The organism is Dactylosporangium aurantiacum (genome assembly GCF_000716715.1).
Classification (GTDB): domain Bacteria; phylum Actinomycetota; class Actinomycetes; order Mycobacteriales; family Micromonosporaceae; genus Dactylosporangium; species Dactylosporangium aurantiacum.
In genome coordinates this window covers 56,232-167,497 of record NZ_JNYJ01000047.1, presented here as the reverse complement: position 1 = coordinate 167,497, position 111,266 = coordinate 56,232, and the positions used below count along the sequence as shown (strand labels likewise).

The following is a 111,266-nucleotide window of genomic DNA, read 5'->3' as shown; positions in this document are numbered from 1 at the left end:
TGGTCGATACACCAGATACCGGAGACCTCACTCGTTATCGATCACCGCCACACCGACACACGGTCAGCGATCGACAACCACTTACCAAACACGCCTTAGTGGCCACGACGCTGGAGGTGCTGCCCGCAGCGGCGCAACCACCGTCATGGCCGGTGCCAGCGGCGCCGGCCGGCGCGAAGTCGGTGCCGGTGACGAAACTGCCGAGGCAGGCGCCGTCGACGTCGCAGACCGACACCGCGAAACGGTTCACGCCCGCGGCCACGTGGCCGGCCGGTGGCGAGGCGGTCGTACCGGTCGACACAGGCGCGTCGGGTGCGGCGCGGTCGGCGAGCCGGTCGGCAACCGTGGGGAAGGGCAAGCCAGGTGGACTGCCGGTGCTGGTGCGCGGTGGTGCCGTGTCCAGCGACGCGCGCAGCACGCAGCCGGCCGCGGCGGCGCCGGGCTCGGTGCGGCTGCAGGTGGCCGGGCAGGACGTGAGTGCCAAGGCCGGAGTCCAGGGCGTGGTGTTCACCGTGGCCCGGGCCGACAGCGCGGCGGGCACGTCGACGGTGGCGTTGGACATCGACTACGCGGCGTTCGCCGATGGGTACGGCGGTGACTACGCCGGCCGGCTACGGCTGGTACGGATGCCGGAGTGTGTGCTGTCCACGCCGGAACTTCCGCAGTGCCAGGTGCAGACCCCCGTCGAGGGAGCCAGCAACGACCCCGAGACCCGGGTAATCTCCGCGGACGCGGTAGACGTGGCGCAAACCGCGGTGGCGCTGACATCCTCGGTCACGTCGAAGACGTCCGAGCCGAAGCCAGGTGACACCGGCCCCGGCACGGTGCGCGCCGGCAAGCAGTCCACGGCCACGTTCCCGGACACGTCCGGCGAGACGACGGCAGCGGCGACCTCCGGCGGAACTGTGTATGCGCTCGCCGCAGCCGCGGCAGGTCCGGCTGGCAACTACAACGCGACGTCGTTGTCGCCGACGTACGGGTGGGCGGCCGGTTCGCAGGGCGGCGAGTTCACCTACTCCTACCCGTTGCAGGTCCCGCCGAGCCTCGGCGGCCCCACCCCCAACTTGGCGTTGCAGTACTCGTCCGGGTCTGTGGACGGCAAGACGGCGTTCACGAACCCGCAGTCGTCGTGGATCGGCGAAGGCTGGGACCTCAACGTTGGCTACATCGAGCGGCCGTTCAAACCGTGCGCCGAGGACGGCGCGCCAGGTGTCGGAGACCTGTGCTGGGGGCCGGACAACATCTTCACGATGGTGTTCGGCGGCAAGTCTGTACGGCTGATCCAAGCCTCTGACGGAACGTGGAAGGGTGAAACCGATGACGGCTCCCGGCTGCAGCTGCTGAGCACCGCCGCGCTGGGCTGGGGCAACGGAGACCACTTCAACTACTACTGGCAGCTCACAACCCTCGACGGTACCCAGTACTTCTTCGGCCGCAATCAGCGGTTCGTCGGAGACGCACCGCAGAACAGCACCCAGAAGGTCCTGGTCCACGGCGGAAACAGCAGCGAGCCGTGCTGGACGGGCAACGTGTCCACAAGCGGCTGCTACAACGTGTACCGGTGGAACCTCGACTACGTCGTGGACCCGCGCGGGAACTCGATGACGTACTTCTATCAGAAGTACCAGGGCAGTTACGGGCACTGGAACAGCAACAGCACCAGCGCATATGACATCACCGCCGCGTTGGAACGGATCGAGTACGGCACCCGGCAGGGGCAGGAAGGCGGCACCAACAAGCCGCCCATGCAGGTCAAGTTGCTGGTCGGCGTCCGATGCGACCGGACGGATGTGCTGCAGTGCGCCGGTCACCCCGAGTACTGGCCGGACACGCCGTGGGACCAGTACTGCGCTGTCGGCGCGACCTCCTGCGCGGAGAAGTCACCGACGTACTGGACGCCGTGGCGGCTGGCCGTCGTCACCACCGAGGTGTGGACAGGGACCGGCGACCAGTACCAGGAGGTCGACCGGTGGGACCTGGTCCACACCTTCCCGGCAGTCAGCGACGGTTCACCGACGCAGATGTGGCTGGACGACGTCATCCACCAGGGCAGGGACACCACCAGCGGCGGCAGCACCAGCGAGATCATCCTGCCCTCCACCCACTTCAGTGGTGTGCAGCTGGAGAACCTCGTCACCAACGGCACCCTCCGCTACCGCCGCTGGCGCCTCAACCTGATCAAGAACGGGCACGGTGGTGAGACGAAGGTCGAGTACTCCGCACCGGAGTGCACGATCGCCAACACCAACGGCCTGCCATGGGACCAAAACTACCGAAAGTGCTTCCCCCAGTACCACGACGGCGGCTGGGACATGTACCAGAAGTACACCACCGACAAGGTGACCGAGGACGACACCGTCGGCGGCGCCCCGGACGTGGTGACCACCTACGCGTACTCGGCGACGCCGGCCGACGCCGGCACCAGCACTCTGTGGCACTACGACCAGGCCGATATCGTCGACTACACGCACCGGACCTGGTCGGACTGGGCCGGGTACAGCACCGTCACCGCCACCACCGGCCCGGCCGGCGGCACCCAGTCCACGACGAAAACCCTGTACTTCCGCGGCATGCACGCCGACAAGACCGGCACCGGGACACGCAGTATCAACATCACCGACTCGCTCGGCACCGCCATGCCGGACTGGCCCGCCTACCGCGGCGTTGCCCGCGAGACGTCCACCATCGACAACACCGCCCCGGCCGGCGCCACCGTCAAGGTCAAACAGATCACCACACCACAGCACCAACAGCTCGCGACCCGGACCGCGCCGTGGGTCATGGGCACCATCAGCGCCCAACGCGTCTCCACCGCATCAGTACGCACCGGCACCCTGATCGCAGCAACCAACACCTGGCGCTGGACCAAAACCAGCTATACCTACGATCCCACCTACGGGCTGCAGACCCTCGTCTTCGACGAGGGCGACGAGGACATCGCCTCCGACAACGTCTGCACCACCACCACCTACGCCACCCCGGACACGACCAAATTCATGGTGGCGTACCCGTCGCAGACGCTCACCACCGACTGCGAACCGTCACCGTCGGGCAGCCACTACCTGTCCGGCACGCAGACGCAGTACGACACCCTCGCCGTCGGAGCGACCCCGACCCGCGGCCTCGCCACCCGCACCAACGTCCTCGCGGACGTCTCCGGCACCACCCTGACCTGGCAGAAGAGCAGCTCCACCACCTACGACACCACCTACGGCCGCATCCTGGAGTCCTTCGACGCGCTGGACCGCAAAACCACCATCGCGTACGACCCTCCGTCCGGCAGCGCCCCGGTCACGGTCACCACCACCAACCCGAAGCTGCACCAGACGACCACCACGTTGAGCCGCACCCGCGGCCAGACCCTCGCCGTCAAGGACCCGAACGACCGCGTCACCACCACCCAGTACGACGCGCTCGGCCGGCTCACGAAGGTCTACCAACCACGCAACAGCAGCGGACCCGCCACCGGATACACCACGACCACATCGACCGTGCCGTTCGCCGACATCGACGGACCCGGCTCCACCACCGTCGCGCTGAGCGGCGACGAGAACCACACCCAGATCAGCCTGCCGTTCCCGTTCACCTTCTACGGCACCAGCTACAGCAGCGCATACCTGTCCAGCAACGGCCTGATGTCCTTCACCGGGCAAGCCGCGGACTCCGCACCCACCACCCTGCCGAACACCGCCGCACCGAACGCCGCCCTGTACCCGTTCTGGGACGACCTGGACCTCGTCGCCAACTCATACGTCTACACCCGCACCACCGGCACCGCACCGAACCGGCAGTTCACCGTCGAGTGGTACCAGGCCTACCTGTACGGGCGCAGCACCCGAGTCTCCTTCACCGTCACCCTCAACGAGAACGACGGCAAGATCACCTTCAACTACGGCGGCATCGACAACGACATGGACCGCGGCAACGCCGCCACCATCGGCGTCGAAAATGCCACCGGCACCACCGCCACCCAGTACGCCTACCACCAGACGCTGCTCGCCAACGACAAGGCCATCACCTTCACCCCGTCCGCCCCGCCACCCAATCCGCTGCCGGACATCCAGTACACGTACCACATCTACGACCGGACCGTCGTCAACAGCGAACCGACCTGGGTCTCCACCAAAACCCTCGGACCCAACGGCAACCAGATCGAGTCCTTTACGGTCTACGACGGTTACGTCCGCGCTCGCCAGACTCAGAAACCGTCGGCTGGTGCATCGGGCGGACGCGTCATCACCGACACGCAATACGACGCACGAGGCATGCAGGCGAAGAGCAGCATCATCTGGAACGCCTCGACAGCCAGCAGCACCCTCGCAGGGTTCCAAGACATCGACGTCCAACGCCAGCAGCGCACCACCTACGACGCGCTCGGCCGCACCACAGTCGTCGCCAACTGGGCGGCGAACACATTCCGCTCGAAGACCACCAACGAATACGACGGCAACCAGGTCATCACCACACCACCGGACCCAGATCGTGGCGCGACCGTCACCCTTCTGGACGCCCGGAAGCGGGTCACCGCACTGAAGGTCTACCCGACCAACATCATTAGCGGCACCCCGGAGACCACGACCTACGACTACAGCCCACTTGGGCAGCTCACCACCGTCATCGACGCCGCCGGCAATCAGATCACCCGCGGCTACAACCTGCTCGGCCAGCAGACAACCGGAACCGACCCGGACACGGGCAGCACCTCCACCAAGTACGACGCCACCGGGCAGATCACGTGGACCATCGACGGCCGCGGCCAAAAAGTCTCCCACGAATACGACAGCCTCGGCCGCGAAACGGCACGGTGGGCCGGTGAGATCACCACCGGCACCAAACTCGCCACCTTCACCTACGACACCAAAGCCAAAGGACTGCTCGACGCAGCTACCCGCTGGGTCGGCAACGACCAATACATCGACAGTGTCGACGGTTACACCACCCGCTACCAGCCCACCGGTACGACCACCACCATCCCGATGACCCAAGGCGCCCTCGCCGGCAGCTACCAGACCACCTACGGCTACAGCGAGTTCGGCGACCTGATTGCCATCGGATATCCGAACAACCACGGATTGCCAGCCGAGACCGTCAACTACGCCTACACCGATTTGGGCCTGCCGAGTACCGCAGCAGGCATCGACCCATACGTCACCGCGACCACCTACAGCGAGTACGCCGAACTCACCCAACGCGTCTACGGCACGGCCGGCATCGCCCAACTCACCCGCAACTACACGTATGAACCGGACACTGGCCGGCTCGCCAACATCACCTCGAAACTGCCGAACCAGGCCCAGCCGGGCCAGTTCATCACCGTCCAAAACGACACCTACACCTACACTCTCGGCGGCGACATCACCCGCATCCTTGACGGCACCGACAACCAGGCCCAGTGCTACCGATATGACGGTCAGCACCGGCTCACAGAGGCCTGGACCGTCGTTGGCGGCTGTGCCGCCAATCCCACCGACGCCGGCATCGCCAACTCGGGCAAGTACCCGTACTGGGACACATACACGTTCGACACCAGCGGCCGCCGCGTCACGGACATCCACCGCACCAGCGTCACCGCAACAACGACCCGCACGTTCACCTACCCGGCTGCAGGCCCGACAGCCGGGCGCGTCCACGCCGCGACCTCGGTCGCCTACACCGGTGCGATCAGCCGCACCGACACCATGACCTACGACAACGCCGGCAATACCCAACAACGCACCATCAACGGCGTCGTCACGGACTTCACCTTCAACACCGAGAACCAATTCGCCGGTGCCACCGTCCACACCACTGGCGGAGACCAGCAGACCACCCACCTGTACAACGCCAGCGGCGGGCTGCTCATCCGCAAGGACCCCATAGGCACCACCCTGTACGCCGCCGGCCAGGAATACAAAGCCGTCGGCAGCACCGTCACCGCCACGCGCTACTACGCCCATGCCGGCGCCACCGTCGCCGTACGCACAAGCAGCGGCTGTCACTGGGTCGCCACCGACCACCAAGCCAGCGCCAACCTCACCGTCGACGCCACCACCGGCACCGTCCAACGTCGGTGGTACACCCCCTATGGCGCGGACCGCGCGACCCAGGGCACCTGGCCTACCGACCGTGGCTTCCTCAACAAACAGACCAATACCTCAACCGGGCTCCTTGATGTCGGGGCACGTGAATACGATCCCAACCTCGGTTCGTTCATCAGCGCCGACCCGCTCGTCGCACTCGGTCGTCCAGGAACCTTAAATGCCTACGCCTATGCCGGGCATAGCCCGATCAGCCACAGCGACCCGAGTGGCCTGGCCACCGACATCGGCAAATACGGTCCCTGTGGACAGGCGAAGGAGTACTGCCCTCCCGGGCCTTCGCCGAGAACTCGGCGCGGCGAGGGCGGCGGGGGACCCGGAGATTCCCACAACGTCGACGAGCGTGACGGAAGCGGTGACGCCTCGTATGTCGCCATCAGTACACACGTCAAGATCGCTTCTGATGATCCGATGCGGCGGCGACTCGAAGACGACTGGACCAAGTACTCGGCGCAGAACCCTGGCGCCCCGGAATGGAACATCTGGTACTACATCTGCGCTGGTGATCCCGACGCCTGCAGGGGCGAGATGGCGGCGTACTTCATCCCAAACATTTCCGGCGAGCCGCAGGAGAATTTTACCCAGGCCACAACCATTGGTGAAGCGCAGGACGCCAGTATCGTCCTCAATAGTGCCGAAGGCAAACCCGCCGGCACCATGCAGGTGCGGGACATCACCAAACCCAAAACGATGGTGGGCGCCACAGAGGAGGAGATCAGGCAAGCGCTTCCCCGGGGGTGGGTCGTGAAGCCGCTTCCAAGCGGTGACGGATGGTACGCCGAATACCCAGGCAAATCGAACTGGGGCAGGATTCGGTTCATGCCCCGAGGAGCACCGCAGACGCTCAACCCGAATACTCTGACACCCGATCCACTGCATCAGGGACCATATCTCGACTTTAAAGCGGGCGGTCTTCAGTACAAGGTGGGCGCTGCCGGCAATCCGGTTGTGGGAACCCCTGCAGAAGTCATGGAACTTATGAGCGGAAATCCTGGACGGCTAGGGCCCAAGAGCCCTGGCAGTGAGTTCGGTAGGATCACCGGCCGAGCTGGCGGTGCTCCGTGACGGCAGAACTAGAGACGCTGGTGCGGGAGGTCTGAATGGATGACGATGAGCCGATGCCGCGGTGCATCCAGGGTGGGCACCTGCGGCTGGAGGGCGAGCACGACGGCAACAGCGGCTTCGACCCGGACGAGGTGACGCGGCTGATCGGCCTGGAACCGAGCTGGAAGCGGCGCCGCGGCGAGTCGCTGGGTGCGGACGGCAGGCCGCTTGCGGCAGGCTCGAGCTGGCGCATCGATGTGGCGCAGCGGGACACGACGCACACCGAGGCGCTCGTGCGCGAGCTGCTGGATATCGTCGAGCCATACGCTGACGGCATGGCGCAAGCCCGCCGGGCCTTGGGGCTCAGCGCCGGGATCTACATCTCCGTCATCATCTACGACCAGCTGAGCGTGCCGCAGGTCCAGTTCCGCGTCAGCACGCTGCGCCGGCTGGCGGCCCTGGAACTTTGGTTCTGGTGCGAACAGGACATTCACTTCTGACACTCCAGCGGGTTCCGTTTCGTGGGCGAAGGCGTCGACGGCTTGGCGGCGTCGGCAGTTGAGGTCGCGGGCTAGCAGTGTGGCCACACGGCCAGGAAGCGGAGAGCGGCGGGAACTGATGGATGCTGCTGTCCCGTGAACGCATGCAAGCGGACCGACCGGCCAAGCGCTACCACTCGGTGTGGTGGGTGATGTGCCTGTGTTGGTCCCACAGGGTCCCTGATGGAGCACAGCGCGCCATAAGGGCCGTTATCGCACACCGCGGTGAAATCTGTCCCCAGCCCAGCCGCCCGGCCGGCCGGCGTCGTCGGTGTACGACGCGGATCGTCGCGCTCCTGCTGCTGCTGCCGCCGCCGCGCGCGTTCGGTGCGTGCCCTGTCCGGCAGCGACCGCTGATGCGGCGGAACTGGTGTCAACGGTCATTTGAAAATGTCCGCTTGCGCCGCCGCTACGGCGTATCGCCGTCAGGAGCGTTTGGGTCAAGAGGACTGGAGTTCCTGTTGGATAATTCGACGGTGTCGAGCCTGAGCGGGCGAGAGGATTTGGGGGGATGGCGTACATCGCTGCAGGCGCAGTTGTGCGTGTCCGTTGACGAAAGCTACGCCAGGGCGTTGACCACCGCGCGGCGGTGGCTTGAGGAGGGGTTCACCCGTCTCGGCGGCCACTTCCACGATGCGGCGCTGCGATCGGCTCCAGCGGACCTGGACGTCATGGCGCGGGTCATGCGCGGTGGGCCGGGTGCGGTCAGCGTCATGGTGCTGAGCAAGCTGCGCCAGGAACCCCCGAGGCCGGATGGCGAGCCTGACGGCTACCTGCCGTACTCGCAAGAGGCGTGGGAGCAGGTGCTGTTGGAGCTCGGTCGTGTTCCGGTGCTGTCGTCGGTGGAGTGCGCAGCGAACGCCAGCGACGGCGATTCGATGGGTGGGGCGTGGCTGAACCTCGCCGTCAAACGCGTCGACAGCGGCGGCGGCAGCTGGCTGGTGCTGTCGGCGAACGGTTCGTACGACATGCTCGCACCGCAGCAGCAACGAGCGGCGCTACTGGAACTGCTGCGGGCTGCGGCAGAGCAGAGTGATCCGGTGCACGGCGAGTTCGTCTGGGGTACCGGCACGGGACAGTCTGTGTATGAGAAGGCGATGAGCTCCTGGCCATGGGAGACGCTGCCGAACGCACGTCGGGCGCTGCGCGGCTACGGGTGGGTGACCATCCTTGCGGAGGAGATCGGCGGTCGACTCGGCGGTGTCGATGCGCTGCGGGACAGTGGTGCGTTCGTCGAGGTGGAGCGTCTGGTGTCTGGCGGCTACTGGTGCCGCGCGACGGACTCGTTGGAGACGTACGACCAGGCGGCGGCGGAACGGGTGTTTGATGTCGTCGCAGCGGTGCTGCCTCCGGGGCAGCCCGGCAGGTGGAACGTGGAAGCACCCAACGTGCTGTCGCTTCGCGACCCGGCCGGCGTCAGACCAGACCGGGAACGTCGCCTGTAGACGCGCTGCAGGTTGTTGACAGAACTGCCGGGCGTTCCATGCGCCTTCGGCACCGATCTCCGCGCTTCCTCGGAGTTCCCCGCCACTGCTGCCTATGCCATGTCGTCGTGGGAGGGAGCTTCTCCCGCGACGACGTCGAGGCGGAGGTCTCGACGGGGTCTCTCGACCGATCAGCGCGGCCGGCTGACCGGCCGTTGCGACGTTTGCGGCCGGTCCCTGCCTGAGCTGTCGCCGCTCGGCAGCTCGGCTAGCGGAAACGTAAATGGCCCTGGCACAGATTTGGGCGATCCTCGAGGAGGGTGCCATCAGCTGGCGGCTGGTAGCCCTGCAATCCTTCGCGAACAGCTCGAAGCGGCGGCTTCCTGGACCGTCCCCCAGCACACACTGGAGCTTTCTTGCATAGACGAGCACATAACTGGGCTTCTGGTGTAGACAGAAGCCTGGCCGGGCTGCGGTCGTACCGCCAGTAGATAAGAAGCCGATGAGCGAGTGCCTGCAACCGCGTCGGCAACAATGGTGTCAGCGGACACTGCATGCTGGCTCTGGGCTCACATCTCGTAAGCGAGGTCGTAGGACACGGGCGGTGCGTGACGCGGTGGCGGCGTTCACCTCGATGTGGGACGTCTGCGGCGACGTGGACACGACGTGATGTGGCTCGAAGGGCGTCGCTGACCGGGCACACCCTGCCGCTGAGCGGTACGCGGGCGAAAACGGGACGACCGGGAGAGCACCAGGCTTGTATGGTCGGGGTCGCGACGACGTGGAGCTCGGCAGCAGAGCACCGGGCTGTCAACCCGGAGGGCGCGGGTGCAGGTCCCGCCGCGTCGGCCTCGACATGAAGCTCAATCAGCAGAGCGCCGGGCTAGGGACCCGGAGGGTGCGGGTGCGACTCCCGCCATGTCGGCAGCGACGTGTAGCTCAGTCAGGAGAGCGCCGGCTCGTAACCCGGTGGGCGCGGGTGCGACTCCCGCCACGTCGGCGACGCACGACGACAGCGTGTAGCTCAACGAGACAGAGCGCCGGGCTTGAGCCCCGGTGGGTGCGGGTGCGAGGCCCGCCACGCTGGCATGGCCGCGAACACCGACCCCACGCCGGACCCGTCCACCTCCCAGTCGGGTGCACCGACCGGAGTCAACCTCGGCTACGCCGTGGACCAGCTGGCGCGGGCGCTCGTCACCGCGACGGCGCACGAGGACGCTGACACGCGCCGCCGCGCCGACCGCCGCATGGAGCGGTGGGGCGCCGTGCTGCGCGGCGTCGTGGACGGGAAGCTGACGATCGGGTCCCGCGCACCGGTCAAGGACCTGCCGGCGTGGGTCACGCCCGGTGTCGTCCGGGGTGGCTTCGCGACCGGGTCGGCGGCCGCCGAGGGCCCGTTGCTGCCGCACGAGCAGGCACTCGCGACGAGGATGCGGGTGGCCACCGACCGAGCGGCGTTGTTCCGCCACCACGTGAGCACGCACGGGCTGACCGAGCTGTGGACGCTGCTGGATACCGGCGCGTACCGGGTGGACCTGCCGGAGGAGGCGGCGCTGCTCACCGTCGCGTGGCTGGTCCGGGCCGGTGACGGCGAGGCCGCGTCGGACGTCGTGGAACAGATCGCACCGTTCGCCGGCCGGCTGCGGTTCGCGCCGCAACCGGTGGACTCCGCGCCGGCCGACCCGTCGATCGTGTGGCGGCACACCGCGGGCGAGGTCCGGCAGGAGCTTGCCGCCCGCCGTCCCAACCCGCGGATCGAGGCGATGCGCGAGGCGCTCACGGTCTGGAACCCGTTCGCCGACGAGCTGCTCACCCACTGGCTCGCCACCGTGGTCGACGGCCGGGTCGCCGAGCGGGCCGACAAGCTGGCCGACGATGCCTGGACGGCCCGTTCCCGCACGCTGCTGGCGCGTTACACCGCGCTCGCCGACCGGCACCGGCACTGCACGAAGCACCGCAACCGCAAGCAGAACCTCGCCATTCTGCGCAACGCCCTCGCCGAGCACCTCACCGGGCACGGTCTCACCCCGCGCACCCGGGGACTGCTGCAGCACGCGGTCGACAGCATGGTGCGCCGCCGTGGTGCGCCCGGCTCGCCGGCGCACACCGCGCTGCGCGCCGAGCAGGCTGCGATCGGCGCCGTGCCGACCCACCACGCGATCGCCCGGGTCGTCGTCGCCCGACTGGCCGCCCTGCCGCAGTACGTCGGGGTCCGCGACGTCGACGCCGTCCTGCGGCCGGTCGAGGCCGGCGAGGCACCCGATGCCGCGATTCCGGTCGGGACAGTGGTCCCCGACGCGTTCGGCACCGCCGTGCGTCGCGCCACCGCCGGCACTGTCGAGCAGCTCCTCGACGCCGGAGTCGTGCCGTCGGCCGAGGTCCTGGCCACGCTCGTGCCGCAGCTGGCGGCGGCGAGCACCGCTGCCGCATACCGTGACCCGGCGCTGCGGCAGCTGATGACGGCTACCTACCGCGCTTTCCGCAACCGCCGGTCGCTGCTGCTGCTCAACCTCGAACACCAGGTGCGGCTGGAGGAACTGCCGTGGGTGCGGGCGGTGCGGGCCCACCGGCACGCCGACGCCGACACGCGCGGCGCCGCGGCCGGGGCCCTGCGCCGTCTCGGCGAGCTCACCCTGGACGCGTTTCCGGCGACTGTACTGCCGAACCCGCTGGTCCGCGAACTCAACGCCCTCGCGGCTGAATCCGGTCTGCGGCTGCCCTGGGTCGAGGAACTGGCAGCCGACATCTTCATGGGGACGTTCTCCGGCAAGTACCTCGCCGCCGCGCAGATCGCCGGCGGTCTGCTCGCAGGCAGCCTGTACGAGCGCTATTACGGCATCGACTACGCCGCCCTCATGGCTGTCGACGACGTCCACAACGGCAGGTACGGGACCCGGACGTCACCGACGTTCGACGCGCTGTGCGGCACGCGGGCGCGGGCGAGCGGATCGACCGGTTCGAGCTCGGTCGCCGCCAACGGCACGGTGATCGAGCAGGCACAGATCCTCACCACCCACAACCTCGCCACCCTCGTCGGGCCGGCCGGGGTCCGACCGGCCGGCGACTGGGCGACGCTGGCGTGGCGGGCGTTCGTGAAGGTAAAGACCCTCGCCGCGCAGATGCCGGCCAGTCCGCATCCGTTGCGGGTCGTCAAGGACATCGCGTACGCCTGGCGCCACCTCGTGTTCTACCTGTCGATGCCCGGAGCCGATCCCGCCGATTTCGTCCGGACGGTACGCAGCGACGCCGACGCTCTGCCGTTCCACGTGCAGGTGCGGCTGCAGCCGGCGATCGGCGGCCTCGAGCACGTGGTCTCGGGCGGGACGTTCCCCCCGGACGGCACGGCAGCTCCGGACCGCCGGCGGCTGCTCGGCTGGTCGACCGGCGCCCACTGGATGCTGCCATCACGGTCCATCTGATCTCGGGCGCACCGGCACTTCGGCTCTGGCGCATGAACGGTGGTGCCCTGGTCGATTCCGGTCGATGGCTGGGCGGAAGACTGACGGTGGTGCGATCTTGCCTGGGTCAGGACGTCGCTTCCGGAACTGTTTTCGCTGCCCATCGATGAGGCGGTCGATCAGGGCTGGTTGTGAGGATGCTGGCGAGGACGCAGCCGACGCAGGTGGGGTGCCCGACATGCGCCGAGTCGACTGGGCGTGTGCATGCCTATCACCGCCGGCGGTTTGCCGCACTGCCGGTCGCAGGGCGTGGCGTCGTGGTCGAGGTACGGGTCCGGCGGCTGCGGTGTCTGACCGTGGACTGCCCGCAGCAGACATTCCGGGAACAGGTGCCCGAACTGACGACCCGGTGGGCGCGGCGGACCCGGCAGCTGACCGCGCTGGTTGGTGATCTCGCCGTGGCGGCTGCCGGGTCGTCCGGCCAAGTTTGTTCGGCTGTCACAGGATGCCTGCGAGCATGACGGCAGTCCCCGGATCCCCGGCGCATCGTCGTGGAAAGGTGGTCCGGGATGCGGCTTTGACTTTGGACGGGTTGGGAAGGTCCGGGTGGCCAGTGCCGTGTCCGATCGCCGCCAGACGGGACAACGCCTGGCAGGCGAGGCTGGGACGCATGACGACAGACATGATCACGCGCCCGTTGGAGGGCAAGGTGGCGCTGGTGACCGGCGGCGGCCGGGGGATCGGCGCCGCGGTGGTGCGCCGGCTGGCGGCGCACGGCGCCGACGTGGCGTTCACGTTCCAGCAGGACCGGCAGCGCGCGGCGGAGGTGGCCGGCGCGGTGACGGCGGCCGGCAGGCGGGTCCTCGCCGTGCAGGCCGACAGCGCCGACCCGGCCGCCGTGGCCGGCGCCGTCGACCGGGCCGCCGCCGAGCTCGGGCGGCTCGACATCCTGGTCAACAACGCCGGGGCGTTCCTGCTCGGGGCGTTGCAGGACCTGAGCCTGGCCGAGTTCGAGCAGACCGTCGCGGTGAACGTGCGTGCCCCGTTCGTGGCCAGCCAGGCCGCGGTGCGGCACATGAGCGCCGGGGGGAGCATCATCAATGTCGGCAGCAATGCCGCGGAGCGGGTGGTGTTCGCCGGGTTCTCGCTGTACTCGATGAGCAAGACCGCCCTGATCGGGCTGACGAAGTCGCTCGGGCGGGAGCTGGGTCCGCGCGCCATCACGGTCAACCTGGTGCATCCCGGGGCCACCGACACCGACCTGAACCCCGCCGACGGCCCGAACGCGGCCACCGTCACCGGGTTCACCGCGCTCGGGCACTACGCGGCGCCGGCGGACGTGGCCGGGGCGGTCGCGTTCCTGGCGGGGCCGGACGCCAGGTACATCACCGGCGCCACCGTCAACGTCGACGGCGGTTTCACCATCTGAGCGCCCGAACGGTCAGGGGTACAGCGTCAGCCGGGGGTCGGCGGCGATCGCGGCGACCTGGTCGAGGGTCAGCGGCGGCGCCGCGCCGTCCAGGGCGGGCCGGTTGTCCAGCGACGCGCCGACGCCGCTGCCGTCGGTCCGGTCCCGCCACGCCACGTGCCGGACCATGCCGGGCTCCTCGTCGCGGACCGTCTGCGTCGTCCCCGGCCGGGCGGGGCCGGCGCACTGCGCGCGCAGCACCGCGGGGGAGACGTCGGGCGGGAACGCGGCGGCGCAGCCGGCGTCCACGGCACGGCGCTTGAGGGTCACGACCAGGGTGCCGGCCACCCCGTCGACGTGGATCTCGGCCTGGATGTCGTAGCCGATCGTGGCCCGCGGGGAGTCCAGGTCGGCGTTCCAGGTCGACGACGTCACCTGCCGCTTGATGATCAGCGCGTCGTGCCAGGCCTGCGGCGCGACCTGCTTGAGCACGGCGGTGAAGGCGTCGGTGAGCCGGCCCGGCGCGACGTCGTTGGGCTCGGTCAGGTCCTCGCCGAGCAGCACCGACGCGGGCCGGGCCGGCGTCGACGGCCCGATGGACGGATCGATCAGCGGGATGCTCGTCGTGCCGGTAGGCGGTGCGGTCGCCGGCCCGGTGGTCGGCGGTGCGCCGGTCATCGCCGGCGGTGCCGCACCCGGCAGCGCCAGCACGACCACGACCCCGGCGGCGACCAGGCCCACGCCGGCCGTGGCGAGCCGGCGGTGCCGGACGCGGCGCCGGGACCGGCGCACCAGGCCGTCGAGGGTGTCGCGGGCGGGCGGCTCATCGGCGAGGACGGGTTCGAACAGCTGCTGGTGGCTCATCATGCCTGCCTGACGGTCTCGGTGGGCGGCGCGGCGAGCGCGCGCAGGGTCTCCAGGCCGCGGGCGGTCTGGCTCTTGACGGTGCCGATCGACACGCCGAGGATCTCGGCGGTCTCCTCGACGGAGAAGTCGCAGTAGTACCGCAGCACGAGCACCGCCCGGCGGCGCGGGCCGAGCTGGGCCAGGTACGAGTCGAGGGTCAGCCGCTCGACGGTGGCGTCGGCGGCGCCGGGCGCCGTGGGCACCGGGGCGTCATCGTCGTCGTCCAGGTGCTCGCGCCGCCACGGCCGGCGGTGCTCGTCGACGGCGGCGCGGGCCAGCATGCCGCCGACGTACGCGTCGAGGCTGCGGATCGCGTCCCGGCGGTGCCACTGCCGGTACAACTTGTCCAGGACCGTCGCCACGAGGTCGTCGGCGAGGTGCCAGTCCCGGCACAGCAGGAACGCGGTGCGTCGCCAGCCCGCCATCCGGGGTCCGGCGTAGTCGCGGAACTCTGCTTCGTCGGACGTCTTCACCCCAGTGGGACGGGCCGCGCGGCACCTCGGGTTGCCGCGTTGGTGCGACTTCGTAAACCCGGCCCGCCCCCGGCCGATCTGAGCTTTGGGAGAGGGGGTGTCCGTGCTGGTCCGGGCGTATGTCTGCATCGCTGTGACGCTCAGTGCGGTGTACTACCTCACGCCCGATTCGCCGGTGCGGACGGTCGTGTGGACCGCGATCGCGTCCTCGGCGGTGGTCGCGGTCGTGGTCGGCGTGGCCCGGCACCGGCCGGTGGGGCCGCTGCCGTGGCTGCTGACCGCCGCGGGCCTGACGTCGTACACCGTCGGCGAGGCGCTGTTCTACTGGCCGCAGCTGGTGGACAACCAGCGCTCGACGGGGTCGTCTGTCGCCGACGTGTTCTACCTGGCGCTGTACCCGCTGCTCGCGGCGACCCTGACGATCCTGGTGCGCCGGCGCAGCCCGGGCGGGGACCGGGCGGCGCTGCTGGACGCGTCGATCATCACGGTCGGGGCGGCCCTGCTGACCTGGGTGTTCCTGATCCGGCCGTTCCTCGGCGCGGCCGGGCCGGTGCTGGAGCGGCTCACCGCGGTCGCGTACCCGCTCGGTGACGTGCTCGTGCTGGCCGTGCTGGTCCGGCTCGGCACCGGCCGGACGGCCCGCAGCACCTCGTTCCGGCTGCTGCTGGCGAGCCTGCTCGCGCTGCTGGTCACCGACGGGATCTACACGTGGCAGTCGCTGCACGGGCAGTTCCGGGCCGGCTCGTGGGTCGACGTCGGCTGGATCCTGTTCTACCTGGGGATCGGCTGCGCCGCGCTGCACCCGGACATGCGCCGGCTCACGCTGCCGGTGCCGGCCGGGCCGGCGCGGCTGAGCAGCGGGCGGTTCGCGGTGCTGCTCGCCGTGGCGGCGCTGCTGATCCCGGCCGTCATCACGGTGCGCTCGACGCAGCGCGGCGAGCTCGCGGTGTTCCTCGCCGCGTCGGCCGTGCTGTTCGTCCTGGTCCTGATCCGCATGGCGGACCTGATGGCGGTCCTGCGGGAGGTGCAGCGGCAGCGTGCCGAGGGCCGCTTCCAGCGCCTGACCGAGCAGGTCACCGACGTGCTGTCGATCTGCGGGCGGGACGGTTCGCTGCAGTACGTGACGCCGTCGGTGACGTCGCTGCTCGGGCACCACCCGGAGGCGCTGCTCGGCACGTCCCTGCTCGACCTGGTGCACCCCGACGACCGGGGCCGGGTGATGGTGCTGCTCAGCGACGCCGAGGAGGAGGCCGCGCAGACCGGCCGGATCGTGCCGCTGGAGTGCCGGCTGCGGCACGTCAACGGCCAGTACATCATCACCGAGACGGCGGGCCGGGTCGTCGACGACGCGGACATCAGCGGTTACCTGCTCACCACCCGCGACATCACCGAACGCAAGACGCTGGAGGAGCAGCTCACCCACCGCGCGTTCCACGACGAGCTGACCGGCCTGGCGAACCGGGCGCTGCTGGCCGACCGGGTGCACCACGCGCTGGAGCGGCGCGGCAACCCGTACCGGCACATCGCCGTGCTCGTCGTGGACCTCGACGACTTCAAGACCATCAACGACTCGCTGGGCCGCTCCGTCGGCGACGGGCTGCTGCGGGCCACCGCCGATCGCCTGCGGACCTGCCTGCGCTCCGCCGACACCGCCGCCCGGCTCGGCGGCGACGAGTTCGCGATGCTGCTGGAGCACCTCGACGACGCCGCCGAGGCCGCCCGGGTCGCCGAGCGGGTCCTGGCGACGCTGCGCCAGCCGCTGTCGATCGGCGGCCGGGAGATCCAGCCGCAGGCGAGCGTCGGCATCGCCCTGCCCGACCCCGACCGCCCGCCGGACGCCGACGAGCTGCTGGCCAACGCCGACGTCGCGATGCACATGGCGAAGCGGCAGGGGCGCAACCGGTACGCGTACTTCGCCCCCAGCATGCACTCGGGCCTGCTGGAGAAGCTCGACCTCGCCGACGAGCTGCGCGGCGCCGTCGAGCGGCAGGACCTGCTCGTGTACTACCAGCCGTTCGTCGACCTGTCCGACGGCACGCTCGTCGGCGCGGAGGCGCTCGTGCGCTGGCCGCACCCGACGAAGGGGTTCGTCCCACCGGACCGGTTCATCCCCCTCGCGGAGGAGAGCGGCCTGATCCTGCCGCTGGGCTACGCGGTGCTGGACACGGCGTGCCGGCAGGCGGCGGAGTGGGCGGCGCTGCGCCCCGGGCTCAAGATCAGCGTGAACCTGTCGCCGCGGCAGGTGCAGGACCCGGCGGTCGTGCTGTACGTGCAGCAGACCCTGGCCCGCTCCGGCCTGCCGCCGCACCTGCTCACCCTGGAGATCACCGAGTCGCTGCTGCGCGAGGACGCGGAGGTCGCCCAGCACCGGCTCGGCGAGCTCAAGGCCCTCGGCGTGCAGCTCGCCGTCGACGACTTCGGCACCGGCTACTCGTCGCTGTCCCGGCTGCACGACTTCCCGATCGACATCCTGAAGATCCCGAAGCCGTTCGTCGACGGGGTCGCCGAGGGCGCGGAGCGCTCCGCCCTGGCCCGGGCGATCCTGGACCTGGCCGCGGCGCTGGGCCTGGAGGTGGTCGCCGAGGGCATCGAACACCCCGAGCAGGCGCATGAGCTGCACCGCCTGGGCTGCCCGGTCGGGCAGGGCTTCCACTTCTCCCGCCCGGTGGCGGCCCCCGATTTCGGGGCGCTGCTGACCGCGGCGGCGCCGGCCGGGTCAGGCGGACGGCAGTAGCAGGCAGGTGAGCAGCTCGACGATCCAGTCGGCGACCTGCTCGTCGCTCCAGCCGAGCTGCTGGGTGATCAGCCAGCCGGCCTGATGGTTGAGCACCGTCCACAGCAGCGTCGTGCCGCGGTCGACGGTCAGCCCGTCGCGCAGCGGGCCGCGGGCCGCGACGGCCTCGACGAGCCGGCCCATGTCGATGCGGCGCTGCGCCTCCAGCTCCTCCCAGGTGGCACCGATCGCCGGGTCCGCGCCGGCGGCCTGCACGAACGCGCTGCTCAGCGGCGTCAGCGTGCGGGCCCGGCCGGCGATGGCGCGGGCGAACGCGCGGATCAGCGCCCGCTGGTCGTCCTCGGCGAAGGCGGCGCGCAGCTCGTCGCGCTCCAGCAGCGGGATCGGCCGGTCGTCGCCGGCGACCGCCTCGTCGTGGGCACGGCGCAGCAGCTGCGCCTTCGAGCCGGCCTTGTACACCGATTCCACGGCCACCCCGGCCTCGTCGGCGATCGCCTGCATCGTGGTGCCGGCGTAGCCGCGGTCGGCGAAGAGCCGGGCCGCGGCGCGGGTGATCGCGGCGCGGGTCGCCTCGGCCTGCGCCTGGCGCCGGGGCGAGCGGTAGGCCCGGCTCTGTGTCGTGTCCACGATATTGACTCCATGCATGCTGTCTCGAATACAGTGTGGCTGCATCGAATATAATCGAGGAGCGAACACGATGACAGACCAGTCCGGATACCTGTTGATGCACGCCGCGATCCGGGTCGAGCTCGACCGGCTCGCCGAGTTCGCGGTGGGCCTCGCCGCCGGCCGCCGGCGGCCCGGCCCGCGCCAGCTCACCGCGCTGCGCGACCACGTCGCCGACGTGATCGGCACCATCCATCACCACCACACCGGCGAGGACGGCTTCCTGTGGCCGATGCTGCGGGAGGCGGTCGGCCCGACCGCGGAGCTGGCGGCGCTCAGCGGCGACCACGGCGAGCTCGACCCGCTGATGGACCGCATCAAGGACGCCCTGGAGCGGCTCGCCGCCGGCGGCGTCGCGGAGGCGCCGGCCCGCCGGCTGGCGGAGGCCGCCGTCGCGCTGCGCGACCTCATGGTCGAGCACCTCGCCGAGGAGGAGGCCGTGGTCGTGCCGATCGTCGCGGCGCACATCGGCCCCGAGCGGCACGCCGCGATGGAGAAGGCGATGCGCAAGGCGCTGCCGATCAAGATGGGGTTCGCCCTGCCGTGGGTGATGGCCGCCGACGCGGTCCTCGCCGAGCGGGTGGCGCGCTCCGGCGGGCTGCTCCTGCGGCTGATCCACGCCACCACCCGGGGGCGGTACGCCCGGCGGGTGCAGGACGCGTACGCCGACCTCGCGCCGGCCGAGCGGGACGTCGCCCTGAGCGCCCGGGCCGAGGTGGTCATCCCCGCGCCGCCGGGCGACGTCTACGCCGCCGTCGCCGACGTCACGCGGATGGGCCGGTGGAGCCCGGAGTGCTACCGCTGCGCGTGGGACGACGCCGCGACCGGCGCGGTGCCCGGCGCCCGGTTCCGCGGGTCGAGTCGCAGCGGCATCGCCCGGTGGACCCGGGAGTGCGTGGTGATCACGGCCGAGCCCGGGGTGGAGTTCGCCTTCCGCACCCTGCGGCGCGGCCGGTACCCCGACAGCACCACCTGGCGCTTCGCGCTGACCGAGGTGCCCGGCGGCACGCGGCTGGTGCAGACGATGGCGCTGAGCGCCGGGCGCGGCATCATGGCCTTCGAGCGGATCAGCGGCCGCGACCGCAAGATGCCGCACGCGATGGCCGCGACCCTGGAGCGCATCCGGGCCGATCTGGCGGGGCGGGTGACCGCCGCCGCCTGACCGGGGCAGCAAACCGTACGTACGTATTGTTTAATGGCGGGCATGCTCCCCGAACCCGGACCCCTGCGCCTGCTCGCCGTCTCCACGCTCGTCAACACGTTCGGCAACGGCGTGTCGATGACGTCGGTCGCGCTGTTCCTGACCCGCTCGGTCGGGCTGAGCGTACGGGAGACCGGCCTGGCGCTCACCGTCACCGCGCTGGTGGGCCTCGTGTCGAGCGCGCCGATGGGGTACGTCGCGGACCGCCGCGGCCCGCGCGGGGTCCTGCTCGCCGGGCTGCTCGCCCTGGCCGCCGGGTCGGTCGCCCTCGTCACCGTCGACGGGTTCCGGTCCTACCTGCTGGTCGGGGTGCCGATGGCCGTCGCCGACGCGGCGCAGCGGGCCGCCAGGGGCGCCGTCATCGCCGGCGCGGTGCCCGCCGACCGGCGCGTGCACACCCGGGCCTACCTGCGCTCCGTCACCAACGTCGGGATCGCCGCCGGGGCCGCCGTCGCCGGCGTCGGGCTCGCCGTCGACACGCGGCAGGCGTACGTGACCCTGATCCTGCTCGACGCGGCCACCTACGCGGCGGCCGCGCTGGTGCTGCGCGGGCTCGCCCCGGTGCCGGCCGCGCCCGCCCCCACGCACGGCCCGCGGCTGGTCGCGCTGCGGGACCGGCCGTTCCTCGCCTTCGTGGTGCTCGACGGCCTGATGGCGACGCACTTCGGACTGTTCGAGGTGGCGCTCCCGCTGTGGATCGCGCACCGCACCGACGCCCCGCGCTGGCTGATCGCGGTCGTGTTCCTCGTCAACACGACCGCGGTGGTGCTGTTCCAGGTCCGGGCCGCCCGCGGCACCGAGTCGCTGACCGGCGCCGCCCGCGCCTCCCGGCGCGCCGGCCTGGCGCTGCTCGCCGGCTGCACCCTGTTCGCTTGCAGCGGCCAGGTCAGCATGCCGGTGACGGTCGTGCTGCTCGTGCTCGGCGCGCTCGCGCACGTCACCGGCGAGCTGTGGCACTCGGCCGCCGGGTGGGGCATCTCGTTCGGCCTCGCCCCGTCCGACGCGCACGGCCAGTACCAGGGCGCCTACTCGATGGGCCTGCAGCTGGGCCAGATGCTGGCGCCGTTCGTGGTGACCAGCCTCGCCGTCGGCTGGGGCGTCCCGGGGTGGCTGCTGCTCGGCGCCGTGTTCGCGGTCCTCGGCGCGCTCGTGCCACCCGTCGTCGCCCGGGCCCGCCGCACCCGCCCCGCGCTCCTCTAGCAGCTGCCCTGGTCGTGGGTACGGATGACCGGTGCGCTCTCCTTGACGATCGTGCCCGGGCAGCGCCGGCGCCGGACGGGCCGGGCGGCGGCGAGTCATCGTCGGGCGCCACAGCGTGCAGGCTGGGCGACGGGTGATCGTCCGCGCCGCCGCCGAAAGGTCGCCCCCGCACCAAGCGGACGGGGTGTCCACGGTGGACCGGCGGATCACCCGCCGGTGGACACCGCCCGCCTGCCGGTCATCCGGTCGCGGCCGGCTCCCCGCCGGTGGTGGCCCGCCGGGTGAGGCCGGTCAGCTCCCGGTACGCCGCGACGATCGCCCTCGTCTGCGCGGCCAGCTCGCCCGTCTCGTCGGGCGCGGCGACCGCCGCCGGGGCGACCCGCCCCAGGGACCGGTCCGCCCGCGCGATGGCCTCGAGCGCGGCGAGCACGGCCCGCTCGTCGCGGACCAGGTCGACGCACTCGCCGGCCAGGGTCTCCAGCGCCGCCACCCGGGCGCCGACCGCGGCCGCGAGGTCCTCCAGCGACGCGCGGACCAGCGCCCGCCGCTGCGCCAGCTCCGTGCGCAGCGCCGCCGCGCCGGCCGGCAGGCGGGCCGCGGCCCGGTCCAGCGAGGCGAGCTGCTCACCCAGGGCGGCCCGGTCGTGCAGCAGCCCGGCGAGCGTCCACAGCGACCCGGCCAGCTCCCGGCGCGGCGTGGCGACCTGGACCAGGTCACGCAGGCGCGGCCACAGCATCAGGACGGTCTGCGCGGCGCTGAACGCCCCGGCGAACACCTCCGCCTCGGCGGGTCGCAGCGCCCGGTGCCGCTCCAGCCAGCGGCGGCCGAGCGCCGAGCGGCCGTTGCGGTACCCGGCGCCGCACAGCGCCAGCCCGGCCGCCCCGACGGGGGCGCCGACGAAGGGGGTGAGCAGCGCCGACAGGGCCACGGTCGCGCCCGCGACGGCGACGGTCCCGGCGCCGGTCAGCAGGCGCAGGCCGGTGTTGCCGGGCGGGTCGTGCCGCAGCACCGCACGGCCGGCGGGGACGAGGTGGATGACGCCGTCGCGCCCGGTGCGGGACACGGGCCCGGCCAGGGGCGGCTCGTCGAGGGCGACGAGACAGCCGCCGGCACCGTCGAGCACGACGAACAGCAGGTCGTCCGCGGCCATCGGCACAGTGTATCGACGCCCGGGGGCCGGGGGCGGCACCGTAGAGTGCGGCAATGGGTCATCCCGCGTTGCGTGACGCCGTGAGCGCCCCGTTCTGGCTGGACCGGGACCGTCCGGAGCCGCACCCGCCGCTGCGCGGCGCGGTCAGCGCGGACCTTGCGGTGGTCGGCGGCGGGTTCAGCGGGCTGTGGACGGCGCTGCTGGCCAAGGAGCGCGACCCCGGCCTCGACGTCGTCGTGCTGGAGGGCCGGCGGATCGGCTGGGCGGCGACCGGGCGCAACGGCGGCTTCTGCGCCGCCAGCCTCACCCACGGACTGCCCAACGGCGTCGAGCGGTTCCCGGACGAGATCGCCACCCTGGAGGCGCTCGGCCGGGCCAACCTGGACGGGATCGAGGCGACGCTGCGGCGGTACGGCATCGACTGCGGCTTCGAACGCACCGGCGAGCTGTCGGTGGCGACCGCGCCGTGGCAGGTCGCCGGGCTGCGCGACGGGATCGGCACCGCGCGGCGGCTGGGACGCCGGGTCGAGTTCCTCGACCGGGACGCGATCCGCGCCGAGGTGCACGCCGCGACCTACGAGGCCGGCGTCTGGGACCGCGACGGCACCGCGATGCTCGACCCGGTGCGCCTGGCGTGGGGGCTCGCCGAGGCGTGCGCGGCGCTCGGGGTGCGCTTCCACGAGGGCACCCGGGTCACCGGGATCGACCGGGCCGGCGGCGGGCTGCGGCTGCGCACCCCGCACGGCACGGTGACCGCGGCGAAGGTGGCGCTGGGCACGGGGGCGTTCCCGTCGCCGCTGCGGCGCGTACGGCCGTTCATCATTCCCGTGTACGACTACGCGCTGATGACCGAGCCCCTGACCGCCGGCCAGCTCGCGTCGATCGGGTGGGCCCACCGCCAGGGCATCGGCGACAGCGCCAACCAGTTCCACTACTACCGGCGCACCGACGACGACCGCATCCTGTGGGGCGGCTACGACGCGGTCTACTACAACGGCGGCGCCGTGCGTCTCGCGTACGACCAGCGGCCCGCCACGTCGGACAGGCTGGCCACGCACTTCTTCGAGACGTTTCGCAGCTGGACGGGGTGCGGTTCACCCACGCGTGGGGAGGGGTGGTGGACACCTGCTCCCGCTTCTGCGCGTTCTTCGGCACCGGGCACGGCGGGCGCCTGGCGTACGCGGCCGGCTTCACCGGCCTCGGCGTCGGCGCCACCCGCTTCGGCGCGCAGGTCATGCTGGACCTGCTCGGCGGCGAGCCGACGGCGCTGACCCGGCTGCGGATGGTGCGCTCGAAGCCGGTGCCGTTCCCGCCGGAGCCGGTCCGCTCCGGCGTCATCCAGCTGACCCGGTGGTCGATCGCCCGCGCCGACCGCGACGAGGGCCGCCGCAACCTGTGGCTGCGCACCCTGGACCGGCTCGGCCTCGGCTTCGACTCCTGACCCGCGAGCGCGGCGGGCCGGGCCCGGCACAGCGCGCCGGGCCCGGCGCGCTGGACCGGTCAGGGGCCCGTGGCCACCGGGCGGTCGGGGTCGGTGATCCAGTCGCTCCAGGATCCCGCGTACAGGCGCGGCGCGAACCCGGCGAGCTCGAGGGCGATGACCTCGTGCGCGGCGGTCACCCCCGAGCCGCAGTAGGCGGCCACCGGCCGGTCGTCGCTCACCCCGAGGGCGAGGAACCGCTCGCGGAGCCGCTCCGGCGGCAGGAACAGCCCGTCGGCGTCGCTGTTGTCGAACGTGGGCGCCGACACCGCGCCCGGGATGTGGCCGGCCACCGGGTCGAGGGGCTCGACCTCGCCGCGGAAGCGGGGGCCGAGCCGCGCGTCGAGCAGCACCCCGTCCCTGACGAACGCCGGCACCTCATCGGCGGTGAGCAGGTCGTCGCGGGGCTCGCCGGCGGTGAAGTCGCCGGGCGGCACCGGCACCGGGTCGCCGGACTCGGTGGGCCGGCCGGCCCGGATCCAGGCCGCGATGCCACCGTCGAGGACCCGCACGTCACGGTGCCCCCAGTGGCGCAGCATCCACCACAGCCGCCCGGCGACCGAGGCGTCCCGGTCGTCGTAGGCGACGACCGGCGTGCCGTCACCGACGCCGAGGCGGCGCATCGCGGCCTGGAACGCCGCGGCGGTCGGCAGCGGGTGCCGGCCACCGGCGCCGGGCGGCGCGGCGAGATCGGTGTCGAGGTCGACGAACCGGGCGCCGGGCAGGTGCGCGGCCCGGTACCGCTCCAGCGCCGGCGGCGGCTGGGGGGACCACCGCGCGTCGAGCAGGATCGCACCGTCCGGGACGTCCGCGACCTGAACGAGTGGACCACCCATGCGTCGACCTCCAGAGCCTCGTGTGCCGAAGACCCGATCCTATGCGCCGGGGCTGCCGGCGCCGGCCACGTTCACCGCGTCCACGCCAACTGCCGACCGTCGCGGCGGGTCCGGCACGACGGCCGGAGCCCGCCGGGCGCGGCTGTCAAAAGGTTGACGCAGCCGGATATGTTCGGGGGCATCATCGAGACGGGGAGATGTTCTTGGCAACCGCGTGGCGTCGACTCATCCGCCGGGCCGCGACGAGCCCGGGCCGGCTCACCACGCTGACGGTCGTGGTGGTCGTGCTCGGCCTCGCGTTCGGCCTGGCCGGGGTCCTCACCATGCGGGCCGGCGTCGGGCTGGTCCGGGACGTGACCGACCGCAGCGGCCCGCTGAGCCTGCAGGCGCAGGACATCTACCGGTCGCTGTCCGACGCCGACGCGACCGCCGCCAGCGCGTTCCTCGCCAACGGGGTCGAGCCTCCGCAGCTGCGCAAGCGCTACCTCGACGACATCGCGCGGGCGTCCTCGGCGCTGACGGTCGCGCTGCGCGGCGCGGAGGGGCGCAGCGCGGCGGCGCTCGGGGTGCTCGTGCGGCAGATCCCCGCCTACACGGGCCTGGTCGAGTCGGCCCGCACCTACAACCGGCAGGGGATCCCGCTCGGCGGCGCGTACCTGCGCGAGGCGTCGGCGCTGATGCGCCAGATCATCCTGCCGGCGGCGCAGGACCTGTTCGAGGCGGAGTCGGCCCGGCTGGCCGACGCGCAGCGGGCGGTGGCCCGGTGGCCGTGGACGCTGAGCCTGCTCGGCCTGCTGCTGCTCGGCGCGCTGGTGCTGACCCAGTGGTACCTGGTGCGGCTGACGAACCGGCGGCTCAACCGCGGCCTGGTCCTGGCCACCCTCGCCGCGCTCGTCGCGTCCGGCTGGCTGGCGGTGGCGGCCAGCGGCGCCGCCGGGCACATCGGCGCCGGCCGCGACGGCGGGTCGCAGCAGGTGGCGCTGCTCGCCGAGGCCCGCATCACCGCGCTGCAGGCCCGCGCCGACGAGGGGCTGACGCTGATCGCCCGCGGCGACGGCAAGGCGTTCGAGCAGGACTTCACCGTGATGATGGAGCGCCTCGCCGGCAAGGACGGCAAGGGCGGCCTGCTGCAACGGGCGCACCAGGAGGCACCCGACGACGCGGCCCGGGCCGCCGTCCAGGACGCGCAGCGGCACGCCGCGGACTGGTTGACGATCCACCGGAAGGTCCGCGAGCTCGACGACGGCAGCCAGCACGCGGAGGCCGTGCGGCTGGCCACCGACGGCGACGCCAGCGCGGCGAGCGCCGCCGGCCGGCTCGACGCGGCCCTCGGCGAGGGCATCGCCGGCGGCGGGCGGCGCTTCGACCGGGAGGCGGGCCGCGCCGGTGACGCGCTCGGCGGTGTCGACGTCGCCGTCGCGCTGCTCGCCCTCGCCGGCGCGGCGGCCGCCGCGTACGGCCTGAACCAGCGGATCGCGGAGTACCGATGAAGAAGCCCGTGGTGGTGGTGCTGGCGCTGCTCGTGCTGTCGGGCTGCGGCGGGCGGCCGGCGACCCCGGCGGTGGACAGCTCGGCCGCGGCCGCCGTGCCCCGGCCGCTCAACGTGCAGGACCCCGCGGAGCCGCCGAGCCCGCCGGCGACGTCCCCGCCGGCCTGCGACCCGCGGGCCAGCCTGCGGCCGCCGGCGGCGCTGCCGGCGCCGGGCAGGATGCCGGCCGGCACCGCCATGGCGAAGATCGCCGAGCGGGGGCGGCTGATCGTCGGCATCGACCAGAACGCGTACCTCACCAGCTACCGGGACCCGGTCACCGGGCAGGTCGTCGGCTTCGAGATCGACCTGGCCCGGGAGATCGCCAGGGCGCTGCTGGGCAACCCCGACGCGATCCAGTGGCGGGCGATCACCACCGCCGACCGGATCCCGGTGCTGCAGCGGCGCGAGGTGGACATGGTGATCCGCACGATGACCTCGACGTGCGAGCGGATGCAGCAGGTGGCGTTCTCCACCGAGTACCTGACCTCGGGGCAGCGGCTGCTGGTCAACCGCGGTTCCGGCATCAAGGACTTCGCCGACCTCGCCGGCCGCAAGGTGTGCGCGACCCGGGGCAGCACCAGCATCGTCACGATCATGAAGCAGCCGTCGAAGCCGGTCGCGGTCGCCACCGACAGCACCCTGGACTGCCTGGTCATGCTGCAGCAGGGGCAGGTCGACGCGGTGTCCACCGTGGACGTGCTCCTGCTGGGCCTGGCCGCGCAGGACCCCGGCACCGAGGTCGTCGGCGCCAGGATCAGCGACGAGCCGTCCGCCGTCGCGATGCCGCTGGAGACCCCGGAGCTGGTCCGGTTCGTCAACGGGGTGCTGGACCGCATCCGCGCCGACGGCACCTGGACCACCATCTACAGCCGCTGGTTCGCCAAGTACGGGCCGGTGCCGGCCGCCCCGCCGGCGAAGTACCGGGACTGACCGCGGCATGCGGACGGGCACCGACGTGGCGGTCGCGCAGCTGGCGGCCGCGCACGACCGGCTGGCGGCGGCGCTGTACACCGTGGACACCCACCCGGCCCACGCGCTGCTGCGCGGCGTGGCGGTGCGCGGCGCCACGGCGCGGCTGTGGTCCGGCGTCGACGTCGGCCGGCTGTGGTCGGGGTTCGTCGCGGCCCGCGACGTGCTGGAGCGGCTGCGGGCGCTGTCCGGCCGGTCCCGCGACGCCGACGCCGCCCGCATCCTCGCCGCGCCGGTGCCGGTCGACCCGCTCGACGGCCTGCCGGACCTGCCGCCGGCCGCGTTCGTGGCCGACCTGGAGCGGCAGTGCGCGGCGGCGGCCGAGGCCCTCGACCGGGTCGGCGCGGCCCGGGCGGCGCTCACCGAGCGGCTGATCGAGCTGGACACGGCCCTGGAGGCGGCCGTCGCCGCGCACCACCGCCTCGGCGCCGACCACGCCGCGACCACCGGACCTTTGCAGTCGCGGTTGCAGCAGGTGTACGCCGATGCCCTGCACGACCCGTTCAGCGTCGACGAGCCGGCCTGGGCGGCGCTGCGCGAGGACCTGGCCCGCACGGTGCGGCGGCTGTCGGAGCTGGCCGCGCTGCGGGTCGCGCTGCCCGGCCGCCTGACCCGCCTCGACACCCTGCTCACCGCCCTGGCCGCCGCGGAGCAGCGGGCCCGCGAGGCGCACGCCGCCGCGGTGGCGAAGATCGCCGACCCGGGCCTGCCCGACCCGGCCGGCACCCACCCGCGGTGGCAGGCCGCGGTCGCCGACGCGGTGCGCGCCACCGACGCCCTCGACCTGGACGCCTGGCCGGCCCTGGACCGGCGCCTGAGCACCCTCGACCGGGACCTGTCCGCCGCCGTCAGCGCCGCCGAGGACCGGGCCAACGCCGCCCGGGGCCTGCTCGACCGGCGCGAGGAGCTGCGCGGGCGGCTCGAGGCGTACCGGGCCAAGGCGGTCCGGCTCGACCGCGTCGAGGACCCCGCGCTGCTCGAGCGGTACCGTGCCGCCCGCGAGCTGCTGTGGGCCGCGCCGTGCGACCTGCGGGCGGCGACCAGGGCCGTCTTCGCCTACCAGCAGGCGCTGTCCGGCGCCGCCGAAGGGAGACCGACATGAGTCAGTGCGCACAGGCTGGCTGCCCGGGCTCCTACGACGAGGACGGGTACTGCGACGAGTGCGGCCACAAGCAGGCCGGCGCCGGCGTTCCCGCCCCGGTCACGGAGGGCTCGACCCCGTCGGCGGCCGGCGGCGCGTCCGGGCGCACGTCGGGCCGCTCCACCGGGCGCGGGCGGGGCGCCGCGCCGCTGGTCGCGCTGCCCGCGCTGCCGCGCCGGGACCCGGCCGGCGCGGTGCTGCCCGACCCGCAGGTGCCGGAGCACCGCCGGTTCTGCGGCAGCTGCGAGCAGCCCGTCGGCCGGGCCCGGGACGGCCGGCCCGCGCTCGTGGAGGGGTTCTGCCCGAACTGCCGCACCCGGTACAACTTCCGGCCGTCGCTGCCGCCGGGCGCCGTGGTCGCCGGCCGGTACGAGGTCCTCGGCGCCATCGCCTACGGCGGCCTCGGCTGGATCTACCTGGCCCGCGACCGCAACGTCGGCGACGAGGTCAGCGACCGCTGGGTCGTGCTCAAGGGCCTCATCGACTCCGGTGACCCGGACGCCACCGCGGCCGCGATCACCGAACGGCGCTTCCTCGTCGAGGTCGACCACCCGTCGATCGTGAAGATCTACGACTTCGTGTCGCACCCCGACCCGTCCACCGGCGACCGGGTCGGCTACATCGTCATGGAGTACGTCGGCGGCCTGTCGCTGCGCGACATCTACCTGGCCCGCCCGGTCACCGGCGGTACCCGCCAGCCGCTGCCGCTGCCGCAGGTCATCGCCTACGCCCTGGAGATCCTGCCGGCGCTGGGCTACCTGCACGAGCGGGACCTGCTCTACTGCGACTTCAAGCCCGACAACGCGCTGCACACCGACCAGCGGGTCAAGCTCGTCGACCTCGGCGCCGTGCGGCGCGCCGACGACGACGTCAGCGCCGTGTGGGGCACCGTCGGCTACCAGGCGCCCGAGGTCGCCACGGCCGGACCGTCGGTCGCCTCCGACCTCTACACCGTGGCCCGGTCGATGGCGGTGCTGAGCTTCGACTTCTGCGGCTTCACCACGACGTTCGTCGACCACCTGCCGGACCCGGCGACGGTGCCGCTGCTGGCCCGCGAGGAGTCCTATCACCGGCTGCTGCTGCGCGCCACCGACCGCGACCCGGCCCGCCGGTTCGGCTCGGCGGCGGAGATGGCCGAACAGCTCACCGGGGTGCTGCGGCAGGTGCTCAGCGCCGCCGACGGCCGGCCCCGCCCTGGCGTGTCGACCCAGTTCACCGGGGAGCGCCGGGCGTTCGGCACCGCGGCCGGTCTGGTCACCGCCGGCACCGCCCTCGGCGCCGGGGACGGCGCGGGGACGGCCCGGCCCGACGGGGCGGAGGTCGCCGCCGGGCTGCCGGTGCCGACCGTCGACCCGGCCGACCCCGGCGCGGCGCTGCTGGCCACGATGCCGACCGCCGACCCGGAGCTGCTGTCGGCGGCGCTGTACTCCGTCGGCGGCGACGCGGTCGAGGTCACCCTCGCCGTCGTGCGTGCCCGCATCGCCGCCGGTGACCTCGACGGTGCCGCCGCCGACCTGGACGGGGTGAGCGACCCGGACTGGCGCGTCGACTGGCACCGGGGCATGGTCGCGCTCGCCGCCGGGCGCCCGGGCGAGGCCAGGGCCGCCTTCGACGCCGTCTACGGGGCGCTGCCCGGCGAGCTCGCCCCGCAGCTCGCGCTGGCCGCCGCGGCCGAGGCGGACGGCGACACCGACACCGCACTGCGGCACTACGCGGCGGTGTGGCGCACGGACCGGTCGTTCGTCAGTGCGGCGTTCGGTGTCGCCCGCATCCTCGCCGCCCGCGACGACCTGCCCGGCGCCGTCGCCGTGCTCGACGCGGTCCCGGACAGCTCCAGCCACAGCGTCCCGGCGCAGGTCGCCGCGGTCCGGGCCCGCCTGGCCGCGCCGGCGGACCGCCTCGGCGAGCCCGACCTGATCGACGTCTCCGGCCGCGTCGAACGCCTCGGCCTGGACGTCGAGCGCCGGGCCCGGCTCACCGTGGAGACCCTGCGGGCCGCCCTGGCCTGGGTCCAGGCGGGCAACGCCGGCACGGCGAGCGTGCTCACCCGCCGGCTGTCGGAGCGGGACCTGCGGCTGGGGCTCGAACAGGCGTTCCGGGTCCTGGCGAAGGTCGCCCCGGACCGCGACACCCGCATCGGGCTCGTCGACCAGGCCAACCGGGTCCGGCCGAGGACCTGGCTGTGACGGCCGCCTGCCCGTCGTGCACGGCGTCCACTGTGGACGGTGACCGCTTCTGCGAGTCGTGCGGCGCCGACCTGTCCGCCCCCGCCGGCCTGACGGCCCCCGCCGACCTGCCCGCCCCCGACCTGCCCGCCCCCGATCTGTCCGTTTTCGATCTGTCCGTCGCCGACTTCTCCGCCGCCGCCGATGGTCCGGCCGGCGGCGCCGTCTGGCGGTCCTCGCGGGCGGCCGGCGGCCCGTGCGCCGCGTGCGGGGGTGGCGTCGGCACCGACGGGTACTGCGACGGCTGCGGCCTGCGCCGCGGGGCCGGACGCGACCACGCCGAGGACGACCTGCCCGGGGTCAGCGCGGTCACCGACCGGGGGCTGCGCAAGGGACGCAACGAGGACGCGTACGCGATCGGGGTCGCCGGCGGCCGGCGGGCCGTCGTCGTCTGCGACGGCGTGTCCAGCGCCCCGGACTCCGACGCGGCCGCGACCACGGCCGCCGTCGAGGCGATCGAGGTGCTCGTCGGCGGTGGTGACGTCGCGGCGGCGTACCGGGCGGCGTCGGCGGCGGTCGCCGAGCTCGCCGACCCGGGTGCCCGGTTCGACGCGCCGGCGTGCACGTTCCTCGCCGCGGTCGTCGAGGACGGGCAGGTCACCGTCGGCTGGGTCGGCGACAGCCGGGCGTACTGGCTCGACGGCGACGGCGCCCGCTGCCTCACCGTCGATGACTCCCTCGCCGGGCAGCTCGCCGCCGCCGGGGTCGACGCCGCGGCACTGCGGCTGTCGGCGCAGGCGGCCGCGCTGACCCGGTGGCTCGGCGCCGACGCGCCCGCCGGCGACCCGCACCTGACCACGCTGCGCCCCAGCACCGCCGGTGTGCTGCTGCTCAGCAGCGACGGGCTCACCCGGTACCCGGCGTGGACCGGCGCCGTCGACACACCCGGGGTCGACCGGCTCGCGCGGCGGCTGGCGGCCTTCGCCCGCGACGCCGGCGGGGCCGACAACATCACCGTCGCCGCCGTCGCGTTCGACCCCGGACCGCCGGCCACCGACCCTTCGAGAGGAGCGCCATGACCGAGCCGTCCAGCGGTGTCGTAGCGGAGGTCTTCCAGAACGAGTACCTGCCCGAGGGGGCGACCGTCGTGGACGCCGTCGTCACCGTCACGGCCGGCGCGGGCGGGGGCGGCACGGTGCGTGCCGGGGCGCCCGCCGCCGAGGTCATCATGATCGACTGCTCGGGGTCGATGAGCGGCGACCGGATCGTCCAGGCACGCAAGGCCGCCGCGGTCGCCGTGGACACCCTGCGCGACGGCGTCGCGTTCGCCGTCGTCGCGGGCAGCGACTGGGCTCAGATGGTGTACCCGGAGCAGCAGGTCCTCGCCGTCGCCGACGACCGCACCCGCAGCGCCGCGAAACAGGCGATCCGGCACCTCAAGGCCGGCGGCGGCACCCAGATCGGCACCTGGCTCACCCTCGCCAGGGAGCTGTTCCTCGCCGACCGGGCCGAGATCCGCCACGCGATCCTGCTCACCGACGGGCGCAACGGCGAGTCCGAGCGCACCTTCCAGGCGGCCCTGGACCAGTGCGCCGGCCTGTTCGTCTGCGACAGCCGCGGCGTCGGGCAGAACTGGAGCGCCGCCGAGCTGATCAAGGTCGCCGAGGCGCTGCTCGGCACCGCCGACGGCATGAAGGACCCGGCCGGGCTCGAGGCCGACTTCCGGTCGATGATCGAGGCCGCCATGGGCAAGACCGTCGCCGGGATCGCCCTGCGCCTGTGGACGCCGGCCGGTGCCCGGATCCGCTTCGTCAAGCAGGTCCACCCGGAGATCCTGGACCTCACCGACCGGCGCACCGACGTCAGCGCCCGCGTCGGTGACTACCCGACCGGCGCGTGGGGCGCCGAGAGCCGCGACTACCACCTGTCCGTCGAGCTGGACCCCGGCACCGTCGGTGTGCTCGGCGAGGAGAAGCTCGCGGCCCGGGTCAGCGTCGTGCGCGGCGACGACGTCCTCGCCAAGGGCCTCGTGCGGGCCGTGTGGACCGACGAGGAGGTGAAGTCGACCCGGCTCAACAAGCGGGTCGCGCACTACACCGGCGCCGCCGAGCTCGCCTCGGCGATCCAGGAGGGTCTCGCCGCCCGGGAGGCCGGCGACACGGTCACCGCGACCGCCCGGCTCGGCCGCGCCGTGCGGCTGGCGACGGAGTCCGGCCGGTCCGACACCGTGCAGCTGCTCGCCAGGGTCGTCGAGGTCCAGGACGCCCGCACCGGCACCGTGCAGCTCAAGCGCCGTTCGGACAACAAGGACGTCGACATCGACGCCGAGATCGCGGCGCTCGGGTCGCGCAAGACGACCCGCATGCGACCGAGCTGAAGGAGACCACCATGGCCGCCTGCCCGAAGGGCCACGAGTCGGAGACCACCGACTACTGCGACGTCTGCGGTGCCGCCATGGCGGCCGCCCGGCAGCCGGACCCGCCGGCCGCGGCCGGCCCCGCGGCTGCCCCGGCACCGGCGCGGCCGGCCGTGTGCCCGGAGTGCGGCACGCCGATGACCGGCCGCTTCTGCGAGGTCGACGGCTTCGACGCCCTCGCCGTCCCGGCACCGCCGAAGGACGTCCCCGCCGCGCCGCCGGAGGTCACCGCGTCGTCGGCGGATCTCACCACGCCGCCGGAGGTCACCGCTGCGTCGGCGGATCTCACCACGCCGCCGGACGTGGTCACGCCGCCCGGTGCGGTGCCCGCGCCGCCGGGGGAGACGGCGGCGACCGGCTGGCACGCCGTGGTCACCGCCGACCGCGCCCACTTCGACCGGGTCGAGGCGTGGAACGGCCCCGACCCGACGATCGCCTTCCCGCGGTTCTGCCCCGTGCGCCGCTTCCCGCTCACCGGCGAGCAGGTCCTCATCGGCCGGCGCAGCCGCTCGCGGGGCAGCTACCCCGACATCGACCTGGCCGGCCCGCCCGAGGACGCCGCGGTGTCGCACCTGCACGCCCTGCTCGTCGCGCAGCCCGGCGGCGGCTGGGCGGTGGTCGACCTACGCTCGGCGAACGCCACCTTCGTCAACGGGGCCGACGAGCCCATCCAGCCCGAGCTGCCCGTCGTGCTCGCCGACGGCGACCACATCAACGTCGGCTCGTTCACCCGCATCACGGTCCACGCGACGCCGCTGTAGCCGGCGGGCGACGTCCGCGACGGACGGCCCGCCGGCGAAGCACCACAGCGCGATGACGGGGTCGCAGATGGCGCACCCGAACGACGAGTCGTGCGCGAACGGCAGCAGCGGCGCGCCCCGTACGTGGTGCGCCACATCCCACACGGTGTGCAGCAGCCAGCCGACGCCGACCCACCGCCACGACGACAGCCCGCGGAACGCCACGACCGTCACCAGCGCCGTGAACGCCAGCTCCAGCGGCCCGAACGCGCCGCCGCCGAGGTACGCCGCCCCGGCGCCGGCCACCATCAGCGCGTTGAACGACCGGCGGTGCCGTTCGGGCACGAACGAGTTCACCGCCGCGTACAGCAGCCCGATGAGCACGGGCCCCAGGATCACCATGCCGCGACGCTAGGCCCGCCGCCGGCCCCGCGACAGCGCCCCGCCTGCCACGTTCCGACGGGTTCTCGCCGCACCGCCCAACCGGGACCGCCGCCACCCGACAGGACCGCCGGCCGTCGAGGGCGGGTTCAGCCGAGCGTGTCCAAGAAGCCGCGCAGCACGGTGAGCCAGGCGGCCGGCTGGTCCAGGTGCACGTCGTGCCCCGCGTCGGGCACGACCACGTGTCCGGTGCCGGGCCGCAGCCGCAGCATCCGCTCGACCTCGTCCGGCGGGCCGGTGCCGCCGGCGCCGCGCACCAGCAGCGCCGGCGCCCGCACCGTGGCCCACTCGTCCCACCGCGCGACGTCCGCCACGCCCCGGATCGCGGCGGTCATCACCGCCGCGTCGAACCGCGGCCAGTAGCCGTCGGCGCGCTCCTCCAGGTCCGCCGCCCACACCCGCGCCAGGGACCGGCCGCCGAGGAACGCGACCGCCGCCTCCCGGGACGGGAACGGCACCGGCCACGACGCGAACCACGCCCCGAGGCGGCTCGGGTAGTCGCCGTCGTCGCCGCCGACCCCGCCCTCCAGCATCACCAGGCCGCGGACCCGGTCCGGGTGCCGGGCCGCGGCGAGCATCGCGGTGTGCGCCCCCATCGACTGCCCGACCAGCACGGCCGGGCCGGCCGCCGGCCCGGTGAGCGCGTCCAGGACCGCGACCACGTCGGCGACATAGGCGTCGCGGGAGACGTCGGCGGGCCGGCGCGTCGAGTGCCCGTGCCCGCGCTGGTCCGGCACGACCACGGTGTACGCGTCCAGCAGGCCGGTCGCGGTCGGCACCAGCTCGGCGGCGCTGCCGGCGAGGCCGTGCAGCAGCACCACCGGCGGGCCGGACCCGCCGGCGAGCGCCGAGATCGTCACGTCGTCGCGCCGCACCGTCACCCGTCGCACCGGCGCCATCGTAGGGTGTGCCGGTGGACGCGTCCGTGGAAGGGTTCGTCGCCGAGGTCGAGAAGCTCGGCGTGCACGGTTTCGTGTGGCTGCGCGGCGGGGAGACCGTCGCCGAGGGCTGGTGGCACCCGTACGAGCCGGAGCGCCCACAGACGCTGTACTCGCTGAGCAAGAGCTTCACCTCGACCGCGGTCGGGCTCGCCGTCGCCGACGGGCTGCTGAGCGTCGACGACCTCGTCGCCGACCACCTGCCCGGCGGTGGTGACCTGCGCGGCATGCGGGTGCGGCACCTGCTGACGATGACGACCGGCCACGACACCGACGCGGCGCCGCTGATGGACGACGACCCCGACCGCGACTGGGTCCGCGGGTTCCTGCGGGTGCCGGTCGTGCACGAGCCCGGCACCCGGTTCGTGTACAACAGCGGCGCCACGTACGCGCTGTCCGCGATCGTGCAGCGGCGCACCGGCCGGACGCTGCTGGACTACCTGCGGCCCCGGCTGTTCGAGCCGCTCGGGTTCGGCCCGGCGGCGTGGGACACCTGCCCGCGCGGGGTCAGCCTCGGCGGCTGGGGCCTGCGCCTGCGCACCGCCGACCTGGCGAGGTTCGGTGAGCTGTACCGGCTCGGCGGACGCTGGCAGGGGCGGCAGCTGGTGCCGCCGGAGTGGGTCGCGGCCGCCACCGCCCGCCAGGTGCCGACCGGCGGGCCGGACGCCGACCCGGACGTCTCACCGGACTGGCAGCAGGGCTACGGCTACCAGTTCTGGCGCTGCCGGCACGGCGCGTACCGCGGCGACGGCGCGTTCGGCCAGTTCATCATCGTCATGCCGGCCCAGGAGTCGGTCGTGGCCATCACCTCCGGCGCGCCGGACATGCAGGCCGTCCTCGACGCCGTGTGGCGGCACCTGCTGGACGCCACCCCGGCGCCGGGGACCCCGCCGCGGGTGGAGGGCCTGGTGCTGCCCACGCTGACCGGCGCCGCCGAGCCCGCCGCCGACCTGCCCGGCCGCCGGTTCCGGGTCGGTGAACCGGTCGCCCCGCCGCGGCGCGGTGGCCGGCCGCCCATCGACCAGCCCACCATGATCAGCGGTTTCGCCGTGGTACGCGCACCGCACGGCTGGGTCGCCGAGCTGGCCGACGAGCACGGCGCGCACCGGTTCGCGTGCGAGCCCGGCCGCTGGCACGCCGCGACGATGCGCACCGCCGACGGCGAGGCGCACCCGATCGCGACCACCGGCGGGTGGCGCGGCCCGGCGACGTTCCAGTGGCGGGTCTGCCACACGGCGGAGCCGTGCACCCGCACGTACACCGCGGACTTCGACGACACCGGGGTCACCATCCGTGCGGAGGACTCCGTCGGGTTCGACTTCACCGTCCACCCACCGGTGCGGGCGGTGCCGGTCGGCTGAACGTCCCGGAAAAGTGCCAGGTGGCGCGGTAGCGCGGGCGGGGTGCCCGGTCGTCGGTCAAGGTGGGATCACCAGATCGCGCAGCCCGGAGGAGCCCCCATGTCGCGCCACCGCACCCTCGCCGCCACCGCCCTGCTGACCAGTGCCCTGAGCCTCGCCGGCTGCGGCGTGCTCGGCGGCGCCGGCAACACCCCGACCCCCGCCGCCACCACCGGCGCGGCCGCCGCGAAGAGCGGCGCACCGGCCGCCACGAAGAGCGCACCGGCCCCGACGAAGAGCGCGGCCCCGGCCGGGTTACCGGACATCTGCACGCTGCTGACCAGGTCCGAGGTCACCGGCCTCACCGGGCAGAAGGTCACGCTGATGACCAACGAGGGCGGCGACACCGGCGGCGCCCGCTACTGCCAGTGGCAGCTCACCAGCGGCCAGCTCGACGTCACGGTCAACGTGGAGACCCGCCAGCAGTTCGACGTGCAGAACAAGGAGGCGCAGCAGGTCGCCGGGATCGGCGAGGCCGCCTACTCGCTGGCCGGGCACCTGTACGTGTACGCCGGCGGCAAGGTCGTCGACGTGTACGCCACCTCGGCCGGCAACGACGCCGGCAACCTCAAGGTCGAGCGCCGCACCGCCGAGGCGGTCCTGCCGAAGCTCGGGTAGCGGCCTCAGCCGATCCGCACGACGATGACCTCGTCGTCGGCGACCTCGGCGACACAGTCGTGCAGCAGGACGATGACGTCCCGGCCGGCGGCGCCGGCCTCGGCCGGGTCCAGCTCGATGCGGTCCTCGGCGAACCGGTCGCGGAACTCGGCGTCGTCGAACGCGTCCGGGTCCAGGCGGGGCAGGAACTCACGGTGCTGCGGCGTGAGCAGCACCGTGAACCGGTCGTCGTCCTCGGGCACGTCGTCGAGCAGCCGGTCGTACTGCGACGTGTGCAGGGTGATGCCACGGTCGCCGAGCAGCTCCAGCACGGGCAGGATCACGTAGGCGGACCAGTCGAAGGACACCTCCAGCGGCGTGCCGAGCTTCTCCAGCACGGCCGCGGGATCGCGGGTGAACTCAGGGACCGAGGTTGCCTTGAGGGAGTTGAAGGTGGCCACTGCCGACATGGTGCCGACCGTACCCCAGCCGCGGATCCGTCCACGGCGCGGGCGGCACCACCGGTGGCGCGGACACCGGCGTCGAGGACGCGAGGATGCGCCGGTGCAGCATGACCGCGCCGACCAGCGCCGACGGCGCGGTCACCAGGTACAGCACCGCGCCCGGCGCGGCGAAGATCTCCGGGATCGGCACGATCACCAGGAACCGCAGCGACAGTACGGGCAGGATCAGCGCGACCAGGCTCATCATCCCGAACCCGGTGACGTACGCCCGGTGCCGCCACGCGAACCCCAGCTGCTGCCGCGCGCCGCGGACTCCGTGGTGGTGCATCGACACGGAGAACACCAGCACGCCGACGAGGAACCCGTTGAAGACCAGCCCGACACCGAACGCGACCACCAGGTTGAAGCCCGGCAGCAACAGCAGCGGCAGGCAGATCAGCCAGCCCAGGTGCAGCACCAGCGTGATCACGACCGTCTGGCGCAGGCAGACCCCCGCGGCCCGCCACCACGACGGCGGCACCACCTCGGGGCCGTCGGTGCGCCGTACCACGCCGCGGGTCATGAACGGCAGGAAGAACGCGCCGAAGCACATCGTGACCGGCACCGTCAGCGCCGTCACCAGCAGGTGGAACGCGGCCTCCGCGGCCCAGCGCATGACCCAGCCGAGCGCCCAGCGCAGCGCCGAGGGCCAGCTGGCGACGAAGCCGAGCAGCCAGTCGACCGCCAGGCCGATGAACGCCGACACGCCCTTCTCCACCGCCAGCAGGCACAGGGCGGTCAGCGCGACCGGCAGCAGCGCCCAGAACCACAGCGCCGGGGTCCGCACGAACATCGCCAGGCCGCGCCAGAAGTACCCGATGCCGATGAAGAACCGGCCGACGCTGCTCGCGGCCCGCTTCGCCCCGGCGACGGTGTGCCGGCTCGCGACCCCGGCGGCGCCGGCGACCCGCAGCGCGGCGGCCTGCGCCGCGGCCTGCGCGGCCTGGGCCGCCTGCGCGGCGACCTGGGCGGCCTGGCCGGCCTGCGCGGCGGCGTGCGCCAGCTGGCCGGCCTGGGTGCGGTCCCGCTCGGCGCGGACCGGGTCGAGCTGCTGCGTGCCGGGGCCGAACGGCTGGACCAGCTCCCCGGCCGGCGAGGACGCCCGCACCGGCGGCACGTACGGTGCCGCGGGCGGCGCCGACGGGGCGCGCAGCTGCTCGTCCAATGACCTGACCTGCCTCTTCGCCGTCGGCTGGGACGCGACAAGACGCAGAGCGTAACGACTACCGTTCGGTACGTCGAGTGCGCTGGTCACCATGCGCGCCATGACGGGGGTCGGGCGTACACGGCGGTCGATGCGGTGGCGGCACGCTCCTGCTGCACCGCCTGGACGTCGCCGCCGGCTGACCTGACCGCCGGTACCTCGTCCGTGTGTACCGCCGGACGGCCGGCACTTCGTAGGGTCATCGGGTGGTGACGAACGGCGCATCGGGGCTCGGCATCGACTTCGGCACCTCCACCACCGTGGCGATGCTCGCCGGCGCCGACGGTGTCGCCCGGCCGCTGCTGTTCGACGCGAGCCCGCTGCTGCCCTCCGCCGTGTTCGCCGCGCCCGGCGGGGACCTGCTCACCGGCGCCGACGCGGAGCGGGCCGCGGTCGCGTACCCCGCCGCGTACGAGCCCAACCCGAAGCGCCGCGTCGACGAGCGCACCGTCCTGCTCGGCGAGCGCGAGATCACCGTCGTCGACCTGGTCGCCGCCGTCCTGCGCCGGGTCGCCGCCGAGGCCGAACGCGCCACCGGCGCGCCGCCGCCCACCGTCGTGCTCACCCACCCGGCGACGTGGGGACCGACCCGCCTGGCCGTGCTCGCCGGGGGCGCCGAGCGGGCCGGGCTCGGTGCCGCGCGGTTCGTGCCGGAGCCGGTCGCGGCGGCCGCGTACCTTGCCGGGGCCCTCGGCGACGAGCTGCCGCCCGGCCGGTGCCTGGTCGTGTACGACCTGGGCGCCGGTACGTTCGACGTCAGCGCGGTGCGATCCGCCGGCGCGACCTTCGAGGTCGTGGCGTCGGCGGGGCTCGGCGACGTCGGCGGGCTCGACCTGGACGCCGCCGTGGTCGGCCTGGCCCGCGACACCCTCACCGCCGGCCCCGCCGTGTGGCAGCGGCTGGACCGGCCGCGGACCCAGCCCGACCAGGAGGCCCGCCACCAGCTGTGGCACGGCGCCCGCGCGGTCAAGGAGCAGCTGTCCCGGCACGCCACCGGCGACCTGCGCATCCCGGTCGCCGCGGCCACCCTCCACGTGACCCGGGAGCAGTTCGAGGCGCTCGCCCTGCCGTACCTGCGGCGCACCGTCGAGGTGACGCTGCGGACGCTGCGGGCCGCCCGCATCACCCACGACCAGGTCGCCGGCATCTTCCTGGTCGGCGGCGGCTCACGGGTGCCGCTGGCGGCGACGCTGCTGCACCGGGCGACCGGGATCGCGCCGAGCGTCCTGGACCACCCGGAGCTGGCCGTCGCGGCCGGCAGCCTGCACGTCCCGCCGGCCGCGCCGATCCCCGGGCAGCGCCCGCCGGAGCCGCTGCCGTCGGCGCTGCCCGACCCGCCGACGATGCCGGCCGTGCCGGAGCCGCGCTCGCCGACGGAGGAACTCGTGCTGGGCCCGCCGCCGTTCGCGCCGGGGTCCGTCTGGGACGACGAGCCGGTGCTCGACCCGCTCGTCGCCTCCCCGGCCCCGCGCGTCGCGCCGGCCGCCGAGCGGGTGCGGCGCCTCGGCGTGTGGACGGTGCTCGCGGCACTGGTCGCCGGCGTCGCCGCCGTGGCCGTATGGTGGCCCCACCACCCGCGGCAGGCCGGGCCTTCGCGGCAGGCGGACCGGCTCCCGGCGCTCGCGCCCGCCCGCGGGCTGGGCGCCGCCACGGAGCTGCCCGGCCACGGCGGCGCCGTGCTCGCCCTCGCGTTCGCCCCCGACAGCGCGACCCTGCTGTCCGGCGGCGGCGACACCACCGTCCGGCTGTGGGACGTCGCCGCCCACGCCGCCCGCGGCCAGCCGCTCACCGGCCACGCGAACCCCGTGCGCGCGGTCCGGTTCAGCCCCGACGGCGCGGCGTTCGCGACCGGCGGCTACGAGTGCGGGCGGTTGTGGCGCACCGACACCGCCGCCGGCACCGGCGCACCGACCGCCGTCCCGGCCACCACCGGTGCCGCGCGGGCGACGGCGGGGATCGTGGACATCGCGTATCACGACGGCACCCCGGTCGCGGTCGGCTTCGCCGCGGGGGAGTTCCGGCTGTGGGACCTCGCCGCCGCCGGTGAGCTGGGCACCCTGACGCCGGACGGGAAGGCCTCGGCGCCCGCCGCGCCGGCCGGACCCGCGAGCCCGGCCGCCGCGCCGCAGGCCACCTCGGCGGACGCCGTGCTCGACGCGGGCGGGCGGTGGGCCGCGTACGGCCACGACCGCACCGTCGAGGTGCACGCCGTCGCCGGCCGTACGCCCGTCGCCGCCCTCGCCACGAGCCCGGCGACCCGCCTGGCGTTCAGCCCCGACGGGCGCACCCTCGCCGTGGCCGCCACCGCCGGCGGGGCGGCCTTCGTCGAGTTCTGGGATCCGGCCGGCGCCGCGCTGTCCGGCACCGCCCGCGACCTCGGCCACCCCGTGAGGATCACCGCCATGGTGTACGACCACGGCGGCGCCCTCCTCGCCACCGGCGACGCCGGCGGCCGGGTCGTGCTGCTCGACGCGGCGGGCCGCCGGCCGGTCGCCACCACCGGCCCGACCGGCGCCCCGATCCAGTCGCTCGCCTTCAGCCCCGACGGGGCCTGGCTCGCCACCGGCGACAGCCGCGGCATGATCCGCCTGCACCCGATCCGCCGCTGACCACGGACCGGACATCCCTTGTGGACGGTGCCGTGCCCGCCGGTACCGTGGCGGGATGCGGCCGCTGCTGTTCCTCGACGTCGACGGCCCGCTGATCCCGTTCGGCGCCGCCGGGCACCGCCCGCCGGCCTCGACCCGCATCCGGCAGGCCGCCCGCGGCAACCCGCTGCTCGGCCGGCTCGACCCGCGCCACGGCGGCTGGCTGGCGGCGCTGCCGTGCGACCTGGTGTGGGCCACCACGTGGGGCGCCGACGCCAACGAGGTGCTCGGCCCGCTGCTCGACCTGCCCGTGCTGCCGGTCGTCGACTGGCCCGACGAGGACGCCGCGGGGCCGGTGCACTGGAAGACGCGCGGGCTGCTGGCCTGGGCGGCCGGGCGGCCGTTCGTCTGGGTCGACGACGAGATCGGCGCCGCCGACCGGGACTGGGTCGCCGCGCACCACCCCGGACCGGCGTTGCTGCACGCCGTCGACCCGGGCCGCGGGCTGACCCGCGACGACGTCACCGTCATCGCCCGGTGGCTCACCTCGCTGCCCCGGTGTTGAGCGGTCCCTCCGGTGGCGTTCGCCGCGGCGGGAACTCGGGCGGCCGCGTGGCACGCCGCCGCGGACCCGCAACCGGTGGTGCTGGCCGTGGGTCCGCGGGGCTGATCGGTCAGGCGCCGGTGATGACGCTGTCGCCGGCGAGGTGTTCGGTGCGCTGCACGATGAGGTTGCGCAGCGTTTCGGCGTCGGACCTGGTCTTGTCGGCGTTGTTGCCTCTGACGGTGCCGAGGACCTTGGTGATGCCGTCGAGGATGTTCAGCGCGTCGGCGCCGGCGTAGATCTTCTTGTACAGCGTGCGGTAGGCGTCGTCGTAGGTCGAAGTGAACGCCGTGCTGGCCAGGAAGCGTTCCTTGAGCTTGTGGCCGCCCATCCCGCGCCCGCCCATGACGCCCCCCATACCCGCAGGCGGCTGCATGCCGTCGGGCAGTCGCATGCCGGCCGGTGGCTGGAAGTCTCCGCCGTTGCCGCCGCCGGGGAAGCGGCCGCCACCCATGGAGGTGGTCTCGTGTGGGCCGGTGGTGGCGCTGCCGGAGAAGGACAGGTTGTAGTCCCAGCCGACGACAGAGAACTTCTTGGTCTTCAGGTCGTACCACAGGTAGTAGTTGCGGCCGGGTCCGGCCATGTCGTCGGAGTTGAGCAGCAGGTTCTGCGCCGAGACGTACCGGGCGAACGACGCGACGTCGACGTGGTCGCCGAGGTGCTTGTCGAACTCGGCATCGCCGGCGCTGGTCACCCACTTGATCAGGTTGATGACCGGTTGGAGGTCCTGACTGCCCTTCTTGGTGATCTGCTTGAAGTCGTCGGCGTACGCGGTGGGGTCGTCGCCCTGGTCGGTGAACGATCCTGTGGCCAGGCTCTTGTACAGCACCCCGGAATCACCGAGCGACTCGGCGAAGTCCTCGTCCGGGTGCTCGACGATGAGCCGGGCCGTGGTCGGCCGGTCGTTGACAGTGAAGCTTGTGTACGCGTACCGCTGCGCGGTCTGCCCGGCCTTGGCGAGGACATTGAGCGACACGGCCTCGTTGAGCACCGTCGACCCGCCACCGAAGCCGGCGACGCGCACGGCGATCTCACGGTGGCCCTGGTACCGGCGGCCGTCGGCGAACTCGTCGAACCGGATCAGCCACGGCAGCGTCTCCGGCTCCTCCGCCTTCAACGACGCCATCCCGAACCCGCCACCGGGCCTGGCGCCGCCTCCTGGAAAGCCGCCACCGGGAAAGCCGTTGGCGCCGCCGTCGCGCTGCGGCAGTTGCCCGCCCGGACCGGCACCTTGACCACCGCGCTGACCACCGGGACCGAACCCGCCGGGCCGGGACTGGCCGTTGCGGGTCAGCCCGGACAGCGTCGAGTTGCCCTTGAGCCGGATGCCGACGCTCTCGACCCGGGTGCCGTCGATGGTGATGTCGGCCTCGAGGAACTCCTTCTCGCCCTCGTCCCAGAACTCGTCGAGGAGCCGCTGGTAGTCGGCGTCCTTGAAGGTCAGCGTGATCGTGTGGGCCTTGGTCTCGTCGAAGAGGTCGGTGGTCCCGACGATGTCCTGCACGATCTGGTCGCCGTCGTTGTCGCTGGTACTGGTGACCAGCGGCGCGACCCGCACGGTGCTGAACACCACCGCGCACGCGACGAGGAACGCGGCGCAGACTGCGAGCAGCTTCCAGTAGTGCCGTATTCGGACCGGGATCCTGTGCAGCAGCAGCCGGCGGCGCATCACAGGTCCGTCTGGTCGTAACCGGTCAGGACCGTGACCCGCTGCCCGCCGGTGCGCTCACCGAGTGCGGTGATCAGCCGGCCGGGCTCGGTGCCCTTCTTCAGCCGCACCGTGTACATCAACTCGCTGAGCGCGCCGCCGCGGATCGACTCGATGCTGACCAGCTCGAACTCGCTGGTGTGGGCGATCAGCACGTCCTGGATGCCCTCGGTGTAGTTCCCGTCCGGCGGAACCTGGACCTTGACGACCTGCCGCTGGACGCTGGCGGCGAACCAGTTGAAGCGGTACATCACCACGATGATCAGGCTGATCGCCGACGCGGCGACGACGGCCAGGGAGTAGAACCGGGTGCCGGCGGCCATCCCGACGCCCATGACCAGGAAGATGAACCCGACGTCGCGGGTCTCCTTGATGGCGTTGCGGAACCGGACCACCGACAGCGCGCCGACGAGCGCGAACGCCCGGGCGATGTTCGACCCGACCACCAGCATGATCAGCGCTATCAGCATGCCGAGGATGACCAGGGTCTGCACGTAGGACTGGCTGTAGGACACGTTGCGGTGGGTGAACCGGTACACCCAGCCGATCATCGCGCTGAGCACGAACGACAGGGACAACGCGATCGCGATGTCACCGACGCTGAACGTGCCGGACAGGTCCTGAACTTCGAACGGCATGGGGGATCAGTCCTTCGTCGAGCTTCGGGCGGAAGCGAGGTCATGGTCGGCGGCGGTGTCGGTGTCGGGAACGTGGAAGATCGAGCGTGGGGCACGGCCGTACGCCTCCACGCTCTGGCAGTACTTGGAGATCCGCGCGACGGACAGGTTGAGCTCGGCGGCGAGGTCGGTGAGCCAGTACGGCACCCGCTCGTTGGCCTTGAACTCCACGACGGCGAGCCGGGCGGGGATGATGAGGCGGTTCTCGGTGTCGGCACCGAGGTGGAAGTCGCGGTCCCGGCCGCGCAGCCGCTGATCGATCGTGACCCGCAGGCCGGCCTCGGCACCGCGGCCGACGAACGCCTCCCGCTGGTACCCGGTCATCGCCACCGGCCGCAGATCGAGGCGGTTGACGAGACCCAACACCTCCTGCAGGAACGGGCCCTGGCCGGGCTCGTGCTCCACCATGTCCCGGCGGTCGCACAGGTCGAGGGCCCGTGCGTACGGCAGCGCGACCCGCCGCTTCTGCGTGACCCGGTTGACCCGCTGCTTGATCTCCACGAACACGGTCGTGTCGTCGCCGACCCCGAACCGGTCACCGTAGTGCCGGATGCGCAGCTTCCGCCGGAACTTCAGGCCCTCGATCTTCTCCCAGTAGAACCGCAGGTCCCGGGTGTCGTAGTAGGTGCTCCACACCCCGTAGCCACCGTCCGAACCGTGGCTGTCCCGGTCCAGGCGCCGGTCCAGTTCGCCACGCAACGCCGGCAGGGCGGTGACCGGCATCAGATACTTGATCTCGTACCGGTTGAACGCGTGCAGCTTGCTCGGCGCCCGCAAGGCGTGACCGACGTGGTCGTCGTTGCTGGCCGCCGGGACCCCGGTTCCTTCTGGCGCCGGGGTGCCGGGGGCGACAGCCGGCGGCACACCACGTCGTCCGAACGGCCATCGCATCGTCGTCGCCAATCAGTGGTCGGTCAGGACGAAACAGACACAACCAGTCGAACCTCGGAGCGACCTTGGAACAGCGTGCGAACTCCGCATGAACGGGAGGTGGCCGCCGGGCTTCATCGCCATCGCCCGGTGGCTCACCTCGCTGCCCCGGTTTTGAGCGGACCGCGGTGCGGGTACCGCCCAGGTATGGCCGAATACGAGGCGAACCCGGCAGCGGTGGCGTACATCCGCAGGCTGATCGACGCGCGCCAGTACGTGCTGGACAGCGACTGGGGCGCGGCCCAGCCGAAGGCCGAGGAACAGAACGCCTACCTGGAGCGGCACTCGTGGCAGGAGTACGCGCGCTGGCACCTCGGGCTGACCGTCGGCGCGAAGGACGAGACGAAGGCGCGGTACGCGTTCGTCTGCGGCGACCTGCGCCGGGTGCACCGCAGCGGGCTGATCGCCTGCGTGTACCGGGCCTCGGAGTGGCGGCACAAGGCGGTCGAGCTGGCCGCGCACGATCTGCTGCAGCAGCTGGACGAGGTCTCCGCGCGCTGAGGCGCACCGAGACGTCCTGACGCCGCGGGTCAGTCCGGCAGGCGGACGAACGCCACCACCCGCTCCGTGCGCGGCAGCGGCTGCTGGCTCACCGTGACGCCGGTGTGCCCGGCGTTGACGACCTGGCCGTCGCCGATGTACAGCATCACGTGCCCGCCGTTGTTGGTGAAGACCAGGTCGCCGGCCTCCAGCTGGTCGCGGGTCACCCGCCGGCCGACCTTGATCTGGTCGTACGTGACCCGTGGCAGCCGCACGCCGGCCGCCTGCCAGGCGCGCATGACCAGCCCCGAGCAGTCGAACGTCTCCGGTCCCGCCGTCGCGAAGCGGTACGGCTTGCCGATCTGCGCCTTGGCGTAGGCGACGGCGACCGCGACCCGGGCCGCGCGCGAGGACTCCGACAGGATGAGGGTCTGACCGATCCTGATCAGCGTCGAGGTGCCGAGGTGGTTGAGGCGCTGGAGCTCGGCGACCGTGGTGCCGTTGCGCCGGGCGAGCCCCCACAGCGTGTCGCCGGCCTGCACGAGCACCGTCTGCGCCGCCGGCGGCGGGGCGGGTTCCGCCCGGGCGGCCGCCGCCGGCGCGAGCCCGACGACGGCCGCGGTGAGCATGGTTGATGCCTTGAGCCAAGCTGAAGCCATGAACGGAACATAGCGAGCGTTCTTCGGATAAGTCCGTCTTATCCGAATATTCGCATCACCGGCGTTCGAACCGGTGGAACGCCGCCCAGCAGGCCGCGAGCACCAGTGCGAACGCCGGCAGCCACATGATCCTCGCCGCCATCCACCCCGGCGTGTCGGGCACGGTGTGCAGCCCCGGCCGGGTACCGTCGACCAGCAGCGTCACCGCGATCATCGCGGTCTGGTGCCACAGGAACACGGTCATCGCCGACAGGTTCAGCAGCGCCACGCCGGCCCAGACCCGGGGCCTGTCCAGCACCGCCCGCAGCGGCCCGAGCAGCAGCAGCGCCAGCCCGCACTGGGCCAGGCCGAACGTGACCGCGGCCAGGGTCGGCGGGTTCAGGTTGGACAGGCCCGCACCGGGCACCCCCACCATCGACGCCGGGTAGCCGAACCAGCGCACCAGCACCACGGTCGCGGCGGCGCCGCCGAGCAGCAGCCGCCACCCGGTCCGCCGCACGGCCGCCGGGTCGGACCCGCCGCCGGTGAGCGTGCCCCGGGACCAGGCGATGCCGAGGCAGAACGGCACCAGCCAGCCCGCGGCCAGGTTGACCCAGCCGATCCACTGCGGCCCGAGCGGGCCGAAGCGCAGCACGTCGACGGCGGCCACCACGCTCAGCGGCCACTGCCAGTGCAGCCGTGCCACCAGCGGCGCCGCGGCGGTCAGCGCGGCGAAGACCAGCAGGAACCACAGCGGCGACAGCACCAGCTTGACCAGGGTGTGCACGGTCCGGTCGGCGGCGCCCGTGGCGAGCAGCACCCCCGCCACGACCGCCCACACGGCCAGCAGCGGCGGCACCGGCCGCAGCAGCCGGGCCAGCCGTGCCGCCAGCCACCGGCGGTACGGCACCGTTCTGGGCCGCCCCGCCGTGTAGCCGCCGACCAGGAAGAACACCGCGAGGGTCTGCAGCAGCCACGACACCGGCGCCAGGTGCGGCAGGAACCGCAGGGGGCTGGCGCCGCGCACCGTGCCGCCGTCGGTGACCAGCGCGGTCACCATCCAGTGCCCGAGGACCACGCCGCCGATCGCGAGGGCGCGCAGCCCGTCCACGGCGCGGTCACGGGTCGGCGGGGTCGCGTCCACCACCCGGTGGACGAGCGCGTGCAAGGTCATGGATCGACCGTAGGGAGCGGCCGGCCCCACCGTCGTCACGCTGCGGGACTGTCCCGCCGTAGCTCCCCGGTACTACATCGCCGGACGGCTTCGGGTATCAAGGTGGTCATGAAACGTCACTGGTGGTGGCTCGGCGGGGTCGCCGGCGTGCTGGTCGTGGTCGTCGGGTATCTCGTCGCGACGGGCTTCCCGGCCCGCTCCGACGCCCTCGCCGGGCGGCAGGCGGGCACCTGCGCGCTGCTCACCGGCGGCCCGCCCGGCACGACCGCGCAGGGCACGCCCTACGGCGCGGTCACGTCCTGCATGATGCTCGGCCGGCGCACCACGCTGGCCGGCCACCCGGACGGCACCGTGTTCGTGGTGGTGGAGACCGACCGTGGCCCGGTCGCGCTGCGCGTCGAGTACAACGGCGACGGCGACGCGTACACCGCCGACGCCGTGGAGATCCAGCCCTACCTGGCGCCGGGCATCTCCGCCGACACCGGCAACCGCATCAAGGACGGCATCAACCAGCGTGGCGGGCTGCGCACCGAGCCGTGGCGGGTGCACCCCGTGCAAGGCTGAGGTCATGCATGACGCGCCACCGAGCATGACCAGGCTCCTGCACCCCGACGTCGCCCCGCAGCCCGGCGGCGCGCCGCTGGTCACCCCGATCCACCAGACCAGCACCTACGAGCTGCCCCGCACCGCCGAGGCCGCGCGGATCGCGGCCGCGGTGGCGCCGGGCGCCTACTACACCCGGTACGGCTCACCCAACGCCCGCGAGGCCGAGGCGATGCTCGCCGACCTCGACGGCGCCGAGGCCGCCCTGCTGGTCGGCAGCGGCATGGCCGCCGTCAGCGCCGCGCTGCTGTCCGTGGTGTCGTCCGGGGCGACCGGCGGCGAGGTGCTCGCGCAGACCAGCCACTACACCGCCACCCTGACGCTGCTGCGCACCATGCTGCCCGGCTTCGGCGTCGACGTGCGGCTCGTGCCGCAGGAGGCGCTCGCCGCCGAGGTGCGCCCCTCGACCCGGGTCGTCTACGTGGAGACGCCGAGCAACCCGACCATGACCCTCACGGACCTCGCCGCGGTCCGCGCCGCCGCGCCCGACGCGGTCATCATCGCCGACAACACGTTCGCCACGCCGTACAACACCCGGCCCGTCGACTTCGGCGTCGACCTGGTCGTGCAGTCGGCCACGAAGTACCTCAACGGCCACAGCGACGTCACCGCCGGCGTCGTCACCGGCTCCGCCGCCCTCGTCGCGCGGGCCTGGGAGACCGCGCGGGTGCTGGGGCCGGTCTGCCACCCGTTCGAGGCGTGGCTGCTGGCCCGGGGACTCAAGACGTTCCCGCTGCGGATGGCCCGGCACAACGCGTCGGGGCTTGCCGTCGCGCGGTTCCTGGCCGGGCACCCCGCCGTGCGCGCCGTGCACCACCCCGGGCTGCCCGAGCACCCGCAGCACGACCTGGCCGTGCGGCAGATGCGCGGCTTCGGGGGGATGCTGGCCTTCACCGTCGCCGACGCCGACGCCGCGGTACGGGTGCTGCGCGCCACCCGCCTGTGCCGCAACGCGGTCAGCCTCGGCGGGCCGGAGACGCTGATCACCCACCCGGCGTCGCTGGTGTTCGCGCACCAGAGCCCGCAGGAGCTGGCCGCGTCCGGGGTCGACCCGGCGATGCTGCGGCTCTCGGTCGGCCTCGAGGAGCCCGAGGACATCATCGCCGACCTCGCCGAGGCGTTGTCCACAGTGGACTGATGATCGAAACGGCAAGCGGTGGCAAACGGTTGTCGGCGCGAAGAACGCGCTGCTAGCGTCGGGTTTCATCCCCATTGGAGATGCTCGATTCCACCGCCAAGGAGTTGCTATGAGCATCAGGTCCATGCTGCCCCGTGCCCGGATCCGGCCGGTGCGGCGCATCCTCGTCGTCGCCGTCACCGCGGCGGTGCTGGGCACCGTCGGAGGGCTCGGCACCGCCGCCGCGGCGGACGACCCGCCCCGCACCCAGTACCACGAGATGCACGCCAACTGCACCGTCACCCACCGGCTCGGCGACGACCCCATCGTGTTCCCGGGGCTCGCCGGCGCCTCCCACAACCACTCGTTCATCGGCAACCCCGCCACCAACGCCAACTCCACGCCGGCGTCGCTGGTCGGGGGCGCCACCTCCTGCGAGGACCAGAAGGACGCGTCCGGGTACTGGTTCCCGACGCTGCTGCAGAACGGCACCCCGGTGCTGCCGGACAAGCCGACCGTCTACTACAAGTCCGACGTCAGGGACTACCGCACCGTCAAACCGTTCCCGGCGGGCTTCAAGCTGCTCGTCGGTGACGCCCGCACCCCGGACGCCGCGCACTTCACCGGCAACTGGCAGTGCCCCGGCTACAAGGGCAACGAGATCCCCGCGTCGTGCCCGTCCGGCTCGTCGCTGGTCGTCCGGATGACCGCGCCCAGCTGCTGGGACGGCGTCCACCTCGACACCGCCGACCACAAGTCGCACATGGCGTGGCCGGTCGGCGGCGTCTGCCCGGCCACCCACCCGGTGCCGCTGCCGATGCTGGAGATCAAGCTGCCCTACAAGCTGCCCGGCGGCAACACGTCGAACCTGGCGTACTCCTCCGGGGCCGGCTACACGTTCCACTACGACTTCATGAACGGGTGGGACGCGGCCCGGCAGGCGTATCTGGTCAGCTACTGCATCAACGGTGGCCGCCAGTGCAACGGCTACGGAGAGGACCCGAAGAAGCCCTGAGCGTCGCATCCTGACGCCAGACCGGCCCGGAAGCCGCCCGCCAACCGGCTTCCGGGCCCCTCGCCCGCGGCGGCCGCCGGCGGCCGCGCCGCCGCGCGACGGAAGTCAGGGCGGTGTATACGATGTCGCGGTGACGTATCCGGGGGGTCAGTCAGATCCGCAGCAGCCGTTCGGTCAGCCACCTGGCGCGCCGCAGCACCAGCAGCCGTTCGGCCAGCCGCCGGGCGCGCCGCAGCAGCACCAGCAGCCCTATGCGCCGCCGGCGGTGCCCGCGGGGCCCTACCAGCCGCCGGTCTCCGGCCAGCCGTACGCGCAGCCGCCGGTCTCCGGCCAGCCCTTCGCGCAGCCGCCGGTCTCCGGCCAGCCCTTCGCGCAGCCGCCGGTCTCCGGCCAGCCGTTCGCGCAGCCACCCACGCAGTCCTTCACGCCGCCCGCCGGTCACCCGGGCCAGCCGGCGTACGGGCCGCCGACCGGTGCGCTGCCGGTGCCCGCGCCCACCGGCGGCGAGCAGCGCGGCGGCAAGTGGGCCCTTGTCGCCGGCGGTGCGCTGCTGCTGGTCGTCGCGTTGGTCGTCGGCGGATACTTCACCTTCCAGCAGGTGTTCGTGCACACCCCGACCGAGGTGGTCGAGGCGTATCTCGACGCGGCCACCAAGGACGACCCGGATCCGGCCGAGCTGGAGCGCTACCTGTGCTCCGAGGAGGCGGCGAAGCTGAAGAAGGAGCTGGCCAACAGCAAGTCCTCCTCGTCGGGCTCCTCGTCCACCAGCACCACGGTCCTTGACTGGCACGTGACCGGCGAGTCGGTCAGCGGCAAGACCGCCACGGTCTTCACCGAGTTCACCATCAAGACCAGCAGCGGCCGCACCACCACCAACAACCTGAACCTGACCCTGGTCAAAGAGGGCCGCGCCTGGAAGATCTGCGGCTACGACGACTGACCGGCGGCGCCCGGCCTACGGCAGCTTGCGGGTCTCGACCCGGTCGAGCACGCCGCGCAGCCGCTCCGCCCGCAGCGGTGCGTAGGACTGGCAGCCGAACTCGCCCACCGTGAGCGTGCCGAGCGCCGTCGCCGTGGCCAGGCAGTCCTCGACGGACCGGCGCTGAGCGTACAGGCTGCAGAACGCGCCGGCGAAGGCGTCACCCGCGCCGGTGGTGTCGGTGACGACCGCCGCCGGCGGGACCGCCGCGAACCGGTCGTCGTCGGCCGCGCAGTACACCTCGCCGGGCCCGTCGGTGGTGACGACGACCCGCGGCCCCATCCGCCGCAGCGCGCCTGCCGCCTCGGCGGCGTCGCGGAAACCGGCGGCGCGCACGGAGTCCAGCTTCATGAACACGATCTCCGCGGTGGCCATCATCGCGACGAAGTCCGGGGTGTCCCACGCCGACTCGACGAAGTACGGCTCCAGGTCGAACACGACCGCCGCCCCTGCCGCCCGGGCGGCGGCGCCGATCTCCCGGCACCAGGCGGCGTCCAGCGCGACCGGGTACACCACGTCCCAGGCGCCGCCGGCAGCCTCGGCGGCGATGGGGCCGGGATCCGGCAGCGGCAGGTCGGACTCGACGATGACCATCGTCTTGTCCGCGTCCCGGTCGACGACCGTGTAGGAGGTGAGGCTGTCCGCGGTGGGGACGTCGGCCGACCCGGTCAGGTCGATGCCGAGCGCGGTCAGGCGCCGACGGATCTCCCCGGCCTCGGCGTCCGCGCCGAACGTGGCGACGAGCCGGGCCTCGGCACCGAACTGACGCGCCGCGACGGCGAAGTTGGCGGCCATCCCACCGGCGAACCAGCCGATTCGGCGGCCATTGACCTTTTCGTCTTTCCGCGGCAGCGAAACGACCCGCAAATAGTGGTCGACCGAGACCATCCCGGCCGCGAGAACGGCCGGAACGCGGCTCGAGGCGGGCATGCCGTCACCTTTCAACAATGGTGGTGCCGAAACGCGACGATATCCCACCCGCGACGCGCGCGGCAACGCGCGTGCCGGGCGGCCGCCCCGCCGGCCTGCCCCCGACCGGGCCGGCGGGACGGCGGGGTGTCAACCGCCGCGAACTGCGGTGATCAGGGCGGCGAGCGCGGACAGCAGCGCCGCGACCGTCAACCAGTTGATGGGGTACTGCCGTGGCCTGCGTGGTGTCCTCCGGTTCGTCATCGTTCCCTCCAGCCGCGCGAAATGCTGAAACACAATCGTCATCCTGGGTTTCGGCCGTCCTCCGGAAGTTGGCGAACATTGGCCGCGGTTGACTCTTCTTGACCCGCGTGTTGAACTGGCAACTCGCCGTCCGCGGTGCCGGAGAAACTGGAAACGGGAGGCTGGTCGAGTGCCGCTGCAGCCGCCGGATCGTCACGTCCTACCGGACGGCCCGCTGCGCGCCCTGGTCCTGCAACTGCACCACCTCTACCGCCAGGCGGGCTATCCCGGTCTCAAGAAGATCAGCGCCGAGATCCGCGACCGTGAGGACCTGCCCGACGTGGTCAGCCACGAGACGGTCAGCAAGATCCTGCAGGGCGAGGTGCTGCCCCGGTGGAGCAAGTTGGAGAGCATCGTCAGGGTGCTTGCCGGGTGGTCCGTCGACCGGCCCCGTCCCGACGGCGAGGCGAAGCGGTTCCAGCAGCTGTGGCACGTCGCCGGCGGGTTCCCCGCCGAGGAGGTCGGCGCGGCGGCGCCCGCCGGACCGACCGGCGGCGACCACGAGGGGCCCGCCGCGGCCGGGCCGGAGCACGACCTGGTCGTGGAGCGGGAGGAGGCCCACCTGCACTACGCGGACGGCAGCTACCGGTGCACGATCCGGCGCGCCTTGCACAACGGCATGGACGAGCCGGTCACGCAGTTCCCGATCGAGATCCGGGTCGACCGGTTCCCCGACGACCCCGAGTACTCCAACCGCCACCACCACGCCCACCCGCTGGTGCTGAGCGAGCTGCGGCTCGCCGCCTCGTGCGCCGGCGAGCCGATGAACTGGCGGGCCTACACCGACCGTGACACGCTCAAGGAGGTGTGGCTGCTGTTCGAGAACGCCCAGGGTCAGTTCCCGCTCTACCCCGGCCAGCGCACCACCATCACCTACTCGTGGACCGCGAGCGCGCAGCAGTGGGGTCCTTGGCTGCAGCGGGAGATCCGGCTGCCGACCCGGTTGCTGGCGGTGCGGCTGGACCTGCCGGTGTCCGCCGACCCGGTGGTGTGGGGCGTGCGCAGCTCGCTGTGGCACGGCGACGTGCCGCTGCGCACGCCGATCACGCGGGAGGTGCCCGGCGACGGGCGGGTCGTGTTCTCGTGGCAGACCGACCGGACCGCCCTGCAGGAGCGGTACCGGCTCGAGTGGCGCTTCCGCGACGACCCCGACGGGGTCACCGCCCGCGCGCCGCGGCCCGGGGCGCCGGCCTGATCAGCCGAGCGCGGACACCGTCTTGGGCAGGCTCGCCTTGCCGATGTCGGCGAGGCGGGTCTGCAGGTCCTTGATCTGGGCGTCGGTGAAGGACTTGCCGGTGCCGCCGGGGCTGGCGACGAGGGTGATGTTGAGGACCAGGTTCGACTCGACCCCGACGAAGGTGACGGTCAGCACCGCCGGCTGCTGCTTGTCGACGTACGTGAACGCCTGCTCGCCGACGCCCGGCAGCTCGGTGACGGGGCCGTTGAGCTTGGCGGAGTCCAGCAGCTGCTTGGCGACGGCGGCGCCGGAGGCCAGGTCGGCGTAGACGGTGGCGACGGACACCACCGAGGCGGTCGCGACCGTGGAGCCGGACCGGTGCATGCGGGTGACCGTGCAGGAGGCGGTGCCGGCGAAGGTGTTCAGGTTCCGCGACGGTGTCGGGTCGCTGGCGAGCTCCTCGTACGTGCCGTTGATCGCCCCCGTGTCCAGCGTGCCGCAGACGTTCTGCGGCAGTTTCGTCAGCTGGAACCGGCCCGGGCCGCCGGGCTGGCGGGCGGCGCCGGAGCCGGTGGATCCGTTCGGGCCGCCGGACTTGCCGTTGTCCCTCGTCAGCAGGTACACGCCGACGCCGCCACCGAGCACGACCACCGCGAGGAGCACCAGCACGACCGCCGTGGCGATGCCCGCGCCGCCGCGTCGCTGGGTGGCCGGTGGCGGCGGGCTCCAGCCGGGCCCGGCCGGGCCGCCGGGCGGTGCGGGTCGCGGCACCGGACCCGGCACCGGACCCGGCACCGCCGAGACCGGGGCCGGGCCGTACGGCGTCGCGGACACGGGCATCGGCGCGGCCCGCATCCCGCCGGCGACGGTCGAGTCGGGGATCGCCGAAGCCGGGATTCCGGTCGTGTACGCGCCGGTGTCGTACCCGCCGGCGGGCGAGCCGGGCGCCGCCGGCCCGTACGGAGACTGGGGCGCCGCGACCGGCTGCGGGTATCCGTACGGCGGCTGCGGCGCGGGCGGGCCGTACGGCGGCTGGGTCGCCGGTGGGCCGTACGGTGGCTGCTGCGCGGGCGGGCCGGAGACGGCCGCGGCGGACGTCGGCGGGCCCGAGGCCGGCGCGCCGGAGACCGGGGGAGCGGCCGTGAGCGGGGTGCCGGTCGCGTACAGCGAGCCCTCCGCGACGACGAGCTCCGGCTGCTCCGCGACGACCGGCACGATCCCCAGCGCCTCGTGCAGCATCGTGGCCACGAGCGGGATCCGGCTGGAGCCGCCGACGAGGAACAGCCCGGCGACCGACGACGGCGGCACGGCCGACTCGGTGAGCAGCGCCCGGGTCATCGACACGGTCTGGCGCAGCACCGGCCGGGCGAGGCCCTCCAGCTGCTCCCGGCCGAGCGGCACCTCCTTGCCCAGCGCCGGGATCATCACCACGGTGCCGCTCGCCCGCGACAGCATCTCCTTCGCGGAGCGCACGTCGTCCCACAGCTGCCGGCGGGTCGCGGGGCTGGTCCACAGGGTGCCGTAGGTCGCCTCGAGGAACGCGACCACGGTCGCGTCGACGTCGAGCCCGCCGACGTCGTTGAGCCCGTCGGAGGCGACCGGCTCGAACCCCTGCGCGGAGCGCCGCAGCAGGGTCACGTCGCAGGTGCCGGCGCCCAGGTCGTACACGACGACGCAGGCACCGGCGGGAAGCTCGGCGCCCCTGGTCGCGGCGAGATAGGTGGCCGCGGCGACGGGCTCGGCGACCAGGTCGACGTCGGCGAAGCCGGCCTGGCGGGCCGCCTCGACGAGCACGGCCCGCCGGCCGGTGCCCCAGTTGGCCGGGTGGGTGAGGGTGACGCCGCCGACCGGGCCGGCGACCCGCGCCGCCTCGGTCGCCACCCGCCGCAGCACGGACGCGACGAGGTCCCGCACGCCGACCTCGGTGTCGCCGAGCAGGACGCTGGTGTCGTCGACGCGCCGCTTCGGGTTGGGCTCCAGCCGCTCGGGGGCGCTGCGCGCCAGGTGCGCGGCGTCGCGGCCGGTGTGCAGGCGCCCGTCGGGGCCGAGCAGGACCGCCGAGGACAGCAGCGGCGAGCCGTCGAACAGCAGCGGCTGGACCCGCCCGTCCGGGCGGCGCAGCATGGCGATCGTCGTGGACGTGCCGAAGTCGACGCCGAGCCGGAAACCTGTCACGGTCGGCGAGCTTAGTCTCACCAGCCCCTGGTGCCCGGACCGCCCTTGAACGGGCCGGTGACGTCGCTGGTGAGCCAGCCACCGTAGAAGTCGCCGGGCTGGGCGGTGACCCGCTCACCGTCGACGGTGCACTCGTCGAACCTGCCGGGGTAGAACGCCAGCAGCCCGCGCAGCGCCTCATACCCCGGTGTGGGGTCCTCGTAGGACCACGCGGCGTCCGCGACCCCGGCCACCTCCCAGTACGTGGCCACGCCCTTGAACTCGCAGAACGTCTGCCGCTGCGAGCGGCGCCGCGGCGCCACCACGTCGGCCGGCGGCACGTAGTACACCGGCGGATGCGACGTCTCCAGGACCCGCAGCGCGCGGCGGGTGTCGGCGACGACCTGCCCCGCGTGCCGGACCACGATGTGCCGCGCCGTCGGCTCCACCCTGGGCGGCCGCGGATAGTCCCACACGGACTCGGTCACAGCTGTAGCCTACCGCCGCGCTCAGCCGGGGCGTCGGAACGGCAGCGGCATGCCGGAGGCGTCGACCACCCGGATGTAGCCGTCGAGGAGTCCGGCGAGATGGTTCGCCACATACGCCAGTTCCTCCTCCGCGCTCGCGGTGTCCCCGGCCCGCAGCAGGGCCAGGGCCTGCTGGACCTCCGCGGTGAGGATGGACAGCGAGTCGCCCTGCACGAGCAGCCCGGGGAAGCGCCGGCCGGGCAGCCGCAGCACCGCGTAGTTCTGCGCGCCCGTCATCATCTCGACCTCGACCCGTGCCATCGTCCGATCGTACGGCGGCCGCAGGGTTCGCCGTCCAGGAGAACTACGACTCGCAGTTCGGCGTGTACGAGGCCGACCACAACTCGGCCGAGGCGACCAGCTTCGACCAGGGCCACAGCGTCGAGTTCACCGGCGCGGACGGCTCGCACTACGCCGAGCAGGACTTCACCTCCTACGACCACTCCGCCGCGGAGTCCGACCACGTCTTCGCCGCCGAGGGCTCCGAGTCCTACGACGCCAGCGAGTACCACCAGCTCGACGCCCTCCAGGCCCGCCTGGACAGCGCGTTCGCCTCGGCGACCGAGATCAACACCGTCTCGGCGTAACCCGTCCGCACCACATTGCCCCTGGCGTGAGGCCGGCCACCGACTGCGGTGGCCGGCCTTCGCCACGTCCCGGCCGCTGTCGCTGTCGTTCAGGCCCGGCGGATCGTCTCGCCGTCCGGGGCACCCTCGAAGAACCGGGCGATGACCCGGCCGAACACCGACTCCTCCGGTGCGGCCAGCTGGAACAGCGTCATCGACGAGCGCAGCTTCATCGCGTCGACCTCGCCGAGGACCTGCTGGGCGGTCGCCTCGGTGTTGCCGAGCATCGCCTCGGCGCACTCGTGCAGGCGCGGGCCGAGCACCGGGTGCTGCAGGTACGCCCGCGCCTCGTCCAGCGACCCGATCGCGTACCGCTGCGCCGTCGGACTCGACCCGAGCCCCGCGATCTGCGGGAACACGAACCACATCCAGTGGCCGCGCTTGCGGCCGCGGCGCAGCTCCTCCAGCGCGTCGTCGTACGTGCCGGCCTGGGCGTCGACGAACCTGGCGAGGTCGTACGGATCTTCCATACCGGAAATTGTCGTACCCCGGGGGCATGATGCGTGGGACGGGGGAGGGGGTTTCGATGGTGGTGCAGGTGGCGAGCAGGCGGCGGGGGCAGGCGTCGCTGGCGGCGGCGTTCCCGGGTGCGACGGTGCTGGACGTGACGTCCCGCGGGGCGCAGCCGTGGGTGCGGCTCAGCCCGTTCTATCCGCACGGCGGCATCCCGGTGCCGTTCAGCCCGGGCACGACGGGGCAGTCGGTGGAGGGCATCTGGCAGGCGCTGAAGGTGTTCGAGACCGCCGACGTCGACCCGGCGAAGCTGACCGCCACCGGCATGACCGGCCTGAAGCGGACCGTCCGCCGGTTCGGCGCGGTCCGCGGCCACCGGCGCGGCCTGACCGGCGACACGCTGCTGGACTACGAGTCGGCGCGCCGGCAGATCTACGTACCGGTGTACCGGTGGGTGCTGGAGCACCGGGCGGCCGAGGAGGTGGCGGCGCTGCGCCGGCTCGCCGATGAGGGTGATCTGGTCCTGCTCGACTACACCACCAACGGCGACGTGACGGACCTGGCGACGCCGTTGTCGCATGCCGCGCTGATCCGCCGATACCTGCTGGCCGACTGGCCGGAGTGAGGCCGCCGCCGGCTGCGGCCTCGGCGGTGAGGTGTGGCGGCGATGCCGCGGGGTAGTGCCTGGGCCTGTCGCGTCCCGTCCAGGGGTGCGCCCGGGGTGGAGGTCCGCGATGCCCGCTGCAGCGCCGCCGGAGGTCGACCGGCTGCCGGAAGTGCTGGTGCGCCGGCCTTGGTCGAGCGCGCGCCGGCGTCGGTCGAGCGTGCGGATGGCTCGGTTGAGCGTGCGGATGGCTCAGTTGAGCACGCTGGTGCCGCGGTCGCGGGTGCGGGGGCTTCGGCCGGGTGAGGACTGGCTGCGCTGTGGTGACCTGCCGCGGGTGAGGCGTGCCCGGGCCGGGTGGGACGGGTCCGTCGCGCCGCGGCGCGGGCGACGGGTGCCGGTCGTGGAGGTCGGTGACCGGTGGCGGCGCGTCCGGCTTGGCGGCGGCATCCAGCGGCCGTATTGCCGGCTCGGCGGCGGCGTCCAGCGGCCGTCTGGCGGGCTCGGTGGCGGCGTCCAGCGGCCGTCTGGCGGGCTCGGTGGCGGCGTCCAGCGGCGGCACGGCCGGCCCGGCGGAGGCCTCCGGCGGGCCGTGGTTGACCGCCTCGAGCGCGGTGGGGGGTGACCGCGGCGCCATGTCCGACGTGGACCTGGCGGTGCTCATGCTGCTGGCCCTCATCGGCCTGTACAGCCCGGTTGCCGCCGTGTCGTCGTACATCCCGCTGCTGCAGCCCGTCGACGCGCGGCAGTATCAGCGGCTCGCGGTGGGGTTGTTCCTCACCGTGGCCGCGGTCGCCGTCGGCACGATCCTCGTCGGTGAGCCGCTGCTGGAGCTGCTCGGCCTGAGCGCCGCCGCGCTGTCGGCGACGGCTGGCATCGCCCTGATGATCGCGGCGGTGCCGTTGATGCTCGGGCGGACCGACGACCACGCGTCGGCGTCCACCGGCGCGGCGCTCGCACCGCCGTCCGCGTCGTGGCGGTCGATGCTGTTCATGCCGCTCGCGTTCCCGCTCACCGTCGGCGGCGCCACGATCGCGGTCCTGGTCGGGTTCCGCGCCCAGGTCGACAGGGTCAGCGGCATCCTGGCCCTGGTGATCGCCGCGCTGGTCCACGCCGCGATCACCGGCGGGTGCGTGTACGTCGCCGGGACCACGCGCCGCCGCCTGTCCGACCGCACCCGCATGGTCGCGGACCGCGTCGCCGGGCTCCTGCTCACCGCGATCGCCGCGACCCTGCTGGCGAGCGGCTTCACCCGCCTTGCCGTCGACGCCCTCACCGCCCTGGGTGTGCTGCGGCGTTAGCGCGGGGGTGTGTGCTGCGGGGTCAGCCCGAACCCGTGCGTGAAGATGCAGTGCACGCCCTCGACCCGAGGGTGATCTCAGTGCAGGATGCCACCATGTCGGACACTGCAACAAGCGACGATGCTGCGCTGGATGGACCTGGCTGGCGGCTGATCTGGGCAATGTGGATCTGCGCATTCCACCTGATCGTCGTTGCAGTGGCAGGTGGCGTGCTCTGGTCCTCGAGCTACCCGGGCTGGCACCTCATCTTGTTGGCGGCCAGCGGCTTCGCGTCCGTCGTCGTCGCCTGCTGCTGGCTCGGCTCGTCCCTCTACGTCGCCCGTACCACCGGCAGGTGGAGCAGATGGTTGCTGATCGCGCCGGTCATCGGCGTACTCACCTTGGTTCTGCTCGGCACCGGCGTGCCGCTGAACATGCGGTGGGCGGCCAACCGGGATGCGTTCGCCGCCGTTGTTGCCGGACACCCGATTCCACCGCCGGGCAGTGAGTGGCAGCACTTCACCGTGCCGCGCTGGTTGGGCAGCTACATCATCGTAGGCGCCGCTTGGGTGCCCGGTGGCGCGGTGTTCCGCGAAGATCAAGGCGCCTTTTTCGACAGCGCCGGCTTCGCCTACCTGCCCGGCGGGCCAACTGCGGAACTCAACGCCGACGGCTGGTTGGTGAGGCCGTCGTTCCGACACCTCGGCGGCGGCTGGTACAGCTGGACCGGCAACTCGTCGTAGCCGACAAACGACGCTTGCCGGCCACCGGGGTCTCCAGCCCAGGCGCCCGCGCTGTGGCGCAGATCTTGCCGGCGACAGTCCCGGCGGTGCGAGCGCCGCGAGCATGGGGGTGCGGGTGGGAACCCCCGCCCGGCGCCGGCAGGCGCCGCAGGATTGCTGTCAGCCGGTGGCGGCGAGCCAGTCGCGGTACGTCGTCGTCGCGATCAGCGCATCCTCGCCGGCGGTGATCGCGTCGTCCGGCACCGCGGCGTACAGGCCGGCGGTGGGGTCGGTGACGACGGTGCGGCCGTCGCCGTGGGCGGCGAGCGTGATGCGGCCGAGCTCGTCGAGGGGGTACACCTCGGGGCCGGCGACCTCGACGGTGCCGGTCAGCGGCGGGCCGGCGCTGACGTCGGCCACGACCCGGGCGACGTCGGCGGCGGCGACCGGCTGCAGCGGGGTGGTGGGGAGGCGGACGGTGTCCGCGTCGGCGGTCCACGACAGCACCGTGTCGACGAACTCGAAGAACTGGGTGGCGCGCACGATCGAGTACGGGACCGGGCCCTCCTTCAGCAGGTCCTCCTGCAGCACCTTGGCCCGGTAGTGCACGACGTCCGGGACCCGGTCGGCGCCGACGATCGACAGCACGACCGCGTGGCTGACGTCCGCGTCGCGGGCGGCCGTGAGGAGGGTGTCCATGCTGGCCCGGAAGAACGCCGGGGACGCCTCGTCGAACGTCGGCGAGTTCGTCAGGTTCACCGCGACGTCGGCGCCGCGGACCGCACCGGCGACGCCCCGGCCGCTGACCAGGTCGACGCCGGTGGACAGGCCGTGCGGCACCGCCTCGTGGCCGGCGGCGTCGAGCAGCGCGACGACCCGCGAGCCGATGCGGCCGGTGCCGCCGAACACCGCGACCTTCACGCCGGGACCCGGCGGCTCGCCCGGCGGGCGAGCTCGTCCTCCTCGACGAGGGTGAGCATGGGCTTGTCGGGGTCGCAGAACATCGTGACGGTGTACTTGACCGGCACGTCGTCGCGGTGGTTGCCGTCCTGGTAGTGGATGACGTCGCCGCCCGGTTCCCAGAACACGTCACCGGCGCGCAGCACGCGCGGCGGCTCGCCCTCGAGCTCGAACACCATCTCGCCCTCCAGGACGTACCCGAACGCGGGGCCGGGGTGGCGGTGCGGTGGCGTGCCGGGGTCGCCGGGCGGGAACTCCACGACGATCGTCATGGCGTGCGCGTCCTGGGGGACCTGCGGCGGTGACGCCTCCTGGAGCACGGTGACCGCCGACCGCCAGGCATCCGACCGGTGCCGCCCTGCGGCACCCGCTGAAGAAGTGTCGTGCATGGCGGGGACGTACCCGCCCGATGGCCGCTCACACCGCCGGAAACATGCGTGAGCGAGGGTGAGGTCGGCCGGCACGGGCCGGGCTAGCGTCGGTCGTGGCTCCTCGGGAAAGGATCTGCCATGTCCTCGACTGCGGCCATTGTCGCCATCGTCGTGCTCGCCCTCGCCGTGGTCGCGATCGTCGCGGCCGTCGTCAGCCGGCACCGCCGGACCGAGGCGTTGCGGCAGCGGTTCGGACCGGAGTACGAGCGGGCGCTCGACGAGCGGCACAGCCGCAGCGCCGCCGAGCGCGAGCTGCAGCAGCGCGAGCGGCGCCATGCCGAGCTGCAGCTCAGGGAGCTCGATCCACAGCAGCGGCAGCGGTACGCCGAGCAGTGGGAACGCATGCAGGCCCACTTCGTGGAGGAGCCCGAGGCAGCGACGCGGGAGGCCGACGAGCTCGTGACGAAGGTGATGGGGGAGCGTGGGTACCCCGTCGAGGACTTCGACACCCGGGTCCAGGATCTCAGCGTCGACCACGCCGAGACGCTCGGCCACTACCGCGACGCGCACGAGATCAACAAGGTGAACGAGCGCGGGCAGGCGTCGACGGAGCAGCTGCGGCAGGCGCTGATGCACTACCGGCTGCTGTTCGCCGAGCTGCTCGGCGACGCGTCGGGCGGCCGGCCGACCCCACGGCACGGCTGAGCACGGCCAACGACTGCTGAGCACGGCCAACGACTCAGGAAGGCACGATCGCGATGCGTGACGAGAACTTCCAGCAGGCACCGTTCGGCTCCGGCCAGGCGTCCCAGGCGCAACAGACCCCCGGGGCGCAGCAGACCGGCACCGGGCCCCAGCCGACCGGCCCGCAGCCGACCGGCCCCGAAGGCCGCGGCGGCGGGTACCCGGAGGGCACCCCGGCGCAGGGCGGCTACCCTGAGGGCGCGCCGCAGGGCGGCTACCCCGAGGGCGCGCCGCCGCAGGGCGGCCACCCCGAAGGCGCGCCGGCGCAGGGTGGCTACCCCGAAGGCACGCCGCAGAGCGCTTACCCCGAGACAGGGCAGGCGCAGGAGCAGGCCATCTGGGACGCCGCCGAGGCCGACCGGATCCGGCAGCGCTGGCACGAGGTGCAGACCCACTTCGTCGAGGACCCACGCGGCAGCGTCACCGAGGCGCGGCAACTGGTGGACGACGCGGTGCAGTCCCTCGCCGGCTGCGTCCGCCAGCGGGAGGAACAGCTGGAGCACGCCGGCGCCCGTTCCTCGGACAGCACCGAGGGCATGCGCGACACGGTGCTGCAGTACCACCAACTGCTCGACCGCCTGCTGACCGTCTGAACCCGGCCGCCGAACCGGCCGCCCGTCGCTGTCACCGCCCGCAGGTCGGCACGCCAGGGCGGCGCAGGCGGGCGGCCTGGTCGGAGATCAGCTCGGCGGCGATGAGCCACACCGCGCCGCGGCTCGCGGCGGTCATGAGCAGTGCAGCAGCGGGGCCGACCGTCGACGACCTCCTCCCGGTCGAGCGCGACGAAACCGTCGTCGGTGCTATGAGGTGGTGTCGAAGAAGTCGGCGAGCTCCGCCGCGGCGGTGAGCAGCCTCGCGTCGACGCCGTGCTCGACCATCCGCGCGAACGTGGCGTCACCGGCCGCCGCGGCCCGCCGGACCCGGCCCGCCTCGGCGGTCACCCGGTCCCGCACCAGGTCGACGAAGGCGCCGGTGGGGCCGGACCAGCCGTACACGTCGAGGAAGCGCCGCAGCCGCCGGGGGCGCTCGGCGAACGCCGTGAACCCCTCGGCCGCCACCACGTGCCGCGCGTGCAGCGGCACCCACGCGAACGCGGTGAACGCCAGGTCCGCCGCGCGGGTCACCGGCCCGGCGAGGTCCCAGTCGAAGAAGCCGGTGAGGCGCCCGTCCGCCCAGGCCGCGTTGTACGGCGCCGCGTCGTTGTGCCCGATGACGAGGCCCGGCCGCCAGGGCTCGCCGCCGCGCCAGCGGGCGTCCGCCGGCGGCACGAAGGACGCGACGGCGGCGTGGTAGGCGCGCAGCCAGTCGGCGACCTGGCGCAGCGCGTCGTCGCCGTGCACCCACGCGGGCCACGGCCGGGCCGCACCGACGACCGTGCCGGGCAGGAACGACAGCACCTCCCGGCCCTGCTCGTCGAGGCCCAGCGCGCGGGGCGCGGCGTCGAAGCCGGCCGCCTCCAGGTGCCGCAGCAGCGCGTGTACGGCCGGCGTCCACGGCCCCGCCACCCGCCGGACGGTGTCGCCGACGCGGACCGCGCCGCGGTCGAAGCCGCCGTCGAGCCGCAGCTCTCCGGTCACCGGCCGCGCTCGCGCAGCAGGGCGGCGACGTCGGCGGCCAGCTCGGTGGTCGCCTCGATCTCGGCCCGGCGGATGGAGACGCTCTCCACGTTGAAGCCGTACGGCATGCCCAGCTCCTCGCAGAAGTCCGCCAGGTCCCGGGCGATGGCGAGGGCCTGCCGGTAGGACTCGGCGAGCGGGTCGTCGGCGTACCGGATCGAGTTCTGCAGCCACCGGGGCACGTCGACGCCGAGCCAGCGGACGAACTCCAGGGTCTTGAGCGAGCCGCACAGCGACAGCGTGAACACCACCGTCCGCGGCGTCACCCCGCGGTCGCGGCACTCGTACAGGTAGTCGGAGACGAGGTTCTTCGCCTCGTTGACGTCGTACACCACCTGGGAGACGAAGAACGTGCAGCCGCGCTCCTGCTTGGCCAGCATGCGCAGGTGCTCCTCGCCGCCGCGGCGGTGCCGCTCGCCGATGACGACGGCGCCCAGCGGCAGGTCGGGGCGGACCTCCTGGCGCACCGCGTGGGCGCGGCGCATGTCGGTGCGCACCGACTTGTCGCCCGACGACGCGCCGACGAACACCCCGAGCACCCGTCGCGTGTCCGCGGTGCGCAGCCATTCGGCCAGCTCGTCCTCGTGGTACTTGCCGACGCAGCGGTAGATCACCGCCGGCCGGTCCCAGCCGCCGAGGTGCTCCGCGTGGTACCAGGCCGGGTCGAGCGTCGGCAGGTACGGAAACGGCCGCTCCTCGGGGTTGCGGTCGGACTCGTCGTCGATGTCGTACAGGATGAGCCCGTCGACGTCGAGCGGCGCCAGGCGCTCCAGCGTGACCGCGGCGATCTCCTTGATCCGCTCGGGTGTCGCGTTGCGCCGCGGCGGGGTGATGCTGAACAGCAGCACGCCCGGCCGCGCCTCGGCCAGCATCCGCTGCAGCCCCGGCCTCTCGTCCCCCTCGTCCATGCGACCACCCTATGGCCGGCGCCTCGACCCTGGATCGAGGATGTGTCCGCCGTTACCCCGCGGCGGGCGCCCGCAGGTCTGCGGGGTCGACGCCCCAACGGTCCAGGAACTCCCCGACGGTCAGCTCGGCGAGCTGCTGCCGGACGTAGGCGAGCAGCGCACCGTCCTCGTGGTCGGAGCGGGTCAGCCGGACCGCGGCGCCGTTGTCCATGCGGGTGACGACCAGGAAGCCCTTCGGCACGGGTGGATCGCCCTCCTCCATGAGCACGGCGAGCCCGATGCGCAGCAGCGCGCGCGTGTTGGCCCAGGCCCGGCTGACCGGCCGCGGCACCAGGTCGGCGCTGAGCACCAGCCCCGCCAGGACGTCCGGGTCGAGGTCCACGGGCTCGTCGCCACGTTCATCGTCCATCGACGCCCGATCGTAGCGCCGGCGACGCCCGATCGTAGCGCCGGCGACGCCGGAGCGGGGACCGGTGATCCGGCCCCCGCCCGAGGTGACGCGGCGGTCAGGCGTACGTCTCGAACTCCGCGACCCGCGGGGTGCCGGTCGCGCTGGTGATCTCGAAGGTGACCTTCTTCAGTGAGGTGCGGGTGAAGCTGATGGTGCCCGCACCGGTGCCGGAGGCCAGGACCGCGCCGGTGTCGCCGTTGAGGAGGCGCCAGTTGCGGATGTACCCGGTGGCGCCGGACGCCTCGCGGATGTTGACCCGGGAGATGGCGGTGGCGGAGCCCCACTTGATGGAGATGGAGCCGGTGGTGCCGGACGGCGACCAGTACGTGCTCATGCTGCCGTCACGGACGTTGCCGTAGCTGGTGCCGTCGGCCTTGCTGGAGCCGTCGGAGCCGGCGCCGAGGCTCAGGTTGGTCCCGCCCTGCGTCGGGCCGGGCGAGGACGGCGCGGGCGAGGACGGGCCGGGCGACGACGGCCGCGGCGAGGTGGGGGTCGGCGAGGTCGGGTTGCCGGTCGGCGTGGTCGGCGTGCAGCTGCCGTCGGAGACCTGCAGGCCCTTGTTGGCGCCGGCGGTGCGGCTCACCACGTCCGGCACGCAGCTGGCCGGGTCGAGGGCGAAGCTGTACGGGATGCTGACGCTGGTGTTGGAGGTCGGGTTCGGGCCCGCCGGGTTGGTGTCGGTGCCCTTCGGCGACCAGGTCACGTTGTCGAAGATGTTGCCGTTGACCTGCCAGTAGCCGGCCTCGCTGGTGTAGAACGTGCCGATGACGTCCTTGGAGTTCTTGAAGTAGTTGTTGTCGATCCTCGCCCGCGCGCCGGCCCGGGAGTTGATGCCGGACTCGTTGAGGCTGACGTAGGAGTTGTTGTAGATGTGCGCGATGCCGCCGCGCAGCAGGGGCGTGCGGGAGTCGATGTTCGAGTACGAGTTGTGGTGGAACGTGATGTAGCTGTTGCCCCGGTCGGTCTCGCTGGAGCCGATCAGGCCGCCGCGGCCGGAGTTCTTCAGCGTGCTGTAGGACAGCGTCACGTACTGCACGTCGTCCTTGAGGTCGAACAGGCCGTCGTAGCCCTCGGACTCGCCGCCGGACGCCTCGAGCGACACGTGGTCCACCCAGACGTTGCGCACGGTGCTCTCCATGCCGATGGCGTCGCCGCCGTTGGAGGTGGGGGAGCCCGACTTCTTGACGTTCTTGACCGTCACGTTCTGGATGATGATGTTGCTCGAGTCGCGGATGTGGATGCCGAGCTGGTCGAAGACCGCGCCACCGCCGACACCGATGATGGTGACGTTGCTGATCTCCTTGAGCTCGATCTTGTCGGCGGCGGTGTTGCAGCTGGAGCCGGACACCTTCGTCGTGTTGCCGTGGTTGATGGTGCCCTCGACCTGGATGATGATCGGGGTGCTGCTGCTGGCCCGGTTGCACAGCGCGGCGTGGATGGCGGTGCCGCTGGTGGCCCGGACCGTCTGGCCGCCGGCACCGCCGGTCGTGCCGCCGTTCTGGGTGGCGTAGCCGGTCACGCCACCGGTGGCCGCGGACGCTTCGGTGGTGGACAGGGCGATCCCGATGCCGGCGCCGACGACCGTGGTGGCCAGCGCGGCCACCGAGGTCCGCAGCGCGAGTCGTCGGCGGTTTCGGACGGTGTGACTCATAGAAGTCCTCCGGTGGGGCGAATGGTACGGCGGCGACGCGTCCTCGCGCCGTACAGCGCAGTCAGGAGGCGTTTCCCAGGCGGGGGAGCGGCGCTGATCTGCATCGACGGGACCCGATTCTAGGAAAGCGCTTTCCCCGAAGACAAGGCAAACCGTGTGCAGGTTTGTTGCAGTGCGCCGGCGGGCGCGGGGTGCTGAAATTTTCGCGGCGATCCGGTCAGTCGCGCGCCAGGATGCGCTCCACCAGGCCCGCGACCCTCGGATCCGCGAGGGCCGACGGCTGGTGGACCAGGTGGTAGGTGACCGGTGGCAGGCCGGCGACCGGGCGGGCGCGCACCCCGGCCGGCGCCGGCACGCAGCCGTTGACCACGGCGAGGCCCACGCCGAGCGCGACGAACTGCGCGATCAGCGGCCAGCCCTCGGCCTCCACGGCGACGGTCCAGTCCACGCCCTCCGCCCGCAGCGCCTGCTCCAGCAGCACCCGGTGCGGCCGGTGCTGCGGCGGCACGACCAGCCGCGTGCCCCGCAGCTCGGGCAGCGCCACCGGCCCGGGCCGGTCCAGCCGGTGTCCTTCGGGCACGAACAGCATCTGCGGGAACGTCGCGACGGCCACGGCGGTCAGGTCCTCGGGCAGCACGTCGAGCACGCTCACCCCGAGGTGCGCCTGCCCGGTGCGCACCGCGGCCAGCATCTGCCGGTGGTCGCAGTTGACCAGCCGCAGCCGGGTCGGCTCGTCGGTGAGCACCGCGCGGATGGTGTCGCCGAGCAGGTACAGGTAGGCGCCCTGCCCGGCGGCGAGCACCACCGGCCGCTGCGGCACGGCGCCGGCGAACTCGGTCAGGAACTGCGCGAGCCGCTCGTCGTGCGCGCGGGCGAAGCGGGCCACCGCCTCGCCGTCGGCGGTCAGCACGAGGCGGCGGCCGGTGCGGTGGTACAGCGGCCGCCCCAATGCCTGCGCGAGCTTGCCGATCTTCACGTGCAGCGCCGGTTGGGAGATGCGCAGCTGCGCGGCGGCCCGGGTGAAGTTCAGGTGGTCGGCGAACACCACGAAGGCGGCGAGCGCCTCCGGCGACACACCCCGGCGGTCCATAGGTACGAACTATAGCTGGGCCGACAAGAATAGTTCTGTTCTATCTAACCGGTCGCCAGGCTGGACGCATGAGCACACAGCAGCAGTTCCGCCTCGGCGTCGACATCGGCCGGGTCATCATCGGCGGCGGCGCCGCCGGCGGCGCCGACACGCAGTTCTTCAGCGGCGACACCGCCCGGATGCTGGCCACACCGGCCGTGCCCGGGGCGTTCGAGGCGCTCGCCCGGCTCGTGCCGCGCTTCGAGCAGGTGTGGCTGGTCTCCAAGTGCGGCGAGCGGGTCCAGCGGCACACTCGCCAGTGGCTCACGCACCACGATTTCTCTGCCCGAACCGGGATCCCGCCCGAGCACCTGCGCTTCTGCCTCAAGCGCCCCGAGAAGGCCCTGCACTGCGCCGAGCTCGGCATCACCCACTTCGTCGACGACAAGCTCGACGTGCACCAGGCCCTGCGCGGCGTCGTGCCGTACCGGTACCTGTTCGGCCCGCAGCCGGCGCCGGCGCCGGACTGGGTACGGCACACCGAGACCTGGCCCGCCGCCGAGGCGGCGATCCTGGAGAGCCTGCCGTCCATGTCGGACATGGCGTGCTGACGGTCAGATCGAGGGTCGCCGCCGCCCGCGCGAACCGGGCGAGGTGATCTGGTTCCTGGCCTCCCTGGCCGCGTCCGGCGACAGCGGCGCGGTCCTCGACTGCGACGGCGGCAGCGGCTCGCGCACGACGGAGACGGGCGTAACTCTCCCGGCTGCCCCCTCGTTGACCTGTTCAGGTGCAGCAGCGTGAACGACGGCGTGGGGGTCCTTGGCGGATGTTGATGCGAAGCGCGGCGCCGGCGGCGTCCAGATCGAGGGCGGCCACGACACTGGCCGTCGCGGTCGTCGGATACATGCTGCACTACTGGACGTGGATGCTGGTCGGGCCGATCGGCCCGCAGCTGGCGTACCGCCACGGCCTGACGCCCAGCACGTGGGCCGTGCTCGGCCTCGCCCCGCTGGTGGTCGGGGTCGTCGTGCGCGTCCCCGCCGGCGTGCTCACCGACCGCTACGGCGCCCGGGTCGTGCTGCCCGCCGTCAGCGTCGCCACGGCCCTCGCCGTGCTGGCCCTCGCGGCGGTCGACGGGCTGTCGGGGCTGCTCGTCGTGGCCTGCGCGATCGGGATCGCCGGTGCGGCCCTGCCCGCCGGCACGGCCGCGGTCGTGCGGGCCTTCCCGGCCGGGCGCCGCGGCATGGCGCTGAGCGTCTTCGCCGCCGGCATGGGCACGGCCGCGGCCTCCGGCGTCGTCTCCCGGGCGTTGCTGCACGTCGACCGGGCGCACGGCCTGCTGATCCTGGCCGGCGCGCTGCTCGGCTTCGGCGCCCTGGCGGCGGCGCTCCTGCGCGACGGCCCCTACCCGCAGCCGCATCAGGGCACGACGTGGTCCGCGGCGGCGACCCTGCTGCACCGGCCCGCGACACGCTACCTCGCCGTCTGGTACGGGGTGTCCGGCGGCGGCATCGTCACCCTCGACCTGTACCTGCCCGGGTACCTGCACCGCACGTACGGCATCGACCGGACCTCGGCGATGGTGCTCGCGGCCGCCGGAATGTTCGTCGGCGCGGCGGCCGGCCCGTTCGGCGGCTGGCTCTGCCGGCACCGGACCCCCACCACCGTGCTCGGCACCTGCTTCAGCGCCCTCGCCGGATCGCTGCTGGTCCTCGCCTTCGACCCGCCGGGCTGGGTCGGGCTGCCCGCCCTGGCCGTCGTCGCGCCCGCGCTCGGCACCGCGTTCGGCAGCGTGCTCGCCCTCATCGGCCGCACCGCGCCGCCCGCGCAGAGCGGGACCATCGCCGGGGTGCTCGGCGCCGTGGGCAGCGCCGTCGCGCTGTTCCCCCCGCTGCTGCTCACCATCGGTGGCGTCGGCGGCTCGTACACCATCGGGCTGATGCTGCTGGCCGGCACGGCGATCGTCGGCGGGAGCAGCCTGCGGGCGCGCCGCACCTGGATCGGCGCCGCGGTCGCCTTCCCCGCCCCCACCGTCGTCGCCGCGCAGTCCGCCACCACGGTGGTGTCCCTCGACGGGCGGCAGGTCCGCGCCTACCTCGGCGACGTCACCGCCGCCCTGGCCGCCCTCGCCACCCGGCACGAGCTCGCCGTCGTCTACGCCGACCCCGATCCGTCCGGCGGCAGCGGCCTGGGCTTCCCGCTCGTGGCCGGGCTGCGCCAGCACCTGCCGGCGCACACCGTGCTCGCCGTCACGGCCGAGACGCCGCCGCACCCGCACGAGACGGCCGCGATCACCGCGATGATCGACGCCGGCACGATCCCCGTCGTCCTCGTCGCCGGCACCGACCCCACGCCGATCGCCATGCTGGTGGCCGCGGCCGTCGACGCCGACCAGGTGCTGCAGCTGACCCGGGACCGGGTGGAGGGGCTCATCCCGTACCAGCGGACGCCGGTGAGCGGCCTGCGGGCCCGGTAGCCACCGGCATGCGATGATCGACAGGGCACGATAGATTCGCCCGATGCCGGTCCGGGACGTGCACCTCCTCGCCCTCCACGAGCCCTACCACTCCCCGCGCCACCCCGTGCCGATCAACGGCACGATCGTGCACGCGCTGACCCTGCTGCACCCCGCCGTCCCGCAGCCGGACGGCGGCCACATGTACCGCTGCCTGACCGAGTTCCCCGGCCGCACCGAGGGCTGCCTGGTGCCGCTGTCGACGCTGACCTACGAGCTCGACGGCGGCCGCCTGTGGGACGACGTCGCCGACTGGGAGTACGTCGTGGACGTCCTCGTCGAGCTCACCCGCGCCGAGCAGTGCGACGCGATGCACCTGGGCCTGCCCGACCACAAGGTCACCATGCTCGTCAACGGCCCGGAGACCGTGTACTCGTTCATCGAGCCGGACGGCGGGCGCAGCATGCGCGGCCCCGCCGACCGGCAGCGGGAGGTCGACGAGCTGACCGGCAAGGTCCACGAATTCGTCGCCCGGGGCGGCCCGTTCTGGCCGGGCAACGGCCTGGTGCCGCCCCCGAGCCGTCCCGTGCTGCCCTGGTACCGCCCGGCCACGCGGCACTGACGAGCGGCCCGGCCGAGCGTCACCACGGGTTCGTGGCGCCGCCGTCCACCCACCGGCCCGGGCGGCGGCGGCCGCGGATCCAGCGGTACACGAGGAACGCCAGCAGTGCGAGCACCGCGCTCACCGCGGTCACGGTCACCGTCGTCCAGCGCGGCCACGGCCCCCGGTCGGCGTCGGCGGGCCGGACCACCAGCGCCGGCAGCAGGCCGGTCGCCATCCGGATCTCGAACGCCTGACACGTCTGCAGGCCCAGCTCGCAGGTGCTGCCGGGGTCGAAGCGGCTCAGCAGGGCGCCGGGGCCGCCGGCGACCGGCAGGTCGCGCAGCTCGCCGGGGCCGTCACCGGCGGCGACCTGGGCGACGACCCGGTCCGGGGCGCGCCAGCCGAGCATCTCCTCGGCGGCGAGCGGCTCCGGTACGGGGCCGCCGGCGCCGGTCGCGTCGACGAACACGATGCGCCGGTGGTACTCGGTGACGTCCGGCCCGCCGGGGCTGGCGACGGCGCCGGTCGCGGCGAGCAGCCGGCCGTCCGGCGACCAGCCGGCGTGCGTGGTGAGGATGTGCTCCGCGGGCAGCTCGACGGTCCGCACGTCCGTGCCGGCCCGGTCGACGATGCGCACCTGCGGGCCGGTCTGCACCGCGATGCGCTGCCCGTCGGGGGAGAACGCCGCCGCGAAGACCGGGGTCACCGCGCTCAGCGTGCTGCTGCGGCCGGTGTCCAGGTCGGTCAGGACCAGCACCCCGGTCCGGCGTGCCTCGCCGGCCACGTCGGCGTACTGGTCGCTCAGCGGCATCGGCACCGCCGCGTACGCGAGGGTCCGGCCGTCCGGGGAGAACGCCAGCGGCAGCGCGCCCGCGGGGGACGGCAGCGGCACCGACCGGCGCCGGCCGGTGCGCAGGTCGACCAGGGTCAGCGCGTCGACCGCGTCGACGCTGGCGGTGACGACGGCGGTCGTGCCGTCCGGCGACAGCAGCCACGGCCGGATCCCGCGGCGGCCCTCGGCGGCGTCCAGCTGCCGGTACGTGTCGCGGTCCGCGCCCAGCGCCAGCGGCTGGAACAGGTTGAACAGCTCGCCGCTGCCGAACTGGTACAGCATGACCGCCCGCCCGCCCGGGGAGCGGCTGACGGTGCTGGTCAGCGTCGAGTACGGCGCGATGCGCTCCGGCAGCGACGGCGGCCCGGCCGGCCCCTGCGGCACCGCCGGCACCGACGGCCGCGGCCCGGGCAGCACCAGGGCCAGCCCGGCGACGAGCACGGTCAGCACGCACAGGACGGCCGCGGCCCGGCGGCGGCGGACGGAGGCGCGGCCGGCGGCGACGAGCCGCTCGACGTACTGCGGGGGCAGCGGCGGCTCGTCGAGCGCGGCGGACCGGAACAGTTGCTCGCTCACCGTGGCTCCCATGCGTAGTCGGGCATCAGCCGCCGCAGCGCCGCGATGGCGTGCGACGTCTGGCTCTTCACCGTGCCGGTGGAGCAGCCGAGGACCTGCGCGGTCTCGGCGACGTCGAGCCCTTCCCAGTACCGCAGCACGAGCACCGCCCGCTGCCCCGGCGCCAGCCTGCCCAGCGCCGCGTGCAGGTCGATCCGGCGTTCGGCGAGCGGCTCGCTGGGCGGACCGGGGTGCTCGTCGGGCTCGGCGAACAGCCGCACGTTGCGCGACCACCAGGTGCCGCGCTGCTGCAGGAACACGTTGACCAGGACCTGCCGCACGTACGCGTCGGGGGAGTCGGCGGCGCTGACCCTGGCCCAGTGCCGGTACAGCTTGATCAGCGCGCCCTGGACGAGGTCGTGCGCCTCGTGCCAGTCGCCGCACAGGTGGTACGCGGTCCTGCGCAGCGCGAGCACGCGACTGCTCACGTACTGCACGTAGGCGTGCTCCTCGTCGGCCCGCATGCGGCTCCCTTCCTGCTCACCTCCTGGATCGCGGCACCGGGCCGGCCGGTTGTGCCGGCACCGGAGAAATTTTCGCCGGCTCAGGCGAGCGGCAGGTCGAACCAGACGAGCTTGCCGCCGGTCGGGACCGGCTCGGAGCCCCAGGCGGCGGCGAGCCGCTCGATGATGAACAGCCCGCGGCCGTTGTCGGTGTCGGCGTCCGGGTCGCGGGGCTGCGGCGGGCGGGTGCTGGCGTCGTGGACGGTGACCCGCAGCAGCTCGCCGAGGCGCAGCTCGACGGTGACGTCGCCGACCGTGTGCTGGATGGCGTTGGTGATGACCTCGTCGAGCAGCAGCAGCGCGTCGTCGACGACCTGCCGCTGGCCCCAGGCGGTGAGCATGTCGGCGGCGAAGCGGCGGGCCGCCGACGCGCTGATCGCCTCGCCGCGGAAGCGCCGCCGCGCCACGGGCTCGCCGGCCGGCGGCGTGTCGCTGGTCAGGCACAGCAGGGCGACGTCGTCGCTGCGGGGGCGCGGGCCGACGTCGCTGCCGAGGACGTGCTCGAGGGTGCCGCCCGGGTCGCGGGTCGGCGCCGCGCTGAGCGCCTCGACCAGCTCCCGCAGGCCCCGGTCGATCGGGTGCCGGCGGTCCTCGACCAGACCGTCGGTGTACAGCAGCAGCGTCGCCGCCGGCGGGATCAGCAGGGTCGTGTCGAGGTAGACGGCGTCCGGGGTGACCCCGAGCGGCGGCCCGGTCCGCAGCCGCAGCGGCCCGGCACCGTCCGCGGTGCGCAGCATCGGCGGCGGGTGCCCGGCCGTGACCGCCGTCATCGTGCCCTCGGCGGGGTGCAGCTGCAGGTAGCAGCAGGTGGCGATGGTGTCCGGGTGCATGTCCAGCAGCAGCTGGTTCACGTGGTGCACGACGCTGGCCGGGTTGTGCCGCTCCGTGGCGTAGGCCCGCAGCGCGTTGCGGACCTGGCCCATGGTCGCCGCGGCGGTCGCGTTGTGCCCGGCGACGTCGCCGATGACCACGCCGACCACGCCGTCGCCGAGGTCGATGATGTCGTACCAGTCGCCGCCGACGTCGGCGCCGTGCGTCCACGGCAGGTACCTGGCGGCGTGCCGCAGCCCCGGCACCTGCGGCAGGGTGGCGGGCAGCAGCGCCCGCTGCAGCGCCGAGGCGAGCGAGGTGCGGGCCTCGAACAGCAGCGCCCGCTGCAGCGCCTGGGCGCCGAGCCCGGCGAGTGCCATCAGCGTCGCCTGCTCGTCGTAGTCGAACTCGCGCGGGTTGCGGTACCCCACGACGAGGCTGCCGAGCACCTCACCGGCCACGGTCAGCGGCAGGAACGCCCACGCCTGCCGTTCCCCGGCCGGGACCGCGGTCGCCGGGTCCGGTTGGGCCGCCCGGAACTGCGCCAGCGACGTCAGGTACAGCGGGTGCCCGGTCCGCGCCACGGCCGTGGCCGGGTACGGGTGGTCCAGTGGCAGCTCGCGCAGCCGCTCCACGACGTCGGGCTCGTAGCCGTCGTGGTACCGCAGGTACAGCCGGTGCTCGTGCAGCAGCAGCAGCGCCAGGCCCTGGCCGCCGGCCGACGGGCGCAGCACGGCGCCGATCGCCGCATACACCTCGGCCGTGGTGCTCGCCGCGACCAGCGCGGTCGTCGCGGTCTGCAGCGCCGTCGCGCGGGCCGCCGCCTCCGTGGCGCGGGCCGCGGCCTCCTCGGCCTTCTCCGCCACGGCGGCGAGATGCCGCTCCTGCTCGACCTGGTCGGTGACCTCGCGGAACGACACGGCCACGGCGGGGGTGCCGGCACCGGCCCGGGCGATCTTGATCTCCCACACCTGGCCGGCGCGCGGGAACGCCCGCTGCTCGCGGATCGTCCCGCCGGTCTCGGCCACCGACCGGTACCGGTCGAACAGGCCGCTGTCCCAGCTGCCGGGGGAGATGTCGCTGAGCTTGCGGCCGATGACCGCCTCGGCGGCGCGCCCGGCGAGCTGCGCGCCGAGCTGGTTGACGTAGTCGCAGACGAAGTCGACGATCGCGCCGGTGTCGTCGGTGACCGCGCGCAGCAGCGTGAAGCCGTCGAACGCGGCGTCCAGCGCGTCGTAGAGCCGGGTGCCGCCGCCGGACTGCGGGGCCACGGTCACCTGCCGGAGGTCGACGAACCGCACCCCGAACCCGTCGCCGAACGGGCTGATCCGCAGCTCGAAGTGGCCCCGCAGGGTCGGCAGGTCGTAGTAGACGGTGCGGCTCAGCGGCTGCCCGGTCTCCGCGACGGCGACGTACAGCGACAGCGTGCCGTCGTGGACGGTCTCCGGCCACAGCTGCCGGTAGCGGCCGCCGACCAGCTCCTCGCGGGGCCGGCCGACGAACCGGCAGCCGGCGTCGTTGATGTACATCAGCTCGAAGTCGACGATGCGGCCGTCCTCGCGCACGGACCTGGCCAGGACCCAACCCTGCCGGTCGTCGTCGAGCATCGCCAGCAGCCGCGCGTCCGGGAGCCCGCCGGCGTCGTCGAGCACGGGCCCCTCCCCCTCCGCAGCGCGCCACCGTGACACACCGTCATCATCTCCCATCGGCGCAGCCACGTCGAACCGTGCGCCCGCCGGGTCACCCGCGTGACGGCGGCCGCCACGTGGCGCCGGCGCGGGCGCGTACCTGCCCGGACGGGTGCCGTGCGGTGCGGTCCGGGTGCGGTCCGGGTGCGGCATGGTTGCCACGCCGGTCGATATGGCGGGCGTCACGGCGGCAGGGGCGCGGACCGGCCGACCGGCTGACAGGCGGACGCCGCCGGGCACCGCACGATCGAACGGAACGCACCGTCAGATGGAGGTTTGATGCGTCCAGGTTCCCTGCTCAAGGCCGCTGTCGCGGCGACCGCGGCGACCGGCCTGCTGGCCGGCCCGCTCGCCACCGCGGCGGCCGCCGCGGCCCCACCGGCGCACGCCGCCGCGCCGCTGCTGCCGGTCATCGTCCGGCACGACGGCACCGGCGCCGCGGAGGCGGCCGTGGCCCGCACCGGCGGCACGGTCGGGCGGCACCTGGACCTGGTGGGGGCGTTCACCGCCGAGATCCCGCCCGGTGCCCTCGCCGCGCTGACCGGCGCGCCGGGCGTGCGGGCCGTCACCCCCGACGGCGAGGTGCGGCTGCAGGCCGACACGTGGAACGCCGACGAGGACCAGCACTCCCTGTACAGCTTGACCCAGTCGATCGGCGCGCAGCAGGTCTGGACGGCCACGGACGCCGGCGGCGCGCGGCTCACCGGTCAGGGCGTCGGCGTCGCCGTCGTCGACTCCGGCATCGCGCCGGTCGCCGGCCTCGACGCGCCCGGCAAGGTCGTCAACGGCCCCGACCTGTCGTTCGAGTCGCAGACCCCGGCGCTGCGCAACCTCGACACGTTCGGCCACGGCACGCACATGGCCGGCATCATCGCCGGCCGCGACACCGGCGTGCAGCCCGGCCAGGAGGCCGACCGGAAGCAGTTCGTCGGCGTCGCGCCCGACGCGCACCTGCTCAACATGAAGGTCGCCGCGGCCGACGGCGCCGTCGACGTGTCCCAGGTGATCGCCGCGATCGACTGGGTCGTGACCCACCGCGACGACCCGGGCCTCAACATCCGGGTGCTCAACCTGTCCTTCGGCACCGACTCGACCCAGGACCAGCGCCTCGATCCGCTGTCCTACGCGGTGGAGGCGGCCTGGAAGCAGGGCATCGTGGTCGTGGTGTCCGTCGGCAACGACGGGCTGGCCGAGACCCGCGTCGGCATGCCGGCGCAGAACCCGAACGTCCTGGCCGTCGGCGCCGCCGACCCGCTCACCACCGCCGACCGCGCCGACGACGTCGTCGCCGACTTCAGCACCGGCGGCGACGCGACCCGCCACGCCGACCTCGTCGCCCCCGGCAAGTCGGTGGTGTCGCTGCGGGTGCCGAACGCGTACATCGACGCCGCGTACCCGCAGGCCCGCATCGCCGAGGACCCGGCGCAGCGGTACTTCCGCGGCAGCGGCACCTCGCAGGCCGCCGCCGTCGTGTCCGGCGCCGCCGCCCTGCTGCTGCAGCAGCGCCCCGACCTCACCCCCGACCAGGTGAAGACGCTGCTGACGAGCACCGCCGACGCGATGCCCGCCGGTGACGTCGTCGCCCAGGGCGCCGGGCAGCTCGACATCGCCGCCGCCGTCCAGGCCCCGACGCCGGCCGCGTCGACCCGGACGTACCTGCCGGCCACCGGCCTCGGCTCGCTGGAGCTGTCCCGCGGCACGTCGCACGTCGCGGACCCCGACACCGGCGCCGAACTGACCGGCGAGGTCGACATCATGGGCCAGGCCTGGACGCCGGCCGGCTGGGCGCAGGTCTGCACCACCGGCACCGCCTGGGACGGCGACACGTGGAACGGCCGCACCTGGTCGGGCCGTACCTGGTCGGGCAGCAACTGGGCCGGCCGCACCTGGTCGGGCCGCACCTGGTCCGGCGCCGTCTGGGACGGCCGCACGTGGTCCGGCCGGACGTGGTCCGGGCGCACCTGGTCGGGCCGCACCTGGTCGGGGCAGACCTGGTCGGCCAGCTCCTGGAGCTGACCCGGCACGCGGCGGGGCCTTCGACAGCGCTGTCGGCAGGCCCCTACGCGGTAGCGTCGCGGCGGTACCGCTCCAGCAGCGCGACGAACTCCTCGCCGGGGCGGTCCAGCCACACGCCGGCCAGTGCGACGTCAAAGCCGAAGGTGGCCCGGTAGTAGCGGATCTCGTCACCGTACGAGCGCACGTCGCGGGCGAACTGTCGCATGCCGCGGGTGCCGCGCAGGCTGAGCAGCGCGGCGAACGGAAGCAGGAACCGGCGCATCGCCGCGTTGGCGTCCGGCGGTGCCGAGGCGATGTACCGCTCCGGGTCGCGCAGCCGGATCTGGACCATCCCGCCCGGCTTCGGCTGCCACGTCACCGCCTCGATGTCCGCCCAGCCGATGGTCCCGCCGTGCCGCAGGCGCAGCCCGTCCGGGGCGAGGGTGACCTGCGACCCGCCGTGCCGCACGGCCTGCGCCAGCACGAGCAGCAGGCCGCCGCCGAAGAACGCGATCGACAGCAGCCCGGCGAGGGTCTCCTCGAGCCCGCCGGACGCCACCAGGTAGCCGCCCGCGACGGTGAACCCGGCGGCGCCCAGGGCGGTGAGCAGCAGCCGGCCGGTGCGGGGGCGGATCACGAGCGGCTCGGGGCTCATGCCGACGCAGCCTACCGCCGCCGCCGTCCGGCCGTGGGCCGGTGCCGCACCGGCAGGCCGGCCTCGCACAGCGGCCTCGGTCCAAGTCGGCGACGGCCGCCGGGTTCAGCGGGACCGGTCGGCCGGTGCCGGGACGGCCGGCAGCGGCCCGGGCGGGTCCGCCACCGTCAGTTCCGCGAGGTCGGCCAGCACCGCCCGGATGTCGCCGGTACGGCGGTGGACCCGGCGCTGCCGGGCCGCCCCGGTGCCGTGCTCGCGCAGCCGGGCCAGCTGGGCCGTCACGAACGCGGCGTCGCCGTGGCGCAGCAGGGCCGGCCGGACGGCGGTGAGCAGCTCCGCGACCAGGTCCCAGGCCGGCCGGGCGGTGCCGGTGCGCGGGTCGATGAGGTGGCCGTCGAGCCCTTCGTGGGCGGCCTGCCAGTGCGCGGCGTCGAGCAGGCAGTCGCGGACCGGGACCGCCGGCCGGCCGGCGCGGATGTCCTCGACCGCGGTGGCGACGAGCGCCCGGACCAGGGCCGCGACGAGGACGGTGTCGCCGACGCCGGCGCAGACGTCGCCGACGCGGACCTCGACGGTCGGGTACCGCGCGGAGGGGCGCGCGTACCAGTACACCATCGCGTCGTCGATCATCGCGCCGGAGCTGACGAGGGCGGCGACGGTCGCGTCGTAGTCGCCGGCGTCGTCGAAGTGCGGGGTGGGCCCGACGCCGGGCCAGCGGCGCAGCTGGGCGCAGCGCCAGCTCGCGTAGCCGGTGTCGGCGCCGAGGTGCAGCGGCGAGTTGGCGGTCAGCGCCTGCACCACCGGCAGCCGCTCGCGCAGCCGGTTGCAGACCTGCACGGCCAGCTCGCGGTCGGCGACCCCGACGTGCACGTGGCAGCCGCACACGCCCGGGTCCGTGGCGACCGGCCCGTACCGGCGCACGATCTCGTGGTAGCGCACGCCGTCCGGCACGCTCGCGCGGTGCGGGTCGGCGACGGGGGTGGCGCCGATGGCGACGAGCCGCGCCCCGGCGGTGGCGGCCGCGGCGGCGGCCATCCGGCGGTGCCGGGCCAGCTGCGCGGCGAGGTCCGGCAGGCCGGTGCACACGCCGGTGACCATCTCCAGCATGCTGCGGCGCAGCTCCAGCCGGCTCTGCCCGCGCACCGCGTCGGGCAGGGCGGCGATGACCCGCTCGGCGGCCGCGACGGTGCCGCCGGTCTCGGGATCGAGCAGCAGGAACTCCTCCTCCACCCCGACGGTCAGGCGGGCCGCGTCCACGGCGCGGGCCGGCACGCCGGGCGCGCGGGGCGGTGGGAGCCGGTGCAGGACCATGACGTTTCCCCGTTCCAGCGGTGGCCGCCGCCCACTACCCGGCCGGGCGGCGGACCAACCATGCCCGCCGGTCAGCAGTCCTCGGCGTCCTGCCCGGCCGGGCACTGCAGGACCAGCACGGCACGGGCGGCGGCGTCGACCTGGCTGCCGGGTTCGCCGCCGGGTTTGCCGTCGGCGGGGACGTCGGTGGCGCTGATGACGGCGGGCGGGCACCCGTCGGCGGTGTCCAGGACGGTCCGCCACGCGCCGCCGTACTCCGGGCCGGGCAGCGTGAACGTGACGTCGTCGGCGGTCGGGTTGAACAGCAGCAGGAACGAGTCGTCGAGGATGGGCTCGCCGAGGGCGTCGCGTTCGTAGATGCCCTGCCCGTTGAGGTACACGGCGACCGGTGCGGCGGTGTCGCCGGACCAGTCCTCGTCCCGCATGGCCCGGCCGTCGGGGTGCAGCCAGGCGACGTCCTCGACGGCGCCCTCGCGCACCGGCCGGCCGTGGAAGAAGCGGCGCCGGCGGAACACGGGATGGCACGCGCGCAGCCGGGTTACCCCGGCGGTGAACCGCGTCAGCGCCGCGTGCTCGCGGGCCGCGTCCCAGTCGACCCAGGCCAGCTCGTTGTCCTGGCAGTACACGTTGTTGTTGCCGTGCTGGGTCCGGCCGAGCTCGTCGCCGTGCACGATCATCGGCACGCCCTGGGACAGCAGCAGCGTGGCCAGGAAGCTGCGGATGCGCCGCTGCCGCAGCGCGACGATCTCCGGGTCGTCGGTGGGGCCCTCCGCGCCGCTGTTCCAGGAGCGGTTGTGGCTCTCGCCGTCGCGGTTGTCCTCGCCGTTGGCGTCGTTGTGCTTCTCGTCGTAGGACACGAGGTCGGCCAGGGTGAACCCGTCGTGCGCGGTGACGAAGTTGATGGAGGCGACCGGCCGTCGGCCGTCGGCCTCGTACAGGTCCGGCGAGCCGGCGAACCGGGCCGCGAACTCGCCCAGCACATCGGGCTCGCCGCGCCACAGGTCGCGCACCGTGTCTCGGTACTTGCCGTTCCATTCCGTCCACAGTGGAGGAAACCCGCCGACCTGGTAGCCGCCGTCGCCGACGTCCCACGGCTCGGCGATGAGCTTCACCCGGCTGACGACCGGGTCCTGGTTGACCAGGTCGAAGAACGCCGCCAGCCGGTCGACCTCGTGGAACTCGCGGGCCAGCGCGGAGGCCAGGTCGAAGCGGAACCCGTCGACGTGCATCTGCGTCACCCAGTAGCGCAGCGAGTCCATGATGAGCCGCAGCGACTCCGGGTGGCGCACGTTGAGGCTGTTGCCGGTGCCGGTGGTGTCGTAGTAGTACTGCGGGTCCTCGTCGACGAGCCGGTAGTAGGCGGCGTTGTCCAGGCCGCGGAACGACAGCGTCGGGCCCAGGTGGTTGCCCTCGGCGGTGTGGTTGTAGACGACGTCGAGGATGACCTCGATCCCGGCCTGGTGCAGCGCCTTGACCATCGACTTGAACTCCTGGACCTGCCCGCCGTGGCCGTGGAAGGACGCGTAGCCGTTGTGCGGCGCGAAGAAGCCGATGGTGTTGTAGCCCCAGTAGTTGGACAGCCCCCGCTCGGTCAGCCCGCCGTCGTGCACGAACTGGTGCACCGGCATCAGCTCCACCGCGGTCACCCCGAGCGAGCGCAGGTGCTCGATCATCACCGGATGCGCGAGGCCGGAGTACGTGCCGCGCACGTCCTCGGGGATCCCCGGGTGCCGCACCGTCAGGCCCTTCACGTGCGCCTCGTAGATGACGGTGCGGTGGTACGGGATGTGCAGCGGCGTGTCGTTGGCCCAGTCGAAGAACGGGTTCACCACGACGGAGCGCATCGCGTACGGCGCCGAGTCGTCGTCGTTGACCGCGTCCGGGTCGTCGAACCGGTGCCCGAACAGCGCCTCGTGCCACCGCGCCTGGCCGTCGATCGCCTTGGCGTACGGGTCCAGCAGCAGCTTGTTCGGGTTGCACCGCAGCCCTGCCGTGGGCTCGTACGGGCCGTGCACCCGGTAGCCGTACCGCTGGCCCGGCACGACCCTGGGCAGGTAGCCGTGCCAGACGAACGCCTCCCGCTCGGGCAGGTCGATCCGGGTCTCCGTGCCGGCCTCGTCGAACAGGCACAGCTGCACCCGCTGGGCGACCTCGGAGAACACCGCGAAGTTCGTGCCGCCGCCGTCGTATGCGGCACCGAGTGGATACCGTGATCCCGGCCAGATCCTCATGTGCTGCCATCCCTCGCATCGGGTCGGTGCGGCGGCACCCGCCCGCGGCGTGACCTGGGGGCAGCCGGGTGTCAGGAGCGGGGCCAGGGGGACCGCCGCACCCGTAGGGGTGATCTACCCGCCGGTGGGCCGGTCAACCGGCCGCCGGCCCGGCGTGTCGGCCACCGCCCGCAGAACCGGTTGTTTAGCCACCCGGCGGTGTGCGTAGAGGGATCAGGTGCCGCCCGTCGGTGGCGCGGACAGCGTGAACGTCGAAGGGAACACCGATGACCCAGGTCAAGCTCGCCGTCATCTACTACTCCTCGACCGGGACAGTGCACGCCATGGCCGAACGCCTCGCCGCGGCGGGGGAGAAGGCCGGCGCCGAGGTCCGCCTGCGCCAGGTCGACGAGCTGGCGCCCGCCGAGGCGATCGCCTCCAACGCGGCCTGGAGCCAGCACTTCGACCGCACCAAGGACGAGCCGCGGGCCACCGCGGACGACGTGGTGTGGGCGAACGCCGTGCTGTTCGGCTCGCCGACCCGCTACGGCAACATCTCCAGCCAGCTCAAGCAGTTCCTCGACACGCTCGGCCCGCAGTGGTCCCAGGGCCTGCTCGCCGACAAGGTGTACGCCGGGTTCACCGCCTCGATGACCGCGCACGGCGGCCAGGAGTCGACGCTGCTCGCCCTGTACAACACCATCCACCACTTCGGCGGCGTGGTCGTCGCCCCCGGGTACACCGACCCGCTGAAGTTCACCGACGGCAACCCGTACGGCGTCTCGCACGTCACCGGCGGCGGCAACGACGCCCCGCTGGGCGACGCCCAGCTCGCCGCGCTCGACCACATGGCCGCCCGCGTCGTCGCGATCGCCGGCAAGCTCGCCGCCTGACCGCCTGACCGCCTGACGGCCTGGCCACCGGCCCTCCGCCGCCCGGCCCGAGGCCGGGCGGCGGTGCGCGTGGTGTCCGTCACGGCCCGCCCGGCCGTCCCGGGGCAGAATGAGGGCGATCAGGCCGCGAGTGGAGGGCACCCTGAGCGTCATCGACGAGCGCCTTGCATGACGGTCGCCGGGCGGGACGCGGCGGGCTGGTCGCGGCCGGGGGAGGCCGGGCTGGCGCTGACCGCGTACCTGGTCACCGTGGCCGCGCTCATCCCGGTCAGCGGCTGGCTCGGCGCCCGGTTCGGCGGCCGCCGGGTGTTCCTGCTCGCGGTCGCCGGCTTCGTCGGCGCCTCCGTGCTGTGCGGGCTGAGCACGTCGCTGGCGATGCTGGTCGCGGGCCGGGTCGTGCAGGGCGTGGCCGGGGCCATGATGGTGCCGGTCGGCCGGTTCATCGTGCTGGCCGGCACCGCCAAGACCGACCTCGTGCGGGCCGTGGCGTGCCTCGGCGCGGTCCCCGTCGCGGTGGGCGCGGCCCCGCCCGGACACGTCCAGGTCGACCCGGACGCGGAGCGCCGGCTCGAGGACGCCCTGAGCGACGCCCTGGACGGGGTCGCCGTGCTGCAGGACTCGACGGTGGTGCGCGACACCGTCGGGCAGTGGGTCATCGGGCGCAGCTAACCCCGGCTCCGCACGCGGGTTGCGGTTGCGTGGCAGGACGGTCGCGGCGAGGGCATCGGTTCATGGCGCCGGGGCCGCGGCCGATGGTGGACGTCGTGACCGTCGACCACCGCGCCCCGCTGCGCCACGTCGTGGCCACCTTCGGCATCCCGGTCGCTGGTGGGCTGTGGTACGCCGGGTGGCTGGCCACCGGCGTCGGGCCGTTCGCGGTGGCGTACCTGGCGTTCCCGCTCGGCTGCGCGGTCGCCGCCGCGGCCGTGCTCGACCTGCTGCGGCGCGCCCCGCTCACCGGCCCGGCCCGGCGGTTCTGGCGGCTCATGCTGGTCACGTACGGCTGCGTCGGCGGCGGCTACGCCGGGCTGGCCGTGCAGGGCTTCCGGGACACGTCGGTGGTGCCGCCGATGCCCATGGCGGTCGCGGTGACAGCCGGCGTCGGGTTTCTCGCCGCGATGTGGGCGATGGCGCGGGCGCCGCTCGGCATCGCCGGCGTGGGGGAGCGCTGGCGGCAGTGGCTGGACCGGGCGATCGCGTTCCTCGGGTGCGGCACGATCCTGTTCCACTTCGGCCTCGCCCCGATGATCGCGGCCTCCGACCTGTGGAGCACCCAGACGGTCGTGCTGCTCGGCATGTCGTTCGCGCTCGCCGTCGGCGGCATCACGAAGGTCACCTACATCCGGGGCGGCCCGATCGACCGGTCCGCGCTGCGGCTGATCGGCTTCAGCGGCCTCGTCGGCGCCGCGGTCGCGCTGCTGCTGGTCCTCGGCGGCGACCCGGGCACCGTGCCGGCGCAGGCCGTGGTCATGCCGGTCGCCCCGGCGCTCGGGGCGCTGGCCGTGCGCCGGCAGTGGCGGCCCGCCGCCGTCCGTCCCGCGCGGGCCGGTACGTGGCTGCCGTACCTCGCCGTCGCCGCCGTCGACGTGCCGCTCATCGCGGTCATCCCGGGCGTGCTCACCCCCGCCGACCAGCTCGTGATCGTGGCGTCGGTCCTGGTGACCGGCCTGGTGACGGTGCGGCAGTTCGTCGCCTTCCGGGAGAACGCCCGGCTGCTGGCCGAGAAGCGGCTCACCCAGCGGCGGCTGGAGCACGACGCCACCCACGACGGCCTGACCGGCCTGGCGAACCGCGCGCTGTTCCGCCAGCGGCTCGCCGCGCGGCTGGCCGACGGCGACGCCACGGTCCTGCTGGTCGACCTCGACGACTTCAAGACGATCAACGACTCGCTCGGCCACGAGGTCGGCGACCACCTGCTCATCGCCGTCGCCGACGTGCTGCGCGCGCAGAGCGGCGCCGACGGCCTGCCGGTCCGCCTCGGCGGCGACGAGTTCGCCGTGCTGGTGACCGGCGCGACCACGCTCGGCGAGACCGTCGCGCAGCGCATCCTGGACGCGTTCGCCGGCCCGCTCAGCGAGCACCGGCTGCTCGCGCACGCCAGCATCGGCATCGCGACCGCCCCCGCCGGCACCCCGCTGGACCGGCTGCTGCGCGACGCCGACGTCGCCATGTACGCCGCCAAGCAACGCGGCAAGGCCAACTGGGTCCGCTACCACGACGGCATGGCCCGCCCCGTCGCCAGCCACGCCCAGCTCGGCGGTGAGCTGCGCCGCGCCCTGGACGCCGGCGAGTTCACCGTGCACTACCAGCCGATCGTGGCCCTGCGCACCGGCCGCATCGTCGGCGTCGAGGCCCTCGCCCGCTGGGAGCACCCGACCCGCGGCATGATCCCGCCCGCCGAGTTCATCCCCGCCGCGGAGAGCACCGGCCTCATCGTGCCGCTGGGCCGCTGGGTGCTGCGCGAGGCGTGCCGGCAGATGGCGCGGTGGCTCGCCGAGTTCGGCCCCGACGCCCTGCAGAAGGTCGGCCCCAACGTCTCCGTCCGCCAGCTGCACGACCCCGACTTCGTCGCCGACGTCCGGGCCGCCCTCGCCGACTCCGGCCTGCCCGCCGACCGGCTGGTGCTGGAGCTGACCGAGTCGGCGGTGCTGCGCGGCCAGCAGGTGTCGCGCGCCCTGTACCAGCTGCACGAGCTCGGCGTGCGGCTCGCCCTGGACGACTTCGGTACCGGCGAGTCGTCCCTGAGCCTGCTGCGCTCCTTCCCGGCGGCCATCATCAAACTGGACAAATCGTTCGTCGACGGCATCGAGCTCGACCCGCCGGGCCTGCCCGAGGCCGACGCCGGCCAGGCGGTCGCCCGGGCGGTCGTCCAGCTCGCGCTCGCCCTCGGCCTGGACACCATCGCCGAGGGCATCGAGAACCAGGCGCAGGCCGACCGCCTGGTCGAGCTCGGCTACTCCGTCGGCCAGGGCTACCACCTGGCCCGCCCCATGCCGGCCGAGGGCATGACCCGCCTGCTCGCCGCCCAGCGGCACCTGACCAGCTCCGTCTGAGCCGCTGGACCCGGCCGCCGGCCCGGCTGTCCGTCGCGCCGCCCCGACCGCGCGCCGCCCCGACCGTGCACCGGCACCACGAAGACGGCGCCGCGGCCATGATCGGCGCGGCGCCGTCCTCCCCCTCCTACGAGCAAAGCTTTCGCGGTCACCCCCGGCGGGCCGGCCAGGAGCAGACCCGGCGCGTGGTCGCTTCGCTCACCCGGTGCAACGACGGTGAGCCGGGAGAAGTTCTGCGGGTGGCCGGAGCCGCTGCGGCCCGCCCAGCCGCTCGTGCCGCCACCGACGAGCGGCATACGCGGTGTGCCATGTGCGACCCCCTGTTCGGTGGCGGAACGGCGTGGACCGGGGCCGCGGTCGGGTCACGACGGGCGGCCGGGTGCCGTACGTCGAGCGAACCCGGTGAAGGCCGCCCGGCGGAAGAGCGCACGACCCGGTCCGGACAACTCCGGACGGCCTTCCCGGGAACGAGCCCGCGGCTCAGCAGGGCGGGCTGTACGGCGCGCCCGGGACGTACTGGTCCCACTCGGCGCGGCTGATGCCCACGCCGGCGGTGCGGCAGACCTCGGCCGCGGCGCGGGCTGGGTCGGTGCCCCAGAGGCGGGTGGTGCCGTCGTCGCTGCCGGCGGCCAGGACCGCGCCGTCGGGGCTGAAGACGGCCGTGTAGTAGGCCGGGTCGGCGCGGCCGAGGGTGGCGACGACCGTGGCGCGGGCGGGGGTGGTGACGTCCCACAGCCAGACGGTGCCGTCCGTCGACGCCGTGGCGAGGGTGCCGCCGGTGGGGTCGAACGTCACCCAGTACACGTAGCTGGTCGGGCCGAGCAGCGGGGCGGGGAACCGTACCGGATGCGCGGGATCGGCGACCGTCCACAGCTGCACGGTCTTGTCCCCGCCGCCCACGGCGAGCAGCCGCCCGTCGGGGCTGAACGCGGCGCTGTAGGCGTAGCCGGCGAACCCGCCGACGGTGCTCAGCGGCGCCGGCCGGGCCGGGTCGCGCACGTCGATCAGGCGCACCGAGCCGTCGGTGTCGGTGGCGGCGAGGACCGGCGCGTGCGGGTGGAACGTCAGCGACAGGATGATCGCGCCGGTGCCGGGCACGGTGGCCAGCAGGGCGGGTCGCCGCGGGGTGGCGACGTCCCACAGGTACAGGTTGCCGTCGTCGCCGCCGACCGCCAGCAGGGCACCGTCGGCGGCGAAGGCGACCGCCTCGACCAGGGCCTGCGCGCCGCTCAGCGCCGGGGCCAGCCGGACCGGCCGGTCGGGTTCGTGGACGTCCCAGAGGTCGACGTCACCGGCTCTGGTACCGGCGGCGAGCAACCGCCCGTCCGGGCTGAACGCGGCGGTGCCGGCGTACCCACCCTCGGGGCGGCGCAGCATCGGGCCCGGCGGCCCGTGCGGGTGCCACAGCCGGATCGTCTCGTCCCTGCTGGCCACGGCGATCGTCGCCCCGTCGGGGCTGAACGCGGTGGCGAACACCCCACCGGTCGGGCCGGTCAGCAGCGGGCCCGGCAGCGGCCAGACGCGGACATACCCGTCGGTGCTGCTGCTGACGAGGGTGTGCCCGTCGGGCGTGAGCGCGACGGCGGTGACCGGCGCGGGGTGCGGCAGGGTCTGCAGGACGCGGCCGCTGCCGACGTCGTACAGCAGCACCGTCCTGTCCGACGAGCCGGCCACGAGCACGGCCGCGTCCGGGCTGAACGTCACCGCGTTCACCCAGCTGGTGGGGCCGGTCAGCGGCACGCCGCGCGGCGTGGCCCGGCGCGGGTCGGTGACGTCCCACAGCCGGACGGTCTGGTCGCTGCTGCCGCTGGCCAGCAGCCGCCCGTCGGCGCTGAACGCCACGCCGAGCACCTTGCCGGTGTGCCCGGGCAGCGCCGCGACGTGCTCCGATCCCGGCGCGGCGGCCAGGTCCCACAGGTGCACGAGCCGGTCGGCGCCGCCGGCGGCCAGGACCCGTCCGTCCGGGCCGAAGGCGAGTGCCTGCACGCCGTCCGCCCCGGCCAGGGGTGGCAGCGGCGCGGCGGTGCCGCCGGTGACCCGCCAGCGGTGCACGACGTGTTCGGCGCTGCCGGCGACCAGGGTGTGCCCGTCGGGGCTGAACGCGAGGGCGTACACGGTGCCCGCCGGGCCCGGCACGGGCGGCAGCGGCTCCGGCCGGGCCGGGTCGTCCAGCCGCCACAGGAACACCTGGTCGTCCGCCCCGGCGGCGGCGAGGAGGCGCCCGTCGGGGCTGGCGGCGAGCGCGTACAGGGCGTCGGCCGGCCCGGTCAGGGTCGCGGTCGCGCTCGGGGTCGCCGTGGCGGTCGACCACAGGCGCACCGTGTGGTCGGTGCCGGCCGCGGCGAGCAGCTGCCGGCCGGGCAGCACCACGACCGCCTGGGCCGGCCGGCTGAACGCCGGCAGCCGGGTCGCGCTCAGCGTGGCCGCCGCGTCCAGCAGGCTGGAACGGGCCTCGACCGTGGGTGCGACCCGGTACGCGGCCAGCGCCAGCTGCCGGGACAGCGTCGTGTCCCGGCCGCGCAGCCAGTCGGCCCGGCCGGCGATCATGCGGGACAGCGCCGCGTTGCGCTGGGCGACCGCCGCCTGCCGCTGGGTGTCGGCGGCGGCGCGCTGCTGGAACGCGTAGCCGGCCAGCAGCAGCATGACCACGGTCAGGGCGCTGAGCGCGGCGAGCGTCTGCTGCAGCCGGCGGGTGCGCCGCCGCGCGTGCCGGGTGCTGACCCGCAGGAACTCCCGCAGCGGCGGTGACAGCAGCGCCGGGTGCTCCGCGGCCCAGCCCTGCGCCGCGGCGAGGCGGGTGCCGCGGTACAGCGCGTTCGGGTCGTGCCCGTCGGCCTGCCAGGCGGCGGCGGCCGTGGTCAGCTGCTGGCGGATCAGCAGCCCGGCCCGGTCGGCGCGCAGCCAGCCGCGCAGCCGGGGCCACGCCGACAGCAGCGCCTCGTGGCTGAGCTGGACGGTGTCGGCCTCGGCGGTGACCAGACGGTGCTGCACGAACCGTTCCAGGACCGCCTCGGCGGCGTCGGCGTCGGTGGCGCACTCGGCGAGCAGCGCGGCGGTCGGCACGACGCGGCGGGTGTCCACGGTGTCCTCGCCGAGGTGCACGAGCCCGGTCAGCAGCCGGCGGGCCACCTCCTGCTGGGCCGGCCCCAGCCCGTCGTAGACGGCGCTCGCGGTGGCCGCGACGGCCCCGCGCACGCCGCCGACCTGCCGGTACGCCGCGTGCGTCATGCGCCGGCCCTCGTCGTGCCGCCACATCGCGGACAGGGCGTGGGACAGCAGCGGCAGCGCGGCGGTCTCGGCCGGGTCGTCGCCGTCGCCGAGCCCGGCGACGTCGGCCAGCAGCAGCTCGACCAGGCCCGGCTCGACCTCGGTCCCGGCGCGGTCGGCGGGGCCGACGATCACGGAGCGCAGCTCGTCGCGGGTCATCGGCCCGACCGTGAACTGGCACCGCTGCGCGGCCCGCAGCAGCAGGGGGTGGCGCAGCGCCTGGGCGTAGAAGTCGGCGCGCAGCGCGACCACCACGACGGCACCGGTCGGCGCCGCGCACAGCCGCGCCAGCTCGCCGACGACGGCGGCGGCGTGGTCGGCGGCGAGGGTGAACAGCTCCTCGGCCTGGTCCACGACGAGCAGCGCGGGGCCCGGCGCCGCGGCCACGGTGGCGGCCCTCCGCGCCAGCTCCGCGAGGGGATCGGCGCCGGGCGTCATGACCTCGACGACCCAGGACGGCGCCGCGCCGGCCGCCGCATCGCCGCCGGGGGCGGGACCGCCGGTTGCGGACCCGCCGTCCGGGGCCGCGGGATCGGCGGGGTCCGGGCCGGCGGGCCGGGACCGCAGGCTCGCCACGAGGCCGGCGCGCAGCAGCGAGGACTTGCCGGAGCCGGACGCGCCGACGAGCAGCAGCAGCCCGCCGCCGCCGGCCCGCAGCGACTCGACCTCCCGGCGCAGCCGCGCGGTCAGCCGGTCCCGGCCGAAGAACCACCGCGCGTCACCCGGCTCGAAGCTGGCCAGCCCCCGGTACGGTTCCTCGCCGGGCTCCGCGGCCGCCGGCCGCCGCCGCACCCGCCGCCAGGCCGCCAGCCACGCCTCGACCGCGTCCGACGGCACGGCGCAGACCTCCAGGACGCGCACCAGCAGCGGCTGCGAGGACAGCGACGGCAGCCCCCGGCCGGAGAACCAGTCGCCGACGGTGCTCACCGAGTGCCGCGCCCCGGCCTGCGCCGCGACCTGGCGCACGGTCAGCCCGGCCCGCTCGCGCTGCGCGGTGAGCGCGCCGGCGAACTGGGCACGGTCGACGATGCGCGCCGGGTCCGGCACGCCGGCGCCGTCACGGTGGCCGTCGGTCACCCCAACCTCCCATGCCCACGTCTGGTGACCGGCAGGTTACCGAAAGCCATGTCGATGTGGGAGGATGCGTACGGACCCGAAAGGTTTTGCCGGTGGGCGCCCGGGATATCGAACCCTGTGAAGGCACACTGCTGAGGGGTTGTGGACGGATGCACGCCAACGCACGGCTCGGCTGGATCGTGACCGCCGCCCTGGCCCTCGTCGTGGGCGCCGGCTGCGCGGTCGGCGCCGGCCCCAAGGTGAACGGGCGTGGCGCCGCCATCGGCGGGGGTGAGGCGCTCTCGGCAGACGAGGCGAACAGGGTCGTCCGCGACGCCATCACCGACGTCGAGCGCTACTGGAGCGGCGCCTACCCCGCACTGTCCGGCGGCAAGCCGTTCGAGCCGGTGTCCGGCGGCTACCACCCGTACACCGAGCAGGACCCGCCACCGCGGTGCGGGCCGGAGCGGTGGCAGTACCAGCCCAATGCCTTCTACTGTTCGGCGGGCGACTTCATCGCCTGGGACGCGCAGACGCTGATCCCGCAGCTCGGCGCCGACTACGGGCCGCTGCTGGTCGCGGTGGTGGTCGCGCACGAGTACGGCCACGCGATCCAGCTGCGCCTCGGCCAGGCCGAGCAGCCGACGATCGTGCTGGAGCAGCAGGCCGACTGCTTCGCCGGCAGCTGGATCGCCGACGTCACCGCCGGGCATTCCAAGGCCTTCGCCGGGGTCCGCGCCGAGCAGCTGGACAGCACCGTCGCCGGCCTGCTGTCGCTGCGTGACCAGCCCGGCGTGTCGGCGCAGGCCCCGCAGGCGCACGGCAACGCCTTCGACCGGGTCCGCGCGCTGCAGGAGGGCGTCGAGCAGGAGCCGGCCCGGTGCGCGTCGTACCGCGCCGACAACCTGCCCGTCACCGAGATCCCGTTCAGCTCCGCCGACGAGGCGGCCAGCGGCGGTGACCTGCCGTACGGGCAGGCCGTGACCGAGCTCGCCGGCGACGCGCAGGAGTACTGGCAGCGCGCGTACCCGCGGCTGGCCGGCGGCGCGGCGTGGAAACCGTTGAAGGTCGTGCCCTACGACCCGGCCGACGCGCCGGACTGCGCGGACCGGCAGCCGCCGGGCACCGAGGCCACCGGCGCCGCCTTCTACTGCCCCAGCGGCGACTTCGTCGCCTTCGACAACCGGCAGCTCGGTCCGCAGCTGTACCAGCACATCGGCGACAACGCCGTCGGCATGCTGCTGGGCGACCTGTTCGCCAGGGCCGCCCAGGCGCGCCGCGGCCAGTCCGCCGACGGCCGCGCGGGTCAGCTGACCGTCGACTGCCTCGCCGGTTCGTGGGGCAACGACCTGCTGCACCGCGGCGCCGGGGACGGGCTGCGGCTGTCGCCGGGCGACCTGGACGAGGCCGTCGCCGCGCTGCTGGTCTTCGGCCGTGCCGGCGGCAGCGGCGAGGCCAGCGCCTTCGACCGCATCGGCGCCTTCCGCAACGGCGTGCTCGGCGGCCTCAGCGGATGCGCCTGACCCGCCGGGCGGTGCGGCTCACGGGCTGACGGTGGGGCGCTGCCGGTGCTCGGCCGGGTACTGCACCTTCCAGGTGTCGTCGCACCAGCAGAAGACGGTCACGTTCCAGTCCCGCCCGGGCAGCAGCACGAACGGCCCCTTGCCGGTCCGCACGTCGCTGTACCAGAACTGGGCCGCGTCGTCGGAGTCGAAGTCCACCTTCGCCCGGTCGATCTCCGCCGTGGCGAGCGCCTTGCGCTGGTCGGCGGTGAGCTGCCCGTGCAGCGCCGTGACGGCCTCAGGGCAGGAGGCGGCGCCCAGCAGGGCGGTGAAGTCGCGGGCGGCGGTGTCGATCATCATCGCGCAGGCGCGCCCGCCCTTGCCGCCGGCCAGTGCCCTGGTCCACGCCTGGAAGGCCTTCATGACCCCCTCGACGCCGGTGGTGGGGTGCGGGGCCGTGCTCAGCGTGCACCCGGCCGACGTCAGCGTCGTCGCCGCCACCACGGCCGCCGCCACTCGACGCATGTACGTTCCTCCCGTGTCCCGGCCGCGGGGGCGGCCACTGCCACGGGAGGTTAGCGACGCCGGTCAAGCGGCCGGGGTGGTTCAGCCGGCGTTGAAGTTGTCGTCGACGTCGAGCTGCAGGCGCCGCATCGCGTCGCCGACGAGGGCCCGCACCCGGTCCGGCCCGGCGTCCGGCGTGTCGACCGTGACGTGCACCTGGGCGCCGCCGGACGGGCCGTCCTCGGCGCGGACGGTGCCGTGCACGCCGGGCCGGTCGGCGAGCCGCCACTCCAGCCGCAGGTCGTCCGGCACCGTCGCGACCTCGCAGACCACGACGGTGCCGCCGGCGCGGACGCGGTACCGGTCGGGCCCGGCGCGGTCGGCGGTCACCCCGGACGGCAGCCAGCGGGCCACCCGGTCCGGGTCGGTGAGGGAGCCGAAGACGACCTCGGGCGGCGCCGTGAACCCGTAGCTGCCGGTGACGGTCACCGGCGCGGCGAGTTGTCGACGGCGCCGCGCTCGAGGCCGGTGTCGGGGTTGACGTCGGTGCCGCTGACGGCCTCGGGGCCGAAGTCGTCCGGGTTGCGGTCGGCGCCGGCGTCGCCGTCGTAGCCGCCGGTGGCGGTGCCCTCGCGGTCCTGGTCGGCGCCGTACGCGGTCTGCTGGTCCTCGTCCTGCTCGGGCATGGGGTGCCTCCTGCTGTCGTCGATGTGCACCGGCTACCCGGGCGGTACCCCGGCAAACAGCACCGCCGGCCGGGGGGTCAGTCCATGCCGGCCCGGCCGTCGGGGCTCTCCGGTTCCTCGGCGCCCTCCTGGCCGCCGGGCACCTGGTCGGCGAAGGTCGTGTCGCTGTGCTCGTCGGCGAAGTCGGCGTCGGGTGACGCGTCCTCGGAGAACGCCTCGAGCCGGTCGTCGCCGGCGTCCGTGCCGGTGGTGTCGTCGGTCATGCACCGGGACTACCCACCGCGGGTGAGGCCATGCACCGCCGGGGAATTGGTTGAACCCCTGGCGGCTGGGTAGCGATGGCGTTTGCATCGAGGGACAGGAGTGCGATGGCGACCCGGCAGCAGGTGCTCGCGTTGCTCGCGCGCGGCTACGACTACCCGCGGGCCGGCGCCGAGCTGGGCGTCCCGGCCGGGCAGGCGTACCTGACGGCCACCGGCCGGCCCGCCGACGGCAGCGGCACCGCCGCCGACGTCGACGCCGACCGCCCCGGCATCCTGCTCACCAGCTCCCAGCAGCTGACCAACCCGCCGGCGGCGAACCCCACCGCGGACCCGACGGTCCACGCGTGGATCCGCCGGCGGGCCGGCGAGCTGCGCCAGCCACCCGCCGACGGGAGATAGCCACATGGGTGTTCGCCGCTGGATCGGGTCCTGGCCCGTGTACCGGCAGCTGACCGGCCCCGACCGGCTGGGCCGCGGCGCCGCGGTGCGGTCCCGGCACACCGACGGGCTGCGGCCGCGGACCGGCACCGCCGACGCGGTGGTCAAGTCCGTCTGCCCGTTCTGCGCCGTCGGCTGCGGCCAGAACGTCTACGTGCGGGACCGGCAGGTCGTCCAGATCGAGGGTGACCCCGACTCGCCGGTCAGCCGGGGGCGGCTGTGCCCGAAAGGCTCCGCCAGCCTGCAGCTGACCACCGGCGACGGGCGGCTGCACCAGGTGCTGTACCGCCGCCCGCACGGCACCGACTGGGAGCGCCTCGACCTCGACACGGCCCTGGAGATGGTGGCCGACCGCGTGCTGCGGACCCGGGCCGAGACGTGGCAGTGGGAGTCGGACGGCAAGCGCACCCGGCGCACCCTCGGCATCGCCAGCCTCGGCGGGGCGACGCTGGACAACGAGGAGAACTACCTCATCAAGAAGCTGTTCACGGCCCTGGGCGTGGTGCAGATCGAGAACCAGGCCCGGGTCTGCCACAGCTCCACCGTCGCCGGGCTCGGCACGTCGTTCGGCCGCGGCGGCGGCACCACGTACCTGCAGGACCTGCAGCACGCCGACTGCATCGTCATCGAGGGCTCCAACTTCGCCGAGGCGCACCCGGTCGGGTTCCAGTGGGTGATGGAGGCGAAGGCGCGCGGCGCGAAGGTCGTGCACGTCGACCCGCGCTTCAGCCGCACCAGCGCGCTCGCCGACGTCTACCTGCCGATCCGGGCCGGCAGCGACATCGCGTTCCTCGGCGGCATCATCCGGTACGTCATCGAGCACGAGCGCTACTTCCGCGAGTACGTCGTCAACTACACCAACGCCGCCACCCTGGTCAGCGAGGAGTTCGCGGACACCGAGGACCTCGACGGGGTCTTCTCCGGCCTGAACCCGCAGACCCGGCACTACGACCCGAGCAGCTGGACGTACGAGGGCGTGCGGGTCGGCGCCGCCGCCGGCGAGCGCGGCACCCCGTCCGGCGACGTGGCCAAGGACAACCCGGACGTGGCCCGCTCCGCGCATCCGGAGAGCCACGGCTTCGGCGGCCCGGCGCTGCACGGGCAGCCACCCACCGACGAGACGCTGCGGCACCCGCGCTCGGTGTTCCAGATCCTCAAGCGCCACTTCAGCCGGTACACCCCGGAGATGGTCGAGCAGGTCTGCGGCGTGCCGCAGGACGCGTTCCTCGAGGTCTGCGAGCTGATCGCGGCGAACTCGGGCCGGGAGCGCACCACCGCGTTCTGCTACGCGGTCGGCTGGACCCAGCACACCGTCGGCACCCAGTACATCCGCACCGCCGCCATCCTGCAGCTGCTGCTGGGCAACATCGGCCGGCCCGGCGGCGGCATCCTCGCCCTGCGCGGGCACGCCAGCATCCAGGGCTCCAGCGACATCCCGACCCTGTTCGACCTGCTGCCCGGGTACATCCCGATGCCGCACACCGACGTGCACAGCGACCTGGACTCGTTCATCGCCGCCGACGCCGCGTCCAAGGGCTACTGGTCGAACATGCGCGCGTACACGGTGAGCCTGCTCAAGGCGTGGTGGGGCGCGAACGCCACCGCCGGCAACGACTACGCCTTCGACTACCTGCCACGCATCAGCGGCAGCCACAGCACCTACGACACCGTGCTCGCCCAGCGCGCCGGGGACTGCAAGGGCTACTTCCTCGTCGGGGAGAACCCGGCCGTCGGCTCCGCCAACGCCAAGCTGCAGCGGCTCGGCATGGCGAGCCTGGAGTGGCTGGTGGTGCGCGACTTCAACCTCATCGAGAGCGCCACCTGGTGGAAGGACGGCCCGGAGATCGAGACCGGCGAGCTGCGCACCGAGGACATCGCCACCGAGGTCTTCTTCTTCCCCGCGGCCGCGCACACCGAGAAGTCCGGCAGTTTCACCAACACCAACCGGATGCTGCAGTGGCACCACGCCGCCGTCGAACCGTCCGGTGAGGCCCGCAGCGACCTGTGGTTCTACTACCACCTCGGCCGGCTGCTGCGGGAGAAGCTGGCCGGCTCCACCGACGAGCGTGACCGACCATTGCTCGAGCTCACCTGGGACTACCCGACGCAGGGCGCCCAGGCGGAGCCGTCCGCGGAGGCGGTCCTCGCCGAGATCAACGGCTGGGATGCCGGCGGCACGCCACTGTCGTCGTACGAGGACCTGCGCGAGGACGGCTCGACCGCCTGCGGTTGCTGGATCTACTGCGGCGTGTACCGGGACGGGGTCAACCAGGCGGCGCGGCGCAGGCCGTGGCGGGAGCAGAACTGGACCGGCGCCGAGTGGGGCTGGGCGTGGCCGGCGAACCGGCGCACCATCTACAGCCGGGCGTCCGCGGACCCGGACGGCCGGCCGTGGAGCGAACGCAAGGCGCTCGTCTGGTGGGACGAGGAGGCCGGGCGGTGGGACGGCCACGACGTCGTGGACTTCCCGGCGACCCGCTCCCCGCACTACCGCCCGCCCGAGGGCGCGACCGGCGTCGCGGCGATCTCCGGCATCGACCCGTTCATCATGCAGTCCGACGGCAAGGGCTGGCTGTACGCCCCGGCCGGGCTCGTCGACGGGCCGCTGCCGGCGCACTACGAGCCGCAGGAGTCGCCGCTGCCGAACCTGCTGTACCCGAAGCGCCGGGCGAACCCGGTCCGTGAGCTGCACACCACCCACCCGGACAACCTGTACGCGCCGCCGGGCGGGGGCGGGTACCCGTACGTCATCACCACGTACCGGCTGACCGAGCACTTCACGGCGGGCGGGATGAGCCGCTGGGTGCCGTACCTGGCGGAGCTGCAGCCGGAGTTCTTCTGCGAGGTGTCGCCGGAGCTGGCCGCCGAGCGGGGCCTGACGCACCTGGGCTGGGCCACGATCGTCACCGCCCGCAACGCCATCGAGGCCAGGGTCCTGGTGACCGAGCGGATGACCCCGCTGACCATGCAGGGCCGCACCGTGCACCAGATCGGGATGCCGTACCACTGGGGCCGCAACGGCTACAGCACCGGCGACTCCGCGAACGAGCTGTCGGCGTTCGCGCTGGACGCCAACACCCACATCCAGGAGGTCAAGGCGTGGACCGCGGACATCCTGCCCGGCCGGCGGCCCCGGGGGCCGGCGCTGCCGGAGTTCGTGCGCAGGCACCGGCGGCGGGCCGGCGTGCAGGAGCACCCCGGACAGGAGCGCTGACATGGCACCACAGCTGATCGCCGGGGCACGGCTGCCGGTCGGCGCGCCGTTCATCGGCTCGCAGGACGCGGCCGGCGACACCGGCTACACCGACCATCCACCGCGGATGGGGTTCTTCACCGACACGTCGATCTGTATCGGCTGCAAGGCGTGCGAGGTGGCGTGCAAGGAGTGGAACGCGGTGCCGGAGGACGGGCAGCGGCTCACCGGCATGTCGTTCGACAACAGCGTCGGGCTCAGCGCCGACACGTGGCGGCACGTCGCGTTCATCGAGCAGTCCGTCAGCACCGGCTCCGGCACCGGCATCGGCACGGACGCCGGGGTGCGCTGGCTGATGGCCTCCGACGTGTGCAAGCACTGCACGAACGCGGCCTGCCTGGACGTGTGCCCGACCGGCGCGCTGTTGCGCACCGAGTTCGGCACCGTCGTGGTGCAGCCCGACGTGTGCAACGGCTGCGGCTACTGCGTGCCGGCCTGCCCGTACGGCGTCATCGACCAGCGTGAGGGCGACGGCCGGGCGTGGAAGTGCACCATGTGCTACGACCGGCTCGGCAACGGCCAGGAGCCCGCCTGCGCGAAGGCCTGCCCGACCGAGTCCATCCAGTTCGGCCCGCTCGACGAGCTGCGGGAGCGGGCCGCCCGGCGGGTCACCCAGCTGCACGGTGCCGGCGTCGGCGAGGCCCGCCTGTACGGCGCCGACCCGGATGACGGCGTCGGCGGCGACGGCGCGTTCTTCCTGCTGCTCGACGAGCCGGAGACCTACGGCCTGCCACCGGACCCGGTGGTCACCACCCGGGACCTGCCGGCCATGTGGCGCACCGCCGGCCTGGCCGCCCTCACGCTGCTCGCCGGGGTCGCGGCCGGCTTCCTGGGCCGCCGGCCCTTCCAGCCGGGGAGATCGCGGTGAGCGGTGAGGAGATGACCCGGGACGGGCTCGTGGGGGAGCGGTCCGCCCGGGAGGCGGTGTCGGACCTGAGCCCGTCCGGCCCGCCGCGCCGCGGTGGCGGTCGTGGCCGCCGCTCAGGGGAGCGCTCGATGGTGCCCCGGCCGACGTTCCGCTCGTACTACGGCGAACCGGTCATCAACCCGCCCCGCTGGGAGCCGCTGAACATCGCCGGGTACCTCTTCCTCGGCGGCCTCGCCGGCGCGTCCTCGGTCATCGCCGGCGGCGCCGAGCTCACCGGCCGGCCCGTCCTGGCCAAGGTGGGCAAGGTCGCGGCCCTGGCGGCGATCGGCGGGTCCGCCGCCGCGCTCGTCAAGGACCTCGGCCGGCCGGCCCGGTTCGCGAACATGCTGCGCACCGTGAAGCCGACCTCGCCGATGAGCGTCGGCTCGTGGATCCTCGCCACGTACGGCCCGCTCGCCGGCGCCGCCGCGGCGTCCGCGGTCACCGGCTGGTTCCCGCGGCTCGGCCGGGCCGCCACCGCCGGCGCCGCGCTCACCGGCCCCGCCGTCGCCGCGTACACGGGCGTGCTGCTGGCCGACACGGCGGTGCCGGCGTGGCACGAGGCGCACCGGCAGCTGCCGTTCACGTTCATCGGCTCGGCCGCGGCCGCCGCCGGCGGGCTCGGCATGCTGCTCGCCCCGGTCGCGGAGGCCGGCCCGGCCCGGCGCGCCGCGCTGTTCGGCGCCGTCGTGGAGACCGTGTCGTCCGGCGCCGCCGAGCGCGGCATGGGCATCGTGGCCGAGACGTACCGGCAGGGCCGCGCCGGCACCCTGCTGCGCGCGGCGAAGGCGCTCACCGTCGCCGGCGCGCTCGGCGGCGCCCTGTTCGGCGGCCGCAGCCGCACCGCCGCCGCCCTGTCCGGCGCGGCACTGGTCGCGGGCTCGGTCTGCACCCGCTTCGGCATCTTCGAGGCGGGCCTCGCCTCGGCCCGCGACCCGAAGTACACGGTCGTGCCGCAGCGCGAACGCCTGGCCCGGCGGTCGGGCGGCGGGTGAGTCAGGACCTCAGTGGTCGAAGCCCTCCGGGTGCTGCTCGACCTGGGCGCGGAGCTTCTCCAGCTCGGCGATGTAATGGGTGATCCGGCCGCACTCGAGGCAGATCAGCGCGGTCACGCCCGTCCGCAGGCTGTACGTCCCGAGCCTTACCCGCCGGCCGGGCGTCACCTCGGCGAACGTCGGTGCGCCGACCCGCCGGCCGCCGCAGTCCGGGCACGGGCTGATCGCCATCAGGCCTCCTCCGTCATCGGTAGAGCGATTTTGCCAGTTGCAGGTTGCCAGGTGCGTCGCCGGTGGTGCCGCGCGGCGGTGCACGCGGGTGGATGCGTCGATGGGCTGCGACCTGCGGCGAGTACAGGACTCGGAGTACTGCGCGCGCGGTCCGGGCCTCCCTTATGGCGGTGATTTTGCCGATTGTCGGCTTCTCGATCGCTGCGTACGGTCTGTGTAACAGTCCTTACCGAAAGTGACCCGGGGAGGCGTCAGATGAAGATCGACGTGCTTTCGGATCTCGTCGACGAACAGCTCGAGCAGGCCTGGCAGCTGTACGACACCGCATTCCGCCACCTCAACGCGCTGACCGTGCAGCGCCACCTCATGTACCGCAGCGAGTTCGACGACGTGATGGGCGACCGCCGCATCGAGAAGTGGCTCGCCTACTCCGACGACGGCGTGCTGCTGGGGCTGGCCACCTACACCAACCAGCTCAACGCGTGGCCGCTCATCTCGCCGGAGTACTTCGCCCGCCGCTGGCCGGTGCACTACGCCGACCGCCGGATCTGGTACTGCGGCTTCGTCGCCGTCCCCGGCCACGAGCACGGCGTGTTCATCAAGCTGATCGAGGCGATGTACCGGCACGCCGAGGAGCAGGAGGGTGTCATCTCGCTGGACATCTGCCGGCACAACATCGAGGCGTACCGGCTCGACCGGGCCATCTCGACCTGGCTGCGCCGCGTCTCCGGCGGCCGGGTCCGCAGCGAGGCCGCCGACACGCAGACGTTCATGACGTACGAGACGGCCCCCGCCGCCTGACCGTTCCCGATCGGCCGGCCCGCTCAGCCGGGCCAGCCGGGCAGCGCGGACAGCTGCCGCTCGGCGATGCGGGTCAGCGTGGCCTCGTCGCCGGCGACGGCGCTCGCGCGCAGGACGGTGACCTCGACCGTCCCGCCGGAGTCGGCGCGGTCCCATGCGACCAGCAGCGTCGACGCCTTCCACGGCGAGTTCGTCAGCAGCGACGGGCCGGCGGTCCAGTCGGCCGGCCGGCCGAGCACCGTGCGCGGCCGCGCGTCCGGCAGCAGCTTCAGGTAGTCCGCGACGCTGAGCCGGTCGCGCGCCCAGGCGTCGGTGCTGGCCCGCCGCAGCCGCCGCACGGGTGTGGGCGGCAGGGTCACCACGACGCCGTCGAGGATCGAGGCGCGGGTGAAGTACGGCCAGAACTCGTGCCACTCGTACCGGCTGTCGGTGAAGACGCCCGACCCGGACTGGGCCAGCACGACCAGCGATCAGGATGCCGGCGGTCGCTCCGCGCGCGAACAGCCTCTCTACGATGGTGTTGGATGCCCCGGTGCGCGCTGTGGCGTGCGCAGGTCGACGTGGGAGGGAATCGGCCGTGGACGATGGCGAGGTCGGTGGGCTGGACGGCCACGGTCTGAGCGGATGATTGCGCCGGACACTGCGGCTGGTGCACCGGGGTGGCGTGACCTGAGCGGGCACCGGGTGGCCGAGGTCCTCGTCGCCGGCTCGGACGGTCCGTCGAAGCGCGGGTCCGGGTATCGGGTCCGGGACCGGCTGGTGCTGACGGCGGCACACGTGGTGGCCGAACAGGCAGCCGTGACGGTGCGGTTCGACGCCGGTCAGAAGACGGAGTGGTCGACGCCGGCAACGGTGGCCTGGCTCGACCCGTCGGCGGACCTGGCGTTGCTGCACCTGGCGGACGTGGACGGGACGGCCGTGTCGGCGGTGCGGTTCGGGCGGCTGTCGCCGCAGGCGCCGCGGACGCAGGCGCACACGGTCGGCTTTCCACGGTGGAAGCTGCGCCCGGTCGCGGGCGGTGGCTGGCTGAGGGAGGCGAGCCACGCATCGGGGCACATCGCCGGCTTGTCGAACCTCAAGACGCGCACACTTGAGCTGACCGTCGACCCGCCGGGCGAAGACCCGGATCCGAGCGTGTCGCCATGGGAGGCGATGTCGGGTGCGGCCGTCTGGGTCGACGGCTGCATCGTCGGGGTGGTGTCCGAGCATCACCGGCGGGAAGGCCTCAACCGTCTGACCGCGGTCCGGGTCGAAGCGCTCACCGGCGCCGAGCCGGCGTCGCTGCTGAGCCCGCCGGACGGCGGTCTTGTACTGCTGGAGGGCCCGCTCGGCGCGCCGGTCGCCGTACCTGCGCACCGGCCGGCGTGGTGGACCCGGTCGGGCTACATCGAGCAGGTCCGTGACATCGCCCCCGCCGGCGGTGAGCCCGGCGGCCTGCGGGACCGCGACGTCGAGCTCGCCGAGCTCAGCGCCTTCAGCGCCGGGGAGGAGTCGTTCCTGTGGTGGCGGGCCGGGCCGTGGGCCGGAAAGTCGGCGTTGATGTCGACCTTTGTGCTCAACCCGCCGCCCGACGTCGATGTCATCGCGTTCTTCATCACCGCGCGCCTCGCCGCGCAGGCCGACAGCACCGCCTTCACCGACGCCGTCCTCGACCAGCTCGCCGCCATCGTCGGTGAAAGCCTCCCGGCGTCGCTGACGCCGGCCGCGCGCGACGCGCACCGCCGTGCCCTGCTCCGGGAGGCGACCGGCAGGGCGAAGGCCGCCGGACGCCGGCTGATGCTGGTCGTCGACGGGCTCGACGAGGACCGCGGCAGCCGGGTCGGTTCAGGACTGCCCAGCATCGCCTCGCTGCTGCCGAAGGTCCCCGGCGACGGCCTGAAGATCCTTGTCGCCAGCCGGCCGGCTCCAGGGCTGCCCGACGATGTGCCGCACGACCATCCGCTGCGCCACTGCCGCGTCCGCGAGCTGGAGGTGTCCGCGCATGCGGCGAAGATCGAGGCCAGAGCCACCCGTGAGCTGAACGAGCTGCTGCGAGCCGACCAGGCGCACCGTGAGGTGCTCGGGGTCATCACCGCGTGCGGCGGCGGCCTCACCCTGGACGAGCTCGAAGAACTTACCGGACTGGCCCCTTACCAGCTCGACGACATGCTCGGCGGCGTGTTCGGCCGGACCGTCAGCGACCGGATCGACCCCAGCAGCGTGGACCCTCAGCGCCTGTATCTGTTCACCCACGAAACCCTGCGGGAGACGGCGATCCGGCAGCTCGGCGCCCAGCTGAGCCGCTACGAAGACAAGATCCATACCTGGGCCGCGGGATACCAGCAGCTGGGCTGGCCCGCGAACACCCCGCAGTACCTGCTGCGCGGGTATGTACGGCTGATCGCCGCCGCCACCGACACCGAACGTCTGGTCGCCCTCGCCACGGACCGGGCCCGCCACAGCCGGCTCCTGGAGTACACCGGCGGTGATGCGGCGGCCCTCGCCGAGATCACGGCGGCCCAGGACCTCGTGATGACCGACGCCGATCCGAGGCTGCGCACCCTGGCCCGGCTGTCGATCCATCGCAATGATCTTGCCGACCGCAACGCCGGCCTCCCTGCTGGCCTGCCCGCCGTCTGGGCCGTCCTCGGGCAGACAGCCCGAGCCGAGTCACTGGCCCGGAGCGCCACCAGCCCTTACGTCCGGGCGGAGGCGTTGACGGCCGTGGCGGCGGCACTGGCCACGGCCGGGCAGGGCAAGCGGGCGGAGAGCATTGCCCGCGCCTTCACCGACCCGAAGGAACGGACAACAGCGCTGAAGGCCGTGGCGTCGGCATTGGCGACGGCCGGGCAGGGCCTGCACGCCGAGACGATCGTCCGCAGTCTGCCTGACCCCGGCCAGCGGGCGGAGGCGCTGACCGAGATGTCGACCGCGCTGGCCGCCGCGGGCGACCAGCAGCGCGCCGCACAGACGGCCGCCGACGCGGAGGCCACCGCCCGCAGCATCGTCCAGGACTCGTACGGGCAGCATCGGGCGCTGGCCGCCGTGGTGACGGCGCTGGTGGCGGCCGGGCGGTTGCCGCGGGCCGAGGCCGTCGCCCGGGGTATCACTGATCCCTACCAGCAAGCTGAGGCGTTGGCTGCGGTGGTGACGGCCCTGGCCGCTGCCGGCGAGCAGCGGCGCGCCCTGCGGGTTGCCGCCGCCGCGGAGGCTGCCGCCCGCTGTGTCACCGAATCCAGCCAGCTGCGAGCGCTGACCGCCGCGGTCAGGGCGCTGGTCGTTGTCGGCGAGCAGCAGCGGGCCATGCGGATAGCCACCGACATCGAGGCCACCGCCCAGATCGTCGCGGCACCGCGCAGGCGGGAGGAGGCGTTGTCCATGGCGGTGGAGGCGCTGGCCGCGGCCGGTGAGCACGAGCGTGCCGAAGCCGTCGCCGGCATCATCGCCGATGTTCATCGGCGGGCCGCGGCCACGACCGCGCTGGCGACGGCACTGGCCAGGGCCGGTCAGCATGAGCGGGCCGAAGCCGTCGCACGCGGTATCGGCAGCACGTACGAGCGGCGGAAGGCGTTGACCGCCGTGGCGACCATTGTGGCTGCCAACGGCGACACGCACCGTGCCGAGGCGATTGTCCGCAGTGTCATCGCCACGTTCCAGCCGGTGGATGCGGTGACCGACGTGGTGACCGTGTTGATCACGTCGGGTCGGCACGAGCGGGCGGAGGCCATCGCCCGTGGCGTCGCCGATCCGTACCGGCGGGCACGGGTGCTGGCTGCCTTGGTGCCCACCTTGGTTGCCGTCGGCGAGCGGGAGCGCGCCGCGCGGGTCGCCGACGACGCCGAGATGGTCGCCCGGAGTCTCGCTGCTCCGTATGAGCGAGTGCGGGCGCTGGCCGCCGCGGTGGCCGCGTTGGATGCTGCCGGCAGGCAGCAGCGTGCCGCGCGGGCCGTTGCCGACGCCGACGCGGTCGCGCGGACCATCACCGCCGAGTACCAGCGGGAGTCGGCGGTGGCCGCCGTGGCGGCTGCGCTGGCCACGGTCGGTCAGCACCAACAGGCCGAGACCCTTGCCCACAGTGTCACGAACGAGCACCGGCAGATGGAGGCGTTGACCGCCGTGGTGACCGCGCTGGCCGAGGCCGGGCAACTGCGACGGGCCGAGGTTGTCGCCCGGAGTATCAGTGATCCCTACCAGCGGGCTGAGGCTTTGACCGTCGTGGCCACGGCGTTGGCCGCTGCCGGCGAGCGGCGGCGCGCCGAACAGGCTGCCTTCTCGGCGGAGGACGCCGCCCGCTGCATCACCGATACCAACCAGCTGCGGGCGCTGGCCGCGGCAGCGACGGCATTCGTCGCGGTCGGTGAACCCCAGCGGGCGGCCCGGATCGCCACCGACGCCGAGACCTCCGCGCAGGTCACCGCCGAGTCATACCAGCGTGCGGCGGCGCTGAGCGCCGCGGTCACCGCGCGGACCGCGGCGGGCCAGTATGAGCGGGCCGAGGCCGTCGCCCGTGGCATGTCGAACGACTACCGGCGGGCGGCGGTCATGAGCGCGGTGGTGTCCTCGCTGACCGCGGCGGGTCAGTATGAGCGGGCCGAGGCCATCGCCCGCGACATCACGGACATCTCCGCGCGGTCGGAGGCGTTGACCGGGATGGTAGCCGCGCTGGCGGCGGCCGGCCAGTACGAACGGGCCGAGGTCGTCGCCCGCAGGGGCACCAGCGTCTGGCGGCAGTCGGAAGCGCTGACCGTCGTGGTGTCCGCGCTGTCGGCGGCGGGTCAGTATGAGCGGGCCGAGGCCATCGCGCGGAGCATCACCGATCCGTACCCGCAGGCACAGGCATTGACCGTCGTGGCGGCCGGGCTGGCCGCGGCCGGCGAACGGGAGTCGGCCGCGCTCGCCGCCGCCGACGCCGAGACCTTCGCCCGGAGCATCACCGGCTCGGGCCGCCAGGTGCAGGCACTGGTATCCGCGGTGGAGGCGCTGGACCTCGCCGGCGAGCGGCAACTGGCTGCGCTGGCCGCCGCCGACGCCGAGGCCGTCGCCCGGAGCATCACCGCCGCTTCGTCGCAGACGCAGGCGTTGTCCGCCGTGGTGACGGCGCTCGCAACGGTGGGTCAGCTGCACCGTGCCGAGACCATCGCCCTCGGTCTTGCCGACCCGTACCTGCGGGTGCGGGCGTTGAGCACCGTGGCGACCGCCTTGGTCGGCGCGGGCGAACAGCGGCGTGCCGCGCAGGTGGCTTCCGTCGCCGAGGCGTCCGCCCGGAGCATCCCCGACCTGGACGAGCGGGCGCGGACATTGAGCTCGATCGTGGCCGTGCTGGTAGCCGTGGGCGAGCAGCGGCGTGCCGCGCAGGCCGCCGCGGACGCCGAAGCCGCGGCGGATGGCATCACCGACCCGGACGTGCAGGCGAGAACCTTGACCGCCGTGGCGAAGACGCTGGCCGCCAGCGGTCAGTATCAGCAGGCCGAGGCCATCGCGCAGCGCATCACTGATCGTTTCCAGCGGTCGGACATCCTGGCGGCCGTGGTGGGAGCGCTGGCCGCATCCGGTCACCACGAGCGGGCCGAGGCGGCCCTGACCCGCGGCATCAGCGAGACCCCGTTCGGGTTCTCGGAGGCGTCGACCGCTGTGGCAAAGGCGTTGGCCGCCGCCGGGCATCTGCGGCGGGCGGAGGCTGTCGCCCGGCGTATCACCGACGCCTACCGGCAGGCCGAGGCGTTGGCCGCCGTGGTGACGGCGCTGGCCGTCGCCGGCGAACATCAGCGGGCGGTCCAGGTAGCCACCGATGTCGAAACGAGCGTTCGGAGCACGACCAACCGCTACATGCTGCCGGAGGCGTTGGCCGCCGCGGCGACGGCGCTGGCTGCCGCCGGGGAGCACCAGCGGGCGGTCCAGGCCGCCGCTGACATCGAAACAGTCTGGCGTGACATGACCGACCAGTACCACCTGACGAACCTGCTGACCGACGTGGCGGCGACGCTGGCGGACATCGTCGACGTCGTGGGCGAGCCGCAGGTGTTGCGTCTCCTCGGCGCCGCCTTCACCAGCGGTGGGTGGTGGGCACCGCTGAAGGTGCTCGCTCGCCTCCGACCTGACCTGGTCGTCGAGATCACGAACGAACGTCGGACGCTCGCGCCCCCGATGGGACTGGCTCCGGGCAACTGAGGCCCGGGCTCGGCCTGCCGTCGCGATGACCGGCCGCCAGCGGGTGCGGGACCGGGCACGGACCGGGCGCCGTCACGAGCGGAACCGGCCGGAGAAGCCCCGGTCGACCGCGTGCACCTGCATGAGCTGCTCGATCACCAGGCTGAGCCCCTGCCACGGGTCGGCGGTCGCGAGGCCCTCCTCGACCACGGCGGAGCACAGCGCCAGCGGCTCGGCGAACGCCTCGGCGAGCAGCGCCTCCTTCGTCGGGAAGCGGCGGTACACGGTGGAGACGCCGACCTCGGCGCGCCGGGCGATCTCGCGCATCGACACGTCGGGTCCGTCGGCGGCGAACGCGGCCCGGGCGACCGCGAGGATGCGGGCCCGGTCGTCGCTGGCGTCGGCGCGCAGCGGCCGCTCCACGCGCCGGACCCCGCTGGTTAGCGCCGGCGGATCCGGGAAGGCGGTGCGTGCAGGGACCACGCATCGAGAGGCGGCGTCATGGCGCAGGACCAGTACGGCAGGCAGCACCCGCAGCAGCAGTTCGAGCAGGCCGACGAGCTGCACAGCGACCGGATCCCGCACCCCGGGCGGACCGGGGAGATGCGCGACGAGCCGGACCACGGCGAGGACAGCTACCGGGGCACCGGCCGGCTGACCGGCAAGCGGGCGGTCATCACCGGCGGCGACTCCGGCATCGGCCGGGCGGTGGCGATCGCGTTCGCCCGGGAGGGCGCCGACGTGCTGATCGCCTACCTGCCCGACGAGGAGCAGGACGCGCGCGACACCGCCCAGCTGATCGAGAAGGCCGGCCGCAAGGCGGTCACCGTGCCCGGCGACATCCGTGACGAGGGCCACTGCGAGGCCGTCGTCCAGCGGGCGGTGCGCGAGCTCGGCGGGCTGGACATCCTGGTGAACAACGCCGCGTACCAGATGGCGCAGCCCGGCGGCATCACCGACATCACGACCGAGCAGTTCGACCGGGTGATGAGGACCAACCTGTACGCGATGTTCTGGCTGACCAAGGCGGCCGTGCCGCACCTGGCGCCCGGTTCGACGATCATCAACACGGCATCCATCCAGGCGTATCAGTCCTCGCCGGAGCTGCTGGACTACGCCACGACGAAGGCCGGGATCGTCGCGTTCACCAAGGCGCTCGGGGCCGGTCTCGCGTCGAAGGGCATCCGGGTCAACGCCGTCGCGCCGGGGCCGATCTGGACGCCGCTCATCCCGGCGACCATGCCGGAGGAGAAGGTGGAGTCCTTCGGCGAGCAGACCCCGATGGCGCGACCGGGGCAGCCGGCCGAGCTGGCGCCCGCCTACGTGTTCTTCGCCTCGCAGGAGTCCAGCTACGTCACCGGCGAGGTCCTCGGCGTCACCGGCGGGCAGCCGCTGTCCTGAACCGCCGCCCGCCGCCCGCCGCCCGCCGCCCGCCGCCCGCCGCCTTTGGCGGCCGGGCGGCGGGCGATTCCGGGCGAGTCGGTGCGGGGCAGGTTTTACGCCCCACACCCGGGTAGGCCACCCGCAGGGCGCCCATACCCGCGACAGCGCCCGGAGGGTTGCATCATGAAACGAGGACTGCAGATCACACTGGCCGTGATGGCCGGATACCTGCTCGGCCGGCAGCGCCGGCTGCGCGCGGCCATGCTGCTCGGCGCCGCCGCGGCGGCCGGGCGCTTCAGCGGCAACCCGACCGAGCTCCTGGCCAGCGGCCGGAAGCTCGTCGGTGGCTCGGGGGCACTCGGCGAGCTGTCAGGGCTCGCCCGCCCGCTCGTCGACGCCGGCCGCGCCGCCGCCCGCACCGCCGTGACGCAGCGCATCGACGCCGTCAGCGACCGGCTCCGCGACCGCAGCGACGCGCTGCGTTCGGCGGCCAAGCGTGGCCGTCACGCCGACGAGGACGAGGGGCGCGACGAGGACTACGACGCCGACTACGAGGACGAAGAGCTCGAGGAGCCGGAGGAGCCCGAAGAGGAAGAGGCGCCACCGCCGCGGCCCGCGGCCCGCCGCCGCTCCCGCGCCCGGCAGGCCCGCCAGGAGGACACCGAGGAGGAGGACACCGAGGAGGAGCCCGAACCCGAGCCCGAGCCGCCGGTCCGCCGCCGGCGCACCGCGGGGCGACGATGACCCGCGACGCGCACGACGGCGGGATCGGCGCCAAGCTGTCCCGGCTGCTGGTCGACGAGACGCAGAACCTCGCCGGCGCGGTCGGCCGGCGGGCACTGTCAAAGGTGCAGGACCGGGTCGGTGACGTGACCGGACGACTCAACTCGTACGCCGAGCAGAGCGGCAACCCGGCGCTCGTGGCCGCGGCCAAGGGCGCCGAGCAGCTCTCCGAGGGAGGTTCGCCGATGAAGGCGATGGCCAAAGGCGGCCTGGCCGGTGGCCTGGCGAAGCTCAAAAAGGCGTTCGGCGGCGGGCGCAGTGCCACCCGCAAGCTGAAGGTCACCAACATCGTCGAGTGGGCCGACGTCGGCGTACCGATCAAGATCGCCTACAACCAGTGGACGTCGTTCGAGGAGATCCCGAAGTTCACCAAGAAGGTCGAGAAGGTCGAACGCGGCGACGAGGACCAGAAGCTGCAGTGGCGGGCGCAGATCTTCCTGTCGCACCGCGACTGGGAGTCCAACATCGTGCTGCAGGTGCCCGACGAGCGCATCGTCTGGCGCTCCAAGGGCGCCAAGGGCTACGTCAACGGCGCCGTGTCGTTCCACGCGCTGACACCGACGCTCACCAGGATCGTGCTCATCCTCGAGTACTACCCGAAGGGGCTGTTCGAGCGCACCGGCAACCTGTGGCGAGCGCAGGGGCGGCGGGCCCGGCTGGAGTTCAAGCACTACGTGCGGCACACGATGACGCAGACGATCCTGAACCCCGACGAGGTCGAGGGCTGGCGCGGCGAGATCCGCGACGGCGAGGTGGTCGTGGACCACGACACCGCCATGGAGCAGGAGCGCGAACGCGAGCAGCAGCGGGACGAGTCCGGCGAGTCCGCCGAGTCCGCCGAGGAGGAGCCTTCCGCGGAAGAGGAGGAGCCTTCTTCGGAGGAGGAAGAGGAGGCCGAGGAGCCGGATGCGAGCGCGGAGGAGGGCGAAGAGGACGAGGAGGAGCCCCCGCCGGCGCGCCGCCGGCCCCGTGCCACGCCCCGGCGGGCCCGGCCCGACACCGAGTCTCGCGACCGCGACCGCCGTGCTCCGGAACGGGGCGGTGACCGCCGCAAGCGCAGCACCGCGAGGGGGTGAGCCAGCATGTCGGTCGTGCAGTCGAGCGCCAGCGGCGGTCAGTCGTCGTCGCTCGCCGATGTCATCGACACCATTCTCGACAAGGGTCTCGTCATCGACGCCCACGTCAGCGTCGGGGTGGTCGGCATCGAGATCCTGACCATCGACGCGCGTGTCGTCGTGGCCAGCGTCGACACCTACCTGCGGTTCGCTGAGGCGGCCAACCGCCTGGACATGCGCCAGCAGGAAGGCAAGGGCCTGCCCGACGTGGTGGGCGGAGCCAAGGGCGCGGTGGCCGGGCACGCCGGGCGGCGCGCCGTCGAAGGCGCCGGCGAGCAGATCCTGTCCAAGGCCGGCGACGTGCTGGCCCAGATCGCCGGCCCGTCCGACGAGGACCGCGACCGGCCGCGGCGACGCAGAGGAGACTGACGTGGCCACCGACACCAGCGCACCGCAGGTCGGCATGATGCTCTACGGCGTGGTGCCGTCGGACGTCGAGCCGACCGGCAGCGCCCGCGGCGTGGGCGACCCGCCCGGCGACGTCACCACGGTCACGGAGAAGGACCTGACCGCGCTGGTGAGCGAGGTCCCGCTCGACCGCCCGCTCGGCCGGCCCAACGACCTGACCGCCTACCAGCGGCTGCTGGACGGCACCGCGGCCGTGGCGCCGGTGCTGCCGGTCCGCTTCGGCACGGTGCTGCGTGATCCGGACGCGGTCCGGCAGCTGCTGGCCGATCAGCACGACACGATCGCCCCGCTGCTCAAGCGCCTGGAAGGCCGCGTCGAGTACGTGGTGCGCGGCCGGTACGCCGAGGACGCCGTGCTCGGCGAGATCCTCGACGCGGACCCGTACGCGCGCCGCCTCCGCGAGGACATCCACGAGCGTGCCGAAGAGGAGACCACGCAGCAGCGCATGGCCCTCGGCGAGCGCATCAACGGCGCGATCGAGGCGATGCGGCAGGCCGACACCCAGACCACCGTGAACCGTCTCGGCCGCGTCGTGGAGGACCTCGTCGTCGCCGAGCCGACCCACGAGCTGGACGCCGTGCACGTGCCGGTGCTCGTCGAGCAGGACCGGCGCTCGGAGTTCGACGCGGTGCTCGCCGAGCTGGCCGACGAGTGGGACGGCCGGGTCGAGCTGCGCCGGCTGGGACCGGCCGCACCCTACGACTTCGTCACCCGGCTCGCGGCGGACCGGGACACGTGAACCATGGGCCTGCTCCTCAACATCCTCACGCTGCCGTACGCGCCGGTACGCGCGGTCACGGCGATCGCCGAGGTGCTGCTGGAGCAGGCCGAGCAGGAGCTGTACAGCCCGCAGGGCGTGCGCCGGCAGCTGGAGGCGCTGGACGAGGCGGTGGCCCGCGGTGAGCTGAGCGAAGACGATCGACACACCGCCGAGCAGGAGATCCTCGACCGGGTCGCCACCCGGTCGACCGGCTGAACAACCGGAAGGCAGGACGCATGGCTCCCTCCAGTACCGAACCGCGACAACGGCGGGAGAAGGCTCCTCCCGAGCCGCTCCCGGCCGCCTCGATCGCCCGCCTCGCGATCGACGAGGTCGGCGAGCTGACCGGCAAGGAGGCGATGGGCGTGGTGTCCGTCGAACCCGCCGAGGACGGCTGGCTCGTCGGCGTCGAGGTCGTCGAGGAGCGGCGCATCCCGTCGTCGGCCGACATGCTCGGGCTGTACCTCGCCGAGCTGGGCGACGACGGCGAGCTGCTGGCGTGTCACCGGGACCGCCGGTACCTGCGCGGCAGCACCGACCCGAAGGTGAACTGACGTGGTGGCCGCATCCCCGGGGCTCGGCCCCGCGCCGTCGCTCGGCACCGGGCACCAGCCGACGAACCTCGCCGACATCCTCGAGCGGGTCCTGGACCGTGGCCTGGTGATCGCCGGCGACATCCAGGTGAACCTGCTCGACATCGAGCTGCTCACCCTGAAGCTGCGGCTGGTCATCGCGTCCGTCGACACGGCGCGGCAGCTCGGCATCGACTGGTGGGAGACGGACCCGTGGCTGTCCTCGCCCGGCCGCCGGGCGGTCGGGCGCGGCGACGACGTGCGCGCCGAGATCGGCCGCGGTGACGTGCCGCGCGGCGAGCTGCCGCGCGGTGACGGCGGCCGCGGCGAGGCCGGGCGCGGCGAACATGCGCGCGGTGACGTATCGCGCGGTGACCGTTCGCGTGGTGACGATTCGCACGGTGATCTCGGGCGCGGCGACGCCGCCCGGGCGGGGCAGCCCGCGGCCGAGCACGGCCGGCACCCGGCGGACGCCGAACCCGCGGCGCGTCCCCGCATCCGGCGGCGCGACCCCTGGGACGAGCGGTGAGCGACACCTGGCGGCTGTGGCTGCACGGCGTGACGCGGGACCGGATGCCCGTCACGGTCGCCGGGGTCGGTGACGCACCGGTCCGTGTGGTGCCGGCGGCCGGCCTGTGCGCGTACGTCAGCCCCGCACCCGACGACGTGTCCGGCGCCGACGCGCTGCAGGCGCGCCTGGAGGACCCGGCGTGGCTGGCGCAGACCGCGTTCGAGCACCACCGGGTCGTGGCGGAGCTCGCCGCCGCCGGCCCGGTCGTGCCCGCTGGGCTGGCCACCGTGTACCGTGACGACACCGGCCTCGCCGTAGCCCTCGACCGGTACGCGGCCGAGCTGGTGGGCACGCTGGACCGGGTGAACGGGCGGACCGAGTGGGGCGTCAAGGGGTACGTCAGCGACGCCCCGGTGACCGAGCCGGCCGCACCGGAACCCGCCGCGGGCGGCCCGGGCGCCG

96 protein-coding genes, 4 tRNA genes and 1 pseudogene (1 of these 101 only partly in view) are annotated in these 111,266 nt (G+C 73.7%); 61 read left to right on the top strand and 40 right to left on the bottom strand.

Annotated features, from left to right (window positions below; genetic code table 11):
• Positions 1-98: 98 nt before the first annotated feature.
• The 10 genes from OP18_RS40475 to OP18_RS40435 all read left to right on the top strand — a co-directional run bounded on the left by OP18_RS40475 (position 99) and on the right by OP18_RS40435 (position 13,911).
• Complete coding sequence (locus OP18_RS40475) at positions 99-7,142, top strand: RHS repeat-associated core domain-containing protein (RefSeq protein WP_033364454.1); 7,044 nt, start codon at positions 99-101, stop codon at positions 7,140-7,142.
• Between the two features lie 35 nt (positions 7,143-7,177).
• A complete protein-coding gene (locus tag OP18_RS40470) occupies positions 7,178-7,621 on the top strand; it encodes a DUF4279 domain-containing protein (protein ID WP_033364453.1) in 444 nt (147 codons plus the stop codon).
• A 515-nt stretch (positions 7,622-8,136) separates the two neighbouring features.
• Positions 8,137-9,105: a hypothetical protein gene (locus OP18_RS40465; RefSeq protein WP_033364452.1), complete on the top strand. Its 969-nt coding sequence runs from the start codon at positions 8,137-8,139 to the stop codon at positions 9,103-9,105.
• A gap of 756 nt (positions 9,106-9,861) precedes the next feature.
• Positions 9,862-9,933, top strand: a tRNA-Asp gene (locus OP18_RS40460).
• A gap of 3 nt (positions 9,934-9,936) precedes the next feature.
• A tRNA-Pro gene (locus tag OP18_RS40455) sits at positions 9,937-10,009 on the top strand.
• 3 nt (positions 10,010-10,012) lie between these two features.
• Positions 10,013-10,084: transfer RNA gene (locus OP18_RS40450), tRNA-Thr, on the top strand.
• 13 nt (positions 10,085-10,097) lie between these two features.
• A tRNA-Ser gene (locus tag OP18_RS40445) sits at positions 10,098-10,171 on the top strand.
• Position 10,172: 1 nt separating this feature from the next.
• On the top strand, positions 10,173-12,503 hold the full coding sequence (locus OP18_RS40440; protein ID WP_211273824.1) for a hypothetical protein: 2,331 nt from the start codon (positions 10,173-10,175) through the stop codon (positions 12,501-12,503).
• Between the two features lie 176 nt (positions 12,504-12,679).
• Positions 12,680-13,003 carry a transposase family protein gene (locus OP18_RS56045; RefSeq protein ID WP_156090130.1) on the top strand — a complete coding sequence of 108 codons (324 nt, stop codon included), beginning with the start codon at positions 12,680-12,682 and terminating at the stop codon, positions 13,001-13,003.
• Between the two features lie 149 nt (positions 13,004-13,152).
• The gene (locus OP18_RS40435) at positions 13,153-13,911 is read left to right on the top strand and encodes an SDR family NAD(P)-dependent oxidoreductase (RefSeq protein WP_052388064.1); all 759 of its coding nucleotides are present in this window, start codon (positions 13,153-13,155) and stop codon (positions 13,909-13,911) included.
• A 12-nt stretch (positions 13,912-13,923) separates the two neighbouring features.
• Here the strand turns inward: OP18_RS40435 and OP18_RS40430 are convergent, their stop codons facing one another.
• Together OP18_RS40430 and OP18_RS40425 are read right to left on the bottom strand one after the other, a co-directional pair.
• Positions 13,924-14,754, bottom strand: coding sequence for a hypothetical protein (locus OP18_RS40430; protein WP_033364450.1), 831 nt, complete (start codon positions 14,752-14,754; stop codon positions 13,924-13,926).
• Positions 14,754-15,221: a sigma-70 family RNA polymerase sigma factor gene (locus tag OP18_RS40425; protein ID WP_052388063.1), complete on the bottom strand. Its 468-nt coding sequence runs from the start codon at positions 15,219-15,221 to the stop codon at positions 14,754-14,756. The genes OP18_RS40430 and OP18_RS40425 overlap by 1 nt, the downstream gene beginning before the upstream one ends.
• A gap of 145 nt (positions 15,222-15,366) precedes the next feature.
• On the opposite strand from OP18_RS40425, the gene OP18_RS40420 reads away from it, so the two are divergent.
• Positions 15,367-18,003 carry a putative bifunctional diguanylate cyclase/phosphodiesterase gene (locus OP18_RS40420; RefSeq protein ID WP_052388054.1) on the top strand — a complete coding sequence of 879 codons (2,637 nt, stop codon included), beginning with the start codon at positions 15,367-15,369 and terminating at the stop codon, positions 18,001-18,003.
• Here OP18_RS40420 and OP18_RS40415 read toward each other — a convergent pair.
• A complete protein-coding gene (locus OP18_RS40415) occupies positions 17,986-18,630 on the bottom strand; it encodes a TetR/AcrR family transcriptional regulator (RefSeq protein WP_052388053.1) in 645 nt (214 codons plus the stop codon). The genes OP18_RS40420 and OP18_RS40415 overlap by 18 nt on opposite strands.
• Positions 18,631-18,700: 70 nt before the next feature.
• Between OP18_RS40415 and OP18_RS40410 the strand changes: the two genes are divergently transcribed.
• Complete coding sequence (locus OP18_RS40410; protein WP_033364447.1) at positions 18,701-19,831, top strand: SRPBCC family protein; 1,131 nt, start codon at positions 18,701-18,703, stop codon at positions 19,829-19,831.
• Between the two features lie 42 nt (positions 19,832-19,873).
• Entirely contained in the window at positions 19,874-21,070 is a 1,197-nt protein-coding gene (locus OP18_RS40405) for an MFS transporter (protein WP_081971530.1), read from the top strand.
• Between the two features lie 238 nt (positions 21,071-21,308).
• On the opposite strand, the gene OP18_RS40400 is transcribed toward OP18_RS40405, so the two are convergent.
• Positions 21,309-22,220, bottom strand: coding sequence for a hypothetical protein (locus OP18_RS40400; RefSeq protein WP_033364445.1), 912 nt, complete (start codon positions 22,218-22,220; stop codon positions 21,309-21,311).
• Between the two features lie 53 nt (positions 22,221-22,273).
• Here OP18_RS40400 and OP18_RS51630 point away from each other — a divergent pair, with 53 nt between their 5' ends.
• On the top strand, positions 22,274-23,491 hold the full coding sequence (locus OP18_RS51630; protein ID WP_313900909.1) for an NAD(P)/FAD-dependent oxidoreductase: 1,218 nt from the start codon (positions 22,274-22,276) through the stop codon (positions 23,489-23,491).
• Positions 23,455-23,661: a hypothetical protein gene (locus tag OP18_RS62375; RefSeq protein WP_313900908.1), complete on the top strand. Its 207-nt coding sequence runs from the start codon at positions 23,455-23,457 to the stop codon at positions 23,659-23,661. Before OP18_RS51630 ends, OP18_RS62375 begins: the two co-directional genes overlap by 37 nt.
• Before the next feature lie 59 nt (positions 23,662-23,720).
• Here OP18_RS62375 and OP18_RS40390 read toward each other — a convergent pair whose 3' ends face one another.
• Complete coding sequence (locus tag OP18_RS40390) at positions 23,721-24,536, bottom strand: sulfurtransferase (RefSeq protein WP_033364444.1); 816 nt, start codon at positions 24,534-24,536, stop codon at positions 23,721-23,723.
• Positions 24,537-24,733: 197 nt separating this feature from the next.
• Here OP18_RS40390 and OP18_RS40385 point away from each other — a divergent pair, with 197 nt between their 5' ends.
• From OP18_RS40385 to OP18_RS40355, 7 genes are read left to right on the top strand one after another with little or no spacing between them, the layout of a single operon-like run.
• On the top strand, positions 24,734-26,026 hold the full coding sequence (locus OP18_RS40385) for a hypothetical protein (protein WP_033364443.1): 1,293 nt from the start codon (positions 24,734-24,736) through the stop codon (positions 26,024-26,026).
• Positions 26,023-26,997, top strand: coding sequence for a glutamate ABC transporter substrate-binding protein (locus OP18_RS40380; RefSeq protein ID WP_033364442.1), 975 nt, complete (start codon positions 26,023-26,025; stop codon positions 26,995-26,997). The genes OP18_RS40385 and OP18_RS40380 overlap by 4 nt, the downstream gene beginning before the upstream one ends.
• 7 nt (positions 26,998-27,004) lie before the next feature.
• Positions 27,005-28,138 carry a coiled-coil domain-containing protein gene (locus OP18_RS53775; RefSeq protein WP_052388051.1) on the top strand — a complete coding sequence of 378 codons (1,134 nt, stop codon included), beginning with the start codon at positions 27,005-27,007 and terminating at the stop codon, positions 28,136-28,138.
• Positions 28,135-30,363, top strand: a complete 2,229-nt coding sequence (locus OP18_RS40370) for a serine/threonine-protein kinase (protein WP_033364441.1) — start codon at positions 28,135-28,137, stop codon at positions 30,361-30,363. The genes OP18_RS53775 and OP18_RS40370 overlap by 4 nt, the downstream gene beginning before the upstream one ends.
• Complete coding sequence (locus OP18_RS40365; protein ID WP_052388050.1) at positions 30,360-31,421, top strand: PP2C family protein-serine/threonine phosphatase; 1,062 nt, start codon at positions 30,360-30,362, stop codon at positions 31,419-31,421. Before OP18_RS40370 ends, OP18_RS40365 begins: the two co-directional genes overlap by 4 nt.
• On the top strand, positions 31,418-32,719 hold the full coding sequence (locus OP18_RS40360) for a VWA domain-containing protein (protein ID WP_033364440.1): 1,302 nt from the start codon (positions 31,418-31,420) through the stop codon (positions 32,717-32,719). The genes OP18_RS40365 and OP18_RS40360 overlap by 4 nt, the downstream gene beginning before the upstream one ends.
• Positions 32,720-32,730: 11 nt before the next feature.
• Entirely contained in the window at positions 32,731-33,519 is a 789-nt protein-coding gene (locus OP18_RS40355) for an FHA domain-containing protein (RefSeq protein ID WP_033364439.1), read from the top strand.
• A 33-nt stretch (positions 33,520-33,552) separates the two neighbouring features.
• Here the strand turns inward: OP18_RS40355 and OP18_RS61295 are convergent.
• Positions 33,553-33,900: pseudogene (locus OP18_RS61295) on the bottom strand (DUF6010 family protein); the annotation flags it as partial.
• 128 nt (positions 33,901-34,028) lie between these two features.
• Entirely contained in the window at positions 34,029-34,829 is an 801-nt protein-coding gene (locus OP18_RS40350) for an alpha/beta fold hydrolase (protein WP_033364502.1), read from the bottom strand.
• Between the two features lie 23 nt (positions 34,830-34,852).
• Here OP18_RS40350 and OP18_RS53765 point away from each other — a divergent pair, with 23 nt between their 5' ends.
• Positions 34,853-36,238 carry a serine hydrolase domain-containing protein gene (locus OP18_RS53765; protein WP_162189890.1) on the top strand — a complete coding sequence of 462 codons (1,386 nt, stop codon included), beginning with the start codon at positions 34,853-34,855 and terminating at the stop codon, positions 36,236-36,238.
• A gap of 99 nt (positions 36,239-36,337) precedes the next feature.
• Positions 36,338-36,895 (top strand): DUF3558 family protein, encoded by a 558-nt coding sequence (locus tag OP18_RS53760; RefSeq protein ID WP_052388047.1) that lies wholly within the window; start codon positions 36,338-36,340, stop codon positions 36,893-36,895.
• A gap of 5 nt (positions 36,896-36,900) precedes the next feature.
• On the opposite strand, the gene OP18_RS40335 is transcribed toward OP18_RS53760, so the two are convergent.
• Both OP18_RS40335 and OP18_RS40330 read right to left on the bottom strand, forming a co-directional pair.
• A complete protein-coding gene (locus OP18_RS40335; protein WP_156090127.1) occupies positions 36,901-37,344 on the bottom strand; it encodes a hypothetical protein in 444 nt (147 codons plus the stop codon).
• Entirely contained in the window at positions 37,295-38,542 is a 1,248-nt protein-coding gene (locus tag OP18_RS40330; protein ID WP_033364437.1) for an EI24 domain-containing protein, read from the bottom strand. The genes OP18_RS40335 and OP18_RS40330 overlap by 50 nt, the downstream gene beginning before the upstream one ends.
• 245 nt (positions 38,543-38,787) lie before the next feature.
• Between OP18_RS40330 and OP18_RS53755 the strand changes: the two genes are divergently transcribed.
• Positions 38,788-41,190 (top strand): Hsp70 family protein, encoded by a 2,403-nt coding sequence (locus tag OP18_RS53755; RefSeq protein WP_052388046.1) that lies wholly within the window; start codon positions 38,788-38,790, stop codon positions 41,188-41,190.
• Between the two features lie 55 nt (positions 41,191-41,245).
• Entirely contained in the window at positions 41,246-41,734 is a 489-nt protein-coding gene (locus OP18_RS40320) for an HAD domain-containing protein (RefSeq protein WP_033364436.1), read from the top strand.
• 109 nt (positions 41,735-41,843) lie between these two features.
• Here OP18_RS40320 and OP18_RS40315 read toward each other — a convergent pair whose 3' ends face one another.
• The 3 genes from OP18_RS40315 to OP18_RS40305 are packed head-to-tail and all read right to left on the bottom strand — an operon-like array spanning position 41,844 to position 45,022.
• Positions 41,844-43,442, bottom strand: coding sequence for a CotH kinase family protein (locus OP18_RS40315; protein WP_033364435.1), 1,599 nt, complete (start codon positions 43,440-43,442; stop codon positions 41,844-41,846).
• Positions 43,442-44,119 carry a DUF4956 domain-containing protein gene (locus tag OP18_RS40310; RefSeq protein WP_033364434.1) on the bottom strand — a complete coding sequence of 226 codons (678 nt, stop codon included), beginning with the start codon at positions 44,117-44,119 and terminating at the stop codon, positions 43,442-43,444. Before OP18_RS40310 ends, OP18_RS40315 begins: the two co-directional genes overlap by 1 nt.
• Before the next feature lie 6 nt (positions 44,120-44,125).
• On the bottom strand, positions 44,126-45,022 hold the full coding sequence (locus OP18_RS40305) for a polyphosphate polymerase domain-containing protein (RefSeq protein WP_245635693.1): 897 nt from the start codon (positions 45,020-45,022) through the stop codon (positions 44,126-44,128).
• A gap of 213 nt (positions 45,023-45,235) precedes the next feature.
• Between OP18_RS40305 and OP18_RS40300 the strand changes: the two genes are divergently transcribed.
• Complete coding sequence (locus tag OP18_RS40300; RefSeq protein WP_033364432.1) at positions 45,236-45,589, top strand: hypothetical protein; 354 nt, start codon at positions 45,236-45,238, stop codon at positions 45,587-45,589.
• Between the two features lie 29 nt (positions 45,590-45,618).
• Here OP18_RS40300 and OP18_RS53750 read toward each other — a convergent pair whose 3' ends face one another.
• Positions 45,619-46,227 (bottom strand): C40 family peptidase, encoded by a 609-nt coding sequence (locus tag OP18_RS53750; protein WP_156090126.1) that lies wholly within the window; start codon positions 46,225-46,227, stop codon positions 45,619-45,621.
• 55 nt (positions 46,228-46,282) lie between these two features.
• On the bottom strand, positions 46,283-47,380 hold the full coding sequence (locus OP18_RS40290) for an acyltransferase family protein (RefSeq protein WP_033364431.1): 1,098 nt from the start codon (positions 47,378-47,380) through the stop codon (positions 46,283-46,285).
• A 108-nt stretch (positions 47,381-47,488) separates the two neighbouring features.
• On the opposite strand from OP18_RS40290, the gene OP18_RS40285 reads away from it, so the two are divergent.
• The 4 genes from OP18_RS40285 (at position 47,489) to OP18_RS53745 (ending at position 51,055) form a co-directional block, all read left to right on the top strand.
• Positions 47,489-47,944 carry a hypothetical protein gene (locus OP18_RS40285; protein ID WP_033364430.1) on the top strand — a complete coding sequence of 152 codons (456 nt, stop codon included), beginning with the start codon at positions 47,489-47,491 and terminating at the stop codon, positions 47,942-47,944.
• Between the two features lie 4 nt (positions 47,945-47,948).
• Positions 47,949-49,121, top strand: coding sequence for a trans-sulfuration enzyme family protein (locus OP18_RS40280; protein ID WP_033364497.1), 1,173 nt, complete (start codon positions 47,949-47,951; stop codon positions 49,119-49,121).
• Positions 49,122-49,230: 109 nt separating this feature from the next.
• Positions 49,231-50,115: a DUF1996 domain-containing protein gene (locus OP18_RS40275; RefSeq protein WP_052388044.1), complete on the top strand. Its 885-nt coding sequence runs from the start codon at positions 49,231-49,233 to the stop codon at positions 50,113-50,115.
• Between the two features lie 130 nt (positions 50,116-50,245).
• Positions 50,246-51,055: an Rv0361 family membrane protein gene (locus OP18_RS53745; protein ID WP_156090125.1), complete on the top strand. Its 810-nt coding sequence runs from the start codon at positions 50,246-50,248 to the stop codon at positions 51,053-51,055.
• 15 nt (positions 51,056-51,070) lie between these two features.
• Here the strand turns inward: OP18_RS53745 and OP18_RS40265 are convergent, their stop codons facing one another.
• On the bottom strand, positions 51,071-51,982 hold the full coding sequence (locus OP18_RS40265) for a carbohydrate kinase family protein (protein ID WP_245635695.1): 912 nt from the start codon (positions 51,980-51,982) through the stop codon (positions 51,071-51,073).
• Between the two features lie 454 nt (positions 51,983-52,436).
• Here OP18_RS40265 and OP18_RS53740 point away from each other — a divergent pair, with 454 nt between their 5' ends.
• On the top strand, positions 52,437-53,501 hold the full coding sequence (locus OP18_RS53740; RefSeq protein ID WP_052388042.1) for a hypothetical protein: 1,065 nt from the start codon (positions 52,437-52,439) through the stop codon (positions 53,499-53,501).
• On the opposite strand, the gene OP18_RS53735 is transcribed toward OP18_RS53740, so the two are convergent.
• From OP18_RS53735 to OP18_RS40245, 3 genes are read right to left on the bottom strand one after another with little or no spacing between them, the layout of a single operon-like run.
• Positions 53,502-55,658: an Hsp70 family protein gene (locus OP18_RS53735; protein WP_052388041.1), complete on the bottom strand. Its 2,157-nt coding sequence runs from the start codon at positions 55,656-55,658 to the stop codon at positions 53,502-53,504.
• Between the two features lie 17 nt (positions 55,659-55,675).
• Positions 55,676-56,125, bottom strand: a complete 450-nt coding sequence (locus tag OP18_RS40250; RefSeq protein ID WP_033364428.1) for a DUF427 domain-containing protein — start codon at positions 56,123-56,125, stop codon at positions 55,676-55,678.
• Between the two features lie 21 nt (positions 56,126-56,146).
• Complete coding sequence (locus tag OP18_RS40245; protein WP_033364427.1) at positions 56,147-56,425, bottom strand: DUF6959 family protein; 279 nt, start codon at positions 56,423-56,425, stop codon at positions 56,147-56,149.
• Here OP18_RS40245 and OP18_RS40240 point away from each other — a divergent pair.
• Positions 56,419-56,751 carry a hypothetical protein gene (locus OP18_RS40240; RefSeq protein WP_156090124.1) on the top strand — a complete coding sequence of 111 codons (333 nt, stop codon included), beginning with the start codon at positions 56,419-56,421 and terminating at the stop codon, positions 56,749-56,751. The two genes, OP18_RS40245 and OP18_RS40240, sit on opposite strands and share 7 nt — an antisense overlap.
• A gap of 89 nt (positions 56,752-56,840) precedes the next feature.
• On the opposite strand, the gene OP18_RS40235 is transcribed toward OP18_RS40240, so the two are convergent.
• Positions 56,841-57,260 carry a DUF1810 domain-containing protein gene (locus OP18_RS40235; protein ID WP_033364425.1) on the bottom strand — a complete coding sequence of 140 codons (420 nt, stop codon included), beginning with the start codon at positions 57,258-57,260 and terminating at the stop codon, positions 56,841-56,843.
• Positions 57,261-57,328: 68 nt separating this feature from the next.
• Between OP18_RS40235 and OP18_RS40230 the strand changes: the two genes are divergently transcribed.
• The 3 genes from OP18_RS40230 (at position 57,329) to OP18_RS40220 (ending at position 59,870) form a co-directional block, all read left to right on the top strand.
• Complete coding sequence (locus tag OP18_RS40230; protein ID WP_211273823.1) at positions 57,329-57,868, top strand: DUF6939 family protein; 540 nt, start codon at positions 57,329-57,331, stop codon at positions 57,866-57,868.
• A gap of 614 nt (positions 57,869-58,482) precedes the next feature.
• Positions 58,483-59,148: a MarC family protein gene (locus OP18_RS40225; RefSeq protein WP_033364492.1), complete on the top strand. Its 666-nt coding sequence runs from the start codon at positions 58,483-58,485 to the stop codon at positions 59,146-59,148.
• An 80-nt stretch (positions 59,149-59,228) separates the two neighbouring features.
• On the top strand, positions 59,229-59,870 hold the full coding sequence (locus OP18_RS40220; RefSeq protein ID WP_156090123.1) for a hypothetical protein: 642 nt from the start codon (positions 59,229-59,231) through the stop codon (positions 59,868-59,870).
• 159 nt (positions 59,871-60,029) lie between these two features.
• On the opposite strand, the gene OP18_RS40215 is transcribed toward OP18_RS40220, so the two are convergent.
• Together OP18_RS40215 and OP18_RS40210 are read right to left on the bottom strand one after the other, a co-directional pair.
• Positions 60,030-60,770 carry an SDR family oxidoreductase gene (locus OP18_RS40215; RefSeq protein WP_033364422.1) on the bottom strand — a complete coding sequence of 247 codons (741 nt, stop codon included), beginning with the start codon at positions 60,768-60,770 and terminating at the stop codon, positions 60,030-60,032.
• Positions 60,767-61,081 (bottom strand): cupin domain-containing protein, encoded by a 315-nt coding sequence (locus tag OP18_RS40210; protein WP_211273822.1) that lies wholly within the window; start codon positions 61,079-61,081, stop codon positions 60,767-60,769. Before OP18_RS40210 ends, OP18_RS40215 begins: the two co-directional genes overlap by 4 nt.
• Positions 61,082-61,318: 237 nt before the next feature.
• Between OP18_RS40210 and OP18_RS40205 the strand changes: the two genes are divergently transcribed.
• Together OP18_RS40205 and OP18_RS40200 are read left to right on the top strand one after the other, a co-directional pair.
• Positions 61,319-61,885 (top strand): hypothetical protein, encoded by a 567-nt coding sequence (locus OP18_RS40205; RefSeq protein ID WP_033364420.1) that lies wholly within the window; start codon positions 61,319-61,321, stop codon positions 61,883-61,885.
• Between the two features lie 53 nt (positions 61,886-61,938).
• Complete coding sequence (locus OP18_RS40200; RefSeq protein WP_033364419.1) at positions 61,939-62,517, top strand: hypothetical protein; 579 nt, start codon at positions 61,939-61,941, stop codon at positions 62,515-62,517.
• 207 nt (positions 62,518-62,724) lie between these two features.
• Here the strand turns inward: OP18_RS40200 and OP18_RS40195 are convergent, their stop codons facing one another.
• The 5 genes from OP18_RS40195 to OP18_RS40175 all read right to left on the bottom strand — a co-directional run bounded on the left by OP18_RS40195 (position 62,725) and on the right by OP18_RS40175 (position 67,640).
• Positions 62,725-63,501 carry a phosphotransferase gene (locus OP18_RS40195; protein WP_033364418.1) on the bottom strand — a complete coding sequence of 259 codons (777 nt, stop codon included), beginning with the start codon at positions 63,499-63,501 and terminating at the stop codon, positions 62,725-62,727.
• Entirely contained in the window at positions 63,498-64,448 is a 951-nt protein-coding gene (locus OP18_RS40190) for a methylenetetrahydrofolate reductase (protein ID WP_033364417.1), read from the bottom strand. The genes OP18_RS40195 and OP18_RS40190 overlap by 4 nt, the downstream gene beginning before the upstream one ends.
• Positions 64,449-64,500: 52 nt before the next feature.
• A complete protein-coding gene (locus OP18_RS40185) occupies positions 64,501-64,857 on the bottom strand; it encodes a hypothetical protein (RefSeq protein ID WP_033364416.1) in 357 nt (118 codons plus the stop codon).
• Positions 64,858-64,954: 97 nt separating this feature from the next.
• Positions 64,955-66,550, bottom strand: coding sequence for a pectate lyase family protein (locus OP18_RS40180; protein ID WP_033364415.1), 1,596 nt, complete (start codon positions 66,548-66,550; stop codon positions 64,955-64,957).
• A gap of 217 nt (positions 66,551-66,767) precedes the next feature.
• Positions 66,768-67,640, bottom strand: a complete 873-nt coding sequence (locus OP18_RS40175) for a LysR family transcriptional regulator (protein WP_033364414.1) — start codon at positions 67,638-67,640, stop codon at positions 66,768-66,770.
• 68 nt (positions 67,641-67,708) lie between these two features.
• On the opposite strand from OP18_RS40175, the gene OP18_RS40170 reads away from it, so the two are divergent.
• From OP18_RS40170 to OP18_RS40160, 3 genes are all read left to right on the top strand, one after another.
• Positions 67,709-68,230 carry a hypothetical protein gene (locus OP18_RS40170; protein WP_033364413.1) on the top strand — a complete coding sequence of 174 codons (522 nt, stop codon included), beginning with the start codon at positions 67,709-67,711 and terminating at the stop codon, positions 68,228-68,230.
• A 215-nt stretch (positions 68,231-68,445) separates the two neighbouring features.
• Entirely contained in the window at positions 68,446-70,095 is a 1,650-nt protein-coding gene (locus OP18_RS40165; RefSeq protein ID WP_081971521.1) for an MFS transporter, read from the top strand.
• A gap of 43 nt (positions 70,096-70,138) precedes the next feature.
• Positions 70,139-70,696 (top strand): hypothetical protein, encoded by a 558-nt coding sequence (locus OP18_RS40160; protein WP_211273821.1) that lies wholly within the window; start codon positions 70,139-70,141, stop codon positions 70,694-70,696.
• 19 nt (positions 70,697-70,715) lie between these two features.
• Here the strand turns inward: OP18_RS40160 and OP18_RS40155 are convergent, their stop codons facing one another.
• From OP18_RS40155 to OP18_RS53730, 3 genes are all read right to left on the bottom strand, one after another.
• Entirely contained in the window at positions 70,716-72,086 is a 1,371-nt protein-coding gene (locus OP18_RS40155; RefSeq protein ID WP_033364411.1) for a WD40 repeat domain-containing protein, read from the bottom strand.
• Complete coding sequence (locus OP18_RS40150; RefSeq protein WP_033364410.1) at positions 72,083-72,589, bottom strand: SigE family RNA polymerase sigma factor; 507 nt, start codon at positions 72,587-72,589, stop codon at positions 72,083-72,085. The genes OP18_RS40155 and OP18_RS40150 overlap by 4 nt, the downstream gene beginning before the upstream one ends.
• 80 nt (positions 72,590-72,669) lie before the next feature.
• The gene (locus OP18_RS53730; RefSeq protein ID WP_052388039.1) at positions 72,670-75,090 is read right to left on the bottom strand and encodes a SpoIIE family protein phosphatase; all 2,421 of its coding nucleotides are present in this window, start codon (positions 75,088-75,090) and stop codon (positions 72,670-72,672) included.
• Between the two features lie 315 nt (positions 75,091-75,405).
• Between OP18_RS53730 and OP18_RS40140 the strand changes: the two genes are divergently transcribed.
• Positions 75,406-77,142 carry a S8 family serine peptidase gene (locus OP18_RS40140; protein WP_081971519.1) on the top strand — a complete coding sequence of 579 codons (1,737 nt, stop codon included), beginning with the start codon at positions 75,406-75,408 and terminating at the stop codon, positions 77,140-77,142.
• 43 nt (positions 77,143-77,185) lie between these two features.
• Here OP18_RS40140 and OP18_RS40135 read toward each other — a convergent pair whose 3' ends face one another.
• The 3 genes from OP18_RS40135 to glgX all read right to left on the bottom strand — a co-directional run bounded on the left by OP18_RS40135 (position 77,186) and on the right by glgX (position 81,318).
• The gene (locus OP18_RS40135; protein ID WP_033364409.1) at positions 77,186-77,776 is read right to left on the bottom strand and encodes an STM3941 family protein; all 591 of its coding nucleotides are present in this window, start codon (positions 77,774-77,776) and stop codon (positions 77,186-77,188) included.
• 105 nt (positions 77,777-77,881) lie between these two features.
• Entirely contained in the window at positions 77,882-79,087 is a 1,206-nt protein-coding gene (locus tag OP18_RS40130) for a carboxylate-amine ligase (RefSeq protein ID WP_081971518.1), read from the bottom strand.
• Positions 79,088-79,158: 71 nt separating this feature from the next.
• Positions 79,159-81,318, bottom strand: coding sequence for a glycogen debranching protein GlgX (gene glgX / locus OP18_RS40125; protein WP_052388038.1), 2,160 nt, complete (start codon positions 81,316-81,318; stop codon positions 79,159-79,161).
• Positions 81,319-81,584: 266 nt separating this feature from the next.
• On the opposite strand from glgX, the gene wrbA reads away from it, so the two are divergent.
• The 3 genes from wrbA (at position 81,585) to OP18_RS40110 (ending at position 85,243) form a co-directional block, all read left to right on the top strand.
• Entirely contained in the window at positions 81,585-82,190 is a 606-nt protein-coding gene (gene wrbA / locus OP18_RS40120; protein WP_033364408.1) for an NAD(P)H:quinone oxidoreductase, read from the top strand.
• Positions 82,191-82,358: 168 nt separating this feature from the next.
• Positions 82,359-82,859: an MFS transporter gene (locus tag OP18_RS40115; protein ID WP_033364407.1), complete on the top strand. Its 501-nt coding sequence runs from the start codon at positions 82,359-82,361 to the stop codon at positions 82,857-82,859.
• Between the two features lie 95 nt (positions 82,860-82,954).
• Positions 82,955-85,243 carry a putative bifunctional diguanylate cyclase/phosphodiesterase gene (locus tag OP18_RS40110; RefSeq protein WP_245635692.1) on the top strand — a complete coding sequence of 763 codons (2,289 nt, stop codon included), beginning with the start codon at positions 82,955-82,957 and terminating at the stop codon, positions 85,241-85,243.
• A 480-nt stretch (positions 85,244-85,723) separates the two neighbouring features.
• On the opposite strand, the gene OP18_RS40105 is transcribed toward OP18_RS40110, so the two are convergent.
• On the bottom strand, positions 85,724-89,587 hold the full coding sequence (locus tag OP18_RS40105) for an nSTAND1 domain-containing NTPase (protein WP_052388037.1): 3,864 nt from the start codon (positions 89,585-89,587) through the stop codon (positions 85,724-85,726).
• Between the two features lie 149 nt (positions 89,588-89,736).
• Here OP18_RS40105 and OP18_RS40100 point away from each other — a divergent pair, with 149 nt between their 5' ends.
• Positions 89,737-91,089, top strand: a complete 1,353-nt coding sequence (locus tag OP18_RS40100; protein ID WP_052388036.1) for a neutral zinc metallopeptidase — start codon at positions 89,737-89,739, stop codon at positions 91,087-91,089.
• A gap of 18 nt (positions 91,090-91,107) precedes the next feature.
• On the opposite strand, the gene OP18_RS40095 is transcribed toward OP18_RS40100, so the two are convergent.
• The 4 genes from OP18_RS40095 to OP18_RS40080 form a co-directional block, all read right to left on the bottom strand.
• Positions 91,108-91,593, bottom strand: a complete 486-nt coding sequence (locus OP18_RS40095; protein WP_156090121.1) for a hypothetical protein — start codon at positions 91,591-91,593, stop codon at positions 91,108-91,110.
• A gap of 81 nt (positions 91,594-91,674) precedes the next feature.
• Positions 91,675-92,061 carry an SRPBCC family protein gene (locus tag OP18_RS53725; protein WP_052388035.1) on the bottom strand — a complete coding sequence of 129 codons (387 nt, stop codon included), beginning with the start codon at positions 92,059-92,061 and terminating at the stop codon, positions 91,675-91,677.
• A complete protein-coding gene (locus OP18_RS40085; RefSeq protein WP_033364405.1) occupies positions 92,058-92,258 on the bottom strand; it encodes a hypothetical protein in 201 nt (66 codons plus the stop codon). The genes OP18_RS53725 and OP18_RS40085 overlap by 4 nt, the downstream gene beginning before the upstream one ends.
• 77 nt (positions 92,259-92,335) lie before the next feature.
• The gene (locus OP18_RS40080; protein ID WP_033364404.1) at positions 92,336-92,521 is read right to left on the bottom strand and encodes a hypothetical protein; all 186 of its coding nucleotides are present in this window, start codon (positions 92,519-92,521) and stop codon (positions 92,336-92,338) included.
• A gap of 105 nt (positions 92,522-92,626) precedes the next feature.
• Between OP18_RS40080 and OP18_RS40075 the strand changes: the two genes are divergently transcribed.
• From OP18_RS40075 to nrfD, 4 genes are read left to right on the top strand one after another with little or no spacing between them, the layout of a single operon-like run.
• Entirely contained in the window at positions 92,627-92,920 is a 294-nt protein-coding gene (locus OP18_RS40075; RefSeq protein WP_052388034.1) for a hypothetical protein, read from the top strand.
• Positions 92,921-92,924: 4 nt separating this feature from the next.
• Positions 92,925-96,173: a formate dehydrogenase gene (gene fdh, locus OP18_RS40070; RefSeq protein WP_033364403.1), complete on the top strand. Its 3,249-nt coding sequence runs from the start codon at positions 92,925-92,927 to the stop codon at positions 96,171-96,173.
• A gap of 1 nt (position 96,174) precedes the next feature.
• Positions 96,175-97,080 (top strand): 4Fe-4S dicluster domain-containing protein, encoded by a 906-nt coding sequence (locus OP18_RS40065; protein WP_081971517.1) that lies wholly within the window; start codon positions 96,175-96,177, stop codon positions 97,078-97,080.
• On the top strand, positions 97,077-98,114 hold the full coding sequence (gene nrfD / locus OP18_RS40060; RefSeq protein ID WP_033364402.1) for an NrfD/PsrC family molybdoenzyme membrane anchor subunit: 1,038 nt from the start codon (positions 97,077-97,079) through the stop codon (positions 98,112-98,114). Before OP18_RS40065 ends, nrfD begins: the two co-directional genes overlap by 4 nt.
• A gap of 9 nt (positions 98,115-98,123) precedes the next feature.
• On the opposite strand, the gene OP18_RS40055 is transcribed toward nrfD, so the two are convergent.
• Positions 98,124-98,345, bottom strand: a complete 222-nt coding sequence (locus OP18_RS40055) for a hypothetical protein (protein WP_033364401.1) — start codon at positions 98,343-98,345, stop codon at positions 98,124-98,126.
• Positions 98,346-98,600: 255 nt separating this feature from the next.
• Here OP18_RS40055 and OP18_RS40050 point away from each other — a divergent pair, with 255 nt between their 5' ends.
• Positions 98,601-99,146: a hypothetical protein gene (locus tag OP18_RS40050; RefSeq protein ID WP_033364400.1), complete on the top strand. Its 546-nt coding sequence runs from the start codon at positions 98,601-98,603 to the stop codon at positions 99,144-99,146.
• A gap of 23 nt (positions 99,147-99,169) precedes the next feature.
• On the opposite strand, the gene OP18_RS40045 is transcribed toward OP18_RS40050, so the two are convergent.
• Entirely contained in the window at positions 99,170-99,607 is a 438-nt protein-coding gene (locus OP18_RS40045; RefSeq protein ID WP_033364399.1) for a hypothetical protein, read from the bottom strand.
• Here OP18_RS40045 and OP18_RS40040 point away from each other — a divergent pair.
• The gene (locus OP18_RS40040) at positions 99,576-105,293 is read left to right on the top strand and encodes a S1 family peptidase (protein WP_156090119.1); all 5,718 of its coding nucleotides are present in this window, start codon (positions 99,576-99,578) and stop codon (positions 105,291-105,293) included. The genes OP18_RS40045 and OP18_RS40040 overlap by 32 nt on opposite strands.
• A gap of 72 nt (positions 105,294-105,365) precedes the next feature.
• On the opposite strand, the gene OP18_RS40035 is transcribed toward OP18_RS40040, so the two are convergent.
• Positions 105,366-105,695, bottom strand: coding sequence for a TetR/AcrR family transcriptional regulator (locus tag OP18_RS40035; protein WP_033364480.1), 330 nt, complete (start codon positions 105,693-105,695; stop codon positions 105,366-105,368).
• Between the two features lie 78 nt (positions 105,696-105,773).
• Between OP18_RS40035 and OP18_RS40030 the strand changes: the two genes are divergently transcribed.
• The 9 genes from OP18_RS40030 to OP18_RS39990 form a co-directional block, all read left to right on the top strand.
• Positions 105,774-106,673 (top strand): SDR family oxidoreductase, encoded by a 900-nt coding sequence (locus tag OP18_RS40030; protein WP_033364397.1) that lies wholly within the window; start codon positions 105,774-105,776, stop codon positions 106,671-106,673.
• Between the two features lie 165 nt (positions 106,674-106,838).
• Positions 106,839-107,399 carry a hypothetical protein gene (locus OP18_RS40025; RefSeq protein WP_156090118.1) on the top strand — a complete coding sequence of 187 codons (561 nt, stop codon included), beginning with the start codon at positions 106,839-106,841 and terminating at the stop codon, positions 107,397-107,399.
• Positions 107,396-108,514: an SRPBCC family protein gene (locus tag OP18_RS40020; protein WP_052388032.1), complete on the top strand. Its 1,119-nt coding sequence runs from the start codon at positions 107,396-107,398 to the stop codon at positions 108,512-108,514. The genes OP18_RS40025 and OP18_RS40020 overlap by 4 nt, the downstream gene beginning before the upstream one ends.
• A 6-nt stretch (positions 108,515-108,520) precedes the next feature.
• A complete protein-coding gene (gene gvpJ / locus OP18_RS62730) occupies positions 108,521-108,922 on the top strand; it encodes a gas vesicle protein GvpJ (RefSeq protein WP_033364396.1) in 402 nt (133 codons plus the stop codon).
• Between the two features lies 1 nt (position 108,923).
• Positions 108,924-109,700, top strand: coding sequence for a GvpL/GvpF family gas vesicle protein (locus OP18_RS40010; protein WP_033364395.1), 777 nt, complete (start codon positions 108,924-108,926; stop codon positions 109,698-109,700).
• 3 nt (positions 109,701-109,703) lie between these two features.
• On the top strand, positions 109,704-109,937 hold the full coding sequence (locus tag OP18_RS40005; RefSeq protein ID WP_033364394.1) for a gas vesicle protein GvpG: 234 nt from the start codon (positions 109,704-109,706) through the stop codon (positions 109,935-109,937).
• Between the two features lie 20 nt (positions 109,938-109,957).
• The gene (gene gvpO, locus OP18_RS40000) at positions 109,958-110,275 is read left to right on the top strand and encodes a gas vesicle protein GvpO (RefSeq protein ID WP_033364393.1); all 318 of its coding nucleotides are present in this window, start codon (positions 109,958-109,960) and stop codon (positions 110,273-110,275) included.
• A gap of 1 nt (position 110,276) precedes the next feature.
• A complete protein-coding gene (locus tag OP18_RS61290; protein ID WP_081971515.1) occupies positions 110,277-110,822 on the top strand; it encodes a gas vesicle protein in 546 nt (181 codons plus the stop codon).
• Positions 110,819-111,266, top strand: the 5' portion of a protein-coding gene (locus OP18_RS39990) for a GvpL/GvpF family gas vesicle protein (protein ID WP_052388031.1). Its footprint extends 356 nt past the window's final position; only the first 448 of its 804 coding nucleotides appear in the window; its start codon is at positions 110,819-110,821; its stop codon lies beyond the right edge, outside the window. Before OP18_RS61290 ends, OP18_RS39990 begins: the two co-directional genes overlap by 4 nt.

Excerpts from the sequence above, each read along its gene's own strand:
- OP18_RS40030 (WP_033364397.1), top strand. The coding sequence starts at position 105,774 with ATGGCGCAGGACCAGTACGGCAGGCAGCACCCGCAGCAGCAGTTCGAG.
- OP18_RS40095 (WP_156090121.1), bottom strand. The coding sequence starts at position 91,593 with ATGCGTCGAGTGGCGGCGGCCGTGGTGGCGGCGACGACGCTGACGTCG.
- OP18_RS40440 (WP_211273824.1), top strand. The coding sequence starts at position 10,173 with ATGGCCGCGAACACCGACCCCACGCCGGACCCGTCCACCTCCCAGTCG.
- OP18_RS40360 (WP_033364440.1), top strand. The coding sequence starts at position 31,418 with ATGACCGAGCCGTCCAGCGGTGTCGTAGCGGAGGTCTTCCAGAACGAG.
- OP18_RS40310 (WP_033364434.1), bottom strand. The coding sequence starts at position 44,119 with ATGCCGTTCGAAGTTCAGGACCTGTCCGGCACGTTCAGCGTCGGTGAC.
- OP18_RS53775 (WP_052388051.1), top strand. The coding sequence starts at position 27,005 with ATGCGGACGGGCACCGACGTGGCGGTCGCGCAGCTGGCGGCCGCGCAC.
- OP18_RS51630 (WP_313900909.1), top strand. The coding sequence starts at position 22,274 with ATGGGTCATCCCGCGTTGCGTGACGCCGTGAGCGCCCCGTTCTGGCTG.
- OP18_RS40285 (WP_033364430.1), top strand. The coding sequence starts at position 47,489 with ATGAAACGTCACTGGTGGTGGCTCGGCGGGGTCGCCGGCGTGCTGGTC.
- OP18_RS40390 (WP_033364444.1), bottom strand. The coding sequence starts at position 24,536 with ATGGGTGGTCCACTCGTTCAGGTCGCGGACGTCCCGGACGGTGCGATC.
- OP18_RS40135 (WP_033364409.1), bottom strand. The coding sequence starts at position 77,776 with ATGAGCCCCGAGCCGCTCGTGATCCGCCCCCGCACCGGCCGGCTGCTG.
- OP18_RS40130 (WP_081971518.1), bottom strand. The coding sequence starts at position 79,087 with ATGGTCCTGCACCGGCTCCCACCGCCCCGCGCGCCCGGCGTGCCGGCC.
- OP18_RS40280 (WP_033364497.1), top strand. The coding sequence starts at position 47,949 with ATGCATGACGCGCCACCGAGCATGACCAGGCTCCTGCACCCCGACGTC.
- OP18_RS40405 (WP_081971530.1), top strand. The coding sequence starts at position 19,874 with ATGCTCCCCGAACCCGGACCCCTGCGCCTGCTCGCCGTCTCCACGCTC.
- OP18_RS40190 (WP_033364417.1), bottom strand. The coding sequence starts at position 64,448 with ATGGACGAGGGGGACGAGAGGCCGGGGCTGCAGCGGATGCTGGCCGAG.
- OP18_RS40165 (WP_081971521.1), top strand. The coding sequence starts at position 68,446 with ATGTTGATGCGAAGCGCGGCGCCGGCGGCGTCCAGATCGAGGGCGGCC.
- OP18_RS40320 (WP_033364436.1), top strand. The coding sequence starts at position 41,246 with ATGCGGCCGCTGCTGTTCCTCGACGTCGACGGCCCGCTGATCCCGTTC.
- OP18_RS40315 (WP_033364435.1), bottom strand. The coding sequence starts at position 43,442 with ATGCGCCGCCGGCTGCTGCTGCACAGGATCCCGGTCCGAATACGGCAC.
- gvpO (WP_033364393.1), top strand. The coding sequence starts at position 109,958 with ATGGCTCCCTCCAGTACCGAACCGCGACAACGGCGGGAGAAGGCTCCT.
- OP18_RS40150 (WP_033364410.1), bottom strand. The coding sequence starts at position 72,589 with ATGCGGGCCGACGAGGAGCACGCCTACGTGCAGTACGTGAGCAGTCGC.
- OP18_RS40065 (WP_081971517.1), top strand. The coding sequence starts at position 96,175 with ATGGCACCACAGCTGATCGCCGGGGCACGGCTGCCGGTCGGCGCGCCG.
- OP18_RS53760 (WP_052388047.1), top strand. The coding sequence starts at position 36,338 with ATGTCGCGCCACCGCACCCTCGCCGCCACCGCCCTGCTGACCAGTGCC.
- OP18_RS40210 (WP_211273822.1), bottom strand. The coding sequence starts at position 61,081 with ATGACGATCGTCGTGGAGTTCCCGCCCGGCGACCCCGGCACGCCACCG.
- OP18_RS62375 (WP_313900908.1), top strand. The coding sequence starts at position 23,455 with ATGCTGGACCTGCTCGGCGGCGAGCCGACGGCGCTGACCCGGCTGCGG.
- OP18_RS40100 (WP_052388036.1), top strand. The coding sequence starts at position 89,737 with ATGCACGCCAACGCACGGCTCGGCTGGATCGTGACCGCCGCCCTGGCC.
- OP18_RS40355 (WP_033364439.1), top strand. The coding sequence starts at position 32,731 with ATGGCCGCCTGCCCGAAGGGCCACGAGTCGGAGACCACCGACTACTGC.
- OP18_RS40115 (WP_033364407.1), top strand. The coding sequence starts at position 82,359 with ATGACGGTCGCCGGGCGGGACGCGGCGGGCTGGTCGCGGCCGGGGGAG.
- OP18_RS40430 (WP_033364450.1), bottom strand. The coding sequence starts at position 14,754 with ATGAGCCACCAGCAGCTGTTCGAACCCGTCCTCGCCGATGAGCCGCCC.
- OP18_RS40470 (WP_033364453.1), top strand. The coding sequence starts at position 7,178 with ATGGATGACGATGAGCCGATGCCGCGGTGCATCCAGGGTGGGCACCTG.
- OP18_RS53750 (WP_156090126.1), bottom strand. The coding sequence starts at position 46,227 with ATGGCTTCAGCTTGGCTCAAGGCATCAACCATGCTCACCGCGGCCGTC.
- OP18_RS40185 (WP_033364416.1), bottom strand. The coding sequence starts at position 64,857 with ATGGACGATGAACGTGGCGACGAGCCCGTGGACCTCGACCCGGACGTC.
- OP18_RS40300 (WP_033364432.1), top strand. The coding sequence starts at position 45,236 with ATGGCCGAATACGAGGCGAACCCGGCAGCGGTGGCGTACATCCGCAGG.
- OP18_RS40265 (WP_245635695.1), bottom strand. The coding sequence starts at position 51,982 with ATGGTCTCGGTCGACCACTATTTGCGGGTCGTTTCGCTGCCGCGGAAA.
- OP18_RS40200 (WP_033364419.1), top strand. The coding sequence starts at position 61,939 with ATGCGTGACGAGAACTTCCAGCAGGCACCGTTCGGCTCCGGCCAGGCG.
- OP18_RS40380 (WP_033364442.1), top strand. The coding sequence starts at position 26,023 with ATGAAGAAGCCCGTGGTGGTGGTGCTGGCGCTGCTCGTGCTGTCGGGC.
- OP18_RS40425 (WP_052388063.1), bottom strand. The coding sequence starts at position 15,221 with ATGGCGGGCTGGCGACGCACCGCGTTCCTGCTGTGCCGGGACTGGCAC.
- OP18_RS40275 (WP_052388044.1), top strand. The coding sequence starts at position 49,231 with ATGAGCATCAGGTCCATGCTGCCCCGTGCCCGGATCCGGCCGGTGCGG.
- glgX (WP_052388038.1), bottom strand. The coding sequence starts at position 81,318 with ATGAGGATCTGGCCGGGATCACGGTATCCACTCGGTGCCGCATACGAC.
- OP18_RS40085 (WP_033364405.1), bottom strand. The coding sequence starts at position 92,258 with ATGCCCGAGCAGGACGAGGACCAGCAGACCGCGTACGGCGCCGACCAG.
- OP18_RS40005 (WP_033364394.1), top strand. The coding sequence starts at position 109,704 with ATGGGCCTGCTCCTCAACATCCTCACGCTGCCGTACGCGCCGGTACGC.
- OP18_RS40075 (WP_052388034.1), top strand. The coding sequence starts at position 92,627 with ATGGCGACCCGGCAGCAGGTGCTCGCGTTGCTCGCGCGCGGCTACGAC.
- OP18_RS40245 (WP_033364427.1), bottom strand. The coding sequence starts at position 56,425 with ATGGCACGGGTCGAGGTCGAGATGATGACGGGCGCGCAGAACTACGCG.
- OP18_RS40235 (WP_033364425.1), bottom strand. The coding sequence starts at position 57,260 with ATGGAAGATCCGTACGACCTCGCCAGGTTCGTCGACGCCCAGGCCGGC.
- OP18_RS40055 (WP_033364401.1), bottom strand. The coding sequence starts at position 98,345 with ATGGCGATCAGCCCGTGCCCGGACTGCGGCGGCCGGCGGGTCGGCGCA.
- OP18_RS40175 (WP_033364414.1), bottom strand. The coding sequence starts at position 67,640 with ATGGACCGCCGGGGTGTGTCGCCGGAGGCGCTCGCCGCCTTCGTGGTG.
- OP18_RS40435 (WP_052388064.1), top strand. The coding sequence starts at position 13,153 with ATGACGACAGACATGATCACGCGCCCGTTGGAGGGCAAGGTGGCGCTG.
- gvpJ (WP_033364396.1), top strand. The coding sequence starts at position 108,521 with ATGTCGGTCGTGCAGTCGAGCGCCAGCGGCGGTCAGTCGTCGTCGCTC.
- OP18_RS40140 (WP_081971519.1), top strand. The coding sequence starts at position 75,406 with ATGCGTCCAGGTTCCCTGCTCAAGGCCGCTGTCGCGGCGACCGCGGCG.
- OP18_RS40180 (WP_033364415.1), bottom strand. The coding sequence starts at position 66,550 with ATGAGTCACACCGTCCGAAACCGCCGACGACTCGCGCTGCGGACCTCG.
- fdh (WP_033364403.1), top strand. The coding sequence starts at position 92,925 with ATGGGTGTTCGCCGCTGGATCGGGTCCTGGCCCGTGTACCGGCAGCTG.
- OP18_RS40020 (WP_052388032.1), top strand. The coding sequence starts at position 107,396 with ATGACCCGCGACGCGCACGACGGCGGGATCGGCGCCAAGCTGTCCCGG.
- OP18_RS40160 (WP_211273821.1), top strand. The coding sequence starts at position 70,139 with ATGCCGGTCCGGGACGTGCACCTCCTCGCCCTCCACGAGCCCTACCAC.
- OP18_RS40170 (WP_033364413.1), top strand. The coding sequence starts at position 67,709 with ATGAGCACACAGCAGCAGTTCCGCCTCGGCGTCGACATCGGCCGGGTC.
- OP18_RS56045 (WP_156090130.1), top strand. The coding sequence starts at position 12,680 with ATGCTGGCGAGGACGCAGCCGACGCAGGTGGGGTGCCCGACATGCGCC.
- OP18_RS40335 (WP_156090127.1), bottom strand. The coding sequence starts at position 37,344 with ATGTCGGCAGTGGCCACCTTCAACTCCCTCAAGGCAACCTCGGTCCCT.
- OP18_RS40025 (WP_156090118.1), top strand. The coding sequence starts at position 106,839 with ATGAAACGAGGACTGCAGATCACACTGGCCGTGATGGCCGGATACCTG.
- OP18_RS40080 (WP_033364404.1), bottom strand. The coding sequence starts at position 92,521 with ATGACCGACGACACCACCGGCACGGACGCCGGCGACGACCGGCTCGAG.
- wrbA (WP_033364408.1), top strand. The coding sequence starts at position 81,585 with ATGACCCAGGTCAAGCTCGCCGTCATCTACTACTCCTCGACCGGGACA.
- OP18_RS40205 (WP_033364420.1), top strand. The coding sequence starts at position 61,319 with ATGTCCTCGACTGCGGCCATTGTCGCCATCGTCGTGCTCGCCCTCGCC.
- OP18_RS40225 (WP_033364492.1), top strand. The coding sequence starts at position 58,483 with ATGTCCGACGTGGACCTGGCGGTGCTCATGCTGCTGGCCCTCATCGGC.
- OP18_RS40400 (WP_033364445.1), bottom strand. The coding sequence starts at position 22,220 with ATGGCCGCGGACGACCTGCTGTTCGTCGTGCTCGACGGTGCCGGCGGC.
- OP18_RS40410 (WP_033364447.1), top strand. The coding sequence starts at position 18,701 with ATGACAGACCAGTCCGGATACCTGTTGATGCACGCCGCGATCCGGGTC.
- OP18_RS40050 (WP_033364400.1), top strand. The coding sequence starts at position 98,601 with ATGAAGATCGACGTGCTTTCGGATCTCGTCGACGAACAGCTCGAGCAG.
- OP18_RS40370 (WP_033364441.1), top strand. The coding sequence starts at position 28,135 with ATGAGTCAGTGCGCACAGGCTGGCTGCCCGGGCTCCTACGACGAGGAC.
- OP18_RS40290 (WP_033364431.1), bottom strand. The coding sequence starts at position 47,380 with ATGACCTTGCACGCGCTCGTCCACCGGGTGGTGGACGCGACCCCGCCG.
- OP18_RS40385 (WP_033364443.1), top strand. The coding sequence starts at position 24,734 with ATGTTCTTGGCAACCGCGTGGCGTCGACTCATCCGCCGGGCCGCGACG.